Genomic DNA, 115,343 nt, shown 5'->3' on the forward strand with positions numbered 1-115,343 from the left:
TGGCGGGGGTGCCCGCGGGCCGTACGCCGGGTGGGCGTACGGCCCGCGGTTCCCCCTGCCCTCGGAGGGGCCGGCGCCGGACGGTCAGTGCCCGTGCGGCTGCGCCGGCATGCTCTGCGTCGCGCCGGGGCGCGAGGGCATCGGCTGGGCGGCGGCCGCGGTCTGCGCGGCGAGGTTGGCCGCGGTGGTGCCCGGCTCGAACTGCGGGTTGCTCGGGGCCGGTTTGCGGTCGTTCAGGCGCAGCGCCCCGGTGAAGTCACCGAAGGTGCGGCGCCGCCAGGTGCTGATCGGGGTGAACTTCACCGGGCCGTTGCCGGACAGGCCGCCCGCCGCGGTGAGCGTCTCGATGAACTGCAGCCCGGAGGTGTGGTCGGAGACCTCGGAGAAGATCCGGCCGCCCACGGTCCACGGCGAGACGATGATGCACGGCACCCGGAAGCCGCCGCCGGCCGGCAGCCCGCCGCCCGGGGTGCCCTTCGGCGAGGGCACGGTGACGAACTCCTCGGGGTACCTGCGCGGGTCGGGCACCGGCGGCGGCACGTGGTCGAAGAACCCGTCGTTCTCGTCGTAGTTGAGCACGAAGACGGTCGAGTTCCACAGCTCCTCGTTGGCCGCGAGCGCCTCCAGCTTCGAGGCGAGGTACTGCGCCCCGGCCGCCGGGAGGTTCGGCGGGTGCTCGTCGGCCGCGCTCGGCATGTACAGCCAGGACACGTCCGCGAGGACCCCGTTGGCGCAGTCCTCCTCGAACCCGAGCGCCGGGTCGGCCGCCGCCGTCGGGTTCAGCGGGTCGCCGGCCTTCCCGGGCGTGCCGTCGCCGTACAGGGTGCCGCCGCTCATCACGGCGTTGTACAGCCCGGTGGGCACCGTCTTGTTCTGGAAGCTGGCGAACCAGGAGAAGACGTTGAACCCGCTGGTCGCGCCGGAGAAGTACGTCTTGACGCTGTACCCGGCGTCGTACAGGACCTCCGCCGCCGACGGGTGCGTCATCGGGTTGGGCGTGACCGTCTCCAGCACCGGCCCGCCGAACCTGCCCTGCGGGTCGTTGGTGCCGGACATCCACACCAGCCGGTTGGGGTCCGTCGGGCCGAGGATCGAGCAGTGGTAGTTGTCCAGCAGTGTGAAGGACTCCGCCAGCGCCCAGTGGAAGGGGATGTCCTCGCGGGTGAAGTACCCCATCGTGTAGGACCCGTTGACCTCGCCGTCGGAGGCGAGGTGGGTGGTCAGCCAGCCGTCCATCGCGCCGTGGTTCCACGAGGCGTGCTGGTCGCGCCAGTCGTGCGACAGCGACGGTATCGCGGCCGCGCCGGTGCTGATGGTGGACATGTGGAACGGCTCCAGGTAGCCGTCCGGGTTCGCCGGGTCGGGCTGCCGGAAGACGGAGTCGCCGTTGGGCAGCCTGATCGCGGTCGGGTCGCTGAAGCCGCGCGCGCCGGGGAACATGCCGAAGTAGTGGTCGAAGGACCGGTTCTCCATCATCACGTACACGACGTGCTTGATCTGGGACAGGCTGCCCTTGGCGGGGGTCGCGGCCGCGGCCCGCGCCAGGCTCTCCGGCAGCACGCCGGCCGCACCGGCGGCGCCGGCCAGTGTGGCGGCGCTGGTGATGAAGCGGCGGCGGGACATCCCCGAGCGGCCCGCGGCCGGGCCGGGGTTGCGGGAATCGGTGGTGCTCATCGTCTCTCTCTTCCTCTCTCGTCGGGTCTCGGACCGGTCAGGACGTCGCGGGGGCCGTGGGCCCGGCCGCGTCGCCGGCCCGGGCGATCCCGAGCACCTGCGCCACCGCGTTGTTGTGGGTGTCGGCCACGTACAGCAGGTGCGTGGACAGGTCGACCGCGATCGCGATCGGACTGTTGAGCCTGGAGGCGGTCGGCGCCGCGCCGCTGCTCTCGCCGCCGGGCGCGGCCGAGCTGTTGACCACGGTGGTGATGGTCCCGTCGGGGGTGACCATGCGGACCGCGTTGTTGACGGTGTCGGCGACGAACAGGTCGCCCGCGCCGTCCAGGGCCACGCCCTGCGGGTCGTTGAGCCGCGCGGAGGTGGCCGCGCCGCCGTCCCCGGCGAAGCCGCCGAGGCCGTCGTCGGCCCTGGCCGCGGCGTAGTCGCCCGCCACGGTGCTGATCGCCCCGGACGCCGCGTCCACCCGGCGGATCACGTTGTTCGCCGAGTCCGCGACGTAGAGGTTGCCCTTGGCGTCCAGGGCCAGCCCGGTGGGCTGGTCGAGCTGGGCGCGGGTGGCGGCCTTGCCGTCGCCGGCGTACCCGGCGCGGCCGGTGCCGATCACCCGGACGACCTTGTGCCTGGTGTTCACCTCGACCACGCGGTTGTTGCGGGTGTCGGAGACGTACACGTCGCCCGCGCTGTCGACCGCCACGGCCGCCGGGCCGTTGAGCTGCGTGGTGAGCGCGTTGGCGGAGGACCGGCTGCCCGCGGTCCCGGTGCCGGCGAAGCGCGAGATCACGCCCTTCGCGGAGACCTCGCGGACCACGTTGTCGCCGCTGTCGGCGATGAAGACGTCGCCGCTGCCGTCCACGGCGGTGCCGGCCGGCTGGTAGAGCGTCGCGTCGGTGGCCTTGCCGCCGTCGCCCTTCTCCCCGCTGTCCTCCAGCTGCCCGGCGATGACGCTGGTGGCGCCGTCGCGCAGCCGCGCCACCACGTTGTCACCGGTGTTGGAGACGTAGACCGAGCCGTCGCCGACGCTCGCCAGCTCCGCCCGCAGGTTCGCCTTCGTGCCCGCGGCGCCCTGGGACTGCGCCTGCGGGGAGCCACCGCCGACGGAGATGCCCGCCGGCCGGTACAGCGAGCCCGGCGTCACGTTGGGCACGACCGCGCCGGTGCCCGGGTCCACGTGGGTGCCGGGGATGTCGCCGACCGAGGTGTACGGCATGGTCTGGAGCACCGGCCCGGACGGCACCGCGTCGGAGCCGATCCTCAGGTCGAGGTTGTCGGCGGTGCCGTCGGAGTTGGCGCCGCTGCTCACGCCGACCGTGGCGATGGTGACCACGACCTTCGCGGTGCCGTCGGGCACCGTGCCGTACCACGCCTGGTGGACCAGGCTGGAGACGTTGCCGCGCTGGGCGGCGGTGACCGGGCCGATGACGCCCGAGCCGAGCGTGCCGCCCTGGTCGTCCACGAACGCGGCCGTGACGGTGGCGTAGTCGCTCTGCGTGGCGTAGCCGCCGAGGTCGCCGGAGAGCTCGAACGGCTGGCTGCCGGTGCTGAGCGCACCCAGGTCGACGGTCTGCACGCCGGTGGTGGCGATGCCCGGGATCGACACGGTGCTGGGGTTGGTGCCGCCGTAGAAGACCCGGCCGCCGGTCACGCCCGGGTACGTCGACGCGCGCGACTCCTGTGTGCCGTCGGGGGCGTTGAGCGGGGAGGCGCTGGTCCAGCAGTCGGCGATGGTCTGGTCGTCGCCCAGCGGCGCGCCGAGCGCGGTGGCCGCGGTGAAGTCCTCGGCGCCGGGGTTGGCGATGAGGTTGGCGTTCAGGGCCGGGGTGACCTGGTCGGCGGCCGGGCAGGGCGCGGTGTACGTCTGGCCGACCGTCTTCTGGCCGATCGTCAGGTTGAGGTTGTCGGCCGTTCCGTCGTTGCCGGAGTCGTCGGCGACGGCCGCCGTGACGATCGTGACGAGGATCTTCTTCGTGCCCGCCGGGACCGTGCCGTATGTGCCGTCGGAGAGCAGCTCGGTGGTGTTCGCGCGCTGGGCGGCGGTGGCCGGGCCGATGCCGGCCGTGCCGAGGGCGGCGCCGTCGGCGTCCTCGAAGGTGGCGATGACCTGGGCGAAGTCGCCCTGTGCGGCGGAGCCGCCGACCTGGCCGGTCAACTTGTACGGCTTGCCGTCCACGTCCAGCGCGCTGACGTCGACCAGCTGGGTGCCGCTGGTGACGGTGCCCGCCGCCGATACGCCGTCCGGGCTGCTGCCGCCGTGGAAGACGCGGTCGCCGGTGGTGCCGGGGGCGGTGGAGGCGCGCGACTCCTGGGTGGCGTCGGGGGCGCCCAGCGGCGAGTTGCTGGTCCAGCAGTCGGCGATGGCCTGGTCGTCGCCGTCGGGGGCGCCGAGCGCGGTGGCCGCGGTGGCGTCCTCGGCGCCGGGGTTGGCGATGAGGTTGCCGTCCAGGGCGGGGGTGACCTGGTCGGCGGCCGGGCAGGGCGCGGTGTAGTGCTGGCCGGTGCCGTCGGCGGCGATCGTCAGGTCGAGGTCGTCGGCCCGGCCGTCGATGCCGTACCCGGCGCTGACGCCGGTCGAGGCGATGGTGACCAGGACCTGCCGGGTGCCGGCCGGGACGGTGCCGGCCGCAGCCTGCGGGACGAGGCTGGTGACGCTGCCGCGCTGCCCGGCGTTGACCGGGCCGAGCACCGCGGAGCCGAGGGTGGCGCCCTTGGCGTCCTGGAACGCGGCCGTCACCGTGGCGTAGTCGGCCTGCGTGGTGTAGCCGCCGATCGCGCCGGTCAGGGTGAACGCCTTGCCGCCCGCGTCCAGCGCGCCGACGTCGATCATCTGGGTGGCGATCGTGGTGACGCCGACGATCGACACCTGCGGGGAGTCGTAGTCGTAGCCGCCGTAGAAGGTGCGCTTGCCGGTCTGGCCCGGCTCCGAGGACGCGGACGACTCCAGGACCGCGCCGGGCGCGTTCATCGGGGAGGAGGCGTCCCAGCAGTCGGGGACGTCCTGCGGGTCGCCCGCCGGGGCGCCGAGCGCGGTGACCGCGGTGAAGTCCTCCGCGCCCGGGTTGGCGATGAGGTTGGTGCCCAGGGCGGGGGTCACTACGTCGGCGTCGGGGCAGACGGCGGAGAAGCGCTGGCCGGTGGTGGCCGCGGTGGCGGTGCTGCCGTCGGCGTCGGCCCCGACGAGGCCGAGGACGGTCAGCGCCGCGGCGGCCGCGGCCACGGTTCTCCAGCCGACCTTGAGTTGAGGGATCATGGCCCTCATTCACGGCCAGCGCCACGGACGCCGCGCGGCCCGGTTCCGGCGGGACGATGGATGTTGTGTGAACATTCCTCAGCCGGCCTGCGAATTGCGCCCGTTGGGCCGGATCGGCGCCGGCGCGGCCGCCGGATGGACGGTCCGGCGCCGCCCCGCACTTACGCTGGTGCGCGTGCCCGCCTCCGCCCTGCAACGCGTCGCCGTCCTCGTGCTCGAAGGGGCCAAGCCGCTCGACGTCGGGATTCCCGCGCAGGTCTTCTCGACCCGCGCGAGCATGCCGTACGAGGTGCGGGTGTGCGGTGCGGCGCCGGGTCTGGTCACCGGCGGCGACGGGCTGTCGTACCACGTCGCCGACGGCCTCGACGCGCTCGCCTGGGCCGAGATCGTCTTCATCCCCGGCTACCGCTTCCCCGACCGCGACGACCCGCCGCCGGCCGTCGTCGAGGCGCTGGTCGCCGCCCACCGCCGCGGCGCGCGGCTCGCCGCGATCTCCACCGGCGCCTTCGCACTGGCCGCCACCGGCCTGCTCGACGGCCGCCGCGCCACCACCCACTGGCACTACACGCGGGCGCTCGCCGTGAAGCACCCCCGGGTGCGGGTGGACGAGAACGTCCTGTTCGTCGACGAAGGCAGCGTGCTGACCTCGGCCGGCGCCGCCTCCGGGATCGACCTGTGCCTGCACGTGCTGCGCCGCGACCTGGGGGTGGCCGCCTCCAACCACGCGGCGCGGCGGCTGGTCGCGGCCCCGTACCGCAGTGGCGGCCAGGCGCAGTACGTGCCGCGCAGCGTGCCCGAGCCGCTGGGGGAGCGGTTCGCCGCCACCCGGGAGTGGGCGCTGCGCCGGCTCGGCGAGCCGCTCACCCTGGAGGTGCTGGCCCGCCACGCGGCGGTCTCGCCCCGGACGTTCTCGCGCCGCTTCACCGAGGACACCGGGTACACGCCGATGCAGTGGGTGATGCGGGCCCGGGTGGACGTGGCGCGGGAGCTGCTGGAGCGCTCCGGGCGCAGCGTCGAGCAGATCGCGGCGGACGTGGGGCTGGGGACGGGGGCGAACCTGCGGCTGCACTTCCAGCGGACGCTGGGGACGACACCGAGCGAGTACCGGCGGACGTTCACGCGCGGCGAGTAGCGGCGAGTAGCGGCGAGTAGCGGCGGGCCCCGGCGAGTCTCGGCGCGGGGCCGGTACGGTGCCGGGCGTACGGCGCAGGCGGTCCTACGGCGTGCGTGGCGCGATCCTTGCGAACCGTGGCGCTCGTGCCCAGGCCGTACCCGGCCGCCGCGCGCCACCCTGGAAGGCGAACCGGACAGTCACCCGCAGGGACCTGCGGAGACTTCAGGAACCGTGCCAGGACTGGGGACACTTCTCATGACCCGCATCGCCATCAACGGATTCGGCCGCATCGGACGCAACGTGCTGCGCGCGCTGCTGGAGCGCGACACCGAACTGGAGGTCGTGGCCGTCAACGACCTCACCGAGCCGGCCGCGCTCGCCCGCCTGATCGCCTTCGACTCGACCGCCGGCCGCCTCGGCCGCCCGGTGAGCGTCGACGGCGACGTCCTCGTGGTGGACGGCCGCCGGATCAAGGTGCTCGCCGAGCGCGAACCCGCGCAGCTGCCGTGGGCGGAGCTCGGCGTGGACATCGTGCTGGAGTCCACCGGCCGCTTCACCGCCGCGAAGGCCGCGCGCGCCCACCTCGACGCCGGCGCCCGCAAGGTCCTGGTCAGCGCGCCCTCCGACGGCGCCGACGTGACCCTGGCGTTCGGCGTCAACACCGAGGCGTACGACCCGGCCCTGCACACGGTCGTCTCGAACGCCTCCTGCACCACCAACGCGCTCGCCCCGCTCGCCGCGGTCCTGCACGACCTCGCCGGGATCGAGCACGGCTTCATGACCACGGTGCACGCCTACACCCAGGAGCAGAACCTCCAGGACGGCCCGCACCGCGACCCGCGCCGGGCTCGTGCCGCGGGCGTCAACATCGTGCCCACCACCACCGGCGCGGCCAAGGCGATCGGCCTGGTCCTGCCCGACCTCGACGGCAAGCTCTCCGGCGACTCCATCCGGGTGCCCGTCCCCGTCGGCTCGATCGTCGAACTCAACACGACCGTCGCCCGCGACGTCACCCGCGACGAGGTCCTCGCCGCCTACCGTGCCGCCGCCGACGGCCGGCTCGCCGGTGTCCTGGAGTACTCCGAGGACGCCCTCGTCTCCTCCGACATCACCGGCAACCCCGCCTCCGCGATCTTCGACTCCGCCCTCACCCGCGTCGACGGCCGCCACATCAAGGTCGTCGCCTGGTACGACAACGAGTGGGGCTTCTCCAACCGCGTCATCGACACCCTCCAACTCCTCGCCGCCTCCTGACCCTTGCCCCCCGGGTTCGCCCGGGGCACCGACCGGCCCCGCGCGCCCGAAGGCGGCGGGGCTCGGGCGGTCCGGGTGAAGGCCGGGTGGCCTAGGCTGCGCGGGTGGACGCGAGACCTGAGCTGACTCTTCTGCCGCGGGTGGCGTGGCGCGGTCAGGAGGTCAACGCGCCGCGGCTGCGGGCGCTGCTGGCGCTGCTGGCCGGGGAGCTGCGGGGCGGGTGCGGCACGGAGCGGCTGGTGCGCGGGCTGTGGCCGGAGGAGTTGCCGGAGCGGCCGGGCAAGGCGCTCCAGGTGATCGTGTCCCGGGCGCGGGCGCAGTGGGGCGCGGAGGTCATCGAGAGCACCCCGGGCGGATACCGCCTGGCCCTGACCGAGGAACAGGTGGACAGCTCCGCCCTGTTGCTCGCCGCATCCGCGGGCGCCGAGCGGGCCCGGGCCGGCGACCACGCGGGAGCGCTGGCGGCCGCCGAGACCGGCCTCGCACTGTGGGCGGAGGTCCCCGACGACTCCCACGACGCCGGCTCCTCGTCCGACCCCGTCGCCGCGCTGCGCGCCGAACGCCGCCCCGTACGCGACGCGTTGGCCCGTACCCGGGCCCTGGCCCTGGCCCGGCTGGGCCGGTACACCGAGGCCGCCGGCCCCCTCGCGCAGGCCGCCGCCGCCCACCCGCACGACGAGGAAGTCCTCGCCGAACTCCTGCGCACGCAGGCGGCGACGGCCGGCCCGTCCGCCGCGCTCACCCGGTACGAGGCGTACCGCCGCGGCCTGCGCGACCGGCTCGGCACCGCGCCGGGCGCCCGACTGCGGGCCGTGCAGCAGGAGTTGCTGCGCGAACAGACTCCCGCGGCCGTGCACGGCGTACCGCACGAACCGAACCCGCTGCTCGGCCGCGACGCGGACGTCGAGGCGGTGCTGCACCTGCTGCGCGACGCCCGCGCCGTGACCGTGGTCGGCCCCGGCGGCCTCGGCAAGACCCGGCTCGCCCACGCCGTCAGCCGCCGGGCCGAAGGGCGCGTCGTGCACTTCGTGCCGCTCGCCGGGGTCACCGCCGACCAGGACGTGGCCGCCGAGGTGGCGGCGGCCCTCGGCGCGGGGGACGCCCGGCACCCCGCCTCCACCGCACCCGCCTCCGCCTCCGCCTCCACCGCACCCGACCCGGTGCCCGGCATCCTCGGCGCCCTCGGCCCCGCCCCCGCCCTCCTCGTCCTCGACAACTGCGAGCAGGTCGTCCACGGCGCCGCCGACCTCGTACGGGCCCTCGTCGCCTCCACGCGCGACCTGCGGGTGCTGGCCACCAGCCGCGCCCCGCTCGACCTCACCTCCGAGGCGGTGTACGCCCTGCCTGCCCTCGGCCCCGCCACCTCCGCCGAGCTGTTCACCCAGCGCGCCCGCGCCGCCCGCCCCGGCGCCGACCTGCCCCCGGACGCCGTCGCCGAGCTGTGCCGCCACCTCGACGGGCTGCCCCTCGCCCTGGAACTGGCCGCTGCCCGCGTCCGCGCGCTGTCGGTCCCGGAGATCGCCCGCCGCCTCGGCGACCGCTTCGCGCTGCTGCGCGGCGGCGCCCGGGACACCCCCGCACGCCACCGCACCCTGCACGCCGTCGTCGCGTGGAGCTGGAACCTGCTCGCCGAGGACGCCGCCGCCGCGCTGCGCCTGCTGTCCGTCTTCCCCGGCGGCTTCTCCGGCGCCGCCGCGGACCACGTCCTCGGCGCCGACGCGCTGCCCGTCCTGGAGCAACTGGCCGACCAGTCCCTGCTCACCGTGGCCGACACCCCGGCCGGCACCCGCTTCCGGATGCTGGAGACCGTACGGGAGTTCAGCGCCGCGCGCCGCGCCGAGGCCGGCGAGCAGGACGAGGCCGCCGACCGCTTCCTGCGCTGGGCCCGGGACTTCGGCGCCGCCCACCACGACGTGCCCTTCGGCCCCGAACCCCGCGCGGCCTGGGAGCGGATCAGACCCGAGCAGGACAACCTCGTCCTCGCCCTGCGGCACGCCCTGGCCCGCGGTGACGGCGCCACCACCGCCGCCGTCACCGCGGTGCTCGCCGCCCTGTGGTCCAGCGACGCCGGCTACGCCCGCCTGCTCACCCTCGCCGCAGACACCGGCCCCGCCCTCTCGCACCACCGCCCCGCGCCCGAACACGCCGAAGTCGCCCGCGCCGCCGCCGTGATGTGCACCGCGGGCCTGCTCATGGGCCACGGCCCGCGCCCGCTGCGCCAACTCGCCACGCTGCGGCGGCTGCCCGCGGCCACCCCCGACACCCTGCTGGGCGCCGCCGCGCTGGTCCTCCTCGCCGTCCCCCGGATACGGCCCCCCGACTTCGCGGTGCTGAACGAACTGTGCGGCAGCGACCGCCCGTTGGTCGCCGGCATCGCCGAGAGCATCGCCACCTACGTCTGGGAGGCCGAGCACGACCCCGACCGCGCGCTCGCCTCCGCCCACCGCGTCGTCACCGAACTGGCCCCGGCCGGCAGCCCGTCGATGCGCCTGGTCGGGCACTCCCGGCTGAGCGAGCTGTACCTGCGGGTCGGGCGCGGCGAGGAGGCGTACCGCCATCTCCTCGCGGTACTGGACGTGTTGCCGCTCCTCAACGACGGGCAGGATCACCTCTTCGTCCGCTCCTCCCTCGTCCTCGCCTGCCTCCAGCGCGGCGACCTCGACGAGGCCGAGTTCTGGCTCGCGCAGTGCGAACGGGACGCCGCGCGGCGGCAGGACGCGCACTACCGGCCGGACCTGGCCGGCCGCGCCGAGGTCGCGCTGGCGCGCGGGGAGACCGAGACGGGGCTCGGCCTGTGGCGCGAGGTGGGGGAGCGGATGCGCGCGGGGGCCGGACCGGCCGCCGCCGAGCCGGCCCTGCCCGACCCCTGGACGCTGCACCTCCAGGCGGCCCTGGTCACCGCCCACGCGCACGCCGGCCGCCTCGACCTCGCCGAGCCCCAACTCGCCGAGCTGCGAAGCTCCTTGCGCCTGCTGCTGGCCGCGGACACCGCGCCCGGCGCGTCCGCGCAACTCCCCCTGTACGGCACCGCGCTGCACGCCCTCGGCATGGCCGGCCTCACCCGCGGCGACCCCGCCCCCGCCGTCCGCATGCTCGCCCTGGCCGAACGGCTGCACGTCCTGCGGGAGTTCCAGCCGACGATGTCCGCGGACCGCGCCCGGCGGGCGGCCGAGAACGCCGACCGGGCGGCGTACCGCGACGCGGTGTCGCGGTACGCCGCCCTGGCACGGGACGACCTCCGGGCCGCCGCTCGCGCCCTCGTCACCGACCGCGGTTGAAAGACCTCATCGACCAGCGGTAGCCCAGCACCGTCAGACCGGCGCACCACGCCAGCGCGATCCACCCGTTGTCCCCGATGCCCGTGCCCAGCAGCAGCCCGCGCAGCGTCTCGATGGCCGGTGTGAACGGCTGGTACTTCGCGATCGGCTGGAACCAGCCCGGCATCGTGTCCGCCGGGATGAACGCGCTGGAGATCAGCGGCAGCAGGATCAGCGGCATCGCGCTGTTCCCGGCGGCCTCGGCGTTCGGGCTCGCCATCCCCATCCCGACCGCGACCCAGGTCAGCGCCAGTGCGAACAGCGCGAGCAGCCCGAACGCGGACAGCCACTCCAGCGCGCCCGCGCCGGTGGACCGGAACCCGACGGCCACGGCGACGGCGCCGACCAGCACCAGACTGGCCAGCACCTGGAGCACGCTGCCCACGACATGCCCGATGATCGGGGCGCCGCGGTGGATCGCCATCGTGCGGAACCGGTCCATGATGCCCTCGGACATGTCGGTGGCCACCGACACCGCCGCCCCGATCACGGTGCTGCCGATCGTCATCATCAGGATGCCCGGGACCAGGTAGGCGACGTAGTCCGCGCGGTTCGCGGTCGCGCCCCCGATGCCCGCGCTCATCACGTCGCCGAAGACGTAGACGAAGAGCAGGAGCAGCATGATCGGGGTGAGCAGGAGGTTGAGGGTGAGGGAGGGGTAGCGGCGCGCGTGGAGGAGGTTGCGGCGCAGCATCGTGTGGGAGTCGCGGACGGCCAGGGGGAGGGCGCTCATCGGGTCTCTTCCTTCCGGAGGGTGCTGCTGCTGCCGGGCTGCGCGGGGACGTCGCGGCCGCCGGTGAGGGCGAAGAACACGTCGTCGAGGTCGGTGGTGTGCACGGTCAGCTCGTCCGCCTCGACACCGGCGGCGTCCAACCGGTCCAGTACGGACCGCAGTTCGCGCTGGCTGCCGTCGCTGGGGACCCGCAGGGTCAGGGCCTCCTCGTCCCCGCCCGCCCCGCGCAGTGCCGCTGCCGCCGACCGGTACGCGGCCGGGTCCGTGAACCGCAGCCGTACGTGCCCGCCCGGGACGAGCCGCTTCAGCTCCTCCGCGGTGCCCTCGGCCGCGATCCGGCCCTCGCTCAACACCGCGATACGGTCCGCGAGTTCGTCGGCCTCCTCCAGGTACTGCGTGGTGAGGAACACCGTCACCCCGTCGGCGACCAGCCCCCGTACGATGCCCCACATCGTGTGGCGGCTGCGCGGGTCCAGCCCCGTGGTCGGCTCGTCCAGGAAGATGATCCGCGGGCCGCCCACCAGCGTCATCGCGAGGTCCAGCCGCCGCTTCATCCCCCCGGAGTACGTCGACGCCGGCTTCCTCGCCGCCTCGTCCAGGCCGAACCGCGCCAGCAGTTCCGCGGCCACCCGGCGGCCCTCGCGGCGCGGCAGATGGTGCAGGTCCGCCATCAGCAGCATGTTCTCCTCGCCGGTGATCAACCCGTCCACCGCGGAGAACTGCCCCGTCACCCCGATCGCCGCCCGCACCTGCTGCGCCCCGGCCACCACGTCGTGGCCGCCGACCCGCACGTGTCCGGCGTCCGCCGCGACCAGCGTCGACAGCACCTTCACCGCGGTCGTCTTCCCGGCCCCGTTCGGCCCCAGCAGCGCGAACACGGTGCCTGCGGGCACCACCATGTCCACCCCGTCGAGGACCGCCTTGTCCCCGTACGCCTTCCGCAGCCCGCTCGCCTCGATGGCGGGCCCACCCGATGTCGTCGTCATGCCCCGGAGCTTCCCGCCCCCCGGCTTCACCGCGGTTTCACCCCGCACTCACCGGGTCCCGGCGGGAGCAGGCGCCGTGAAACCCTCAGCGGTTGACGGTCTGGTTCTCGCGGACGGTGACGGTGAACTGCTTGCTCGACTGGCCGTCCGGGAGCGCCGGGGCGCTGGGGGCGCCGTCGGGGTCGGCGGAAGGGGTCCAGGTGACCTTCCATACGACGCTGGCCTTCAGGGTGTAGCCCCCTGCGGAGGATGCCTTCGTGTACGTGATGTTGCAGTCCGCGTCCTTGGTGTCGACGCTGTACTTCCCCCCGGCCGCCTTCAGGTCGTACGTGCAGCTCTGCGGGTCCGCGTACGGCGTTCCCGCGTCGATCGTCAGCTGCTCCGGCACCGCGGTCGTGGTCGCCGCGACGTGGATGCCGAAGTCCGCGTTGTCCAGGCTCGCGGTCACCCACACCTTCGGCAGTGCCTTGTCGAACGCGATCTCCGTGTCCAGGTTCACCAGTTGGTTCTGCGCGATCGGGCGCAGCGTGATATCCGGATTCGGCAGGACCGTCTCGTTGAACGCCAACCCGGCCAGCGTCTTCGGGTCGACCTTCGGAATGTCGGGCGTCGACGGCTGCTCCGGTGTGATCCACTTCCACGGGTCGAGCGCCGCGCACGCGTCGGCCTTGGAGAGGTCGGGGACGATCAGCTGGTACCAGCCGCCCTTGTCGCCCTCGTGGAAGTTGTCCTTCCCGTACTCCTGCCCCATCTCGTCCCAGGCCGACCCCGAGACCCAGTTGCTGTTGATGTAGTCCGAGAACTCCTTCGGAGTGAACTCCGGCTCATACCAACAAGCCGGCGGCGACCACCCCGACCCCGCCGGCGCACTCATTTGCACACCGGGCCCTTTATAACTCTTGGAGTACTGCACCTGGGAATGGATTTTGCTGGGGTTGGGCGTCTTGGTCTTAGGAGGCGATGGTGGCGGTGCTGTCCAGTCCTGGTCCGCGCTACTCGACCCGGCGCCGACCACTACCAGCGACATCGATGCTGCCGCTACCGTAAATGCGCGCCATGTTTTGTTGGTCAAAGCTGGCATCGCGCCGCCCCCCGCTGCGAGTTGTAGCTAGCCGTCTGCCACGTTCCATCCTTCGATTTCAATAGGAGGGAGGAATGGAAGATGAAGCTGTTCGCACTTGGCTTCGTCTTAAGGACCTTCCCGGTCTGCGTGTCCTTGTCGTAGGAGTAGCGCTGATCTTCGCAGAACGTTACTCCAGCCCTCGTCGCGCTCGAAACGGTCACCTTGCGGTCGTAGATGTGGACCGTTCCCGTGATCGTGTGGTGGCCCTTCTTTCCCGCGATGATGTTGTTGCTCCAGTTGGCCTGAGCGTCCGCGATGACGTACTGGGTGAAGATCGGCAGCTCGGGGTCCAGCTTGACGATCGCCATGTAGGTCGCGTTTTCGGCGTAGGCCTGGTCGCGGAGGATGGCGTCCTTGGTCTTGTCGCCCGTGGTGTCCGCGTCGATCTTGATTTTGACGTCGCTGGGGAAGTCGAACGTCGGGGCGCCGGGGGCCGTGGTGGGGGTGGGGGAGGAAGAAGCGGTGGTGGGGGGCGGGGCACTCGCGGGGGTGGTGGCCGCGATCTTGTCATCGTGACTGCCACCCCCGCATGCGGTGAGGAACAGGGCGGCCGCAGCCACGGTGCAGGCGGCGGCAGCAAACGTCGTGCGGGGTGCCATGGCGGACCCAGTCTCCCGTTGTCGGTGTACGCAGACGTGACGGGAGCAAAGGGCGAGGCGCTGCCGAGGAGTGGTCGTGCAGAGCCCCCCCGGGCCGGCCGCCCTTCACGGTGGCCACATTCTGCAACGTTCGGAGCCCTACGTTAGCTGTCGTCACGCGCCGCAGTCCACGACGACGCGGCCGACTCCACCGGCGCGCGCCCGGCCCCGCGTTCCGCCCCACCCCTTGCATAATGGTCAAGAACCCTTGACCATTACCGCATGCCCACCGACGAGGTCCCCGAGACCCTCCACGTCACGACGGACGAGCAGTTGCGCGCCGTCTCCAACCTCACCCGCCACCGGATCATGGCGGCACTCCGCTTCGAGCCGGCGACGATCACCCAACTCGCCGAGCGGGTGGGCCTGGCGAAGGGCAGTTCGAGCTACCACGTGCGGCTGCTGGAGCGGGCCGGACTGGTGAAGGTGGTCCGCACCCGGAAGGTGCGGGGCGTCACCGAGCGGTACTACGCGATGGCCGCGCGGACGATCGTGCTGCCGGACCCGGGCGAGGGAGGGCCGGACGTGCTGATGCGGCACGCGGTCGCGGACCTGGAGGCGGCGCGGACGGACAGCGAGCGCCATGTGCGGATGGCGCATCTGCGGCTGACGGACGAGCAGTTCGCCCAACTGGGGGCGCGGCTGGAGGCGCTGGCCGACGAGTACCGGGAACTGTCGGACCCGTCGCTGCCGGACACCTCGCTGGTGTTCGCACTGTTCCGCCCGGCGCCGCGCCGGCAGGCCGAGGGGGACGCCAAGTGACCGCGGAGACACGGAAGTTGCCGGCCGGGTTCGGGCGGCTGTGGACCGCGCAGACGGTGTCCTCGCTCGGCGACGGGGTGTCGCAGGCCGCGATGCCGCTGCTCGCGCTGACGCTGACGCGCGACCCGATGGCGCTCGCGGTCGTCACGGCGGCGGGGACCCTGCCGTGGCTGCTGTTCGGGGTGCTCGGCGGTGTGCTGGTGGACCGGTGGGAGCACCGGCGCACGATGTGGGTGACGGACGCCGCGCGTGCGGCGCTGATCGCGGTCCCCGCGGTGGCGGCCGTACTGGACGCGCTGAGCATTCCGCTGCTGGCGGCTGTCGCGTTCCTGCTCGGCCTGGGCGGGCTGTTCTTCGACACGGCCGCCACGGCCTTCCTGCCGGACCTGCTGCGCCGCGACCCCGCGCTGCTGGAGCGCGCCAACTCCCGTCTGCGCGGCGCCCAGACCGCCATGTTCGGCTTCGCGGGGCCGCCCGCGGGCAGCGCGCTGCTCGCGCTCGGGCGGGCGTTCCCGCTGCTCGCCGACGCGGTGTCGTTCGTCCTGTCCGCGCTGCTGGTCCGCACGCTGCCCGCCGTGCCCCGGCCGGTGCCGGAGGCGCGCGAGTCCCTGCTGCGGCAGGCGCGGGCGGGGGCGTCGTACGTCTTCGGGGACCGGTTGCTGCTCGGGCTGGCGCTGCGCCCGGCGGTCGGGAACGTCGCGTTCCTCGCGGTGGAGACCGTGCTCGCGCTCTTCGCGCACGAGCGCCTGGGCATCGACACGTACGGCTACGGGCTGCTCCTCACGGCGGAGGCCACCGGCGGACTGCTCGGGACGGGCGCCGCCTCCGCCCTCGGCCGACGGCTCGGCACCGGCACCGCGCTGACCTGCACGGCCGTCGTTGAGGGGCTCGCCGTCCTCGGGCTGGCCGCCGCCCCGAACCCGTACGCGGCCGGGCTGGCGCTCGCCGTCTGCGGTGCGGGCATGGGCGCCACGATGGTGCTCGGGCCCTCCCTCCGGCAGGCGATCGTCCCGGCCCACCTCATGGGCCGCGTCGCCTCCACCTCCCGCATGCTGGCGATGTGCGCCGCCCCGGTCGGGGCCTTCCTCGGCGGCTGGCTGGCCACCGCCTACGACATCCGCACCCCGCTCTACGCCGCCGGCGCACTCCTGTTGACGATGACGGCCGTCACGGCGTCCATGACCGGCAACCGCCGGGTCGAAGCGGCACTGGCCGCCGCTGCCCCGGCCGCTGCCCCGGCCGCCGCCCCGGCCACCGCCCCGGGCATCTGAACCCGGTCGGCACCAGGACGGGCCCGTCGCCGCGAGGGTTCGGCCACCCGGCGGCCGCTTCGAGACGTTCTCCTCGAAAGCTTCACCAGCCGCCGGCCGGCCCCCGTCGGCGGGCCCCCGTCCGCGCCCCTCCGTCAACTTCCCTCCCATGGAACTCAGGTAGAGTCCCGCGGGTCGTGGGAACCCCCGCGACCAGCGGATTCCGGTAGTGCGCCGGCTGGCTCCGGCGGACCGGACAGGGGAGAGGTGCGCACACATGGGTGCCAACGGCACTGTCGACGAGATCGGGACGGAAAGGGTCGACACCGCAGAGCCGCCGGCGCCCGGGTCCAGCAAGATCGAGGGCACGATGTCGGGGGAGCGGCTGGTGTTCTTCACCGACGCCGTGACGGCGATCTCCATCACCCTGCTGGTCCTGCCGCTGGTGGACCTCGTGCCGGAGGTCTCGGCCGACCACAAGGGCGCCAGCGAGGTGATCACCGGCCACCTCGGCCAGATCTGGAGCTTCCTGCTCAGCTTCGCCGTCGTCGCGAACGTCTGGCGCGAGCACCACCGCGCCTTCTCGGCGGTCACCCGGCTCACCCGCGCCCTGGTGATATGGAACATGGGGTGGCTGCTCGCCGTCGTCGTGCTCCCGCTCCCGACCGAGATGATCGGCACCTTCGGCCGCGACCGGTTCGCCGGAGGCTTCTACTACGCCACGCTCCTGGCCACGATGGTGTGCCGGCTGGCGATGCTGCGCATCCTCAAGTCCACCCCGCAGCTGCTCGAGGAGGACGGGCGGGGCGCCCGCGTGGACATCGACGAGTCGTTCACCGAGAGCTACTGGAACGTCATCGCCCTGGTGGCCGCCTTCGCGATCGCGCTCGCCGTGCCCGTGCTGCAGTACTACAGCCTCGCGCTGCTGATCCTGCCGCGGCGGGTGCTGAAACTGCGGGCCCGCACCGCGGCCTGAGGCCCGCGCGCACGCGAGCGGCCCGCCGCGGGCTGCGCCGGGGCGGTGGAGATCCTGCGCAGATCTCGTGTGGCGGTCCCGCGGACATCACACTCCGGCGGGCTGCCCCGTCGTACGGGTGAAGGCGGCGCACCACGCGCCGCACCCACGCGACAGCGAAGGCGGGAACCCACCATGGAAGCTCGGATGGACCTCACGGGCAACGCGCTCATGAACAAGGTCATCCCCCACCTGGCCACGGCCGGCCGGCTGACCATGACCTCCTCGATACCGGCGGCGACCCTCGAACTGGTGCGGCTGCGCGCCAGCCAGATCAACGGCTGCGCGTTCTGCACCGACATGCACACCAAGGAGGCCGCGCACGCGGGCGAGAGCGCGATCCGGCTCAACCTGGTCGCGGTCTGGCGCGAGGCCACCGTCTTCACCGACGCCGAGCGCGCCGCCCTGGAGCTGACCGAGCGGGCCACCCGCGTCGCCGACGGCGCCGAGGGCGTCAGTGACGAGGTGTGGGCCGCGGTGACCAAGCACTACGACGAGGACCAGATCGCCGCCCTGCTCACCACCATCGCGCTGATCAACGCGTTCAACCGGCTCAACATCATGGTCCGCCAGCCCGCGGGCTCCTACGTCGTCGGTCAACTCGGCTGATCCGCAAGCCTGTTCGGCGCTTCCCCCGGCTGCCTCCCACCCCCGCGTCCACCAGAGTTCACCCACTCGTAACGGGCCGCCCGGACAACCCGGACGGAGGGTGCGCGGTCGTCCTTGTCGGGGGGATTCCGCACCGGCCCGATGCAACGCGAAGGCCCTGGCGACCCTCCACACAAGTAGTCGCGCGCACCCGCGCCGCGCCGCCGGAACCCCGGCGGGCGGCAGGGCGCGGGGGGAGGGAAGGGTCGGTATGGACGCAGGCTCGCATCCGGGCGGCGGGGCGGTGGCGCAGCGGCCACCCGCGGCGGTGGGCGGCGCCCCTGCGCCGGCCCGCCGCGACGCGCTGGGCGGAGCACCGGACCGGGCACCGGCGCCGAAGGAGGGGACGGCACCGGACGGCTCGGCTGGGCCTGCCCAGTGGCACCGCGGGATGACCCTGGTCGGCACGATCAGCCTGTTCATCGGCACCCGCGGCACCTGGTCCGACGCGATGGGCAAGCACCCGCCGCTCGCCGCGCTCATCTCCGTCTGCTACGCGGGCATCCTCCTCGCGGGGGTGGCCGCCGGCGCCGTACGGACCCGCCGCGCGCTGGTGCGGACCGACGCGGGGGTCCTGCTGATCGCGCTCGTCCTGGTCGGCTGCCGGCTGGCGCTCCACCACGCCGGCGCCGACGAGGGCGTGCTCACCGCCCAGGCGGCCCAGGCCATCGACCACGGCCGGCCGATCTACGACCAGCCGTGGCCCTGGCTCTTCGAGCACTCCCGCATCGCGCTCACCAAGACCATGAGCGGCGGCGCCGACTACACCTACGGCTACCCGCCGCTGGCCGCGCTGCTCACCGCGCCGGTGCACCTGGTGGTGCACAGCACCGCCGCGGCCACGGTCGTGACCACCGGCGCCCTGATGGCCGGCACGGTGGTGCTGTGGCTGATGCTGCCCGCGCCCTGGCGGTCCGCGGCCACCGCGGTCTGCCTCGGCTTCGACCTGCTGCCGCAGTACGCCCGCGAGGGCTACCCCGCCATGCTCGCCTTCGCGCTGCTGGTCCCGGTCGTGGTCCGCTGGCCGCGGACCGGTGCCGGAGGGCGGCTCGGCCGCGCCGGAGTGGTGCGCGCGCTGTGCCTGGGCGCTGCCTGCGCCTCCCAGCAACTCGCCTGGTTCCTCACCCCGTTCCTCCTGGTCGCCCTCTACGCGGTACGGCGCGGCGAACTCGGCCGCCGCGACGCGCTGGCCGTCACCGCCCGCTACACCGGTACGGCCCTGCTGTCCTGGGCCGCGCTCAACGTCTACTTCGCCGCGCAGGACCCGGTGGGCTGGGTGCACGGCATCATGCTGCCGCTGACGCAGAACGCGATCATGCACGGCCAGGGCGTGGTGGACATCTCGTACTACTTCACCGACGGCAGCAGCCGGCTGAGCTTCTACTCCTACGGCAGCGTCCTGCTCCTGCTCGGGCTGCTCGCGGCGACCTGCCTGTTCGTCCGGCGGCTCGGGCCGGCGGTCACGGTGCTGCCCTGGGCGTCGTTCTACTTCGCCACCCGCTCCCAGGACGGCTACTTCCTGATGCTCACACCGCTGTGGCTGGCGGCGCTGGCGACGGTGCCCGCCTCCGCGCTGGCCGGCGCCTGGCAGCCGCGGCTGCCGAGGCGGCTGCGCTCGCGGCGCGCGAAGGCGGCGGTGCTGGCCGGGCTGCTGGTCCCGGCGGTGGCGTGCGTGACCGTGGCCGCCGCGAGTCCGCCGCCGATGGCGATGACGGTCACCCCGCGGCTGGCCCGCGCGCACCACGGGGTGACCGCGGTGAGCGTGCGGGTGACCAACCGCGGCTCCGTGCCGCTGACCCCGCACTTCGCCACGCGCAGCGGCCAGGGCTCCTCCAACTGGTGGTCCATCGAGTCCGGCGACCGCACCCTGGCGCCGCACGCCTCCACGACCTACCTGCTGCGGCCGCCCGGCGGTTACCGCGGGTTCCCGCCGCACCAGCACCTGTACCTGACGGCGTTCACCGACCGGCCGATGACGGTGACGGCGGCGCTCATCCCGTCCAAGGGCGCGCCGCCGCGCTGAGCCGCCGCGCTGAGCCGCCGCGCTGCGCCTTCGCTACGACGCCGCCGGTGCGGGCGGGCGGACCATGAAGACGTCGATCGGGTCCTCGGACTCGACCGTGAATCCGTGCCGCTCGTACAGGCGGCGGGCGGCGCTGCCCTGGAGCACGATCAGGCGGGTGGTCTCGCCCGCCCGGTCCGCGCGGGCGAGCAGCGTGCCCAGCACCCAGGTGCCCAGGCCCCGGCCCTGGTGGGCGCGGGCGAGGTAGAAGTGCTCCAGGACGCGGGAGCCGTCGGGCTCGGGGCGGAAGGTGACCGAGCCGGCCAGGGCGCCGTCCGCCAGGACGATCGAGGTGTGCTCGCGGGAGAAGCCGTCCCGCAGCCGCTGCCGGACCCGGTGCTCGTCATAGCGGCCGAGGCGTTCGAGGTCGGGGCGCATGACGAGCGCGCGCAGGTCGGCGACCTTCTCGACATCGGCGGGCGTCGAGGGGCGCAGCGACCAGCCGCCGGCCGCGGCCGTCCTCGTACCGGTGCTTGCGGCCGTGTTCGTGCTGTCCATGTCCGTCCCTCTGCCGGTGTGTGCGGCGGTGCTCAGTCGTCGCTGTCCTGCTCGGCCCCCGCGGAGGGGCCGTCCTCGTCCTGGCCGCCGCCGGACTGGGCCGGGACGAGGACGCCCGGGCCGCCGGTGATCTCGATGCCCTCGCGCAGGAAGGCGCGCCTGATCCGCCAGCGCAGCTCGCGGGAGACGCTCGCGGCCTGGCCGGGCATGGTGCGGGCCTGCGCCTGGAGCACCACGGAGTCCTCCGCGACCGACTCCAGCCCGAGCACCTTCACCGGCTCCCACAGCCGCTCGTCCCAGGGCGTCTCCTTGGCCATGTCGTCCGCGGTCGCCGTGATCACCGCGCGGGCCCGGTCCAGGTCCTCACCCGCGCCGACCTGCACGTCCACCACCGCGGTGGCCCAGCCCTGGCTGAGGTTCCCGATCCGCTTCACCTCGCCGTTGCGGACGTACCAGATCTCGCCGCCGTCGCCGCGCAGCTTCGTGACCCGCAGGCCGACCTCCACCACGGTGCCGGTCGCCACACCCGCGTCGATCACGTCGCCGACGCCGTACTGGTCCTCCAGGATCATGAACACGCCGGAGAGGAAGTCCGTCACCAGGTTGCGGGCGCCGAAGCCGATCGCGACGCCGGCCACCCCGGCGCTGGCCAGCAGCGGCGCCAGGTTGATCTTCAGCACCGACAGCACCGTCAGCGCGGCCGTGCCCAGGATCAGGAACGACGCCACGCTGCGCAGCACCGACCCGATCGCCTCGCTGCGCTGGCGGCGCCGCTCGGCGTTGACCAGCAGCCCGCCCAGCGCGGTGTTCGCGGCCACCTCCGCGCCCCGGTTCATCCGTTCGATGAGCCGGCTGATGGTCTTGCGTACCACCGAACGGAGTACCACCGCGATCGCGACGATCAGCACGATCCGCAGGCCCGAGGTGAGCCAGTTCGCCCAGTTGTCGTCCACCCAGCTGCTGGCCTGCGCCGCCGAACGGGGCACGTCGGCGAACGGCGCGGTGTTCTGGGGCTGCGGCGTCGGGCTGGACACGGGGACCTCCGTCGGGGGAGCCCGGGGGCTCGGGGTGCGAGGGCTCCAATGTAACGGCGGCCAAACACGTGAACGATGCCGTCTCGTTGCCCCGCGGAGGAGCGGAAGGCCGCTGATCGGGGGATGTATGGAGGGTGCGGCGGCGTTGTCCTACCAGGGACCCGGAGCGGCAGGGGCGCGAGTGTGGTCCAAAACACCCTCGGTCCGTTACCCGGGCATGGTGGCGCAGTGCACCGCATTCCGGAGAGACTGAGGCCAGATCGTCCCGGCGCGAGCCACGCGCCGCCGGCGCCTAAGGAGGCATCCGTGCCGCATGTCCTGGTCCTGAACGCGTCGTACGAGCCACTCGGCGTCGTACCGCTACGCCGCGCGCTCATCCTCGTGCTCAACAACAAGGCCGTGTGCCTGGAGGAATCCGGCGCCTACCTGCACAGCGAGACCCAGGCGCTGCCCGCGCCGAGTGTCGTGAAACTCACCAAGTTCGTACGCGTCCCCTTCCGGGGCACGGTCCCGCTGACCCGCCGGGCGCTCTTCGCCCGGGACGGCGGCAAGTGCGCGTACTGCGGGGCCGCCGCCACCAGCGTCGACCACGTCATCCCGCGCAGCCGCGGCGGCCAGCACGCCTGGGACAACGTGGTGGCGGCGTGCAGACGCTGCAACCACGTGAAGGCGGACCGCCACGTCGCCGAGCTGGGGTGGCGGCTGCGCCATCAACCGGCCCCGCCGTCGGGGCTGGCCTGGCGGATCATCGGGACCGGACATCGGGACCCGAGGTGGCTGCCATACCTGCAACCCTTCGGCGCGGACGACGCCCTGGCCCGGATCGACGGCATATCAGCCTGAGATCCGGGCTTCTTGCTTCCCACCGCGGTACGCCCGCCCGCCCCGGGCGCACCGCGGTGCCGGCCTCCACCGCGTCGCCGGCGCCGCCGAGGCACCGCCTTTCCCTGGGCGGGCCGACGCCCGCGGGGGAGGCGGCGAACGTGCGAGGATGGGCCTGCCACCGGCGGAAACCCGGTGAGCGGGACCCGGGTGATCGCTATCCGGATCGATCCGGTCGACACGTTCGACGAGTTCGGCAGTGAAGGAGAAGGCCGTCGTGGCTGGTACGAACCTCACGCGTGCGGAGGCGCAGGAGCGGGCGCGCCTGCTCCGCGTGGAAGCGTACGACATCGAGCTGGACCTGCGCGGGGCCCAGGACGGCGGGACCTTCCGCTCGGTGACCACCGTGCGCTTCGAGGTCCGCGAGCCCGGTGCGAGCTTCATCGACCTGATCGCCCCGGCCGTCCACGAAGTCGTGCTCAACGGGACCGCGCTCGACGCCGACCGCGTCTTCGCCGACTCCCGGATCGCCCTCGACGACCTGCCCGCCGGGCCGAACGAGCTGCGGGTCGTCGCCGACTGCGCCTACACCAACACCGGTGAGGGCCTGCACCGCTTCGTCGACCCGGTCGACAAGCAGGCGTACCTGTACACGCAGTTCGAGGTGGCGGACTCCCGCCGGGTCTACGCCTCCTTCGAGCAGCCCGACCTGAAGGCGGCCTTCGCCTTCACCGTCCAGGCGCCCGCCGGCTGGACGGTCGTGTCGAACTCTCCGACGCCGCCGGCCCCCGAGGACGGCGTGTGGGTCTTCGAGCCCACCCCGCGCATCTCGTCGTACGTCACCGCGCTGATCGTCGGCCCGTACGCCTCGGTGCACAGCACCTGGGAGGGGGCGGGGCGCAGCGTGCCGCTGGGCGTGTACTGCCGACCCTCCCTCGTGGAGCACCTGGACGCCGAGGAGATCTTCGCCGTCACCCGGCAGGGCTTCGACTGGTTCCACGACAAGTTCGCCCACCCGTACCCGTTCGCCAAGTACGACCAGCTGTTCGTCCCGGAGTTCAACGCGGGCGCGATGGAGAACGCGGGCGCGGTCACCATCCGCGACCAGTACGTCTTCCGCTCCAAGGTCACCGACTCCGCGTACGAGGTGCGGGGGGAGACCATCCTGCACGAGCTGGCCCATATGTGGTTCGGCGACCTGGTCACCATGGAGTGGTGGAACGACCTCTGGCTCAACGAGTCGTTCGCCACCTACACCTCCATCGCCTGCCAGGCGCACGCCCCCGGCTCCGAGTGGCCGCACTCCTGGACCACCTTCGCCAACAGCATGAAGACGTGGGCCTACCGGCAGGACCAACTGCCCTCCACCCACCCGATCATGGCGGAGATCAACGACCTGGAAGACGTCCTGGTCAACTTCGACGGGATCACCTACGCCAAGGGCGCCTCGGTCCTCAAGCAGCTCGTCGCCTACGTCGGCATGGACGCCTTCTTCGCCGGTGTGCAGCAGTACTTCAAGCGGCACGCGTGGGGCAACACCCGCCTGTCGGACCTGCTCGGCGCGCTGGAGGAGACCTCCGGGCGCGACCTGAAGTCCTGGTCGAAGGCGTGGCTGGAGACCGCGGGCATCAATGTGCTGCGGCCGGAGATCGAGGTCGGCGCCGACGGCACCGTCACCTCCTTCGCGGTGCGGCAGGAGGCGCCCGCGCTTCCGGCCGGCGCCAAGGGCGTGCCGGTGCTGCGGCCGCACCGCATCGCGATCGGCGCCTACGACCTGAAGGACGGCGTGCTGGTCCGCACCCGCCGGATCGAGCTGGATGTCGACGGCGAGCGCACCGAGGTGCCCGAACTGGCCGGCACCGCCCGCCCGGACGTCTTCCTGCTCAACGACGACGACCTGTCGTACGCCAAGATCCGGCTGGACGAGCAGTCCCTCGCCGTGGTCCGCGACCACGTCGGCGACTTCACCGAGTCGCTGCCGCGCGCGCTGGTCTGGGCGGCCGCGTGGGACATGACGCGCGACGGCGAACTGGCCGCCCGCGACTACCTGGAGCTGGTGCTGCACGGCATCGGCAAGGAGAGCGACATCGGCGTGGTGCAGTCGCTGCACCGCCAGGTCAAGCTGGCCCTGGACGCGTATGTGGCGCCGGGTAGGCGGGAGGCCGAGGTGGCCCGCTGGACGCAGGCGGCGCTGGAGCACCTCCAGGCGGCCGACGCGGGCAGCGACCACCAGCTGGCCTGGGCCCGGGCGTTCGCCGGCACCGCCCGCACCCCCGAGCAGCTCGACATCCTCCAGGGCCTGCTGGACGGCACCCGCTCCTACGACGGCCTCGCGGTCGACACCGAGCTGCGCTGGGCGCTGCTGATCCGGCTGGCCGCGACCGGCCGGGCCGGCGCGGACGCGATCGACGCCGAACTGGTCCGCGACCCCACCTCCGCCGGTGAGCAGCACGCCGCGGCCGCCCGCGCCGCCCGCCCGGACGCGGCGAACAAGGCCGAGGTGTGGACGTCGGTGGTCGACGAGGACAAGCTGCCCAACGCCGTGCAGGAGGCCGTCATCGGCGGCTTCGTCCAGAGCGACCAGCGCGAACTGCTCGCCCCCTACGCCGAGCGGTACTTCGCGTCCGTCAAGAGCGTGTGGGACTCCCGCAGTTACGAGATGGCGCAGCAGATCGTGACCGGCCTCTACCCCTCGCTCCAGATCTCGCGGCAGACCCTGGAGGCCACCGACGCGTGGCTGGCCTCGGCCGAGCCGGTGCCGGCGCTGCGCCGGCTGGTGGTGGAGTCCCGCTCCGGCGTCGAACGCGCCCTGAAGGCGCAGGCGGTGGACGAGGCGGCCGGGTAACGCCCGACTCCTCCCGCGGCCTCTCGCAGGCGTTCCCCCCGGCGGTGCCCCGGTCCCTGACGGACCGGGGCACCGCCGCGTTCGCGCTGTGGGACAGCTGTGCGCGGACTGTACGGCGTGGCGCTCAGGTGAACGGCGCGGTGGTACGGGAGTGGCGCCGCGGTGACACAGGTAAAGGTGTGGCCAACTGCTTCCTGCACGTTGGCCACGTGTTCACCGGCTGCCCCCATCGACCCGCGCGTCCCTCCGTCCAGGCTGCCGTGGGGCTCTCGGCAAGGGGGCCCACCAGACGGCTCAAGGAGGAACGTTCATGGCCGAGTTGACGCGTCGCAGACTCCTCGGATCGGCAGCGGGCGCGGTGGGTGGCGCGGCCGCGCTGTCGCTGCTCCCGCCGAGCGTGCAGAAGGCGGTCGCCGCGGGGCCGCCGCGCAGCGGTTCGCTGCGCGACATCGAGCACGTGGTCATGCTGATGCAGGAGAACCGCTCCTTCGACCACTACTTCGGCACCCTGTCCGGTGTGCGCGGCTTCAGCGACCCGGACGCGAAGAAGCTCTCCACCGGCCGTTCGGTGTTCTACCAGCCCGACACGGAGAACCCCGACGGCTACACCCTGCCCTTCCACCTGGACACCAAGAGCACCAGCGCCCAGGCGATCCCCTCCACCAGCCACGCCTACACAGTGCAGCACCAGGCGTGGAACGGCGGCGCGATGGACAAGTGGCTGCCCGCCCACCGCGCGGCCGACGGCGCCAACGGCCCGTACGTGATGGGCTACTACACGCGGGAGGACATCCCGTTCCAGTTCGCGTTGGCGGAGACCTTCACCATCTGCGACAACTACTACTGCTCGATGATGGGCCCGACCTGGCCCAACCGGCTGTACTGGATGACCGGCACCGTGGACCCCGGCGGCACGAAGGGCGGCCCGGTGATCAGCAACTCGGCGCCGACGCCGTACCGCTGGACGACGTACGCGGAGCGGCTCCAGGCGGCCGGGGTGGACTGGAAGGTCTACCAGGAGACCGACAACTACGGCACCAACATGCTCTCGCAGTTCCAGCGGTTCCAGGACGCCCAGCCCGGCGACCCGCTGTACGAGCGGGCCATGGTGTACCAGCCCGAGGGCACCTTCGAGGACGACGCCCGCAACGACCGGCTGCCCGCGGTCTCCTGGATTCTGCCGACCAGCTACCAGTCCGAGCACCCGGACTACCTGCCCGCGGCCGGCGCGGACTTCGTCGCGTCCAAGATCGAGGCGATCGCGTCCAACCCGAAGGTGTGGGCGAAGACCGCGTTCATCCTCAACTACGACGAGAACGACGGCCTGTTCGACCACGTGGTGCCGCCGACCGCGAAAGCCGGCACGGCCGACGAGTACATCGACGGGCAGCCGATCGGCGCGGGCTTCCGGGTCCCGGCGATCATCGTCTCGCCGTGGACGGTCGGCGGATGGGTGGCGAGCGAGGCGTTCGACCACACCTCGTCGCTGCGCTTCCTGGAGCAGTTCACCGGCGTCCAGGAGCCGAACATCTCGCAGTGGCGCCGCCGCACCTTCGGCGACCTCACCTCGGCCTTCCGCTTCGACGACGCGACCGCGCAGGCGCCGAAGCTGCCGGACAACACCGCCGAGCAGCTCGCCGAGGCCGAGCAGGAGGTGGCGACGCTGCCCAAGCCGACGCTGCCGGGGGCCGACCAGAGCTTCCCGCAGCAGGAGAAGGGCAGCCGCCCGCACACGTGAGCCGCCCGCACACGTGAGCCGCCGGCACACGTGAGCCACCGCCCGCACGAAGCGCCCGCAGAAAGCGCCCGCGTGCAACGCCCGCGCGCCGCCTCCCGTACCGTCGGGGGCGGCGCGTCGGGGTGCCCGGGGGCGCCGTCAGGCGCCGGGGCTACTGCTGCTTACGGGACTTGTCCGTCACGATGACCAGCCCGGCGATGACACCGAACAGCACCAGCGGGAGCGCCACGAACAGGCCGAGGGTCTGGAGCACGCTCAGGCCGGAACCCGGGTCGTCGCCGTCGCTGCGCGACAGGGCGAAGGCGGGGGACGACATGAGCAGCATCAGCGCAGTACCGGTGGTGACGACCCCGGCGCGCACGACCTTCTTGGTGAGCTTCTTGTCCACGTACTCAATGTAGTGACCGCGTCCGCGCCTCGTGCGCGCGGGGTGCCTTACAGGCGCGTCGGGCGCGTCGCGAGCGCGGCGCGCAGCTCCTCGGTGAGGGTGTGCAGCCGGGGTGAGGCGGCCAACTCCTCCAGGGTCAGCGGCCGCCCGTCCGGCCCGGCGACCGGCAGCCGCCAGTTCGGGTACTCCGTGGAGGTGCCCGGCAGGTTCTGCGGGCGCCGGTCGCCGACGGTGTCCGGCAGCCACACCCCGACCATCCGCGCCGGGGTCAGCGCCAGGAACCGGTGCACCGCCCGGACCACCCCCTCCTCCTCCACCGGGCCGTCGGGCAGCAGCCCCAGCCGGCCCAGCAGCGCGATCCACTCCGCGACCTCCGCCGCGTCCGCCGCCTGCGCCGCCGCCAGCGGCTGCCCCAGCAGCCCCAGCCGGTGCCGCAGCCCGACGTGCTCCCCGGTCAGCCGGGCCGCGGTGCTCGGCAGGTCGTGCGTGGTCGCCGTCGCCACGCACGCCGACCGCCACGCCGACGGCGGCAGCGGGCGGTGCCCGGGGTCGGCGCCGGAGTAGTCCCGCTCGAACCACAGCACCGAAGTGCCCAGCACCCCCCGGTCCGCCAGCTCCTCGCGCACCCCCGGCTCCACCGTGCCCAGGTCCTCGCCGATCACCACCGCCCCCGCCTCATGGGCCTCCAGCGCCAGCAGCCCCAGCATCGCCCGCGCGTCGTAGCGGACGTACGTGCCCTCCGTCGGCGGGCGGCCCTGCGGCACCCACCACAGCCGGAACAGGCCCATCACGTGGTCCATCCGCAGGCCCCCGGCGTGCCGCAGCATCCGCGCCACCAGGTCCCGGTAGGGCGCGTAGCCGGTCGCCGCCAGCGCGTCCGGGCGCCACGGCGGCAGGCCCCAGTCCTGGCCGCGGGAGTTGAAGGCGTCCGGCGGCGCCCCCACCGAGATGCCCGCGGCCAGCACGTCCTGCATCGACCAGGCGTCCGAGCCGGCCGGATGCACCCCCACCGCCAGGTCGTGCACCACCCCGACCGGCATCCCCGCCGCCCGGGCGGCCTCCTGCGCCGCGCCGAGCTGCCCGTCGGTGAGCCAGGTCAGCCAGGCGTGGAAGTCCACCCGCTCCAGCAGCTCGCTGCGCGCCCGCGCCACCTGCGGCGAGCGCGGGTCCCGCAGCCCCGCCGGCCAGGCGTGCCAGTCCGGGCCGTGCAGCTCGGCCAGTGCCGACCAGGTGGCGTGGTCGTCCAGCGCCTGGCCCTGCTCGGCGAGGAAGTCCGCGTAGGCCGCCCGGCGGCCGGGGCTGAGCGGCACCGCCCGCAGCAGCTCCAGCGCCTGCGACTTCAGCGCCCACACCGCGTCCCGGTCGATCAGCGCGTCCCGCGTCAGCACCCCGTCCCGCAGCCCGCCGGCCGCCGCCAGCAGCTCCGCCATCTGCTTGCGGGCGGCCGCCGGCAGGTAGGCGTACTCGGGGATCTCCTCCACCCGCAGGTAGACCGGGTCGGGGAAGCGCCGCGAGGAGGGGCGGTACGGCGACGGGTCGGTGGGGCGGCCCGGCACCGCCGCGTGCAGCGGGTTGATCTGCACGAAGCCCGCGCCCAGGGTGCGGCCGGACCACGCCGCCAGGTCCGCGAGGTCGGCGAGGTCGCCCATGCCCCAGGAGCGCGCGGACAGCGTGGAGTACAGCTGCGCCATGAACCCGAAGGTGCGCCCCGGCGGCCCGGGCAGCCGCTCGGGCGCCACCACCAGCTCCCCGGTCGAGGTGCGGCCGTCGGGCGTCCGGGCGCGCAGCGCGTAGCGGCCCGGCGCGGTGGGCGCCGCCGGCAGCGGCTCGCCGGTGCGCGAGGTGGCCGTCAACTGGGTGCCGTGCGGCAGCCTGGCCAGCACCGCGTCGAGGGTGTCGTGCCCGGCCCGCAGCACCGTGCACGGGTCGAGCAGGCGGTTGCCCGCGCGCTGCTCGTAGGCCGCCAGGGCGTCCTTCACCGCGCAGTGCGTGCTCGCGTCCACCCCGAGCGCGGCCAGTACGGCCACGATCGTCTCCGTCGGGACGGCCACCTCCCTGTCCGCGGTCGGGCGGTACGCCACGTCCACGCCGTACAACCCGGCCAGCCGTACCCGGTCCATCGTGCCTCCGTCCTCACAGTGCGTGCACAGACCCCTACCCCGGGGTGCCCTCCTCCTACCCCCGCGCCGTACGGTCGCGCGCGCACGGGGCCGCCGCGGAGGGCGGACGGGGGGTCGTGGAGGGGAACGGCGGCGCTCGGCCGGATGACGAACGCGGGAACGGACATTCGTGCCCGGAGATGGGCATTCCGCGTTCGCTCCGCGTTACGGAGCACGCCACTTCCGCTGCCAACCATCCCGGTGGGTGCCCCACGCCCGGGGCCGCTCGTACGCCACAGCCTCCCCACGGGGGAACGACATGCCCGCACCCGAGCCCACCCGCACCCCTCCCCACCGCCCCCACCTCGACCGCCGCGCCCTGCTGATCGCGTCCGGTACCGGTTTCGCAGCCGCCGGCGGCGCCGCCGCATGGCTCTTCGGCCCCGGCTCCGACCGGGCCAGCGCCCACCCGACGGCGGCGCCGAGCAGCGCGGCCCGCCGCAGCGCCGCCCCGCCCGAGACGCCCGCCGCCACGGCGTCCACCGCGGTGGAGCCGACCACCGTCGGCACCACCCTGCACTCGGTGGCGACCCCCACCGGCAAGGGCGCCTACCGGCGCCTGACGGACGGCCCCGGCTGGAAGCGGGTGGTCCGCGCCGACCTCGCCCCGGCGGACCCGCGCCGCCTGGAGCGCCGCACCGCGATCGCCGCGTTCGTCCAACTCACCGACCTGCACGTGATGGACGTCCAGTCGCCGCTGCGCATGGAGTGGATGCGCGAGCACGGCCCGCACGACTGGCGCCCCCACGAGGCGCTGTCCGTCCTGAGCACCCTGTCGATCATCGACCGGGTCAACAGCCTGCGCGGCGGCCCGGTCACCGGCCACCCGCTGTCCTTCGCCATCACCACCGGCGACAACACCGACAACAACTCCACGATCGAGCTGGACTGGTTCCTCACCGCGATGAGCGGCGGCCGGATCAACCCCAACACCGGTGACCCGCAGGCGTTCGAGGGCATCCAGAACTCGGGGCTGCCGCTGTTCTGGCAGCCGGAGAGCGCCCGCACCGACGCCGACAAGAAGCTCGGCTTCCCGCACCTGCCCGGCTATCTGACCGCCGCCATGCGCCCGCTGACCGCCCCCGGCCTGAAGATCCCCTGGTACTCCACCGTCGGCAACCACGACGCCCTGTTCAGCGGCGCCTACCGGTCCGGACCGCACGGCTCCTTCGCCGCGCAGACCGCCGTCGGCGACCGCAAGCTGGAGCAGGTGCCGCACGCCGACATGATGCGCGTGTACCGGGCGGTGTCCTCGCAGCAGGACCCGGACGGCGCGCTCGTCCGCGAGGTCCTCCAGCGCTACGCCCGTACCGCCCGCACCGTCACCGCCGACGCCCGGCGCGTCCCGTTCACCCCGCAGGAGTACCTGGACGCGCACCTCGACCCCAGCCGCACCGGCGCGGGTCCCGTCGGCCACGGCTACGCCGCCGAGGGCGTGGACGCCGACCACCTCTACTACACCTTCCAGGTCGCCGACGGCGTGCTCGGCGTCAGCCTGGACACCACCGACCGCGGCGGCGCGTTCCTCGGCTCCATCGGCTCCGAGCAACTCGCCTGGCTGGACCGCACCCTGACCGAGCACGCCGACGAGCACGTGCTGGTCTTCAGCCACCACGCCGGCCACAGCATGACGAACCTGCGGACCGACCCCGCCCGGCCGCAGGAGAAGCGGCACGGCGGCGACGAGCTCACCGCGCTGCTGAACCGGCACCGCAACGTGCTGGCCTGGATCAACGGCCACAGCCACCACAACCGGATCGCCCCGCGCGACACCTTCTGGGAAGTCAACACCGCCTCCCACGTGGACTACCCGCAGCTCGCCCGGGTGATCGAACTCGTCGACAACCACGACGGGACGCTGTCGCTGATCACCACGCTGATCGAGTCCGCGGCCCCGCACCGCACCGACTTCCACGACCTGTCCACCACCGGACTGGCCTCGCTCTACCGCGAGTTGGCGTTCAACGCGCCCGGCGCGGACATCACCTCCGCGAGCGGCGCCGCCCACGACCGCAACGCCGAACTCCTGCTGAGGAAGAGGTGAGGAAGAGGTGAGGCCGGCCGCGGCCGCGCTCAGCGCGGTGTGACCACCACATAGGCGGCCGGGTCCGTCTCGCCCGAGGCCATCAGCGCGGTGCGGACCACGGCCGCCTGCTGCGCCGCGGCGTCCCGCAGCTTCACCGGGGACAGGAACACCATCGTGATGCCCAGCGCCTCCACGTGTTCGCGCTGCCGGGCGTAGTACGACCACAGCGCGTCGTCGGCCGGGTCCAGGCAGACCGCCACACCGTGGTCGGGCCAGTACGCGTCCACCCCGCCGAGCGGCGGGCCGCCCGGCAGCCGCAGGTCCACGTTCCACACCGGGTCGGGCAGCTGGTAGGCGCGCACCATCGCGTACAGCCGCTGCTCGGCCATCGCGCGGTCCTCCGTACGCAGCACGTCCACCGCGCGCCGTACCGTCGGGCGGTGCAGCAGCCCCGCCCGGGACAGCTCCCGCAGCACCGCCGCGCCGTCGCAGTGCCCCGACCGCACCGCCTCCGTCAGCAGCGCCCGTACGGCGTCGGTGTCCCCCAGTTCCGCGATCGCGTCCGCCAGCGCCCGCGGCACCGGAGCGCACGGCAGGCCCACCACGTCCGTCGGGTACGGCAGTTCACGGGTGCGGTGCACCGTCACGTCGCCCGCGTCGCGCAGCCGGCGCTGCCACGGCACCAGCACGTCGATCATCGGGAGCCCGATCAGCGGCGGCACCGACGTGAAGCGGTACAGCGCCAGCGCCGCCAGCCCCGTCACCATCGCCCCCCGGCCCCCGCCCACCGGCGCCGCGTACAGCAGTGCCGCCCGCACGCGCTCCTCGCTGCTCGGCGGGCCCGAGTGCAGCAGGCACACCCCGGGCAGGATCTGCTGCCAACGGCCGCCCGGGCGGCAGTACTCGCCGATCTGCGCGGCCGTCATGCCGAGTTCTCGCAGCCGGTGGAACGTCACCACCGTCTCGTCGCAGCCGTCGCGGCGGTCCAGTGCGTGGGAGGTCAGATCGTTCGCGGTCATGCCCGAGTGTTTCCCTCCCAAGGGCCCCCAACTAACCCTTGTTACACACCCGTCGACAAACTCGGACAACCCGAGCCTAAAGTTCCCCGCGTTCGGTGCCGATCAGCCCGTCCGGGCTTTGCGGCGGGTTCGCGCGCACCAGGCCGCCGGCCCGCCGCCGGGGTCGCTTCGCGGCCACGGCGGCGAACGGCCGGACGCGCGCGGCTACTTGGGCGCGTCGCAGGCCTGTGCCCGAAGGGCGCGGGCGAGGTCGTCGCGTGCCTCGAGGACGAGCCGCCGAAGCGCCGGCGCGGCTCCCGCCCGCTCGGAGAGCCACTCGTCGGTGGCCGCGAGCACCACGTCCCCGTCCTGGAGCGAGGGGTAGAGCCCGCGGACGACGTCCATCCCGATCTCGATGGACCGCTCGGCCCAGACCCGTTCGATCGCCTCGAAGTAGGGCGCGACGTAGGGCGCGCCCAACTCCCGCTGCCCGGGCTGGGCGAACCCCGCGATGGTGGCCTCGACCAGGGCGTTGGACAGGGTGTCGGAGTCGACCACCGCGGCCCAGGCGGCGGCCTTGACCTCGGCGTCGGGCCGGGCCGCCAGGCACCGCACCTCGTGGCGGTGCCCGGAGGCGGTGTCGTCGCGGCGCCGCTCGGCCGCGACGGCGTCCGCCCCGGCGACGCCCTCGCCGACGAGCGTTTCGAGGAAGGTCCACCGCAGTTCCTGGTCGACGTCGAGCCCGTCGATCTTCGCGGAACCGTCCAGCAGCCCCTGGACCAGCTGGAGATCGGCGGCGGAGGCGGCGGACGCCGCGAAGAAGCGGGCCCACGCCAACTGGTGCCCGCTGCCCGGCTCGGCCTGCCGCAGCTCCCGCAGCGCGCCCGCCGCGAGCGCGGTGCCGGCCTCCTCCCGCGCGCCGGGCGCGACGTAGTGGACGAGGGCGGTCCGCGCCTGCTGGTGGAGCGACTGGAGCACGCCGATGTCGGTCTCCTGCCCGGCGAAGCGCAGCACCAGCCCCAGGTAGTCCCGCGCGGGCATCAGCGCGTCCCGGGTGAGGTTCCACACCGCCGACCAGGCCAGCGCCCGCGCCAGCGGGTCGGAGAGGTCGCCGAGCCGCTCCCGCAGCGTTGCGAGCGACACCTCGTCGAAGCGGGTCTTGGCGTACGTCAGGTCGTCGTCGTTGACCAGCACCAGGTCCGGCCGCGGCTGCCCCGCGAGCTCGGGCACCGCCGTGGACGGCCCGGCGACGTCCGCCTCCGCGCGGGCGTAGCGCTCCAACGTGCCGTCGGGCGTGTGCCGGTAGAGGCCGACCGCGATCCGGTGCGGCCGCAGCCGCGGCTGCGTGCCGTCCGCGGTCTGCGCCACCGACAGCTCGGTGATCCGGCCCTCCGCGTCGCAGATCACCTGCGGGGTCAGGGAGTTGACGCCGGCGGTCTCCAGCCACGCCGCGGACCAGGCGGCCATGTCCCGCCCGGAGGTCTCCGCCAGCACCGACAGCAGGTCCGCGAGCGTGGTGTTGCCGTACGCGTTCCGCTTGAAGTACCGCCGGGCCGCCTCCAGGAACGCGTCCCGCCCCACGTACGCGACGAGCTGCTTGAGCACCGAGGCGCCCTTGGAGTACGTGATGCCGTCGAAGTTGAGCTTCGCCGCCTCCAGGTCCGGGATGTCCGCCACCACCGGGTGGGTGGAGGGCAGTTGGTCGGCCCGGTAGGCCCACGCTTTGCGGCGGTTGGCGAAGGTGATCCACCCCTCGGTGAACTCCGTCGCCTCCACCAGCGCGAACGCGCCCATGAAGTCGGCGAACGACTCCTTCAGCCACAGGTCGTCCCACCACCGCATGGTCACCAGGTCGCCGAACCACATGTGCGCCATCTCGTGCAGGATGACGTTGGCCCGGCCCTCGTACGACGCGCGCGTCACCTTGCCGCGGAAGACGTACTCCTCGCGGAAGGTCACACAGCCCGGGTTCTCCATCGCGCCGAGGTTGTACTCCGGCACGAACGCCTGGTCGTACTTCCCGAACGGGTACGGGTAGTCGAAGCTCTCGTGGAAGAAGTCCAGGCCGCGCTTGGTGACGTCGAAGATCGCGTCGGCGTCGAAGTGCCGGGCCAGCGAGCGGCGGCACAGCGCGGACAGCGGGATGTCCAGCACCGCGCCGTCCGGGTGGGTGCGCGCGTAGTGGTCGCGCTCCACGTGGTAGGGCCCGGCGACGACCGCGGTGATGTACGTCGAGATCGGCTGGGTGGGCACGAACGCGGTGGTCGCGCCGCCGCCCTCGGCCGGCACCGGGTCGCCGTCCGCCGCGCCGTTGCCCAGCACCGTCCAGCCCTCGGGCGCGGTGACCCGGAAGGAGAACGGCGCCTTCAGGTCCGGCTGCTCGAAGTTCGCGAACACCCGCCGGGCGTCGGCCGGTTCGTACTGCGTGTAGAGGTAGACCTCGCCGTCCTCGGGGTCCTCGAAGCGGTGCAGGCCCTCACCGGTCCGGCTGTAGGCGCAGTGCGCGTCCACCACCAGGGTGTTGCGCTCGGCGAGGTCCGCCAGCGCGATCCGGGTGCCGTCGAAGACCGCCGCCGGGTCCAGCTCGCGGCCGTTGAGCCGGACCGACGCCACCGACGGCGCGATCAGGTCGGCGAAGGTCGACGCGCCCGGCCGCGCGCAGCGGAAGTCGATCACCGTGGTGGACCGGAAGGTGCGCGGTCCGCTCCCGGCCGCCGGACCGACCGCGGAGCGCACGTCCAGCGCCACGTCGTACCGCTCCACGGACAGGATCGCGGCCCGCTCGCGGGCCTCCTCACGGCTCAGGTTCTCGCCGGGCACGTGGCGGCTCCTCTCGGTCTTGGCACTCCTGCCGTCGGGCGCGCCGGATCGCGGCGCCCTGGCATCCTCCCACGGGCCCCGCGGGGCGGCAGCGGGGAATGAGCCGGGGTGCGCGGCACGTTGTCCTGGTGGGGTGGCGGGTGCGAGCCGCCGGCCGCCCCGTCCCTGACACGATGCCGTGAACGAGGAGCTCGCAGTGACCGCGACTGCCGCCGAGCAGACCGAGAAGACCCCAGCCGACTTCTGGTTCGACCCGCTGTGCCCCTGGGCCTGGATGACCTCCCGCTGGATGCTGGAGGTGGAGAAGGTCCGCCCGGTCGAGGTGCGCTGGCACGTGATGAGCCTCGCGGTGCTCAACGAGGACAAGCTCGACACCCTCCCCGAGCAGTACGCCACCTTCCTGCGCGACGCCTGGGGCCCGGTCCGGGTCGTCACCGCCGCCCGCGAACTGCACGGGGACGACGTCGTCGGCCCCCTCTACACCGCGCTGGGCACCCGCTTCCACAACCGGGCCGAGCCCAAGACCCGCGAGACCATCGTGGCCGCGCTGGAGGAGGTCGGACTGCCCGCCTCCCTCGCCGACTTCGCGGACGCCGACACCTACGACTCGCAGCTGCGCGCCTCCCACAAGGAGGGCATCGACAAGGTCGGCCAGGAAGTCGGTACCCCCGTGATCGCCGTCCCCGGCGCCGACGGCGAGCAGATCGCCTTCTTCGGCCCCGTCGTCACCCCCGCTCCCAAGGGCGAGCAGGCCGCCCAGCTCTGGGACGGCACCCTGCTGGTCGCCGCGATCCCGGGCTTCTACGAGATCAAGCGCACCCGCACCCAGGGCCCGATCTTCGACGAGTGATCCGGCGCCGCCGCTTGGTGGAGTTCCCACAGCGGCAGCGGGTACGGGGCGGCCTGCCACGGGCTGCCCCGTACCCGTTTCCGCAGCGCTTCATGGCGTGACGAGTCTCACGTGAGCAGGCGAAAGGGCGCGCGCGGCGGGGGAGATGGGGCGCGGGCGAAGCCTCCAAGGGCGGGCGCCGCGGTTTGTCGGGGTCCGACGATGATCACCGTGCGGGTGCTGCGCTAGCGTCGCGGTGTCCCGACCGTCCTCACACCCTCGCGGAGTCATCCATGAGCACCGCCGCCACCACGGCCCCCGGCGCCGTACTCGCCGATCTGCTGCCCGCCTCCTCCGTCAGCCGGGCCCGGCTGCGGGACGCCGCGCTCGTGGTCGGCGGCGCGGTGCTCACGGGACTGGCCGCGCAGATCTCGGTGCCCGTGCCGGGCTCTCCCGTGCCGGTCACCGGGCAGACCTTCGCCGCGCTGCTGGTCGGCACCGCGCTCGGCGCCCGCCGCGGCTTCTCCGCCCTCGCGCTGTACGCCGCCGCGGGCGTGGCCGGGCTGCCGTGGTTCGCCGAGGGCAGCTCCGGCTGGTCCATGCCGACCTTCGGCTACATCCTCGGGATGATGCTCGCCTCCGCGGTGGTCGGCGCCCTCGCCCGGCGCGGCGGCGACCGTACGGTGCTGCGGACCGCCGCCGTCATGGTGCTCGGCTCCGCCGTGGTCTACGCCGTCGGCGTGCCCTACCTCGCGTACTCCGCCCACCTCTCGGCCGGCGACGCGGTCCGCCTCGGCCTGCGCCCCTACCTCCTCGGCGACGCCCTCAAGGCCGCGCTGGCCATGGGCTTCCTCCCCACCGCCTGGCGCCTCCTCCACCGCTGACGGCGCCCCCCGCGGGAAGAGCCGAGCAAATCAGGTGGCGCTGGGGGCACCACCCAGGCGAAGCGCTCTGGGGGCGGAACTGCGCGACCAGCCCAGCCCCCGGGGAAGGTCCCGCCGCACAGCGAACCCACCCCCCGGAGGGGAACCCCCCACCAGCAGGTGGTCCCGGGCCCGCCACGGCAGGGCACCCGGGAGGGTGGAACAATCACCCCATGCGCGTCTACCTCGGCTCGGATCACGCCGGCTTCGAACTCAAGAACCACCTCGTCGAGTGGCTGAAGGCCAACGGCCACGACCCCGTGGACTGCGGCCCGCAGATCTACGACGCGGTGGACGACTACCCCCCGTTCTGCCTGCGCGCAGCGACCCGCACCGCCGCCGACCCCACCGCCCTGGGCATCGTGATCGGCGGCTCGGGCAACGGCGAGCAGATCGCCGCGAACAAGGTGAAGGGCGTACGCGCCGCGCTGGCCTGGAGCGAGGAGACCGCCTCCCTCGCCCGCCAGCACAACAACGCCAACGTGCTGAGCATCGGCGCCCGTATGCACACCCAGGACGAGGCCACGAAGTTCGCCGAGGTCTTCCTCGCCACCCCCTACTCCCAGGAAGAGCGCCACCAGCGCCGGATCGACATGCTGGACGCGTACGAGGCCACGGGCGAACTGCCGCCGCTGCCCGCGAACCACCCGCAGCAGGACTGACCCCGCGCGATGCCCGAGGGCCACACCATCCACCGGCTGGCACAGGACTGCCTGGAGCGCTTCGCCGGCTGGCCGACCCGGGTCGGCAGCCCGCAGGGCAAGTTCGCCGACGGCGCGGCGCTGCTCGACGGCGCCGTGCTGGACGGCGCCGACGCCCACGGCAAGCACCTGTTCCTGGGGTTCGCCGGGTCCGGCTGGGTGCACATCCACCTGGGCCTGATAGGCAAGGTCGCCTTCGACCCGGACCCGGTCACCGACACCGTACGGCTGCGGCTGGTCGGCGGCCTGCACGGCGAGCACGCGATGAACCTGCGCGGCCCGGCCGCCTGCGAGCTGATCACCGACGGCGAGAAGCAGGCGGTGCACGACCGGCTGGGCCCGGACCCGCTGCGGGCCCACGACGACCCGGACCGCGCGTACGCCCGCGTCTCCCGGTCCCGGATCTCGGTCGCCGCGCTGCTGATGGACCAGAAGGTGCTGGCCGGGGTCGGCAACGTCTACCGCGCCGAGGTGCTCTTCCGGCACGGCGTGGACCCGTTCCTGCCCGGCCGGTCGCTGCCCCGCCCGGTGTGGGACGCGATGTGGGCCGACCTGGTGGCGCTGATGCGCCAGGGCGTGCGCGACAACCGGATCGACACGGTGCGCCCGGAGCACGAGCCTGAGGCGATGGGCCGCCCGCCGCGCCGCGACGACCACGGCGGCGAGGTGTACGTCTACCGGCGCACCGGTGAGCCGTGCCTGGTCTGCGGCACCGAGGTGCGCACCCGGCCGCTCGCCAACCGCAACCTCTTCTGGTGCCCGACCTGCCAGCCGCCGGCCGCCCCGGGCGTGTGATCAGTCCACCGGGATGCCCTGCGGCGACTTGATCCGCTTCATGATCATCTGGGAGTTCACGTCGGAGACCCCGGGCAGCGCGATCAGCTTGTCCGTCCAGAACTTCTCGTACGCGTCGGAGTCCGCGACCGCGATCCGCAGCAGGCACCCGGGCGCCCCGTAGAGCCGGTACGCCTCCACCACGTCGGGCGTCGACTGGACCTCCGCCTCGAAGGCGGCGACCGCCTCGCGGCCGCGGTGCACCTCCACCGACGCGAACACCTCGAACCCCCGCCCGACCGCGGCCGGATCGACCACCGCGCGGTAGGTCTGGATCACCCCGTCGTCCTCCAACTGCCGCACCCGGCGCAGGCAGGGGGAGGGGGTGAGGCCGACCCGCTGGGCCAGTTCCTGGTTGGTCAGCCGGCCGTCGGCCTGCAACTCGCGCAAGATGCTTCTGTCGATAGCGTCCATAAGAGGAATTCCTACCACGATCGAGCGCAATACCGATCGGTATTGGCAATCATATGGCAGGTCTACGCGCATATCATTGTGCTGGGGAACCGTTGTGCGCCCGGGGAGGCGCGACACCAGTCAGGGAGGCTGCGCGCCATGCGTCATGTCGTGGTCATCAGCACCGGGGGAACCATCGCGAGCCGCTGGCAGGGCGACGGCTACGCGGCCGAGGCCGCCGGACAGGAAGTGCTCGCCGCGGGCGCCGTGCCCGAAGGGGTGGAGGTGAGCGTCGTGGACCTGTTCACCGTCAACAGCTCACGGCTGACCACCGCCCACCAACTGCGCCTGCTGCACGCCGTGCACGAGGCGCTGGCCGACCCGGACGTGGCCGGCGTCGTGGTCACCCACGGCACCGACACCCTGGAGGAGTCGGCCTTCTTCCTCGACCTGTTCCACCACGACCACCGCCCGGTCGTGCTGACCGGCGCGCAGAAGCCGCTGGACGCCGAGGACGGCGACGCGGCGGGCAACCTCTACGACGCGCTGCTGACCGCCGCCTCCGGCCGCGACATCGGCGCCGTGATCGTCTTCGGCGGCCAGGTCCACGCCGCCCGGGGCACCGTCAAGAAGCACACCGTGGACGCCCAGGCGTTCGGCGACCCGGACGGACTGCCGCTGGGCCGACTGGAGTTCGGCCGGGTCAGCTGGGGCCGCAGGCGCCCCCGCCCGGCCCCGCTGCCGATGCCCGCGCCCGACGCGACCGGCCCCCGGGTGGACATCCTCACCCACCACGCCGACGCGGACGCGGTCCTGCTCGACGCGGCGCTGGCCGCCGGCGCCCGCGGGCTGGTCCTGGCCGGCACCGGCGCGGGCAACGCCAACCCCGAGGTCGCCGAGGCGGTCCGCGCCGCCGTCGCCGACGGGGTGCTCGTACTGGTCAGCACCCGGGTCCCGGCCGGCGCGGTGGCCCCGCTGTACACCGGCGGCGGCGCGGTGGACCTGCTGGCGGCCGGTGCCCGGCTGGCCGGCTCGCTGCGCCCCGCGCAGGCCCGGATCGCGCTGCTCGCCGCGCTGCTGGCCACTCCCGGCGGCGAGGACCCCGGAGCGACCCTGGACCAGGTCCTGCGGGCGACCCCGCAGGCACTGCGGACCTCAGAGCTTTATCTGGTTGATGGTGTCGGCCACTGAGTTGAGGAAGCGGTTGATGTCCGGCGCCATGTTCGTGGAGGCCAGGAAGAAGCCGAACAGCGCTGCCACGATGGCCGGTCCGGGCTTGATGGACTTGGCCCGGATCATCACGACCAGCACGATCGCCAGCAGCAGCGCGGCAGACAGGGAGATAACCATGACGGATCACTTCCTCTTTCGGTAATGCCGGTCCCGGGGACCGCACCGCCGCCCCCGCCTCGCCCGTTCCATGGTGCCATCGGCCACGGACACAGGAGACGTGTTCTGGACCCATAGTCCCATTCCCACGGGCTAGTCGCGGCACACCACGAGCAACGCCCTGTCGTCGTTGACGTCTTTGGCCACCGCCTCGATCAACCGCCAAGCGGAGCCGCGGAATCCGCCCGGCACGAGGCGGTCGGCCTCGCCGATCAGCCGGTCCATGCCCTCGGAGATCTCCCGGTCCGGCGTCTCCACCAGGCCGTCGGTGAACAGCATCAGCACGTCGCCGGAGCCCAACGTGCCCTTCACACCGTGGAACTCGGCCCCGTCGTACACCCCCAGCAGCGGCCCCTCGGCCTCCTTCTCCTCCCAACGGCCGGTCCCCGCATGCAGTTGCACCCCCGGCAGATGGCCCGCCGACAGCAACTCGTAGTCACCGCTCTCCAGATCGAGCACCAGGTGCACCGACGTGGCGAAGCCCTCCTCCCAGTTCTGCCGCAGCAGGTAGCCGTTGGCGGCCCCGAGGAAGGCGTGCGGCGGCAACGAGCCCAGCAGCCCGCCGAACGCGCCCGACAGCAGCAGCGAACGCGACGCCGCGTCCATGCCCTTGCCGGACACGTCGGTGAGCACCGCCTCCAGCACCCGGCCGTCCGAACTGCGGGTGGCGACCACGAAGTCACCCGAGAACGACTGGCCCCCGGCCGGCCGCAGCGCCATCTCCGCGTGCCACCCGCCGGGCAGCCGCGGCAGCCGGCTCTGCACCCTGATCCGCTCACGCAGGTCGAAGAGCATGCTGTGGCCGCGCCGCCAGGGCACCCCGACCCGCGCCCGGAACTGAGCTATGACCAGCCCGACCAGCGCCACCGCGGTCACCAGCAGCACCGTGCCGGGCGTCACCCGCCCCGGGCCCTCCCGGTACGGGCCGAGCACCGCCGACTCCACCACCATCGCCAGCGCGGAACCCGCGTAGAGCAGCAGCAGGCTCGCCGGCCGCAGCAGCAGCCCGCCGGCCAGGATCGGCAGCACCAGCGCCTCCGGCGGGCACCACACCGGCATGCTGACCGACGCGTACGCCAGCGCCGGGATCGCCACCGCGACGGCCGCCAGCCCCGCCCACTCCGAGGCGTCGCCCCTGAAGTAGTCCACCGCGGAACGGCGTACGGCCAGGCGGGCCCGGTGCAGCCTTCTGCGCCACCGGAGCCCGCGCTCACCCTTTGCCGTCGCTTTATTCATGTCCCCGGCGACATTACCCACCGATCGCCGTGCTGTGCAGGGCGGATGGCGTGTGAGGTAGCACGCGGCGACGTCCCCCGCGCGCCCACCGCCGCCTGACGAGCGGCGGACCGGCCCGGGCGGAAATGCGTTCGCCGCGCACCGCCTCCGGTGATAGGCAGTCCGGCATGACCATCGAGCTGCGCGGCGCAGAGCCGGACCAGTGGGACCTCGTCTTCGACCGCGTGGTGCGGGCCTTCCACGCCACCGACGCCCCCGAGGAACGCGACGCGTGGCGAGCGGTGTTCGAGATGGACCGGCTCACCACCGCGTGGGACGGCGACGACCTGGTCGGCACCGCGGGCCTGCACTCCTTTCGGATGACGCTGCCCGGCGGCGCGCTGCTCGACACCGCGGGCGTGACAATGGTCACCGTCCAGCCGACCCACACCCGCCGCGGCATCCTCACCTCGATGATGCGCCGCCAACTCGACGGCCTGCGTGACGGCGGCGAGCCGGTCGCGATCCTCACCGCCTCCGAACCCGGAATCTACGGCCGCTTCGGATACGGCGTGGCCACCCACGAGTTGCGCGGCAGCATCGACACCACCCGGGTCACCGTCACCGCCCCCGAGGGCGCCGACGCGGTCCGGCTGCGGCTGGTCGCACCCGCCGACCCCGAGGTGGTCGCCGCCTGCGAGGCGGTCTACGCCGAACTCGTCCCCGGCCGCGCCGGCATGCTCGCCCGCCGACCCCACTGGGAGCAGCGCACCGTCGTCGACGCCCCCGCCGTCCGCCGCGGCGCCGGCCCCCTCGTCTGCGTCCTCGCCGAGGTCGACGGCCAGGTGCGCGGCTACGCCCGCTACGCCGTCGCCCGGCCCGCCGTCGTCCTCCGCGACATCGCCGCCCTCGACCCGGCCGTCCACGCGGCCCTGTGGCGCTACCTCTGCCGGATCGACCTCACCGACGCCGTGTCCTTCGACAACCTCCCCCTCGACGACGCCCTCCTCCACCTCGTCTCCGACGAGCGCCGCTGCGCCCTCACCCGGTACGACTCCCTCCACCTGCGCCTCGTCGACGTCGGCGCCGCCCTCGCCGCCCGCACCTACTCCGCCCCGGTCGACGTCGTCCTCGACGTCACCGACGCCTTCTGCCCCTGGAACGCCGGCCGCTGGCACCTCACCGGCGACTCCACCGGCGCCACCTGCGAGCGCACCACCGCCCCCGCCGACCTCGCCCTCGACACCAAACACCTCGCCGCCGCCTACCTCGGCGGCCCCACCCTCCACTCCCTCGCCACCGCCGGCCTCCTCCACCCCCTCCATCCCACCGCCCTCCCCCCAACCAGCCTCGCCTTCCACACCACCCCCACCCCCTGGCTCCCCCACGGCTTCTGAAGTCCACCGGCGTGCCGCCGCCCACGAACCGCGAACCGTAGAGCCGCGTGGCCGAAGGGGCGCGAGGAACTGCGCGCCAAGCCACACCCCACCGCAAGGTGAACGAACCACCTAAAGGGGCACCCACGTGAAAGGTGCGCGGGGAACTGCGCGACAAGCCCCCACCGACAGGTGGTCCCGAAACCGCCAGAACACCCACCCCGGGGGGTCGCCCCCCGCGCCGCCGCAACTGGAGCGGGCGACGGGAATCGAACCAGCGTAGCTAGTTGGAAGACCAGTGCGGGTACTCCCGCCGTGACCTCGCACGGGCCCGTACAGCGCCTTCAGGGCCTCCGGCCCGCTGTTGCCTGTGGCACCCCCTCCTTCACCCCTCAGCCGGGCACGCAGCGGGCACGCCGGGCACGGGAACTCTGGCGGACTGGTGCCGCATCAGGCAACGTTCGCCCCGTCGCGCGAGGTGGGGGCGGCGGCAGGCGCCTCTTGAATGCATCCCGCGTAGTCTCGCGGGGTGCATTCTCATCTCAGCTTCGGGAACCCTCCTGCGCTGCCTCACACGGTGGTGGTTGAGACGTTGGAACGGGCTCTTCGTGACCGCTCCGCAGAGGGCGAGGCGGCGGGAGTTCTGGTCGGGACTGCGTTGAACGACGACGACGCGGACTTCGTCGATTTCTGGTGCGTGCAGGTCGGGACGCGGGCTGTGCCGGGGAGTCCGCTGCTGGGGCTGGCCGGCCTGTGCTTGGGACACACCGCTCGACGCTTTGGCCGTCTCAGTGATGAAGCCCTGGCGCTGGCGGAGTCGCTGGCGGCGCGGGCTGAGGCGGAGCCGACGGACGTGGACGGCCGCGCCATCGACGGTTATGACGACGTGCGAAGTTTCCTGCACCTGTGGTGATGCCGCCTGCCGTAGGTGTCAGGCGGCGTTCGTCCTGCTCACGAGGGCTTTGAGGCGCTTGTCGGAGGCGTTCTTGTTCCGCCAGATGATGTAGCGGCGGATCATGCTGCCCTGGGTCATCCGGCTGGGGTGGTCGGTGCCGTCAAAGGCGAAATAGCGAAGGGCGGCGAACTGGGCCTCGATCCGGTGGAGCCAGGAACTGTTGGTCGGGGTGTAAGCGATCTCCACGTTGTTCGCCGCGGCCCAGGTCCCGACCCGATGGCAGCGTTTGGTGGTCAGATGCGGGGAGTAGTTGTCGCAGATGATCGAGATGCGCGTGCCGGCGGGGTGGAAGGAGCGCAGGTAGCGGCAGAACTCCAGGAACTTGAAACGGTTCTTGGTCTTCTTGATGTGGCCGCAGAGCTGCTCCTTGCCCAGGTCGTAGGCGGCGAACAGGTGCCGGACCCCGTGTGGGCGGGTGGAGGTCGCGCGGCGGCGCTGTCGGGGCTCGCGGTCGGGGTCCTTGTGCTTCCCGCCGCGTTCAGCCCACTGGCGGCCGGGGCGGGGTTGAAGGTTGAGCCGCCCGAACTCGTCCATGCAGAACACGACCTCGGGTTCACCGGGCGCAGGCAGAACCTCGTCGTCGGCGATGGCGTAGAGGTGCTCGACGCGGGCCTTCTTGACCGCGTAGTCGGATCCTTCGAAGTCTTCCAGGTCTTCAGGCGTTGAAAAATGACGCCTTCCTCGCGAAGCGAGGATGCGCAGGCCCTCGTGGCTGATGTCGTCGACCACCCCCTCGGCGACCAGGAAGTCGGCCAGTTTCACCAGGCTCCAGGTCGAGAACGGCAGGCCGTGCTCGACCGGTCTGGACTTGGCGATGTTCTTGATCTCGCGCCGTTCGGGCAGCGTGAACGTCCTGGGCCGGCCGCCCTTGTACTTCGGGTAGAGCGAGGTGAAGCCGTCGGCGTTGAAGTTGTGGATCACGTCCCGGGCCCGGTCCGGGCTGGTGAATGTCACCTCGGCGATCTTGGCCACGCCCATGCCCTGGGCCGATAACAGCACCATCTGGGCCCGCCTCCAGGTCACCACTGACCCGGTGCCCCCGACGGATGATCCGCAGCAACCGCTGCCCTTCGTCTTCGTCGTCATCGATCTCGCGGCCCCGGACACGCTCAGCCACACGAGCAGCATGACGCACAACGAGCCGCCCGGATCACCATCCGGACGGCTCGTCACAACGGGGTGAACGTTGCCAGATGCGGCACTAGAACGGCCTGAACACGTCCTCGGGCCAGTCCTCCGGGAGCTTGTTCGCGAAGACCGCGTAGAGTGGGCCGTACTCGCTCTGGGTCACGAGGAGTTCCCACTGGTCCAAGTCGTGGTGCAGGTAGCGCCGGAGCATGTTGAGGAATTGCTGGAACTCCTCCTCCGACAGTGGGCCGGCGGGTTCCTGGCTGGGCTCCATGGCCCCAGCGTATCCGCGCTTTGGCCGGCGCGTCAGGGTTCGTCGTCTCGATGCGAACTTATGGGCAGGACGGTCGCTGAGGTCTACGAGGGTGGTGACGGAGGCACCCAACAGCAGTGACGGTCGGCTGAGGTCGGAACGGTTGCTGCACTTCGCTGCTGTACAGCATCTGCCCCGGAGCTATGTCCCGTTGGCTGTGTGTCGTCCTGGTCGCTGTTCTCGGGCGCCGAGACGGCGGATTCGCCAACTGGGAAGCGGATGGTTGGACTCTCTGGTGACGAAGTCCATCATGTCAATCAGCATGCGCCGAACCTCTGCAGTCGGCGCCGTCAAGTCGTCCCACTGCCCGAGCATGGCACGCAGGCGAACGGTGCTGCTGTCGACGCGGTCGATGCGACAGCTCTCCACCCCCATCGAAGGCTCGTCCCCGGCCTCGATCCGGAGCCACGCAAGGAGCAGCGCGGCAGGCATGAACCGAGGCCCGCTCAATGAGATGATCTCCTCTGCCGCCCATCGGAGGGTCTCGTGCGTGCCGTCGGGTGCCCTTATGACGGTCATCCCGTGATCGGGAGCAACACGGTGCGGCAGCCCTGTCTCATCCTTGTCTGACGCCGGGATCTCTTCGAGACCGAAGATCCAGCGGTCAGCCGGCCAGTCCGCTTCGTCATGAGTTCTATGCACGGACGGAGCATGCCAGGCACGTGTCACCTCTTGGGCAGTCGACTCCTCAACCGCCATGCCTTCCACCACCTCAACCGATGCACCCCTACTCCCATCCCGTCTGCCGTCGGCCCGCACCCTCCCACGACGAATCCGCGGGCGCGGGCGCCAACGGGGTAGGGCCATCCCGGAGCCGGAGCCGGAGCCGGAGCCGGAGCCGGAGCCGGAGCCGGAGCCGGAGCCGGAGCCGGAGCCGGAGCGCCCCCGCCGGAGGCACCGCCTTGACCCTGGCTGGACGGTCGCACCTCATGTCGCTCGCCAACCCACCGCGGGCGCGCGCGGCGCGGCCGGAACCCGGACGTGTGCCCGGCGGAGTAGTAGCGACGCCGGGAGCCTTGATGAGGTGGAGAAATATGTACCAGCCTCGGGTCGTCAGCCGGTGGGGCGGTCTTGCGCGGCGATCGGCTCCGCTGTTGCGATGGGCCGCACGACACGGTTCGGCGCAGGGGGCATGCGTGGACGAGTTACGGGTCTCGGTGTGGAAGCGATACGGCCAGGAGCGCTTGTACGTCAACACCCTCAAGGGCGAAGCCGTTGCCTGGCAGGATCTCCGGACCGGTGAAGTCCACATAGTCATCGAAGTGCTCGGCGAAGCCGCACGTGCAGCTCTCACCGCCTACCGGACGCCGGCGGCTGAATCCGCCCCGGCCGCTCCCATTTCCCCGGTCCCGCCGCCGACCCCGCAGACGGCTACCCCCATCCCCTCGGAGTTCGACCTCGCTCTGCACAGACCCGGCGACTCCCTACGCGGGCTCGCCGCGCAGCCGCCGGGCTTCGTCGCCCGCCTCTTCGCGTGGCTGATGCGGCGGCCGGTCAAAACCGACTCCTGGAACCTCGGCATCGCGGGTGAAAAGGTCATCGGCGCGGAGTTGAACCGGCTGACGCGCTGCGGGTGGTACGTGCTGCACTCCGTGCCGCTTCCGCGGATCAAGGCGGACATAGATCACCTGCTGATAGGGCCTGGCGGGGTCTTCACCGTCAACGCCAAGAACCATCGGGACCGGCACGTGTGGGTCGGCGACCACTCCGTACGGGTGGATCACGGCAAGGCGTACCCGTACCTCCGTACCGCACGACGGGAAGCCGAACGTGCGGCGCGTGTGCTGACCAAGGCATGCGGGTTCCCCGTCAAGGCGCAAGGCATCCTGGCATTCGTCGCGCCGGCCGAACTCCGCGTGGTGCCGACCCTGCTCGACGTACGTGCCTTCGAGGACCGCAGCCTGTCGTCCCTTGCTCCGCTCACCGGCGTGCTCACGGCCGAGCAGGCGGAGCGCGTATACCAAGTGGCTCGGGACCGACGCCTGTGGGAGAACGCGTGACTCGTCAGGCGGTGAGCTGATGGGGGGCTGTGGCGCAAGGCATGCGCCGAGGTCGGGGTCAAGGGGCTCCACTTTCATGATCTCCGCCACACCGGTAACACCCTGGCGTCCCGCACCGACGCCAGCACGCGCGAGCTGATGATGCGCCTCGGTCACGGTTCGAGCCGGGCCGCGCTGATCCACCAGCACGGGAACCAGGAGCGGGAACGTGAGATCGCCGATGCGGTCGACAGCATGATCGTCAAGGCGATGCAGCGGGGTTCCCGCAGGAAGGTGCGCGGGGAACTGCGCGACAAGCCCCCACCGACAGGTGGTCCCGGAACCGCCAGAACACCCCACCCCGGGGGGTCGCCCCCCGCGCCGCCGCAACTGGAGCGGGCGACGGGAATCGAACCCGCGTAGCTAGTTTGGAAGACCAGTGCGGTGGCCTCGTGGTGACCTCGTACGGGCCCGTACAGCGTCTTTGGGGCGTCCGGCCCCCGGTTCCCCGTGGTTCCCCTTGGTTCGCCCCTCAGACGGGCACGTGGCGGGCACGCGGGGCACGCCCGCTACTCGTCCTCGAACTCCTCGACGGATGGCGCAACCCGGTACTGCCGCTCCACGTCGGAGAGCCGGGCACGGCGCACCTCCTCGATTGCGTCGGGGTCCGCGCAGACGACCGTGTGCGCAGGCATCACAAGGTCGTCGGGCAGCGGTTCTATCCCTCTGACGCGTACGGCGACTGAGCCGACGACGTACGTCGAGTAGTCGGCCCGGATCGGCTCGACCCGCCACCAGTACCGACGGGGCACCTCCTTGGCCCGCATCGGTACGGTCGCCAGATGCACCCAGCGGTCGTAGTTGGTGAGCACAGTCCGCACTTCCATGCCGCACTTGGGGCACTCGTCAGGCTCGATCGGCTCGAAGCTCTCCGGACCTGGGTCGATCCTGGGCCGGGCCGTTGCCCCGTCGGTCTCCGCCATCTCGTTGGCGAGCCGGTTCCAACACGGCTCGCACCGCAGCAAGTCAAGTGCAAAGGCCACCCCGCGCTTCTGCGCCGGCCGGCTCGGATCGCCGCAGTCCTCACATACATGCTGCTGCTCGGTGCGCTCGTCACCCATAGTGTCGAGTCTGCGCTCGTGACTGCGCAGCGTAATAGGGCCAAATCAAGCCCACTTGACCCCCAGGCTATGGGTTCAAGGGTTTCCGCAGATCAGAGGCGTTCGGGTGACGTCCGGCCGTGTGTTGTGCGTCCGCGCGCATAGTGTGGTCTCTCCGCGGTCTCGGACATGAGTGCCACTTTGGCAGCCCCGACACGCTCCCTCGCCAGGATGATGCCCGCGCCGACACGGAGTGACCACACCGGGCCTGGCCCGCTCGCGGCAGCAGTCGCTTACCGCCCGCCATATCCGTGTCGTTGGTCGCCTTACGCTGTCGCATCTGTGACGGCGGGGGTACGGCGGCCCGCCCCGTGACGAGCTACTTGACGACACCCGCCGCACAGCCGACCCTGCCCTCCTGTAGCCGGCTTGATGGACGTGGCCCCCCCGCCGCCGCAGTCGGCAGCGCTCCCGCCATGTAAACCGGCCACGGATTCCGCCGCCCGATCCTGAGCCCCGCTGCAACGTCCATTGCCCCTCTCACCCCCACCTCTCCCGCTTCCCTCTTCGTTGTCGCCGTGGTTCTCGGGTGCTGTTGGCGACTTTGGGCCTGGTGGCTGGTGGTGTGGCTTCCTTGGGTGTGGTGGGTGCCGGCTGTCGTGCTGGGGATGGGCTTGGTGCTGGTGGTGAGGTCATCGGCGTGCCGTGCGCTCGATCCGGCGGTTAAAGGGTCGGGCAAAGCGTCCAGCGGGGAACCCCGTGGCAGGGATGGCGCGGGGCCGGGGGCCGGGCCTCCGGCCGCCGCAGGCAGGGCCGGGGGTCCGAGCCCCCGAGCCCCCGAGCGGCCGCAGTGCGGCCGATGGGGTGTTTCCCGCAGCGACGGCTGCAAGCCGATTGCCAGATCCAGCCGGATACCCGAAGGGTAAGAGCAGCCGTACGACCCGAACCGCCAAGCCGAACGCGCCCACATCCCGGGCCTGAATGGCCCCTCTACCCGCCGGCTCCCTCCGGGATATGGCTGCTGATCACCTTCGCTGATCCGGGATGACCAGTCGATCACCCCGGCAGATCCGTCAGGCCCGGGAGCACCACGCCCAGCGACCACCCACTCAAGAACCCCGCGACCCTCCCCCTTCCCTCCCTCCTCTCCCCGCCCGACGGGCGGGGAGCTTGATGAGGTAGGGAAAGTTCTCACAGCCCAGGTCACGGGCCTGATCGTTCAGGCGGTGAGCTTCCGCCCGTCGTGGGCACGAATCTGCGGTGCGGCGTCGTCGCGGAGCGCGTCGGTGATGCGGACTGCGTAGACCTCACTCATGGTCGCGGTGACTTCTTCCGCGGTGAGCCAGCGCACTTCGGTGGCCTCGTCGGTCGGGTGCTCGTGACCGGCCTCGGGTGTGCAGCGGAAGACCATGGCGACCACGCCTCGCGACATGTTCTTGTAGACGCCGGTCAGCCGCTCGACGTGGACCTTGACCCCGGTCTCCTCGTAGACCTCGCGCCGCACGCCGTCCTCGACGGTTTCGTCCTTCTCCAGCACTCCGCCCGGTGGCTCCCACGTGCCGTTGTCGGCGCGGCGGATGGACAGCACCTTGCCGTCGCCGCGTACCACCACCCCGGCCACGGACACGGAATGGAGAGGCGTTGACGTCGGTCGGGGGCCGCTGTTACTCATGTACATGAGAATAGGAGACTGTGAAGGACTATGGCGAGTAGCGGCGTGGCCTCATCGGCCAAAGCGAAGTATCTCCAGATCGCGGACGACCTTGCCGGACAGATCCGCACCGGCGCTCTCGCCCCTGGTGCGGCGGTGCCGAGCGAGTCAGAGCTTATGGAGCGGTACAAGGTCGCGTCCGGAACGGTGCGCAAGGCGATCGCGGAGCTGCGAACGACGCAGTTGATCGAGACACATCACGGCCGCGGGTCCTTCGTACGCTCAAGGCCGCCGGTCCAACGCAAGTCCTCCGACCGGTTCCGGCGCGCGCACCGCAAGGCCGGCAAGGCCGCTTACCTCGCGGAAGCCGAAGAGTCCGGCGGCGTGCCCTCGGTCAACGTCCTGTTCGTGGGACCGACCGACGCCCCGGAAGGCATCGCCGACCGCCTCGGAGTAGCGGCAGGCGAGAAGGTACTCGCGCGCAAGCGGCGGTACTTCCGTGACGGCGTGCCGACCGAGGAAGCCACCTCGTACCTGCCGTGGGAGGTCGTCAAGGACATCCCGGAGATGTTCGCGGAGAACCCTGGCGGGGGCGGCATCTACGCCCGGCTGGAAGAACACGGCTACGCCTTGGCTGAGTTCACGGAGACCGTGCGTGCACGGCTGGCGAACAAAGCCGAAGGTTCCGCGTTGGCCCTCAGCCCGGGGGCGCCCGTGATCCACCTCGTCCGCAGTGCCATGACCGACTCGGGCGTAGTCGTTGAGGTCTGCGACACGATCATGGCCGCTGACCAGTTCGTTCTTGACTACCGCTTCCCAGCACGCGACTGACGTTCCGTCAGTTCCACGACCCATCACAAGATTCTTTCTCGTAGCGGGTTGACTCATGTACAGGAGTGGGTAACTCTTGTCCATGTCACTCATGTACATGAGTGCAAGAGAATTCCTCTTCTACAGGAGAAGTGATGGCATCGTTCAAGATCGACCTTTCGACCGCCACGGTGTTCGTGGCCACCCCGCCGGTCCCGAAGCTGGTGAACAAGCAGACCGGGGAGGTCGCGATCGACCGCGAGACCGGTGCGGCGCTGCGCACGGTGGGCCTGCTGGTGTCGGACGAGGGCATGGGCGACCTGTACCAGGTGACCGTGCCGGAGACCGGTGTCGACGCCACGCTGACCCCGGGGACGCCGGTTGCGGTGACGGGGTTGCGGGCGCGGGACTGGGAGAACGAGTTCAACGGTCAGAAGCGGCACGGGATCAGCTTCCGGGCGGTCGCGGTGACCTCGCTGGTGCCGGCGGCTGCGTCGAACGGCCGGGGCTGATCTGCTGTGGTGACCGTCCTCGTGCTGACCGGCGGCGGCGTTGCCGCGGTGCTGATCCTGCGCCGGGTGCGGCCCTCGCTGTACTGGATGATCATCGGCGGTATGGCGGCGCGTATCCGGGTCACGTGGTCGTACGCCTCGGTGATGGACGCGTGCGGGCTGTCGGTGCCGCCGTCGCGGGCCCGGATCGTGGTTGCTCGGGCGCTGCGGCGGGAGCTGCCGGCCAACCGGCCGCCGAAGTTGCTGCGGCTGCGCAAGACCCGCACGGGCCTGGTCGCCCGCATCCGGCTCCAGCTGGGGCAGGACGCGTTCGACGTGATGTCGGCCGCGGATCGGCTGCGGCACTCCTGGAGGCTTCACCAGGTCTCGGTGCGGGAGGTCCGCTCGGGGGTGCTGGAGCTGTCGATGACCGGCTATGACGTGCTCGGCAAGGTCCATCTGCCGACTCGTGCGGAGCGTTCGACGTTGCGGGTGCCGGTCGCGGTCCGTGATGACGGGGTGGTGCACTACCGGGACTTCCGGAAGGTGCCACACAGCCTGACCGTGGGCGCCACGGAGTCCGGGAAGTCCGTCTACCAGCGGGGTTTGGTCTCGGAGCTGGCGCGGCAACGGGTCGCGTTGGTCGGGATCGACTGCAAGGGCGTCGAACTCGCCCCGCTGGCCCGCCGGTTCACCGCCATGGCCGACACCCCGGAGGTGGCTGCGGAGCTGCTGGACGCGCTGGTCGAAGAGATGGCCGAGCGGTTCCAGGTCATCCGTGCCGCTCAGCGGATCAGCGCGGACACCCCGGACGCGGAGATCACCTCCGACATCTGGGGTCTGCCGGAGAAGGTGCGGCCGGTCCCGATCGTGGTGGTGATCGATGAGGTCGCCGAACTCCTGATGATCCCCTCCGCGGCGGAGAAGAAGCGCCGGGAACGGATCATCACCGCCCTGATCCGCCTCGGCCAGCTCGCCCGCGCCGCCGGCATCTACCTGGAGATCTGCGGACAGCGCTTCGGCTCCGAACTCGGCGACGGAACCACCATGCTCCGCGCCCAGCTCACCGGCCGTGTCTGCCACCGCGTCAACGACGAGTCCTCGGCGAAGATGGCCTTCGGCGACATCGCCCCCGACGCCCTGACCGCCGTCCTTGCCATCGCCCCGGACCAGCCGGGCATTGCGGTCGCGGCCGATTCCTCCGGCGGCTGGGCCCGCATCCGCGCCCCGCGTACCACGCTCCGGCAGGCCGTTGCCGCGTGCGCGACGTACGCGGACCTCACCCCGGACGTGCCCGCGCTCGCCGCGTTCCGGCCCGCCCTGCCCCCGGCCGCGACCGACACCGACACGGCCACCGCGCCGGTTCCCGCGACTGCCTGAACCACCCCGCATCCCGGTCGGCGTGACCGCCTCATGCAAGGTCCCTACCCCTCCCATGCCCGAAACACCTGGAAGGAGGCACGTCATGGCCACTCGCAAGACCACCGTCCGCCGCCCGGCCAAGCCCGGACCGGCCCTGTCCGAGCCGCCGAAGTGCCCGGTCTGCAAGGGCACCGGAACCGTCTCCGTGACCGTCCGCGTCGGTCGCCGGCGCCGTGTCGTCGGCCAGCAGGACGGCATGTGCCTGACCTGCTTCGGCTCCGGCACCGCCACCTGAACAACCCGTCAACCGCCCGGGGCCGGACACCGTGCCCGGCCCCCGGTCCCAACTCCCGGAAGGAGGGGACGTCATGACCAAGCCGGATGCCGAACGGGCCGCGGTGCTCGTCGCGGGAGCGGTGATCGTGATCCTGACCGTCGCCGCGTTCTGGCTGTCCTACGCCCACCTCGCCGACGTGGCCCGGCACAACGGCCTGGCCTCCTCGCCCGAACGCCGCTGGGCCTGGCCGGCCACCCTCGACCTGTTCATCGTGGCCGGTGAGGTGCTGATGTTCCTCGCCGCACTGCGGGGCCGAATCGACGCATGGGCCATCGGGCTGACCGTGGCCGGCTCGCTCGGCTCCATCGGCCTCAACGTCGCCGGCGTCGGCGCCGGCCAACCCGCGCTGCACTACGTCGTCGCCGCGGTCCCGCCGTTCGCCGCGCTGCTGGCCTTCGGCGCGCTCATGCGGCAGGTCCACCGCCTCATCCCCGACACCGCCCCGGCCACGCCGCCCGCGCCCGCCGCGGTCCCGGAGCCGCCCGCCGAGCCGGTGACCGTCGAACGCGCCGACACCCCGCCCGCCCCCAACGCGCCCGCACCGGCCCCGGAACTCCCGGCCGCCGTCCCGTCCGCGCCCCCGGTCGCGGTGCCCGCGGCCCTGGTCGAGCACGCCCGCAAGATCGCCGACGCCCACCACGCCACGACGGGCACCCCGATCGACCCGACCACCCTGCGCGCCCGCCTCGGCGTGCCCGCGGCCCTGGCCGACGCCATCACCGCCCAACTCGCCTGACCAGGAAGGAGAACCTCTCGTGGCCCGCTTCGAGCGCTTCACCAACGTCGCCCGTATCGGCCCGGTCGAGGTCGGCGACCACCGCGACCGTCACGGCCGCAAGGCCACGGTCGCCGTCTGCACCGCCACCCGCTGCGGCTGGTCCAACGACTACACCAGCCGTTCCGCCGCCGAACTCGCCGCCCGCACCCACACCTGCACCGCCTGACCAGGAAGGACACCCCGCCATGTTCACCCCGAAGTACCCGCCCACCACCACCTACACCCCGCCCACCACCACCTACGCCGCCCCGCCGGTCCCGGTGCCCGCCGACACCACCCCGGCGCCCATCGTCCAGCAGCCCGTGCCCATGCCGGTCCCGCAGCAGCCGGCCCGCCCCACCGTCCAGCTCACCGCGGGCAGCACCGCCCTCCTCGTCGCCGGCGGCACCGCCGCGATCCTCGTCGTCGGCGTCGTCCTGGTCTCCATGCTCCTCGCCGTCGCGATCACCGCCGTCTCGGTCGCCGTCGTCGCCGTCGTCCTGCGCTCGATGCTCAAGGACGCCCCCCGCAAGGGCCGGTGATTGTCATGGACCCGACCGACTTGGTGTCCGTGGTGCCCGCGCTGGGCTGGGCCGTGCACAGCGGACTGCTCACCCGCCGCCTGACCACCGCCCGCCGCGACCCGCTGACCGGCCTGCACACCCGCGCCGGCTTCACCGCCCGCGCCGAACGCCTCCTGACCCGCCACCCTGAGGCCGCGCTTGTCCTGCTGATCGACCTGGACGACTTCAAGGCCATCAACGACACCTTCGGCCACGCGGCCGGCGACACGGTGCTCACCGCGACCGCCACCCGCCTCACCGACTGGTGCGGCCACACCGGCATCCCCGCCCGCCTCGGCGGTGACGAGTTCACCGCGATCACCACCGACCCCACCGCCGCCCCGCGGCTGCCCGGCCTCCGCGCTGCCCTCAACACCACCGTCCAGCACGCCGGACACCCGCTGCCGGTCTCCGCCTCGGTCGGCGTCTGCCACGTCGCGGACCTGCCCATCCCGACCCTGACCGACGCCCTGACGGCCGCCGACACCGCGATGTACCAGGCCAAGGGACACCATCACCGCAACACCCACCGCTGAGAAAGGAGTTCCCGACATGGGCCTGTTCAGGCGCGAGCCGTCCACCCCGGTCAACCCCGCCATGGCCGAGCTGGGCCGTCAGTTCGCGATTGCCAAGCGTCACGGCGACCGCAAGACCGTGCGCCGCATCGCCCGCGAGTACGACGACACCGCCCAGAACGACGCGGACGCCGCCTCGTTCCAGCACGGCCAGGACGCGTACAACGCGCTTCCGCCCGCCTACCGCACTCGGCGCGGCAACCGCCGCCGCTGATCACCGCAGAGAAGGGACACAACGCCATGTTTAAGAAGATCCGCGAAATCGCCGTGGTCGAGACGCGCCTGATGCGCGACGACGAGATGCAGCGCAAGGCGGCCAAGCGGGGCAGCCTGCTGACGATCAAGCCGGACGGGACCGAGACGCGGAACACGCCGGACTACGAGTCCCGCATCTTCCGCCGGGTCTCCGGCCAGCTCTGAACGGCCCCCGGGGCGGCCTCTACCGCCAAGTATCCGCCGCCCCGGGCGCCTCTTCCTCTTCCTGATCCAACGGACCCGAAAGGGACACCCATCATGCCCCAGCACACCCACGCCTCGGGCCACGTCTGCGGCCACTGCGACGGCTTCCCCACCGTCGCCGTCACCACCGGCACCCGCAACAGCGACGGCACCCGCCGCACCATCACCGCCGCCTGCCCCGCCTGCAAGGGCACCGGCACGACGCCCGCTCGCCGCGCCCTCACCACCGCCGGCCGGTGACCACCGTGACCCTCCTCAACTGGCGCGACGCCAAGCACTACGACCACACCGGCGACCAGCCCTGCGTCTGCTGCGGCAAGCCCACCCCGCTCCGGTCCGACAAGGGAAAGCCCGTCCACAAGGTGTGCGCGGAGAACTGGCTCGACACCCACCCCCGCAGGGACGGTGACCAGTAGTGACCCACACCGCCGCGCCCCCGGCGGGCCTGGACCCGACCACCTGGAAGGACTTCCTCCGGGTGGCCGGGCAACCGGGCTTCGACCGCTGGAACGACCAGGTACGTCGCACCGGGGGCTGCGCCGACCCGATCCACCTCATGGGCTCGACGACCACCCTCGACCCGACCACCGGACAAGTCCTCCACACCTACGACACCACCGGCGAACCGGGCGGCCGGCTCCGCGTCGCCTGCGGCAACCGCCGCGCCTCCCGCTGCCCCGCATGCGCCTGGACCTACGCCGGCGACACCTACCAGCTCATCCTGTCCGGCCTGACCGGCGGCAAGGGCGTCCCCGACACCGTGGTCGACCACCCCCGCGTCTTCGCCACCCTCACCGCCCCGAGCTTCGGCCCGGTCCACAACCGCCCCACCCGCGGACACTGCCGCTGCGGCACCGCCCACCCCGACGGGGCACCGGAGTTGGGTGCGCCGCTCGACCCGGCCACGTACGACTACGCGGGCGCGGTGCTGTGGAACAACCACGCCTCGAACCTGTGGCGCTACGTCACCATCTACCTGCCCCGGGAGATCGCCGCCCGCGTCGGCATCACCCAACGGGAACTGCGCGAACGCCTCCGCGTCTCCTACGGCAAGGTCGCCGAGTACCAGAAGCGCGGCGCGATCCACTTCCACGCCGTGATCCGCTTCGACGGACCGGACGGGCCCGGCACCGCCCCGCCCGCCTGGGCCACCACCGGCCTCCTCGAATCCGCCCTCCGCGCCGCTGCTGCCCGCGCTGTCGTCACGGTGCCTGCTGCCGGCAACCAGCCGTCCCGGGTCCTGCGGTGGGGGACCCAGCTCGACGTGCAGCCCATCGGAGCGTTCGGGGGCGGTGAAGACCTCACCGAACAGGCAGTGGCCTCCTACGTCGCCAAGTACGCCACCAAAGCCGCCGAAACGACCGGCACTGTTGACCGCCGCATCGGCGAACTCGCCGAACTCGACAAGCTGCCTGACCTGCCCGACCACACCCGGCGCCTGATCGAAGCCTGCTGGGACCTCGATGCCCTGTACCCGGACCGGCGCCTGTGGCAGTGGGCTCACATGCTCGGCTTCCGCGGCCACTTCTCCACCAAAGCCCGCCGCTACTCCACCACCCTCGGAGCCCTCCGGCAGGCACGCGCCGACTACCGCGCCGACCAGGAACGCCGGGCCCTGGGCCTGCCCGACCCCGACGACAACCCCGACGCGACCACCCTCGTCATCGCCCACTGGGCCTACGCCGGGCACGGCCACACCCCCGGCGAGTCCTGGCTCGCCCAACAGATCCACCGCGACATCACCCAAGCCCGCGACACCGCACGCCAAGCACGCCAAGAGATCACCGACTACCCGGGGGAGTGGTGACCATGGACCACCTGTTGACCGTCGAACAAGCCGCCGAACGGCTCGGCACCACCGTGCGCTTCCCGCGCCGGCTGATCGAGGAACGGCGCATCACCTTCGTCAAGGTCGGGCGGCACGTCCGCATCCCGGAGAGCGCCCTCGACGCCTACGTGTCCGCGCACACGGTGCAGCCGCGCCGGCCCCGTCTCCTGCGGGGGGTGGCGTGATGCCGAGCAAGAAGCGCCGTACCTTCGGCCGCGTCCGCAAGCTCCCGTCCGGTCGTTTTCAGGCCCGCTACCGGGGCCCCGACGGGATCGACCGCCCGGCACCGCACACCTTCGCCACCAAGCGGGATGCCGACGACTGGTTGGCGGAGCGGCAGACCGAGGTACGGCAACCGGACTGGCGGGACCCGGACGCCGGCAACGTGCCGTTCGAGGCGTATGCCACCGCGTGGGTCAAGGAACGGCCGCTCGCGCAGAGTACGGCGGAGCTGTACGGCATCCTGCTGCGGGTCCACCTGGTGCCGACCTTCGGCCGGAAGGTGCTCGCCGAGATCACCCCGGCTGCTGTTCGGACCTGGCGCCGGGTCCGGCTCGACGAAGGCACGGGGGAGCCGACTGTGGCCAAGGCGTACGCGCTGCTGCGCACGATCATGGGTACGGCGGTGGCTGACGACCTGATCAGGCGCAATCCGTGCCAGATCAAGAACGGCGGGACGGTCCACACTCCCGAGCGCCCTACGGCAACGATCCCCGAGGTGTTCGCCCTGGCGGATGCCGTACAGCCGAGGTATCGGGTGCTGGTCCTGCTCGCCGCGTTCTGCGGGCTGCGCTGGGGTGAGCTGATGGGGCTGCGCCGGCAGGACATCGACGCCGATGGCGGCACCATCCGGGTTCGGGGCTCGGTCGCGGAGCTGAACAGCGGGGAGCGGTCTACAAGGCTCCAAAGAGTGAAGCGGGCAAGCGCACCGTTGCCGTGCCCCGTTCGATCCTGCCGGCGGTCGTGCTGCATCTGGAGCTGTACGCCGAACAGGGAGCCCAGGGACGGGTGTTCGTCGGTGTGAAGGGTGCCACGCCCCGCCGGAACCACTTCAACGGGCTGTGGCGCAAGGCGTGCGCCGAGGTCGGGGTCAAGGGGCTCCACTTTCATGATCTCCGCCACACCGGCAACACCTTGGCCTCACGGACCGATGCCAGCACGCGCGAGCTGATGATGCGCCTCGGTCACGGTTCGAGCCGGGCCGCGCTGATCTACCAGCACGGGAACCAGGAGCGTGAACGTGAGATCGCCGATGCGGTCGACGGCATGATCGTCAAGGCGATGAAGCGAGGTTCCCGCAGGAAGGGGCACGTGGCGGGCACGGACAGCTAGACCAGCATCGGGAACGACAACGGCCCGGGTCGCGGAATCCCTCCGCCACCTGGGCCGTATCCGTTCCGAGCGGGCGACGGGAATCGAACCCGCGTAGCTAGTTTGGAAGACTAGGGCTCTACCATTGAGCTACGCCCGCACTGCCAGGACCGCAGACCCCGGCACCTCGGATTCTGGCACACCGCACGGCGCCCGGTCGAACCGGCATCGCCGCCGCGCGCGGAATCGGGCTGCCGGGGTGTACGGGGCCATGTACTCTACGTGTCGCACCAGCGGGGTGTGGCGCAGCTTGGTAGCGCGTCCGCTTTGGGAGCGGAAGGCCGTCGGTTCGAATCCGGCCACCCCGACCAGCAGTTGCCCGCCACTTGCCCGCCGGGCGGGGCGCGGCGTCCGGAACGTACGACGGTTCGCGTCGACCCCGTCCGGCGCGTTTGGCGGTACCGGTAGGATGGGCGGTCGGCGACCCCGCGCGCGGCCCCGACCGCGCGCAAGAGAGTGGCCCCCACCAACGTAAAGCCCCCAAGGAGACCCAACCGTGAAGAGCGCCGTCGAGACTCTGAACCCGACCCGGGTTCGACTCACTGTCGAGGTGCCCTTCGAGGAGCTCAAGCCCAGCCTCGACGCGGCGTACAAGAAGATCAACCAGCAGGTCACGGTGCCGGGCTTCCGCAAGGGCAAGATCCCTGCGCGCGTCATCGACCAGCGGTTCGGCCGTGGCGCGGTCCTCGAAGAGGCCATCAATGAGGCGCTGCCGAAGTTCTACACGGAGGCGGTCACCGAGGGTGAACTCGCCGACAACGTGCTCGGCCAGCCCGACGTCGACATCACCGAGTTCAACGACGGCGACGAGCTGAAGTTCACCGCCGAGGTGGAGATCCGCCCGACCATCGAGATCCCGGACTACTCCGGCATCGAGGTCACCGTGGACGCCGTCGAGGTGCCCGAGGAGGACGTCGACACCTCGCTGGAGCAGCTGCGCGACCGCTTCGCGACCACCACCCCGGTGGAGCGCGCCGCCGCCGACGGCGATGTCGTCGTGGTCGACCTCCAGGCGTCGATCGACGGCAAGGTCCTCGAGGACGGCGTCGCCAGCGGTGTCAGCTACACGATCGGCTCCGGCCAGCTCCTCGACGGCATCGACGAGGCCGTCACCGGCCTGGAGAAGGGCGGCAGCGCCACCTTCACCTCCTCGCTGAGCGGCGGCACCGGCGCCGGCCAGGAGGCCGAGGTCAAGGTCGACGTCACCGACGTCCAGGCCCGCGAACTGCCCGAGCTGGACGACGAGTTCGCGCAGCTCGCCTCGGAGTTCGACACCCTGGAGGAGCTGCGGGCCGACTCCCGCAAGCGCCTGGAGCGGATCAAGACCTACGACCAGGCCACCCAGGCCCAGGAGAAGGTGCTGGACGCGCTCATCGAGCTGACCGAGGTGCCGATCCCGGAGAAGCTGCTCGCCAGCGAGATCGAGACCCGCACCCACAACCTGGAGCACCACCAGTTCCCGGCGCTGGGCCTGACCTGGGACACGTACCTGGAGCGCGAGGGCAAGACCCGCGAGGAGTACGACGCCGAGGTCTCCGAGCAGGCGGTCAAGGGCATCAAGACCCAGTTCATCCTGGACGAGCTGGTCAAGACCGAGAAGCTGTCGGTCAACCAGGAGGAGCTGACCGAGCACCTCATGCGCCGCGCGCAGTCCTCGGGCATGTCGCCGGAGCAGTTCGCCCAGGCCGTCGTCGAGGGCAACCAGGTCCAGCTGCTGGTCGGCGAGGTGGCCCGCGGCAAGGCGCTGGCCGTCGTCGTCGAGGCCGTGAAGGTCACCGACACCAACGGTGAGGTCGTCGACCTGTCCGACGAGGACGAGGACGAGGAGGCCGCCGAGGCCGCCGATGCCGAGGCCACCGCCGACGCCGAGGCCACCGACGAGGCTGAGACCGCCGAGGAGCCCGCCGAGGCCGAGGCCGACAAGGCCTGACGCCGGGGGACCGCTGCGGACGGCGTTCGCCCGTCAGGGGCGCGGGGAACCGCGCGACCGACCCGCCACCGGCCGGTGGTCGGGAACACCGCTGCGGGGGCTGGGCCTGCGAGCCCGGCCCGCCGCGGCGGTGCGCTGGTCGCACGGTTCCCCGCGCCCCTTTTCGGACCTGCGGTCCGGCGCCCGGGCGCGTTCCAAACCCGCGGCGGGCCGCATGCGCTCACAGCGAACAGTCCCGCGTAGGGGATTGCTGGGCCCCACCTGCGCGTTAGGGTCCACAAGTAGGAGGGCAGGGGTGCGGCGAGGGTCAGCGGCCGCCCCCGACCCGGACGAAGACCGTGACGGTCGCTCCGACCGTCCGACAACGAGCAGGTGGATACGTGACGACTACGATGCCTACTGCCGCCGGCGAGCCGAGCCCCGGCGGTCTCGGCGACCAGGTCTACAACCGACTGCTCGGCGAGCGCATCATCTTCCTCGGCCAGGCCGTCGACGACGACATCGCCAACCGCATCACCGCACAGCTCCTGCTCCTTGCGGCCGAGCCCGACAAGGACATCTACCTCTACATCAACAGCCCCGGCGGCTCCGTGACCGCCGGCATGGCGATCTACGACACGATGCAGTTCATCAAGAACGACGTGGTCACCATCGCCATGGGCATGGCCGCCTCGATGGGCCAGTTCCTGCTCACCGCGGGCACCCCGGGCAAGCGCTTCGCGCTGCCGAACACCCGCATCCTGATGCACCAGCCCTCCGCGGGCCTCGGCGGCTCCGCCACCGACATCAAGATCCAGGCCGAGCAGCTGCTGCACACCAAGCGCCGGATGGCCGAGCTGATCGCCGAGCACTCCGGCCAGAGCTTCGAGCAGATCACCAAGGACTCCGACCGCGACCGCTGGTTCTCCGCCGAGGAAGCCCGGGAGTACGGCCTGGTGGACGGCGTGATGCTGTCGGCCGCCCACGTCCCCGGGGGTGGCGGCACCGGCGCCGCGCCCGCCTCCTGAAGGCCCCCGCCCCCGACATCGACGCACCTCATCACCTGGAGACGGTGGACGTGAACCCCTTGAACTTCCCCGGCAGCGGCCTCTACGAGCGCACCGCTGCCGAACGGCCCGGCCTGTTCGGCGCCGAGGCCCGCTACGTGATCCCGCGCTTCGTCGAGCGCACCTCGCAGGGCGTGCGCGAGTACGACCCGTACGCGAAGCTCTTCGAGGAGCGCGTGATCTTCCTCGGCGTGCAGATCGACGACGCCTCCGCCAACGACGTCATGGCGCAGCTGCTGTGCCTGGAGTCGATGGACCCCGACCGGGACATCTCGGTCTACATCAACAGCCCCGGCGGCTCGTTCACCGCGCTGACGGCGATCTACGACACGATGCAGTTCGTCAAGCCCGACATCCAGACGGTCTGCATGGGCCAGGCGGCCTCCGCGGCGGCCGTGCTGCTCGCGGCCGGCAGCCCCGGCAAGCGGATGGCGCTGCCGAACGCGCGGGTGCTCATCCACCAGCCCTACAGCGAGACCGGCCGGGGCCAGGTCTCCGACCTGGAGATCGCGGCCAACGAGATCATCCGGATGCGCCAGCAGCTGGAGGAGATGCTCGCCAAGCACTCCACCACGCCGATCGAGCAGATCCGCGACGACATCGAGCGCGACAAGATCCTCACCGCTGAGGAGTCGCTGGCCTATGGACTGGTCGACCAGATCGTGTCCACCCGCAAGACGTCCGTGGGCGTCTGAAGGACGGGTAAGCTGCGCCCTCCGTGCGCGCCCCGGACCGTACTCGGAACGCGAGTACGCCCAAGGGGGGCCCACACGGGGGGCGCGGCAAGGTACCGTCGATGAGAGAAGCACCAGGTTCCGTTGAAGGTCGGCGGAGCCCAGGCGAAGGGGAAAGACCTCGTGGCACGCATCGGTGACGGCGGAGACCTGCTGAAGTGCTCGTTCTGCGGAAAGAGCCAGAAGCAGGTGAAGAAGCTCATCGCAGGTCCCGGTGTGTACATCTGCGACGAGTGCATCGACCTCTGCAACGAGATCATCGAGGAGGAGCTCGCCGAGTCCTCCGAGGTCCGCTGGGAGGACCTGCCCAAGCCGCGGGAGATCTACGAGTTCCTGGAGAGCTACGTGGTCGGGCAGGCGCCGGCCAAGAAGGCGCTCTCCGTCGCGGTGTACAACCACTACAAGCGGGTCCAGGCCGGCGAGAGCGGCCGCCCGGGCCATGACGACGCCATCGAGCTGGCGAAGTCCAACATCCTGCTGCTGGGCCCGACCGGCTCCGGCAAGACGCTGCTGGCGCAGACCCTGGCCCGCATGCTGAACGTGCCGTTCGCCATCGCCGACGCCACCGCGCTCACCGAGGCCGGCTATGTCGGCGAGGACGTCGAGAACATCCTGCTGAAGCTGATCCAGGCCGCTGACTACGACGTCAAGAAGGCCGAGACCGGCATCATCTACATCGACGAGATCGACAAGGTCGCCCGCAAGAGCGAGAACCCGTCGATCACCCGCGACGTCTCCGGCGAGGGCGTCCAGCAGGCGCTGCTGAAGATCCTGGAGGGCACCACCGCCTCCGTGCCGCCGCAGGGCGGCCGCAAGCACCCGCACCAGGAGTTCATCCAGATCGACACCACGAACGTGCTGTTCATCGTGGGCGGCGCCTTCGCCGGTCTGGAGAAGATCATCGAGGCGCGGGCGGGCGCGAAGGGCATCGGGTTCGGCGCGACCATCCGCTCCAAGCGCGAGCTGAACATGGCCGACCAGTTCTCCGAGATCATGCCCGAGGACCTGGTGAAGTTCGGCATGATCCCCGAGTTCATCGGCCGGCTGCCGGTGATCACCAACGTGCACAACCTCGACCGCGAGGCGCTGCTCCAGATCCTGGTCGAGCCGCGCAACGCGCTGGTCAAGCAGTATCAGAAGCTCTTCGAACTCGACGGTGTGGAGCTGGAGTTCGAGCGCGGCGCGCTGGAGGCCATCGCCGACCAGGCGATCCTGCGGCAGACCGGCGCCCGTGGCCTGCGCGCCATCATGGAGGAGGTCCTGATGTCGGTGATGTACGAAGTGCCGTCCCGCCAGGACGTCGCCCGGGTCGTCATCACCGCCGAGGTCGTGCACTCCAACGTCAACCCGACCCTGGTGCCGCGCGACCCGCGCATCTCCGGTCAGGGCGAGCAGAAGAGCGCGTAACCCTCCCGGCAGCAACGCAAAGGGGGCGCCCGGTCAGTCACGGACCGGGCGCCCCCTTTGCGTGCGCTAGGAGGCTGCCACCTCGACGTCCTTGCGCACCTTCGCGGTCAGCGCGGCGGCGTCGGCGACGGACGCGGTCTCGGTGTTGTTCAGGGTGGCCGTGGGGTCGAGCGGGAACAGGTAGGCCAGGGTGCTGTAGTCGGCCCAGACGCAGACCGTGGTCTTCGACGGGACCTTCTGGTTGTCCTGCGAGACGGTCTCGACGAACTTCTGGCACTTCATGAGCGCGTCGGGCGCCATGCCGGCCGGGTGCACCGACTGCGGTCCGCCGGCGGTGGCGGCCTTGAGCGTGGTGCCGCTCCTGTCCGGCCTGCCGCCGTCCTCCAGCAGGGCGAACGCGCCGTCCAGTGCCTTGGCGGGGTCGGCGACCGTGCCGGAGACACCGCTGAAGTTCAGGTAGACGCCGTCGGCGACGTTGCCCTTCACGTACATCTGACTGGTGCTCGTGGGCTCGGTGACGCCCAGCGCCGCCAGCTTCGCGGTCCCCGCCTGATCGAGCCTGGGCACGGGGCTGCCCACCGAGGTCTTCGTGTAGTCGCCGGCGACGGTCTCCGGGGTGGTGAGGACGTACTTCTTGCCGTCGTCGTGCAGCTCGGACGAGCCGCTGCTGCCGTGGTGCGCGACGAAGACGCCGACGCCGGCCGCGACCACCACGACCGCCGCCACCACGCCGCCGATGACGACGCCGCCCCGCCGTCCGGGCTGCGCCGCTTGCTGGTCCTGGCTCATGAGTGGGGTCCCCCTTAGTTGGTGAGTCCGCTCATCCTCCCGGATAGCAGGAGGGGGCGCCCGATCCGACCCGGACCGGGCGCCCCCTTCAGAGCGTCGGGGAGGCTAACTCGCCTCCACCTCCACGTCGTTGCGGACCTTGGAGGTCAGGGCGCCCGCGTCGGCGATGGAGGGGGCGCTGCCGCCGCCGGAGACGAGCTGGGACTCGTCGAGCGGGATGACGTAGGCCACCGTGCTGTAGTCCGCCCACACGCAGACCGTCGTGTTGAGCGTGAAGGTCTGGCCGGACTCCTCGCCCGTCTCCTTGATGGTCTGGCACTTCATGACCGCGTCGCTCTTCATGCCGGCCGGCTTGACGGACTGCGGGCTGCCGGAGGTCTCGACGGTGGTGCCCTGCTTCTTGTCCTCCTCCGTGCCCTGCTTGAGCATGGCGAACATGCCGTCGACGACCTTGCCCGGGTCCTTGACCGTGCCGTAGACGCCCGCGAACTCCAGCATCTTGGCGGTCAGCGCCGAACTGCCCTCGGTGTAGCTGGCGTTGACCTGCGTCGGGTCGCTGACCCCGAGTGCCTTGATCTTGGTCAGGTCCTCGTCGTCGAAGCCGCCGTCGCTGTCGGAGGAGTCGCCCTTGGTGTAGTCGCCCGCCACCGTGTCCGGCGTGGTGAGCGTGTACTTCTTCCCGTCGTTGTGCAGCGACGACGAACCCCCGCTGCTGCTCCCGCCCTTGGTGGCGAAGAAGATCCCCCCGCCGATCACGGCCAGCGCGACCACGACACCGACGATGATGCCGGTGCGCTTGCCGTTGCCGCCCTGCTGCGGCGGCTGCGGGTACCCGTAACCCTGCTGCGGCACCTGGCCGTAGGGCGGCTGCTGGCCGTAACCGGGCTGCGGCTGCTGACCGTAGGCCGGCTGCCCGCCGTACGGCGGCGCGGGCGGCGGGGCCTGCTGCGGGTAGCCGTAGCCCGGCTGGGGCTGGCCGTAGCCGCCCGGCGGCGGGCCGGGCTGCGGTTGGCCGTAGCCGCCACCCTGGGGTTGGTTGCCGTACGGGTTCGGCGGCGGCTGGTTGTAGCTCATGGGATCGTCCCCTCCGTTAACGAGTCCGCTCATCCTCCCGGATGACATGCTCGCTTCCGAAATCCGGGGGCTGACCAGGCGCCATCCTGCCCCAGCCGCGCCACCCCCCGGCATCAGACGCGCAACCGCTTTGTCACAGCCCCGCGGAGGTCCGGTACGGCGGGCAACCCGCCCTGTGGATAACCCGTCGGGACCCGGCGCACCGGGCCACTAGAATCGGGACCGTGACCGACAACACTCAGCGCCCCGACAGCGGGCCGATCAGCAGCACCCCTGAACTGCCGACCCAGTACACGCCGGCCGAGGTAGAGGGGGAGCTGTACGAGCGCTGGGTAGAGCGGGGTTACTTCGAAGCCGACACGAAGAGCGACAAGCCGCCGTACACCATCGTCATCCCCCCGCCGAACGTCACGGGCAGCCTCCACCTCGGCCATGCCTTCCAGCACACGCTGATGGACGCCCTCACCCGCCGCAAGCGCATGCAGGGCTTCGAGGCGCTGTGGCTGCCCGGCATGGACCACGCGGGCATCGCCACCCAGAACAGGGTCGAGCAGCAGCTCGCCGAGGAGGGCAAGTCCCGGCACGACGTGGGCCGCGAGGAGTTCGTCGCCCGCACCTGGCGCTGGAAGGAGGAGTACGGCGGCCGCATCCTCGGCCAGATGCGCCGCCTCGGCGACGGCGTCGACTGGTCCCGTGAGCGCTTCACCATGGACGAGGGCCTCTCCCAGGCCGTCCAGACCATCTTCAAGAAGCTCTACGACGACGAGTTGATCTACCGCGCCGAGCGCATCATCAACTGGTGCCCGCGGTGCATGACCGCCATCTCCGACATCGAGGTCGACTACCAGGACGACGACGGCGAGCTGGTCTCGCTGCGGTACGGCGACGGCGAGGACAGCGTCGTGGTCGCCACCACCCGGGTCGAGACGATGCTCGGCGACACCGCCGTCGCCGTCCACCCCGACGACGCGCGGTACGCCCACCTCATCGGCCGCCGGATCAAGCTGCCCCTCACCGACCGGACCATCCCCGTCGTCGCCGACGCCCATGTGGACCCGGAGTTCGGCACCGGCGCGGTCAAGGTCACCCCGGCCCACGACCCGAACGACTTCGCGATCGGCCGGCGGCACTCGCTGGAGTCCCTGACGATCATGGACGAGCGGGCCGTCATCACCGTGCCCGGCCCGTTCCAGGGCCTGGACCGCTTCGAGGCCCGCTCGGCGATCGTCGAGGCGCTGCGCGAGCAGGGCCGGGTCGTCGCGGAGAAGCGGCCGTACGTCCACTCCGTCGGCCACTGCTCCCGCTGCAAGACCACGGTCGAGCCGCGCCTGTCGCTCCAGTGGTGGGTCCGGGTCGAGCCGCTGGCCCGCGCGGCGGGCGACGCCGTGCGCGACGGCCGGGTGAAGATCCACCCCGCCGACATGGAGAAGCGGTACTTCGACTGGGTCGACAACATGCACGACTGGTGCATCTCGCGCCAGCTGTGGTGGGGCCACCGCATCCCGGTCTGGTACGGGCCGAACGGCGAGCAGGTCTGCGTCGGCCCCGACGAGCAGCCCCCATCCGGCGAGGGCTGGACCCAGGACAGCGACGTCCTGGACACCTGGTTCTCCTCCGCGCTGTGGCCCTTCTCCACCCTGGGCTGGCCCGAGCAGACCCCGGACCTGGCGAAGTTCTACCCGACCGACGTGCTGCTCACCGGCCACGACATCATCTTCTTCTGGGTCGCCCGGATGATGATGTTCGGCCTGTACGCGATGGACGGCACCCCGCCGTTCCACACCATCGCGCTGACCGGCCTGGTCCGCGACGAGCACGGCAAGAAGATGTCCAAGTCCTTCGGCAACGTGGTCGACCCGCTGACCTGGATGGACGCCTACGGATCGGACGCCGTCCGCTTCACCCTCGCCCGCGGCGCCAACCCCGGCGCCGACGTGCCGATCGGCGAGGACTGGGTCCAGGCGTCGCGGAACTTCGCCAACAAGATCTGGAACGCCACCCGGTTCGCGCTGATGAACGGCGCCACGGTGACCGGGCCGCTGCCGGCGCCCGAGGAGATGTCCGCGGCCGACCGCTGGGTGCTCTCCCGGCTCAACACGGTCGTCGCCGAGATCGACGCGCTCTACGACGACTACCAGTTCGCGAAGCTCTCCGACGCCCTCTACCACTTCGCGTGGGACGAGGTCTTCGACTGGTACGTCGAGCTGTCCAAGACCACCTTCCTCAAGGGTGGCGACCCGGCCCGGGTCTCCGGCCGGGTGCTCGGCGAGGTCCTGGACGTCACGCTGCGGCTGCTGCACCCGATCGTGCCGTTCGTCACCGAGACCCTGTGGACCACCCTGACCGGCCGGGAGACCGTGGTCACCGCGGCCTGGCCGGCCGACAGCGGCTTCCGGGACGCGGCCGCCGAGGCGGAGATCGCCGAGGTGCAGCGCCTGGTCACCGAGGTCCGCCGGTTCCGCAGCGACCAGGGGCTCCAGCCCGGCCAGAAGGTCCCGGCCGAGCTGTCCCTGACCGGCACCCTGCTGGCACCGCACGAGGACGCCATCCGGCAGCTCCTGCGGCTCCAGCCGGCCGGCGACGGCTTCCACGCCACCGCCACCCTGCCGGTCGGCGCCGCCCGGGTCGCCCTCGACCTGTCCGGGGCGATCGACGTGGCCGCGGAGCGCAAGCGGCTCACCAAGGACCTCGCCGCCGCGGAGAAGGAGAAGCAGCAGGCGGAGCGGAAGCTCGGCAACGAGGCGTTCCTCGGCAAGGCACCGGAGAAGGTGGTCCAGGGCATCCGCACCCGGCTCGCCGCCGCCGACGAGGACATCGCCCGCATCACCGCGCAGCTCGCCGCCCTCCCGGCGGCGTAGGCACCCGCCCCCCAGGGGCACGGACAGGCCCGGGCCATGCGGTCCGGGCCTGTTCCGTAGACTGAGCCGGTGAGTGAGTACGGGCAGGACGACGAGTTCCCGGACGACGGCTTCGGCGCGGACGACGACCGCGACGACGACGGCGAGGGCGGCGGACCGCGGGAAGCGGACCTGGCCGTCATCGAGGCCGGTAGCCGTACGCTGCGCACCCAGGTCACCCCGCCCGCCCCGGAGGACGACGTGCCGGCCCGGCCCGCCGACCCCGAGCTGGACCGCCGGCTGCGCGAGGTCGAGGACGAGCTGCTGGGCCGCTGGCCCGAGACCAAGCTCGACCCGTCCCTGGACCGGATCGCGGCCCTGATGGACGTCCTCGGCCAGCCGCAGCGCACCTACCCGGCGATCCACATCACCGGCACCAACGGCAAGACCTCCACCGCCCGGATGATCGAGCGGCTGCTGCTCGCCTTCGAACTGCGCACCGGCCGCTACACCAGCCCGCATGTGCAGTCCATGACCGAGCGGATCAGCCTGGACGGCGTGCCGATCTCCGCGGAGCGCTTCGTCGACGTCTACCGCGACATCCAGCCGTACGTCGGGATGGTCGACGCCGCCCAGCCGCACCGGATGTCCTTCTTCGAGGTGATCACCGGCATGGCGTACGCCGCGTTCGCGGACGCGCCGGTCGACGTCGCCGTGGTCGAGGTCGGCATGGGCGGCAGCTGGGACGCCACCAACGTGGTGGACGGCGCCGTGGCCGTGGTCACCCCGATCTCGCTCGACCACACCGAGCGGCTGGGCGGCACCCCCGGTGAGATCGCCGTCGAGAAGGGCGGCATCATCAAGAAGGACGCCACCGCGGTGCTGGCCCAGCAGCCGCCGGACGCCGCCCGCGAACTGCTGCGCCGCTCGGCCGAGCAGGACGCGACCGTCGCCCGCGAGGGCGAGGAGTTCGGCGTGCTCCACCGCGAAGTGGCCGTCGGCGGCCAGCTGCTGACGCTGCGCGGCCTCGGCGGCGAGTACGGGCAGATCTTCCTGCCGCTGCACGGCGAGCACCAGGCGCACAACGCGGCGCTGGCGCTGGCCGCGGTGGAGGCGTTCTTCGGCATCGGCAGTGTGCACCAGCGCACCCTGGACCTGGACACCGTGCGCGGCGCGTTCGCCGCGGTCACCTCGCCCGGCCGGCTGGAGGTGGTCCGGCGCAGCCCCACCGTGGTGCTCGACGCGGCGCACAACCCGGCCGGCGCGCGGGTCACCGCGGCCGCGATCAGCGAGGCGTTCGGCTTCAGCCACCTGGTCGGCGTGGTCGGGCCGAGCGGCGACAAGGACGTCCGCGGCCTGCTGGAGGCGTTCGAGCCGGTCTTCGCGGAGATCGTGGTCACCCGCAACTCCACCACCCGCGCGATGGACGTCGACGCGCTGGCGGCGGTGGCGGTCGAGGTGTTCGGCGAGGACCGGGTGCAGGTCGAACCGCGCCTGGACGACGCGCTGGAGGCAGCGGTCACCCTCGCCGAGGAGGAGGGCGAGTACGCCGGGGCTGGCGTACTGGTCACCGGCTCGGTCATCACGGTCGGCCAGGCCCGGCTGCTGCTGGCCCGCAGGTAGGAACTGCCGGAACCCGAGGGCGACCCCAAGGGCAACCCCGAGGGCAACAAGGGAAACCAGGGAAACAAGGGAAGGGGGCCCGGGTATGCGGACCCTGTGTTCGAGCACGCTGATCGGCGAGTTCTTCGTCGTCGGCTTCGCCGGGCTGGTCGCGATGAAGCATCCCGACCTGTCGATGGGCACCGTCTGGGCGGTGTGCGGCATCACGATGGCGGTGTGCGTGCTGCTGTGCGGGGTGGTCACCAAGCCGTGGGCGGTCGTGGTCGGCTGGGCGCTCCAGATCGGCCTGATCGCCAGCGGCTTCGTGGTCGGTACGATGTTCGTGCTCGGCGTGATCTTCGCGGCCCTGTGGTGGGCGTCGATCCACTTCGGGCGCAAGGTCGACGAGATCAAGGCCCGGCACGCGACCCAAGCCGCCTGACAACCGATCGGCACATGCCTTGTAGGCTCGTCGTCACATTCGCTTGTCATACCCGTCAGGAGCCGCCCCGTGTCCCAGCGCACCCTTGTCCTCCTCAAGCCGGACGCCGTTCGCCGCGGCCTGGTCGGCGAGATCCTGGGCCGGATCGAGCGCAAGGCCGGCTGGTCGATCGGCGCACTCGAACTGCGCACCCTGGACCGCGGCATCCTGGAGCAGCACTACGCCGAGCACGTCGGACGTCCGTTCTACGAGCCCCTCGTGGAGTTCATGTCGTCCGGCCCGTCGGTGGCCCTGATCGTCGAGGGCGAGCGGGTCGTCGAGGGCGTCCGCGCGCTGGCCGGCCCCACCGACCCGATCACGGCCGCACCCGGCTCCATCCGGGGGGATTTCGGCACCGTCACCCGGGAGAACCTGGTGCACGCCTCGGATTCCGAGGAGTCCGCCGAGCGCGAGATCAAACTCTTCTTCCCGGACCGTTCCGGCAGGTAAAAGCGCCCGGCCCGGAACCAAACACTCCGACACGGCGTCACCATTACTGAGGTCCGCTGTGTGTTCTGATGACAATGGCGTCGGAACCCCGACGCCGCGCCCAGCCCGGCGCGACTACGATGGAACCTCCGCCCACGCTCGGGAAGGCCAGACGTATCCACATGGCGAACAACATGTCGTTCATCGGCCGTGACATGGCTGTCGACCTCGGGACCGCCAACACGCTGGTGTACGTCAGGGGCCGCGGGATCGTCCTGAACGAGCCGTCGGTCGTCGCGGTCAACACCAACACCGGCGGCATCCTCGCCGTCGGCGCCGAGGCGAAGAAGATGATCGGCCGCACCCCCGGCAACATCGTGGCGGTGCGCCCGCTGAAGGACGGCGTCATCGCCGACTTCGAGATCACCGAGCGCATGCTGCGCTACTTCATCCTCAAGATCCACCGCCGCCGCTACATGGTCCGCCCGCGGGTCGTGGTGTGCGTGCCGTCCGGCATCACCGGAGTGGAGCGCCGCGCGGTGATCGAGGCCGCCACCCAGGCCGGCGCCCGTACCGTGCACATCATCGAGGAGCCGATGGCGGCCGCGATCGGCGCCGGGCTGCCGGTGCACGAGGCCACCGGCAACATGGTGGTGGACATCGGCGGCGGCACCACCGAGGTCGCCGTGATCAGCCTCGGCGGCATCGTCACCGCCCAGTCCATCCGGGTGGCCGGCGACGAGCTGGACAACGCGATCATCCAGCACATCAAGAAGGAGTACAGCCTGCTGCTCGGCGAGCGCACCGCCGAGCAGATCAAGCTGACCATCGGCTCCGCGTTCGCCGCCAGCAAGGACGACGAACACACCGAGATCCGCGGCCGGGACCTGGTCAGCGGCCTGCCCAAGACCGTGGTGATCTCCGCGGGCGAGGTGCGCAAGGCCATCGAGGAGCCGGTGAACGCGATCGTCGACGCGGTGAAGACCACGCTCGACAAGTGCCCGCCGGAGCTGTCCGGCGACATCATGGACCGCGGCATCGTGCTGGCCGGCGGCGGTGCGCTGCTGCGCGGCCTGGACGAGCGGCTCCGCCACGAGACGGGCATGCCCATCCACATCGCCGAGGCGCCGCTGGACTGCGTGGCACTCGGCGCGGGCAAGTGCGTGGAGGAGTTCGAGGCGCTTCAGCAGGTCCTTGACGCCGCTCCCCGCAGATGACGACGCGTCAGCCGGTGCGCGGCCCGTCACGGGCCGGATGCGCACCGGACCTGACGCGGATGACCAACCGCCCCACCCGGCCCGGCCGCCGTCGGCACCGCGGCACCGGATGCGGGCGCACAACGGCACAGTAGCTCCGACCGGCCGCGGCCCCAGCGGCGGCGGGTCCGATGAGGAAGGCACGGACTGGCGCCCGTGAGGGACACAAAGGAGAGCCGGCTGCTGCTGGTACTGCTGGTGGTCGTGGCGCTCGCGCTGATCACCGTCGACATCCGGGGCGGCGAGAACTCGCCGCTGGACCGGCCGCGACGGGTGGCCCAGTCCGCCTTCGGGCCGGTGGAGAACGCGGTGTCCGGTGTCGTCGACCCGGTGGGCAACGCCGTGGACGCGGTACGCGACTCCGGCCGCGACAGCAGCACCATCAAGCGGCTGGAACGCGAGAACACCCAGCTCAAGCAGCAGCTCGGCAGCAAGGACACCACCCGCGCCCGCGCCCAGGAACTGGACAAGCTGCTGCGGGTCGCCGGCGCCGGGCAGTACACCGTCAAGGGCGCCCAGGTCATCGCGATAGGAGCCGCCCAGGGCTTCTCCTGGACGATCACCATCGACTCCGGCAGCAACGACGGCCTCAAGCGGGACATGACGGTGATCAACGGCGACGGGCTCGTCGGCCGGGTCACCACCGTGGGCCGCTCCACCTCGACGGTGCTGCTCGCCAACGACCCGGACTTCACCGTCGGCACCCGGCTCGAGGGCAGCCAGGAGATCGGCTTCGCCACCGGCCAGGGCAACCGGCCGCTGCGCGACCAGCTGCTCAACGGCAAGGCCGACGTGCACAAGGGCGACCGGGTGGTCTCCTTCGGCTCGGAGCAGGACAAGCCGTTCGTGCCCGGCGTACCGGTCGGCAAGGTGGTCAGCGTCGAACCGTCGGGCGGCAACCTCACCAAGACCGTCGAGGTGCAGCCCTACGTCGGCTTCACCAAGCTGGACGTGGTCGGCGTGGTCGTGGTCGGCCCGCGCACCGACCCGCGCGACAGCGTGCTGCCGCCCAAGCCGACCGCCTCGCCCACCGCGAAGACCACACCGAAGAACACCGCGTCGCCGGGGGACTCCGCCTCGCCGGGCAGCACCCCGACCTCGGGCGGCACCCCGACCTCCGGCGGCACCGACAACGCGCTCCCGCCGGGCACCAAGCCCACCTCGACCTCCACCAACGGGGACTGACGCCATGCGCCCGAACCGGATCGTGCTCTCCACCGTCCTGGTGGTGATCGCCCTGGTCGCCCAGGTCAGCGTGCTGGCCCGGCTGCACCTGCCCGGTGCGGTCCCCGACCTGCTGCTGCTCACCGTGCTCGGCCTGGCCCTCACCTACGGCCACGTCGGCGGCTGCCTGATCGGCTTCTTCGCCGGCCTGCTCGCCGACGTCGCGCCACCCGCCGACCACGCGGTCGGCCGCTACGCCCTCGTGCTGTGCGTGATCGGCTACGCGGCCGGCCTCGCCAAGCCCGACAACGGCCAGCTGCGCACCGCCGCCGGCCCGATGATGGTGGTCATCGCCGCCGCCATCGGCACCACGCTGCTGTACGCGGGCGTCGGCAGCCTCGTCGGCGACACCGCCGGCGCCCATGTCGGCCTGGTCAAGCTGGTGTTCACCGCGACCCTCTACGACCTGCTGCTGGCACCGTTCGTGGTGCCGCTGGTGATGGCGCTGGCCCGCCGCTTCGAGCGGGACCCGCTCGCCGAGGACAGCGCGGGCAGCGGCTACGGCGGCGGGTTCGGCGGCGGCCGGAGCAACCGCGGGAGCAGGAGCGGCCGAAGCGGCGGCGTGTTCCGGCCGCGCGGCCGCGGCAGAGCGGGCGTGGGCGCCGGCATCACCCCGCAGCGCGGCCTGTTCGGCCGCGCCCGGTTCAGCGGCGGCAACATGGCAAGGGGAGCACGGCGATGACGGCGAGCGGCGCGTACGAGGCGCCGAGGACAGGCCCTGGGCGGTATCGGACGACGGCGGCCCCGGCCCGGGGCCGGGCACGGACCGCGGGCGGCGCCCGCCCGCGGCAGCTGAGCGGGGAGAGCAGGTAGATGAGCAACATCCCGGAGACCGGTCGGACCAGCCGGGTCACGATCCGCCTGGTCATCCTCCAGGTGCTGGTCGTCTCGCTGCTGCTGACCCTCGGCGGCCGGCTGTGGTACCTCCAGATCCGCAACGGCCAGGAGTACGACCAGGAAGCCGCCAGCAACCACTACCAGCAGGTCGTCACCCCGGCCGTCCGCGGCTCGATCCTCGACGACCGCGGGGTGCCGATCGCCGACAACCAGACCCTGCTGGTCGTCTCGGCCAGCCGCACCGACCTGCTCCAGCAGGCCGACGGCGGCACCGCGGTGCTGACCCGGCTGGCCAAGGTGCTCGGCATGACGCCGAAGGACGTCGAGGACAAGGTGCGGCTGTGCGACGCGCAGACCCCGCGCCCCTGCTGGAACGGTTCGCCCTACCAGCCGATCCCGATCACCGACAAGGCCACCACCCAGCAGGCGCTCCAGATCATGGAGCGCCGCGAGGACTTCCCCGGCATCACCGCGGAGCCCACCGCCGTGCGCACCTACCCCTCGCCGGACAAGGCCAACGCCGCCCAGGTGCTCGGCTACCTCTCCCCGGTCACCGACAAGGAGGTGGCCGCCTCCGAGAAGACCGACAACCCGCTGCTGCGCTCGGACCAGGTGGGCCGCTCCGGCCTGGAGAGCACCTACGACGACCAGCTGCGCGGCAAGGCCGGCGTCACCAAGTACCAGGTCGACAACCTCGGCCGGGTGATCGGCAAGGCGTCCGAGACCCCGGCGACCCCCGGCGACACCGTCGTCACCAGCATCGACGCCAAGGTGCAGGCGGTCACCGAGAAGGAACTCAACGACGCGATGGTGACCGCGCGCAAGACGTACGACCCGGTCACCCACAAGAACTTCAAGGCCGACTCCGGCGCCGCGATCGTCATGGACAACAAGACCGGCCAGATCATCGCGATGGCCAGCGAGCCCACCTACGACCCCAACGAGTGGGTCGGCGGCATCTCCGCCAAGGACTACGCGGCCCTGACGAACACCAAGTCCAACTACCCGCTGCTCAACCGCGCCATCCAGGGCGAGTCGGCACCGGGCTCCACCTTCAAGGTGATCTCCACCTCCGCCGCGGTCAAGGCCGGCTACAGCGAGGACGGCCCCTACCCCTGCACGTCGTCGTTCTCCATCGGCAGCCAGGTCTTCCACAACGACGAGAACGAGAGCTACGGCGACATCTCGCTGGCCCGCGCGCTCGAGGTCTCCTGCGACACCGTCTTCTACGGCCTGTCCTACGACCAGTGGAAGAAGGACGGCGGCACCGACCCGAAGAACCCGAAGGACTACTTCTACACCACCGCCCACCAGTTCGGCCTCGGCGCCAAGACCGACGTCGACCTGCCCGGCGAGGTCACCGGCCGGGTGCCGGACCGGCAGTGGAAGAAGGACTTCTGGGAGGAGAACAAGGCCGACTGGTGCGCCACCGCCAAGAAGCACAAGAACGACAAGAACCCGACGCTCGCGGTCGCCATCGCCATCGAGAACTGCCCGGACGGCTATGTGCTGCGCGCCGGTGACTCGGTCAACTACGCGATCGGCCAGGGCGACACGCTCGTCACCCCGATCCAGATGGCCCGGATCTACGCGGCGCTGGCCAACGGCGGCACCCTGTACCAGCCGACCATCGGCAAGGCCGTGATAAGCGCGGACGGCAAGACCGTCACCCCGATCCAGCCGAAGGTGGCCGGCAAGCTGCCCGACTCCAAGTCCACGCTGAAGTACATCAACCAGGCGCTGGCCGGCGTGGTCACCGAGGGCACCGCCGACTGGAAGTTCGGCAACTGGCCGCAGAGCCAGATCCCGCTGCACGCCAAGACCGGTACCGCGGAGGTCTCCGGCAAGCAGAGCACGTCGTGGTTCGACACGTACACCAAGGACTACACGATCGTCATGACGATCTCCCAGGGCGGTACCGGCTCCGGCGGTTCGGGTACCGCGATCCGCCGGATCTACGAGGCGATGTACGGCATCCAGAAGGACAGCACCAAGATCGACGCGAAGAAGGGCATCATGCCCCAGCCCGTCACCACGCTGCCCAAGATCTCCGCCGACGGCAGCGTGGTCGCCGCCCAGCAGGCCGCGTACTCCACCAGGGTCGCCGTGGCCTTCGCCAACGCCCCGGCCGGTTCGCCGGGCGCCGACCCGGTACCCGCGCTCGCCGCGCTCACCCCGACCCGGACCGAGAAACTGCTGTACGGCAGGAAGTACACGTGATGAGCGCGAACACCTACTCCGTCCGGCGGTTCACGCCGGAGCGCTCCACCATGGGCAAGCTGTTCGCCCGGGACTCCGCGGTGCGCCGGATGGACTGGCTGCTCTTCCTGGTGACGCTGGCGCTGTGCTTCATCGGCTCGCTGCTGGTCTTCTCCGCGACCCGGCATCGCACCAGCCTCACCCACGGCGACGAGTACTACTTCCTGATCCGCCATGTGATGAACGCCGGTATCGGCCTGGCGCTGTGCATCGGCGCGATGGCCATAGGGCACCACCGGATGCGCACCATCGTGCCGTTCTTCTACGCGCTGTCGATCCTCGGCATCCTCGCGGTGCTCAGCCCGCTCGGCTCGACCGTCAACGGCGCGCACTCCTGGATCATCATCGGCGGCGGCTTCTCGCTCCAGCCCTCGGAGTTCGTGAAGATCTCCATCATCATCGGCATGGCGATGGTGCTCTCCGCCCGGGTCGACGCCGGCGACCAGGAGCACCCCGACCACCGCCGGGTGACGCAGTCCCTGGCCCTTGCGGCGCTGCCGATCCTGATCATCCTGATGATGCCCGACCTCGGGTCGGTGATGGTGCTCGGCGCGATCGTGCTCGGGGTGCTGCTCGCCTCCGGCGCCTCCACCCGCTGGGTGTTCGGGCTGATCGCCACCGGGATCGTCGGCTCCATTCTGGTGTGGCAGCTCGGCATCCTCGACAAGTACCAGATCGACCGGTTCGCCGCGTTCGCCAACCCCGCGCTCGACCCGTCCGGCGTCGGCTACAACACCAGCCAGGCCCGGATCGCGATCGGCTCGGGCGGGCTGCTCGGCAAGGGCCTGTTCCACGGCAGCCAGACCACCGGCCAGTTCGTGCCCGAGCAGCAGACCGACTTCGTCTTCTCGGTGGCCGGCGAGGAACTCGGCTTCGTCGGCGGCGCGCTCATCGTGGTGCTGATCGGGGTGATCCTCTGGCGGGCCTGCACCATCGCCCGCAACGCCACCGACCTGTACGGCACCATCGTGGCGGCCGGGGTGGTCGCCTGGTTCGCCTTCCAGTCCTTCGAGAACATCGGCATGACGCTGGGCATCATGCCGGTGACCGGTATCCCCTTGCCCTTCGTCTCCTACGGCGGATCATCGATGTTCGCCAACTTCGTGGCCATAGGGATGCTCCAGTCCGTGAAGATGCAGCGGCCCATGTCGGCGTAGCCGCCGCGGCCCCGGCCAGGGGACCGGTCCGGGGCCCCTGGTCCGGCCCGGGCGGGCGGCCGCCGCGGCTCGGGTACTGTTGAGGGTCATCTTCCCTCCGGGCGGCCCGCCGCCGGGGCGCCATGCAAGTTCAGGACACACGAAAGTCGCCGAGATGCCTGTCGAGTCGGTCTTCCCGCGCCTGGAAGCGCTGCTCCCGCATGTACAGAAGCCGATCCAGTACGTCGGCGGTGAGCTGAACTCCACCGTCAAGGACTGGGACGCCACCGATGTGCGGTGGGCGCTGATGTACCCCGACGCGTACGAGGTGGGCCTGCCCAACCAGGGCGTCATGATCCTCTACGAGGTGCTCAACGAGCGCGAGGGCGTGCTCGCCGAGCGCACGTACAGCGTCTGGCCCGACCTGGAAGCGCTGATGCGCGAGCACCAGGTGCCGCAGTTCACCGTCGACAGCCACCGCCCGGTGCGCGCCTTCGACGTGTTCGGCCTCAGCTTCTCCACCGAGCTGGGCTACACCAACATGCTCACCGCGCTCGACCTGGCCGGCATCCCGCTGGACGCGGCCGACCGCACCGAGGACGACCCGGTCGTGCTGGCCGGCGGGCACGCCGCCTTCAACCCCGAGCCGATCGCCGACTTCATCGACGCGGCCGTGATCGGGGACGGCGAGCAGGCCGTCCTGACCATCACCGACCTGGTCCGGGAGTGGAAGGCCGAGGGCCGCCCCGGCGGTCGCGACGAGCTGCTGCTGCGCCTGGCCCGGACCGGCGGGGTGTACGTCCCGCGCTTCTACGACGTGGAGTACCTGCCCGACGGCCGGATCTCCCGGGTCGTGCCCAACCGCTCCGGCGTGCCGTGGCGGGTGTCGAAGCACACCGTGATGGACCTGGACGAGTGGCCGTACCCGAAGCAGCCGCTGGTGCCGCTCGCGGAGACCGTGCACGAGCGGATGTCGGTGGAGATCTTCCGCGGCTGCACCCGCGGCTGCCGCTTCTGCCAGGCCGGGATGATCACCCGCCCGGTGCGCGAGCGCTCCATCACCGGCATCGGCGAGATGGTCGACCGGGGCCTGAAGGCGACCGGCTTCGAGGAGGTCGGCCTGCTGTCGCTCTCCTCCGCCGACCACACCGAGATCGCCGACGTCGCCAAGGGCCTCGCCGACCGGTACGAAGAGGACAAGATCGGGCTGTCGCTGCCGTCCACCCGGGTCGACGCGTTCAACATCGACCTGGCGAACGAGCTGACCCGCAACGGCCGCCGCTCGGGCCTGACCTTCGCCCCCGAGGGCGGCTCCGAGCGCATCCGCAAGGTGATCAACAAGATGGTGTCGGAGGAGGACCTGATCCGCACCGTCGCCACCGCGTACGGCAACGGCTGGCGGCAGGTGAAGCTGTACTTCATGTGCGGGCTGCCCACCGAGACCGACGAGGACGTCCTCCAGATCGCGGACATGGCGCGCAAGGTGATCGCCAAGGGCCGCGAGGTGACCGGCCAGAACGACATCCGCTGCACCGTGTCGATCGGCGGCTTCGTGCCCAAGCCGCACACCCCCTTCCAGTGGGCGCCGCAGCTCGGCGTCGAGGAGACCGACGCCCGGCTGGAGAAGCTGCGCGACGCGATCCGCGGCGACCGCAAGTACAGCCGCAACATCGGCTTCCGCTACCACGACGGCAAGCCCGGCATCATCGAGGGCCTGCTCTCCCGCGGGGACCGCCGGGTCGGCGACGTGATCCGCGCGGTCTACGCCGACGGCGGCCGCTTCGACGGCTGGCGCGAGCACTTCTCCTACGAGCGCTGGCTGCGCGCCTGCGACGCCGCCCTGCCCGCCCACGACCTGGACCTCGCCTGGTACACCACCCGCGAGCGCACCGCCGAGGAGGTCCTGCCCTGGGACCACCTCGACTCCGGTCTGGACAAGGACTGGCTCTGGGAGGACTGGCAGGACGCCCTCGACGAGACCGAGGTCGACGACTGCCGCTGGACGCCCTGCTTCGACTGCGGGGTGTGCCCCCAGCTCGACCTGGACATCCAGATCGGCCCCACCGGCAAGAAGCTCCTCCCGCTCACCGTCGTCAACGGCCCGGGCGGCAACTGAGAGCACTGCCGGCCATCGCAGGCAACCGGTCGGCGACCGGCCGGGGCGCCCGGCGCGCCCCGGCCCCCGCTCACCAGGGCAGCCGGCCCGAACGGTCGGCGAAGCGGCCGGTCGGGCCGTCGGGGCCGATGGTGGCGAGCGCCACGATCGACGCGGCGCCCTCGGCGACGCTGTGGCCGAGGCCGCCGGTGAAGTCGGTCGCGGTCTGCCCGGGGTCGGCGGCGTTGACCTTCACGTCGGGCAGCGCCTTGGCGTACTGCGTGGTCAGCATGGTGACGGCGGACTTCGAGGCCGCGTACAGCGGCAGCGGGTACCGCGACTCGATCCGCGCCGGGTCCTGCGTCATGCCGAACGAGCCCATCCCGCTGGACACGTTGACGATGACCGGGTGCGCCGACTTGCGCAGCAGCGGCAGGAACGCGTGGGTGACGCGCACGATGCCGACGACGTTCACCTCCAGGACGGCGCGTACGTCGGCGGCGGTCAGCTCCTCGACCGGGGCGACCGGGCCGAGCACACCGGCGTTGTTCACCAGCACGTCGATCGCGCCCTCGTGCGCGGCGACGTCGGCCGCCGCCGCCTCGACCGAGGCGTCGTCGGTCACGTCGATCGGCACGAACCGGGCCCCGAGCGACGCGGCGGCGGCCTTCCCGCGCTCCGGGTCGCGGGCGCCGACCAGGACGGTGTGGCCCGCCTCGGCCAGGCGGCGGGCGGTCTCCAGCCCGAGCGACCGGTTGGCTCCGGTGATGAAGGTGGTGGTCACGGCTGCTCCTCGCGTTCCGGACGGCATCCGGTAGCCGCCCACAGCTTCGAGGGTGCTCGGCGGCGGGCGACGCGGGGAGCTACGGCCGATGGTGGTACGGCGCGTACCACCGTCGGGAGCCGGTGTGCGGGCGGGTCATCCCCGCGCGGACAGCTCCTGGGCGCCGATGGCGGCCAGCAGGTCGAGCTTGCTGCGGGCGTCGGTGCCCGGGCGCGCGGTGTAGACCACGAGGTGCAGGTTGCCGCCCTGGGTGGTGAGGATGTCGGAGTTCAGCGCGATCTCACCGACGTCGGGGTGCTCGACGAGCTTGCGGGCGCTCTCGTGGCCGCCGACCGCGGGCCGGCCCCACAGTTCGCGGAAGCGCGGGACCCGCTCGAGCGTCGCGACCAGCGCCGCGAGGTCGGGGTCGCCCGGGTAGCGGCCGGTGGCCGCCCGCAGGTCGGCGACGAGGGACTCCTCGAACGCGGCCCGCTCCTCGGCGGTCTGCCGGATCGCGGTCGGCATGGTGCCGGTGAACTGCCAGACCAGCGCGTTCCGGTCGGCCGGTTCGAGCCGGGCCGGATCGCCGAAGGCGGCGGCGAACAGCGGGTTCCAGTGCAGCAGCCGCCAGGTGGCGTCGTAGACCGCCAGCGGGTTGCGGCCGAGTTCGTCCATGATCCGCAGCAGGCTGTCGGGGATGTGCCGCGGCACCCGGCCGGGGTCCGCGGTGTGGCCGGCCAGCCGCAGCAGGTGGGCGTGCTCCTCCGCCGACAGCCGCAGGGCGCGGGCCAGGGAGTCGCAGACCTGGGGTGAGGGGCTGGCCACCCGGCCCTGTTCCAGCCGGACCACGTACTCCACCGAGATGTCGGCGAGCGCCGAGAGCTCGGAGCGGCGCAGGCCGGGGACCCGGCGCGGCGACCCGGGCGGCAGCCCGGCCGCCGCCGGGTCGAGCCGGTCGCGCCACGCGCGCAGCGCGGTACCGAGGGGGTTCATGCCCTCCATGCTCCCGCACCCGGCCGCCGGGCGGTCGGCACCGAAGCGGAGGGACGCGATCCGGCCAATCGGTGGCATCGTTGTCAGGGCTGTGGACATGTCAAAGCGGTCGTGCTGTCATGCCGGGTGGACGGTTGTTTTTCATCGTTGCAGAAGTCGTGGGACCGGTAAGGGCGGACGGCACGAGGAGGCGTCATGGGTCGGCTGGCGGGGCGGCGCGGGGGAGTGGGGCCGCTGGTGGTGGCGCTGCTGCTGGCGGTGGCGGCACTGTTGCAGGGAGCGGGGGCGACCGGGGCGAGAGCGGCGGCGGCCGCGGACACCACGCAGGTGTGCGCGCTGTACTGCGACACCACCGACCCGTCGAAGGCCGCCCAGGAGACCTTCCCGGTGCCGGACCTGAGCCTCAACGGCCGGGTGGTGCGGCTGCACGTGGACGACACCGACGGCATGGCCTGGGCCAGCATCGACGCCGGCCAGACCGGCGACTCGGTGTGGCTGGACCGCTCGTGGGACGGCGGCAGCACCTGGGACGGCCTGCTCGGCAAGGCGTCGATCCCCTCGACGTGGACCGGCACCCGCACCCTGATGTACAATCTCTACGACCCGACGAACCACCGCCGCGCGGTCCTGCGGGCCTGCGGCGACGCCCAGGGCGTCAGCTGCACCTCCTGGGCGCACCTGAACGTCTGCGCCACGGTCTGCGACGGCTCGGGCAGCGCGTCCGGCGACACTCAGCCGGTCCCGGCCACCACGCTGAACGGCCGGACCATCGCGCTGCACATGGACAGCACCGGCATGGCCTGGGGCACCATCTCCGGCGGCACCGCCGGCGACGAGATCTGGCTGGACCGCTCCTGGGACCAGGGCGCGAGCTGGCCCGACGGCTCCTCCAAGGGCCGCACCAGCACACCCTCCGGCGCCACCGGCACCGCAACCGCCCGCTACAACACCAGCGACCCGCTGGGGAAGCTGTACGGCGGGGCGGTCCGCGCCTGCGGCCGCGCCGTCGAGGGCCAGAACGGCAGCTGCACCGCCTGGGCCCGCCCGGCGGTGTCCCGGACGTCGGCCGCCGCGGACGCGCTGATGTACTCCTACGACCCGAACACCGCCTACTGGCCGTCGAGTTGGTGGAACTCCGCGGTCGCGCTGGCCACCGTGATCGACTACATGCGGCAGACCGGCGACACCCGCTACGAGTGGGTGGTGCGCCGCACCTACGACATCGACAAGGCGTCCTTCCCCGCCGGCGCCCGCAGCTCCGACCCGATCGACGGCGACTTCATCAGCCGCGCCACCGACGACTCCGAGTGGTGGGCACTGGCCTGGATCGACGCGTACGACCTCACCGGCGACCGGACCTACCTCGACGAGGCGGTCACCATCGCCAGCTACGTCAACGGGCTGTACGACACCAGCACCTGCGGCGGCGGCGTGTGGTGGGACCGGGAGCGCACGTACAAGAACGCGGTGACCAACGGGCTCTACGTGCGGATCGCCGCCGAGCTGCACAACCGCATCCCAGGAGACACCACGTGGCTGGGCCGGGCCACCACCTCCTGGCAGTGGTTCCAGAGCAGCGGTCTGATCAACTCCTCCGGCCTGGTCAACGACGGCCTCACCAGCGGCTGCGCCAACAACGGCCAGACGGTGTGGTCGTACAACCAGGGCCTGGCGATCGGGGCCGCGGTGGAGATGTACCGGGCCACCGGCGACGGCGCGGACCTGGCCACCGCGCGCAGGCTCGCCGACGCGGCCGTGGCCTCGCCCGCACTGGTGAAGGGCGGGGTGCTCACCGAGTCCTGCGACGCGTCCACGCCCTCCTGCGACGACAACGCCAAGCAGTTCAAGGGCGTGTTCATGCGCTACCTGCAGGACCTGGACTCCGTGACCGGCAACGCCTACCGCTCCTTCGCCACCGCTCAGGCCGACTCGCTGTGGTCCACCGCGCGGGACGGGTTGAACCGGGTCGCCGAGGACTGGTCGGGCGGCGGCACCGCGGACTGGCGCACCGAGGCGTCGGCGCTGAGCGCCTTGCTCGCGGCGTCCTGACCTCCGGGCAGTTCGCCGCCGGGCAGTTCGCCGTCGGTCCGGGAGCTGCCGGTCCGGGCGCCGTCGGTCCGCTGGTCGGTCCGCTCGCCGTCCGGGCGGGCGCCGTCGGTCCGCTCGCCGCCGGACTCCCGGCCGCCGCCGAGCTGCCCGTTGCCGAGCCGTTCGAAGAAGCGCAGGATCTCCACCGGGAAGGGCATCACCAGGGTGCTGTTCTTCTCGGCGGAGACGTCCACCACGGTCTGGAGCAGCCGCAGTTGGAGGGCGCCCGGGGTGTCCGCCATGGTCGCGGCGGCGTCGGTGAGCCGCTGCGACGCCTGGAGTTCACCGTCGGCGGCGATGACCCGCGCCCGGCGCTCACGCTCGGCCTCGGCCTGCTTGGACATCGACCGCATCATCGACTGCGGCAGCGCGATGTCCTTGATCTCCACCCGCTCGATCCGCAGCCCCCACGGCTCCTCGGTCGGCGCGTCCATCACCTTCTTCAGCTCCATGTTGACCTGGGTGCGGTCGGACAGCAGTGTGTCGAGGTCGGCGCGGCCGATCACCGAACGCAGCGAGGTCTGGGCGATCTGCGCGACCGCGGTCGGGTAGTCGTTCACGTTGACCAGCGCCTTGACCGGGTCGACCACGCGGAAGTAGACCACCGCGTCCACGGTCAGCGTCACATTGTCCGCGGTGATCGCGCCCTGCGGCGACACCCCGAACACCTCGGTCTGCACCGACACCTTGCGCATCCGGTCACCGACCGGCCGGATCAGCCGCAGTCCCGGATCGCGGATGTCCGGCAGCAGCCGGCCGAACCGGAAGACCACGCCCCGCTCGTACTGCTGCACGTTGCGCACGCTCAGCGCGAGCAGGACCAGGACCACGACGACGATCGCGACCAGAGCGCCGATCAGGGCGGCCACGGCGGTCACCTCCTCGGGCGGGGCCCGTCGCCGTGCGGGGCCGCGAGCGGCCCGACCGGCACCGCGCCGGGCGAGAGGGACGGCGGGAGGTCCAGGTCCGGCGGGAGTCCGTCGTCACCGGGGCGGTCCTCGGGGGGCTCCCGCCAGGGGAAGTCGGCGGCCGGCCGGGCCTGCGCGCCCTCCTCGGCGCGGGCCGGCGGACCGTCCTCGACATGCGGCGCGGGACCGAAGTCCCGCTGCTCGGCGGCCTGTCTGCGCAGCAGCCAGACACCGGCGACGGCCACGACCGCCATCACCGCGAGGGCTATGGCGATGGTCATCCTGCCTCACCTCGCCGTGCGGCGCCCTTACGGTGTGACGACGGCCGGCCGCACTCGGCCGTTCCGCGGCGGCGCCGGCCAGTACGCCCGCGCACCTTTCGCCCCGGTATCTCCACGGTACCCCGCATCACCCCGCTAGGTTTTGGCCATGACCTATCAGAACCCGTGGTCGCCGGGGGCACCGCAGGGGCAGGGGGGCGGCTGCGTCGCCGCCGCCGTCCGCCTACCGGTGAGCGTCTTCGCGTTCGTCGTCGTCCTGCCGCTGAAGCTGCTGTGGGACGCGCTCGCCTGGACCTGCCGCACGCTGTGGCGGTACGTCCTCCACCCGCCGCTGCGCGCGCTCGGCCTGCTGCTGGCCGCGCTGTGGCGGCACGTCCTGGTCCCGGTCGCCCGGGTGCTGATCGTGGTCCCGGCGGTGTGGCTGTGGACCTACGTACTGCGGCCGGTGCTGCGCGCGCTCGGCCTGACCGCGGAGTTCCTGGTGCGCTGGCTGCTGGTGCGGCCCCTGACCGCGCTGTGGGTGTACGCCTTGCAGTGGGTCGTGCGCGGCCTGGCCTGGCTGCTGAAGTACCTGGTCGTGGTACCGCTGGACTTCCTGTGGCGCCGGGTGCTGGCGCCGCTCCTGCGCGAGGTCGCCGCGGCGGTCGCGGCCGCCTGGCGCGCCGCCGCCTACGTGGCCCGGCAGGTCGGCCGCGGGATCGGCTGGTTCTTCCGGGTGCTGGTCTTCCGGCCGATCGCCTTCGTCTGGCGCTGGACGGCGGCGCCGGTGCTGCGCTTCGTACGGCGGCAGATCCTGCACCCGGTCCGGGTCGCGCTGGCCGACGCCCGCCGGGCCGTCGGCGCGGCGCTGTTCGGCACCCCGCGGCAGGCGCCGCCGCCCCGGCCGTCGCGGGAGGCCCGGCACCAGGCGCGGCTGCCCCCGGCCCGCTCCTACCGCGGCCCCGCCGAACGCGCGGAGCCGCTGCCCCCGGTGCCGTGGCGGTCCGCGCCCGAAGCGGCGCCCCCGGCGCAGCACCCTGGCCCGCACCCGAACCCGCCCCCGTCCGGCGGCGGGTTCGGACCGCCGCCCGACATGACGAAGTAGCTTTTGCCGCAAGGCTGGTGACATCCCGTCAGGCGGCTGCCCGGGAGGGTGCGGGGTCACCACCCCCGCCCCTGAGCCCGTGCGGGTGCACCCGCAGAAGAACGCCGGGCCCACGGGCAGCGAACCCCTGGAGGGACCCTGGCGCCGACGGTTGTCCACAGGGCGGGAGCGCGGGCGGAGCGGGCGTGCGGGCGCGCGGCGTAACCTTGGAGGTGCAGGGATGCCCGGACGCGGCGTGGCGCCGCACGCGGGCATGGCACACATGACACGAAGGACTGAGCGACACTGGGCAAGCGACAGCCAGAGGGCCCGCCGCCGGCACCGGCGGTGCAGCGCATCCGCCTGCGGTACACCAAGCGCGGCCGCCTCCGGTTCACCAGCCACCGCGACTTCCAGCGCGCCTTCGAGCGGGCCCTGCGCCGCGCCGAGGTGCCGATGGCGTACTCGGCCGGGTTCACCCCGCACCCGAAGGTGTCGTACGCGAACGCCGCCCCCACGGGCGTCGGGAGCGAGGCGGAGTATCTGGAGATCGCGCTCGCCGCGGCGCGCGACCCCGAGCGGCTGCGTGCGCTGCTGGACGAGTCGCTGCCCCCCGGCCTCGACGTGATCGAGGCGGTCGAGGCCCGCACCTCGGGTCTGGCCGAGCGCCTGGAGGCGTCGGTGTGGCAGCTGCGGCTGGACGGCGTCGAGCCCGACGAGGCCCGCCGGGCCGTCGCCGCGTTCCTCGCCGCCGAGGCCGTGGAGGTCCGGCGCGCCACGAAGAACGGCGTGCGCACCTTCGACTGCCGGGCCGCCGTCACGCGCTTCGAGGTCGTCCCCGAGGCGGCCGCCACGGACGGCGCGGCAGGTCCGGACGCGGCGGATCAGGGTGCCACCGCGCCCCCGAGCGGCGCTTGTGCGATACTGCGGCTGGTTGTACGTCACTTGACACCTGCCGTGCGACCCGACGACGTACTGTCCGGTCTCCATGCGGCGGCCGACCTCGCGCCGCCGGTCCCCGCAGCGGTGACCAGGCTGGCGCAGGGGCCGCTCGACGAGGAGTCCGGCACGGTCACCGACCCGCTCGCGCCCGATCGCGACGCCGTGGCGGTGCCTGCCGGTTCCGCCTAGGTACGGCGTCGACGCGTTGCCGACGCGCCAGGGAGCCACCCGGGCCCGGCGACGCTGACCACACGAGACTTTCGCCGGCCCCCCGCAGGGGCGGGCCGGCGAGCGAGACAGCAAGCCCCCGTGCGGCGCCCGCGCCCCGGCGGACGGCCACCGCGACCCAAGCGGCCGCCGTCCCCGGAACACCCGGCGCGGCGCCCGGGGGCACGACGGGAGCACTGCCCGAATGCCCGACAACGAAGAGACCACTCCGGGTTCGACCCCGGACACCACCAGCACCGCCGACGAGAGCGCGGCTCCCCGCCGCCGCCGTCGCGCCGCCTCCCGCCCCGCGGGCCCGCCCGGGTCCGACACCGCCGCGGAGACGTCCGGCGCCGCGGGCACCGAGGACGCGGCCCCGGCCGCACCCCGTCGCCGCGCCACCCGTAAGACCGCGGCTGCCGCGCCGGCCGAGGAGACCCCGGCCGAGGCTCCGGCCCCGGCCGCCGAGGGCGAGGAGGCGGCCCCGGCCCGCCCGCGTCGCCGCGCCACCCGTAAGACCGCGGCCGCCGCACCGGTCGAGGAGACCCCGGCCGAGACGCCGGCTGCTGCTGCTGCGGAGGAGGCTGCTCCGGCTGCGGAGGAGGCCGCGCCTGCTCGTCCGCGTCGTCGTGCGACGCGTAAGGCGACGGCGCCCGCGGGTTCGCCCGCGCCGGTCGCGGAGGAAGCTCCGGCTGTCGAGTCGGCTCCGGCTGCTGCCCCTGCCGCGGAGGAGGCTGCTCCGGCTGCGGAGGAGGCTGCGCCTGCTCGCCCGCGTCGTCGTGCGACGCGTAAGGCGACGGCGCCTGCGGGTTCGCCCGCGCCCGCCGCCGAGGAAGCTCCGGCTGTCGAGTCGGCTCCCGCTGCTGCCGCTGCCGTGGAGGAGGCTGCTCCGGCTGCGGAGGAGGCTGCGCCTGCTCGTCCGCGTCGTCGTGCGACGCGTAAGGCGACGGCGCCCGCGGGTTCGCCCGCGCCCGCCGCCGAGGAAGCCCCGGCCGAGACCCCCGTGGCCGAGCCCGCCCCGGCCGCCGCCCCTGCCGCGCCCGCGGCCGAGGAGAGCGCGGCCCCCGCGCGGACCCGCCGCCGGGCCACCCGTGCGAGCACGGCCCCCGCCGCTGCCGCCGAGCCCGCCCCGGAACCGGCCCCCGCACCGGCCAAGGCAGCCCAGGCACCGGCCCAGGCCGCCCCCGCTCCCGCCGCCGACGAGCAGCAGGGCGGCAACCGTGCCCGCCGCCGCGGCGGCCGCAAGGGCGCCGCCGTCCCGACCTTCTCCGCCGGTGACGGCCTGCGGCGGCTCAAGCCCGGCGCCCTCGCCCCGCGCGAGGACGCCGGCGACCGCCGCGCGTACACCGCCCGGGCGCTGCGCGACGGCGACGGCTGGTGCGTCGAGGTCGACGACGCCTACGAGATCCGCGGCTACGGCGAGAGCGTCGCCGACGCGACCTCCGAGGCCGTCGACGCGGTCGCCGCCGCCTTCGGGCTCGCCGCCGACACGGTGGACCTCACGGTGCGCACCGAGGCCGACGAGACCACCGAGGAGGCCCCCGCGCGCGGCCGCCGCCGGGGCGGCCGCCCGGCCGTCGCGGTCTTCCAGCCGCCGGTCTTCCAGGCCCCCGACGCCGCCGCCGCACCGGCCCCCGCCCCGGCCGCCGCCGAGGAGGAGACCGCCGAGGCCGACACCGAGGCCGAGGCCGACGAGGACCGTTCCCCGCGCCGTCGCCGCCGCCGTCGCGGCACCGCCCCCGAGCAGGCGCCCGCCGCGGCCGGCGAGCAGGAGGCCGCCCCCGAGCAGGCCGCCGCCGTCGCCGAGCCGGAAGAGGCCGAGGAGCACGAGGGCGCCGAGGGCGCCGACAGCGAGCAGGACGGCGAGGACCGCCCGTCCCGGCGCCGCCGCCGCGGCGGTCGCCGCCGTCGCCGCGGTGAGTCCGGCGAGCAGGACCACGAGGACAACGGCGAGGACGAGTCCGAGGAGCCCGCCGAGGGCCACGAGGAGGACGACACCGCCGCGCAGCACGAGGACGACCAGGACCACGACGACGACGCCCAGGGCGGCTCCTCCTCCAGCAGCCGGCGCCGGCGCCGCCGTCGCCGCCGCGGTTCGGACGGCGGTGACGACCACGCGGCCGGCGCCGGGTCCGACGACCCGGAGCGCACCGTCGTCAAGGTCCGCGAGCCGCGCTCGCGCTACGAGGGCGGCACCGGTTCCGACGAGGTGCAGTCCATCAAGGGCTCCACCCGTCTGGAGGCGAAGAAGCAGCGCCGCCGCGAGGGCCGCGAGCAGGGCCGCCGCCGGGTGCCGATCATCACCGAGGCCGAGTTCCTGGCCCGCCGCGAGGCGGTCGAGCGCGTCATGGTGGTCCGGCAGAACGGCGACCGCACCCAGATCGGCGTGCTGGAGGACAACGTCCTCGTCGAGCACTACGTGAACAAGGAGCAGTCCACCTCCTACGTCGGCAACGTCTACCTCGGCAAGGTGCAGAACGTGCTGCCGTCGATGGAGGCCGCGTTCGTCGACATCGGCAAGGGCCGCAACGCCGTGCTGTACGCGGGCGAGGTCAACTTCGAGGCGCTGGGCATGTCCGGCGGCCCGCGCCGGATCGAGACCGCGCTCAAGTCCGGCCAGCCGGTGCTGGTGCAGGTCACCAAGGACCCGATCGGCCACAAGGGCGCCCGGCTGACCAGCCAGGTGTCGCTGCCCGGCCGCTACCTGGTCTACGTGCCCGAGGGCTCGATGACCGGCATCAGCCGCAAGCTGCCCGACACCGAGCGGGCCCGGCTGAAGTCCATCCTGAAGAAGGTCGTCCCCGAGGACGCGGGCGTCATCGTGCGCACCGCCGCCGAGGGCGCCAGCGAGGACGAGCTGCGCCGCGACGTGGAGCGGCTCCAGTCGCAGTGGGAGGACATCAAGCGCAAGTCCAAGAGCGGCAACGCGCCGACGCTGCTCTACGGCGAGCCGGACATGACGGTGCGCGTGGTCCGCGACATCTTCAACGAGGACTTCTCCAAGGTCATCGTCAGCGGTGACGAGGCCTGGTCGACCGTGCACGAGTACGTCTCGCACGTGGCGCCCGACCTGGTCGACCGGCTGTCGCGCTGGACGTCGGAGGTCGACGTCTTCGCCAACTTCCGGATCGACGAGCAGCTGCTCAAGGCGCTGGACCGCAAGGTGTGGCTGCCGTCCGGCGGTTCGCTGGTGATCGACAAGACCGAGGCGATGGTCGTGGTCGACGTCAACACCGGCAAGTTCACCGGGCAGGGCGGCAACCTCGAGGAGACCGTCACCCGCAACAACCTGGAGGCGGCCGAGGAGATCGTCCGCCAGCTGCGGCTGCGCGACCTCGGCGGCATCGTGGTGGTCGACTTCATCGACATGGTGCTGGAGTCCAACCGCGACCTGGTGATGCGCCGGCTGCTGGAGTGCCTGGGCCGGGACCGGACCAAGCACCAGGTGGCCGAGGTCACCTCGCTCGGCCTGGTGCAGATGACCCGCAAGCGGGTCGGGCAGGGCCTGCTGGAGTCCTTCTCCGAGACCTGCGTGCACTGCAACGGGCGCGGCGTCATCGTGCACATGGACCAGGCGACCACCACCGGTGGCGGCGGCAAGCGCAAGCGGCGCCGCGGCGGCGGTGCGGGCGAGCACGACCACGAGCACGAGGTGGCCGCCGCGGTCGAGCCCGCGCAGGGCGAGGAGCCGGAGCTGCCCGAGCTGGAGCCGATCGAGGTGGGCGAGTCCGACCTCGTGCCCTCGGTCGGGGACCCGGAGGAGGAGTGGTTCGGCAGCGCCGCCGAGGCGGAGGCCGCCGCGAACAGCTCCCGCGGTCGCGGCCGCCGCCGGGCCACCCGCAAGGCGACCGCCCCGGCCGGTGCCCCGGCCGCCGCGGACCGCGAGCCGGAGCCGGCCGTCGTGGTCGTCCCGGTGAGCGAGCCCGAGGTCGAGCCGGCCGCGGAGCCGGAGCCGGTCGTCTCGACCGAGCCGCCGGCCCGTACCCGGCGCCGTGCGACGCGGAAGGCGACCGCCCCGGCGGGCGCGCCCGCCGCGGCCGAGGAGGCCGCGGTGGTCGTGGTCAGCGCCGAGCCGGAGCCCGTGGCCGAGCCGGTCGCGGAGCCGGAGCCGGTCGTCTCCACGGAGCCCCCGGCCCGTACCCGGCGCCGTGCCACGCGGAAGGCGACCGCCCCCGCCGGCGCGCCCGCCGCCGAGGAAGCGGCCGTCGTGGTCGTGCCGGCACCGGAAGCCGCGGCGCCCGCGGCCGAGACCGAGGCCGGAGCCGAAGAAGCTGCGGCCGAGGCCGAGGCCGAGCCCAAGAAGCGGACCCGCAAGGCCCCGGCGAAGAAGGCGGCGGCCAAGAAGACGGCGAAGAAGGCCGCCACGAAGAAGACCGCGGCGGCCAAGAAGACCACCACGAAGAAGGCCGCGACGAAGAAGGCGGCGGCCGCTCCCAGCGAGTAGCCGGGGCTGCTGCTGTCGGGTTCCCCCGCCCCTGGTGAGTTGCGCGAGTACGCGACCGCCAGGGGCGCGGGGGAACCCGACAGGACGGGGCAGCCCGGGCGGATTTGACCCGGGGGAAGGCACTCCGTAGCCTTGACCCTCGGCGTTTCTGCGCCATCCACTGAGCACTTTCCTCCCGGTCTCCCCGGGAGAGGCCCCCCGCGGCAGGACATGGGGTGCTGGCATCAGGGGTTTCGAAATCGAGCGAGAGTGAGTTCCGCGTGTACGCGATCGTGCGTAGCGGTGGCCGCCAGCACAAGGTGGCCGTCGGCGACATCGTCGAGGTTGACAGGATTCCCACCGGCAAGGTCGGCGACGCCGTCGAGCTCTCGACGCTGCTCGTGGTCGACGGCGAGGCCGTCACCAGCGACCCGTGGGTGCTCGCCGGGATCAAGGTCGAGGCCGAGATCGTGGACCACCACAAGGGCCAGAAGATCGACATCCTGCGCTACAAGAACAAGACCGGTTACCGCCGTCGCCAGGGTCACCGCCAGCAGTACACGGCGCTGAAGATCACTGGCATCCCCGCCGCGGCTGCGAAGTAAGGGACTGAGGAGAGATGGCACACAAGAAGGGCGCATCGTCCACCCGGAACGGGCGCGACTCCAATGCTCAGCGGCTCGGTGTGAAGCGCTTCGGCGGCGAGGTCGTCAACGCCGGTGAGATCATCATCCGCCAGCGCGGCACCCACTTCCACCCGGGCTCCGGCGTCGGCATCGGCAAGGACGACACGCTGTTCGCCCTGTCCGCCGGTGCGGTCGAGTTCGGCGTGAAGCGCGGTCGCCGCGTGGTGAACATCGTTCCGGCCGCCTGAGGCAGGCCGTAGAACCATTCGAGGGCGGACCCGTTTCCCGGACTCCGGGAAGCGGGGCCGCCCTCGGCGTGTTACTGGTCCTGTAGGACCGTAAGAACCGTGTGAAACCCGTACGTTCTGGAGGAAGCACCCATGACCACCTTCGTGGACCGCGTCGAACTGCATGTCGCCGCGGGTAACGGAGGCCACGGCTGCGCCTCCGTGCACCGGGAGAAGTTCAAGCCGCTCGGCGGCCCGGACGGCGGCAACGGCGGGCGGGGCGGGGACGTCGTCCTCGTCGTCGACCAGGACGTGACCACCCTGCTCGACTACCACCACAGCCCGCACCGCAAGGCCACCAACGGCAAGCCCGGCGAGGGCGGCAACCGCTCCGGCAAGGACGGCACCGACCTGGTGCTGCCGGTCCCGGACGGCACCGTGGTCCAGGACCGGCACGGAAACGTCCTCGCCGACCTGGTCGGCCAGGGCACCACCTATGTCGCCGGGCAGGGCGGCCGCGGCGGCCTGGGCAACGCGGCGCTCGCCTCCGCCCGCCGCAAGGCGCCCGGCTTCGCGCTGCTCGGCGTGCCCGGGCAGGCCCGGGACATCGTGCTGGAGCTGAAGACCGTCGCCGACGTGGCGCTGGTCGGCTACCCGAGCGCGGGCAAGTCCTCGCTGATCTCGGTGCTCTCCGCGGCCAAGCCGAAGATCGCGGACTACCCGTTCACCACGCTGGTGCCGAACCTCGGCGTGGTCAACGCCGGTTCCACCGTCTACACGATCGCCGACGTGCCCGGGCTGATCCCCGGCGCGAGCCAGGGCCGCGGGCTGGGCCTGGAGTTCCTGCGGCACGTCGAGCGCTGCTCGGTGCTGGTGCACGTGCTGGACACCGCGACTCTGGAGTCCGACCGCGACCCGGTGACCGACCTCGACGTCATCGAGGCGGAGCTGCGGGCGTACGGCGGCGGGCTGGAGGACCGGCCGCGGCTGGTCGTGCTCAACAAGGTCGACGTGCCCGACGGCCGGGAGCTGGCCGAGATGATCCGGCCGGAGCTCCAGGAGCGCGGCTACCGCGTCTTCGAGGTGTCCGCGGTCTCGCACGCCGGGCTGAAGGAGCTGTCGTTCGCGCTCGCCGGGATCGTCGCCGAGACCCGCGCGGCCCGCCCGGTCGAGGAGAGCACCCGCGTGGTGATCCGCCCGCAGGCGGTCGACGACGCCGGCTTCACCGTCGCCTTCGACGGCGAGCTGTACCGGGTGCGCGGGGAGAAGCCCGAGCGCTGGGTGCGGCAGACGGACTTCAGCAACGACGAGGCGGTGGGCTACCTCGCGGACCGGCTCAACCGGCTCGGCGTGGAGGACGAGCTGGTCAAGGCCGGTGCGAAGGCGGGCGACGGCGTGGCGATCGGCCCGGAGGACGACGCGGTCGTCTTCGACTGGGAGCCGTCGCTCGCGGCCGGCGCGGAGATGCTGGGGCGCCGCGGTGAGGACCACCGCTTCGACGCGCCGCGGCCCGCCGCCGCCCGCCGCCGGGACCGGCAGGCCGAACACGACGAGGCCGCGGAGGCGTACGACGAGTTCCACCCCTTCGGCGGTTGACGCGCACCGGCCCGTGCTGCCCCATGGTTGGGTGAACCCCGCCTTGCGAGACGGTTACCGGGGGTGAGACGATCCCCGTATCTCTTGTTGCCGCTAGGTAGGTCTCACGTGTCCCAGCACCATGCCCAGACCCGTACCACCGCCGTCATCCTCGCCGGGGGTACCGGGCAGCGGGTCGGCCTGTCGATTCCCAAGCAGCTGCTGAAGATCGCCGGCAAGGCGGTGATCGAGCACACGCTCGCCATCTTCGAGCAGTCGGACGCGATCGACGACGTCATCGTGCTGATGGCGCCGGGCTACGTCCCCGACGTGGAGAAGATCGTCGCCAAGGCCGGGCTGAAGAAGGTCAGCCGGGTGATCGAGGGCGGCGCGACGCGCAACGAGACCACCGAGCGCGCCATCGCCGCGCTGAGCGAGGGCCTCGCCCCGGGCGAGGACAGCAACGTGCTGTTCCACGACGCGGTGCGCCCGCTGATCTCCGAGCGGGTCATCGCCGACTGCGTGACCGCGCTGGAGCGGTACGAAGCGGTGGACGTGGCGATCCCCTCCGCGGACACCATCATCGTCACCCGCACCCACGGCGGCGACGGCGAGTTCATCACCGAGGTGCCCGACCGCTCCCGGCTGCGCCGCGGCCAGACCCCGCAGGCGTTCCGGCTGTCCACCATCCGCCGGGCGTACGAGGTGGCCGGCGGCGACCCGAACTTCCAGGCCACCGACGACTGCTCGGTCGTGCTGCGCTACCTGCCCGACGTGCCGATCTACGTCGTCCCCGGCGACGAGCACAACATGAAGGTGACCACCCCGGTGGACGTCTTCATCGCCGACAAGCTCTTCCAGCTCGCTTCCACCGCCGCCCCCGGCCAGTCCGACGAGGCCGCCTACCGCGAGCTGCTCGCCGGCAAGACCCTGGTGGTCTTCGGCGGCTCCTACGGCATCGGCGCCGACATCGCGGCGATGGCCGAGGGGTACGGCGCGAAGGTCTTCGCGCTCGGCCGCTCCACCACCGGCACCCACGTCGAGGACCCCGAGCACGTCGACGACGCGCTGTCGCGGGCGTACGCGGAGACCGGCCGGATCGACTACGTGGTGAACACCGCCGGGGTGCTGCGGATCGGCAAGCTCGCCGAGACCGACAACGCCACCATCGAGGAGGCGCTGCGGGTCAACTACCTCGCCCCGGTGCAGATCGCCCGGGCCGCGCACAAGTACCTCGCCGAGACCCGCGGCCAGCTGCTGCTCTACACCTCCAGCAGCTACACCCGGGGACGCGCCGAGTACAGCCTGTACTCCTCCACCAAGGCCGCCATGGTGAACCTCACCCAGGCGCTCGCCGACGAGTGGGCCGGCGACGGCATCCGCGTCAACTGCGTCAACCCCGAGCGGACCGCGACCCCGATGCGCACCAAGGCGTTCGGGCAGGAGCCGGCCGGCACCCTGCTCTCCTCGGAGGCGGTCGCCCGCACCTCGCTCGACGTGCTGCTGTCCACCCTCACCGGCCATGTGATCGACGTCCGCCAGCAGGACCCGATGCAGGGCCTGTCCGGTGCCTCCGGGATCGAACGTGCGCTGGCCCATGTCCTCGCCCAGGGGGAGGACGAGCAGTAGTCTTGCCAGGATCGGATCGACAGTCCTTGGGCCCGTGTGCTGCGGTGCGCCCAGGGACTTCGTCCGTTGATGAGGCCGACCAGGCCCCCGACCCCCGCCTTTTTCCCATTCGACGTCCCGTTCGACATCGCACTGGAGCAGTCACCCCGTGATCTCAAAAGCCATTCGCCTGGCGCGTGTGGCGTCCGGCGGCGAACTCGCCGCCGCGCTGCTCATGCTCCTCAGCTACCCGTGCCTGGTCGTCGCCGCGCTGCTGCCGAGCCTGTGGTTCTTCGTGGCCGCCGGCGTGGTCAGCTACGCGACCGACTGGTACCTGCACCGGCGCCGCTCGTACCTCATCAACCGGCTGAGCAAGGCCCGGGCCGGGCTGTCGCTGCGCTTCCTGCTGCGTGAGCTGACCCTGGTGCTGCTGATGGCGCAGCTCAACCTGGCCAACAGCCGGGCGTTCTCCGCGGCCATCGTCTGCTTCCTGGTCTTCTACGGCATGCAGGCCCCGCACTCGGCGCTGGTCACGCTGATCCGCAACCGCCGCAAGCTGCCGTTCGGTACCCGCAACATCGACCTGGGCGGGATGCGCATCACCAAGGCGCCGCCGACCGCGCTGACCTCGCGTGCCGCGGAGAAGATGCTGCACCTGGACCTGTTCGCGGCGGCCGGCTTCCTGATCTACGCCAAGGCCGGGCACATCGGGTACGTCTACGCCGGTGCCGTGCTGACGCTGGGCCTGGGCGTGCTGTACACGCTGGCGCTGGCGCCGTACCTCACCCGCCGCCGGCTGCCGGCGAAGACGGACGAGGCGCTGGCCTTCATGGACACCTGGCTGCGCTCCTACCGGCCGACCACGGTGCTGTACTTCTCCGGCTCCCCGGACTCCGCGTACCAGGTCAACATGTGGCTGGACACGATGGCGGACCTGCCGGGGGAGCGGCCGCTGGTGATCCTGCGCGAGCGGGCGATCCTGCTCCAGCTCGCCGACACCGCGGTGCCGGTGCTGTGCGTGCCGGGCGCGGTGCACCTGATGAACATGGACCTGTCCACGGTGCGGGTCGCGCTGTACCCGGCGAACGTCGGCAAGAACATCCACCTGCTGCGGGTGCCGAGCATGAAGCACGTCTTCGTCGGCCACGGCGACAGCGACAAGGTCGCCAGCATCAACCCGTTCAGCAAGGCGTACGACGAGGTGTGGACGGCCGGCAAGGCGGGCCGCGACCGGTATGCGCTGGCCGACGTCGGCGTGCGCGACGAGGACGTGGTGGAGGTGGGCCGGCCGCAGCTGGCCGGGATCACCGCCTGGGACGGCTCGGCCGCGGCCGGTATCCCCACCGTGCTGTACGCGCCGACCTGGGAGGGCTGGACCGACGAGCCCGGCAACACCTCGCTGATCCTGGCGGGCGCCAACATCATGCGCGGCCTGGTGTCGTCGGCGACCCCGGTGCGGGTGCTGTACAAGCCGCACCCCTTCACCGGCACCGTCAACCCGAAGGCGAAGCGCGCCCACGAGAAGGTGGTCGCGGTGCTGGCGAAGGCGAACGCCGAGCGCGCCGCCGACCCGGCGTGGGCGGCCCGGATCGCCGAGGGCAAGGCGGCGCAGGCCGCGGCCGGCGCCGAACTCGCCTCGATACAGAGCGAGTTGGACGCGCTGGTGGCCGAGTCGACGGCCGCGGACGGCGACATGGCGACCATGTCCCGCGACTCCATCGCCGACCCGCAGCTGGCCGCGCGCCTCGCGGAGCTGCGCGGCCGCTGGAACGCCGCGTACTGGCAGTCGCTGAGCGCCTGGGAGCACCAGGTCGTCACCGGCCCGATGCCTCACCTGTACGAGTGCTTCAACGAGTCCGACGCGATGGTCTCGGACATCTCCAGCGTGGTGTCGGACTTCGTGGCGACCGGCAAGCCGTACGCCATCACCGACTCCGCCGGGCTGGGCGAGGAGGAGTTCAAGCGGCAGAACACCGCCGCCCGTGCCGCCCTCGTGCTGGACAACTCCGCGGCCCGGGTCGGCGAGCTGGTCACGGCCGTGGTCAGCCCGGAGCAGGACCCGCTGGCCGGGGCGCGCAAGGAGATCAAGCAGTACCTGCTCGGCCCGGACCACCCGACCTCGATCGAGCGGTTCTCGCAGGCCGTGCGCGACCTGGCGCACCGGGCCGACGTGCGCCTGGCGCAGCAGGCCGCGCTGGGCCAGACGGATGACGCCGATCTGTTCGGCGGTCCGGCCGCGCAGGCCACGACCTAGGACCTGGCGGACATCCGGCAGCGTCGGACGCTGCCTGACACCCGTGCCGGCTCCCGGCCCGGCACGGGTGTACGGGAACTGAACGCGCCATGGCGGTCCGGGTATGCTCGCAGCCGGGGGCGCGGGTCGCGACCCGCAGTGACCGCCTCCGACTCCGTCTGCATGGGACACCTAACGTGAAAGCACTTGTGCTCTCCGGCGGGGCGGGCACCCGCCTCCGACCGATCACTCACACCTCCGCCAAGCAGCTGGTACCGGTCGCCAACAAGCCGGTGCTGTTCTACGGCCTCGAGGCCATCGCCGAGGCCGGCATCACCGAGGTGGGCATCATCGTCGGCGACACCGCCGAGGAGATCAGGGAAGCGGTCGGCGACGGCTCCGCCCTCGGTATCGATGTCACGTACATCCCGCAGGAGGCGCCGCTCGGGCTGGCGCACGCGGTGCTGATCGCACGGGAGTTCCTCGGCGACGACGACTTCGTGATGTACCTCGGCGACAACTTCATCGTCGGCGGGATCTCCGGCCTGGTCGAGGAGTTCCGCGCGGAGCGGCCCGACGCGCAGATCCTGCTCACCAGGGTGCCGAACCCGACCTCCTTCGGTGTCGCCGAACTCGACGCGCAGGGGCGGGTGAAGAACCTGGAGGAGAAGCCGAAGCAGCCCAAGAGCGACCTGGCGCTGGTCGGCGTCTACCTGTTCACCCCCGCCGTCCACGAGGCGGTGCGCGCGATCAAGCCGTCCTGGCGCGGCGAGCTGGAGATCACCCACGCCATCCAGTGGCTGATCGACGACCAGCGCGACGTGCGCTCCACCACCATCTCCGGCTACTGGAAGGACACCGGCAACGTCACCGACATGCTGGAGGTCAACCGGTCGGTGCTGGACACCCTCGAGCCGGAGGTGCTCGGCGAGGTCGACGACCAGAGCGAGATCATCGGCCGGGTCCGGATCGAGGCCGGGGCGAAGGTGTCCGGCAGCCGTATCGTCGGCCCGGTCGTCATCGGCCCCGGCACGGTCGTCAACGACGCCTACGTCGGCCCGTACACCTCCGTGTCGGAGAACTGCCGGATCGAGGACAGCGAGATCGAGTACTCGATACTGCTGCGCGACTCCTCGCTGACCGGCGTCCGCCGCATCGAGGCGTCGCTGATCGGGCGCAACGTCGAAGTCACCCCGGCCCCCCGCAACCCTGCCGCGCACCGCCTGGTGCTCGGCGATCACAGCAAGGTGCAGATCTCCTCATGACCGACCGCATACTGGTGACCGGCGGGGCCGGCTTCATCGGCTCCCACTACGTCCGTACGCTGCTCGGCCCCACCGGCCCCGGCGACGTGGCGATCACCGTCCTGGACAAGCTGACCTACGCCGGCAACCCCGCGAACCTCGACGAGGTCCGCGACCACCCCGGCTTCCGCTTCGTGCAGGGCGACATCTGCGACGCCGGGCTGGTGGACAAGCTGATGGCGGAGCACGACCAGGTGGTGCACTTCGCCGCCGAGTCGCACGTCGACCGCTCGATCCTGGGCGCCACCGAGTTCATCACCACCAACGTGGCAGGCACCCAGACGCTGCTGGACGGCGCGCTCCGCAACGACGTGCGGACCTTTGTGCACATCTCCACCGACGAGGTGTACGGCTCGATCTCCGAGGGCTCCTGGCCCGAGACCGACCCGCTCCAGCCGAACTCGCCGTACTCCGCGGCCAAGGCGTCCAGCGACCTGATCGCGCTCGCCTACCACCGCACCCACGGCCTGGACGTGCGGGTGACCCGCTGCTCCAACAACTACGGGCACCACCACTTCCCGGAGAAGGTCATCCCGCTGTTCATCACCAACCTGCTGGACGGCGGCACGGTGCCGCTGTACGGCGACGGCGGCAACGTCCGGGACTGGCTGCACATCGACGACCACGTGCAGGGCATCGACCTGGTACGGAACCTCGGCCGCCCGGGAGAGGTCTACAACATCGGAGGCGGCACCGAGCTGTCCAACAAGGAGCTGACCGGCCTGCTGCTCGAAGCGTGCGGCGCCGGCTGGGACAGCGTGGAGTACGTCGAGGACCGCAAGGGCCACGACCGCCGCTACTCGGTGGACTGCACCAAGATCCGTACCGAGCTGGGCTACGAGCCGCGGAAGGACTTCGCGACCGGCCTGGCCGAGACCGTCGCCTGGTACCGGGAGAACCGGGCCTGGTGGGAGCCGCTGAAGGAGCGCGCCAAACTGTGAAACCGCCGAACGCGACGTGGCTGGTGACCGGAGCCGCCGGAATGCTGGGCCAGGACCTGCTGGTCCGGCTGCGGACCGAGCCGGGGGCCGCGGTGGTGGCCCTGGGCAGCACCGCCCTGGACATCACCGACCCCGAGGCGGTCGCCGCCGCGATCGCCGAGCACCAGCCGGTCCTCGTCGTCAACTGCGCGGCCTGGACCGGGGTCGACGACGCGGAGACCCGCGAGGCGGAGGCCGCGGCCATCAACGCCGACGGCCCCCGCCACCTCGCGCAGGCGTGCGCCAAGGCCGGGGCGAAGCTGCTGCACGTCTCCACCGACTACGTCTTCGCCGGTGACGCGGACCGCCCGTACGCCGAGGACGCCCCCACCGGCCCGCGCGGCGCCTACGGGCGCACCAAGCTGGCCGGTGAGCGGGCGGTGCTCGACACCCTGCCCGAGGACGGCTACGTGGTCCGCACCGCGTGGCTGTACGGCGCGGCGCGCGGCAACTTCGTGCGCACGATGATCCGGCTGGAGGGCGTCAAGGACACCCTCGACGTAGTGGACGACCAACGCGGCCAGCCCACCTGGACCGCGGACCTCGCCGACCACCTGGTCCGGCTGGGCACGGCGGCGCTCGCCGGGGACGCGCCGGCCGGCGTCTACCACGGCACCAGCTCGGGTGAGACGACCTGGTTCGGCTTCACCCGGGAGATTTTCCGGCTGCTGGGCGCGGACCCCGAGCGGGTCCACCCCACCACCAGCGAGGCGTTCGCGCGGCCCGCGCCGCGCCCGGCGTACAGCGTGCTCGGGCACGACCGCTGGCAGGCGGCCGGCATCGAGCCGATCCGGGACTGGCGCGCGGCGCTGGCCGAGGCGTTCCCCGCCCTGGTGGCAGCCGAACGTGGCTGAGGCCCCGGCCGGCCGGGCCGGCGGGCGGGCCCGGCGGTGGGGGCGGCGGGCCCTGGAGGTGCTGCCACCGGGCACCGCGCTGGTCGGCGCGGGCACCGCGGTGCTGGGCCTGGCCAGTTACATCCAGCTCGCCGCCGCCGGCCGGACCCTGCCGTCCGACCGGATGGCGGGGGTGTCGGTGCTGTGGACCCTGGTCTTCTCGGTCGGGCTCGGGCTGTTCTTCCCGATCGAGCAGGAGATGACCCGGCTGGTCGCGGCCCGGGTGGTGGCGGGGCAGGGCACCGGCCCGGTGCTGCGCCGCGGACTGGCCACCTCGCTGGGGCTGCTGGCCGCGGTGTGCGTGCCGGTGGCGGCCCTCGCCCACCCGGTCGCGAACCGGCTCTTCGACGGCAACCTGTCCCTGGTCGGCGCGCTGTGCGCGGCGTTCGGGGCGCTGTCGGTGGCGTACGTGACCCGCGGCATGCTCGCCGGCACCGGCCGGTTCACCGCGTACGGCGCGCAGTTGGCGCTGGACGGGGTGCTGCGGGTGGTGTTCTCGGTGGTGCTGGCGGCGGCCGGCACGCACTCGCCGCTGCTGTTCGCCGCGGTGCTGACGGTGCCGACGCTGCTGTCGGTGGTGGCGACCCTGCCGTGGGTGCGGCGCGCGGCGCGGTACGGCGCGAAGGACGCGGCGGGCCTGCGGGTCGCGGCGGCCGAGGCGGGACCGGGCGCCGGGCGCCCGGGCCAGGAGCCCGCGCCCACCGCCACGGGTGAGGGCGCGGCGAAGGCGGCGCCGGGCGGGTCGACGGCGCTGCGGCTGTCGCCGCCGATGCCGTGGCGGGCCCTGTGGTCCGGGCTGCTCGCGCTGATCCCCTCCACGCTGCTGGCCCAGCTGCTCGTCAACATCTCGGTGATCAGCGTCAAGCTGCTGGCGCCGGACGACACCGCGTTCATCACCGCGCTGCTGTCCGCGGTGGTGCTGGCCCGGGTGCCGCTGTTCGTCTTCGGCTCGCTCCAGGCGTCGCTGCTGCGCGGGCTGTCCGAGGCCGTCGCGGCCGGCGACCGGGCCGCGTACCGCCAACTGCTGCTGCGTACCGCGGCGTTCACCGGGCTGCTGGGCGGCACCGGCGGGGTGGTGGCGGTGGCGCTGGGGCCGTGGCTGGTGCCGCGGCTGTTCGGGTCGCCCGACCTGCTCGGCTGGACGGACTTCGCCTGGCTGTCGGCCGGCACGCTCTGCTACATGCTCGCGTCGGTGCTCGGCCAGGCGTTGCAGACCACCGGGGGCCATGGACGGCAGCTGCTGTCGTGGGCGATCGGCACCGCCGCGCTGCTCGGAGTGACGTTCAGTCCGTTGCCGATCCGTGACCGGGTCGAGATCGCCTATGCCGTCGGGGCGGCCATCACCGCGATCCTGCTCTCCATCCGGGTGACTTATGCCATCCGGAAGCAACCTTCGCGTCACTTCGACCGTCAAGCTGGGTGGACGGATGCCATACAGGGGGCCAACTTCCCGGAACCCGCGGAGCATCCGCAATCGGTTGAATAGTTGACGAAAGGTGCGCTCCTATGGCGATCTCCAGCGCGCCGCGCCTTGCCGACAAGCGCACCTTCGGTGACGTCTGGCTGATCATCCCGGTCTACAACGAAGCACCGGTCGTGGCCGGCGTGGTGGCCGAGGCGCTGCGGACCTTCCCCAACGTCGTCTGCGTCGACGACGGCAGCGCCGACGGCTCCCCGGCCGAGATCGTCGGCAGCGGCGCCCACCTCGTCCAACACCCCGTCAACCTCGGCCAGGGCGCGGCGATCCAGACCGGGCTGCACTACGCGCTGTCCCAGCCGGGCGCCGAACGGTTCGTCACCTTCGACGCCGACGGCCAGCACCGCGTCGAGGACGTCATCACCATGCTGGCCGTCGCCCGGGCCCGCGCCGCCGACGTGGTGCTCGGCTCGCGCTTCCTGCGGCCCGGCGGCGAACGGGTCGAAGTGCCCTGGACCAAGCGCCTGGTGCTGCGCACCGCGGCCGCGGTCAGCCCCACCGCCCGCCGGCTGAAGCTCTCCGACGCGCACAACGGGCTGCGGCTGTTCAACCGGTCCGCCGCCGCCCAGGTGCACATCACCATGAACGGCATGGCGCACGCCTCGGAGATCACCGGCTTCCTCGCCCGCTCCGACCTCCATGTGGTCGAGTCCCCGGTGTCGATCCGCTACACCGACTACTCACGGGCCAAGGGGCAGTCGCTGCTCAACGGCGTCAACATCCTCTTCGACCTGTCCCTGAACCGCGAGAAGGGCTGAGGCCGGTGCTCATCCAGTTCGTGCTGCTGTCCGCGGTGGTCGTGCTGCTCGCGGTGTTCATGCGCAGTTGGAACACCACCAGGACCCGGGCGTGGAAGCGGATCGCCTTCCTCGCCTTCTGCTTCGTCAACGCGTACGCGGTGCTGCGGCCCGGCGACACCACGAAGGCTGCCCACCTGCTCGGCGTCGGCCGCGGCACCGACCTGGTGCTGTACCTGCTGGTGGTCGGCGTGACCGCGCTGGCGCTCAACACCTACCTGCGGTTCCGCGCCATGGAGCGCCGGCTGACCGAACTCGCCCGTGACGCCGCCCTGCGCACGGCCCACCGCCCCGAGCCCGGGCGGCCGCTGGCCGCCATGGAAGGCGAACGCTCCCAGTGACCGACACGCTCGACATCATGCTGCCCTACTACGGCGACCCCGCGCTGATGCGCGACGCCGTCCGCAGCGTCCTCGGCCAGACCGACCCGGACTGGCGGCTGACCGTCGTCGACGACGACACACGGCCCGGCGTACCGGAGTGGTTCGCCGGCCTGGACGACCCCCGGGTGCGCTACTTCCGCAACGCGCGCAACCTCGGCGTCACCGGCAACTTCCGCCGCTGTGTGGAGCTGGCCGACTACCCGTACACCGTGCTGATGGGCTGCGACGACCTGATGCGCCCCGGCTACGTCGCCACCGTGAAGGCGGCCCGTGCCGCGATGCCGGGCGCCGCGATGTACCAGCCGGCGGTGCGGGTCATCGACGGCGCCGGGCGGCCGGTGAACACCCTGGTCGACACCGCCAAGCGGCGGCTGTACTCCGCTGCGCCCGACCGGCGCGCCCAACTCGGCGGCGAGCGGCTCGCGGTCAGCCTGCTGCGCGGCAACTGGCTGTACTTCCCGGCCATGTGCTGGCGCTCCGACCTGCTCAAGGAGGTCGGCTTCCGCGCCGACCTGACGGTGGTGCAGGACCTGGCGCTGGTGATGGAACTGCTGCTGCGCGGCGAGCAGTTGGTGACCGATCCGGCGGTCTGCTTCGACTACCGGCGGCACCTGGCCAGCGAGTCGTCCGCGCAGGCGGTCAGCGGCTCCCGGTTCGCCGAGACCCGCCGGCTGCTGCTGGAGCTGGCCGCCGACTTCGACGCGCTGGGCTGGGACCGCGCCGCGCGCACCGCCCGCCGCCACCTGTCCACCCGGCTGCACGCGCTGCTGATGGTGCCGGGCGCGCTGCGCGGCCGGCGGCTGGCCGCGGCGCGGGAGCTGACCGGGCACGCCTTCGCCCGTTCGCCCCGCCCGGCGTCGGCGTCGGCGTCGTCGTCGGCGGCGGCCCGGTGAGCGGCTCCGGTCCGGCCGGGGGCTGGCGGGCCGGCGCCCAGGTGAACACCTCCGCGCAGCCGCGGACCGACAGCGCCGGGACCCGCGCCCCGGGGGAGGAGCCCGGCGGGAGCGGCGTGCCCCCGGGTGCCTCCGCGGTGGGGCCGCGCGGCGGGTACGGGAGGCGGCGCTGGTCGCCCGCCCGGGTCCCCGTCCGCCTGCGGCTGCCGCTCGCGGTCTACGCCGCCTGCCAGGTGCTGCTGTTCGGCTGGTGGGCCGCCTTCTACCCCGGCCGGATCAGCGGGGACAGCCTCACCTACATCTACGAGGTCACCACCTCCCACTGGCGCTCGGACCACTCGGTCGCCTACGACAGCCTGCTGTGGCTGTCGCTCCGGCTCACCGGCGGCATCGCGGCCCTGACCTTCGTGCAGACCGTCGCCATGGCCGCCGCGCTGGCGTACGTGTGCGTGGCGCTGCGGGACCTCGGGGTGCGCGGGCGGTGGAGCGCGATCGCCGCGGCGGTCGTCGCCGCGGCCCCCATGACCGGCTCCTTCACGGTGTTCGTGTGGAAGGACGTCGCCTACACGATCGCGACCCTGGTCGCCTTCGGCGCCGTGGTCCAGCTCACCGCCCGGCGGCTGCGCCGCGAACAGGCCGTCCGCGACCGCTCCTTCCGCCGCCAGGTGCTGACACTCGCCCTGGGCTGCCTGGGCATCGGCCTGTTCCGCAACAACGGCTTCCCGGTGATCATCGCCGCCGGGGTGCTGCTGGTGCTGCTGCTGCCGGGCATGCGCCGCAAGATCGCCCTGGCGACCGCGGTGCCGCTGGTCATCACGCTGGCGATGAACAACCTGGTCTACCCGGCGCTCGGCGTCCAGAAGCCGCGCCCGGACGAGGTGTACGCCTTCAACTACGCCGACATCGGCGTGGCCTACGCCAAGCGCCCCGACGTCTTCACCGCCTCCGACCTGCGGCTGATGCGCAGTGTCGCGCCGCTGTCGCACTGGCGCGGCCCGGGCGGCGACTGCCATGTGGCGGACCTGATCATGCACAAGCCGATGGACCGGATCAAGGCGGGCAAGGAGAACGGGCAGCTGCTCGCCCTGTGGGGGCGCATCCTCGAACACCACCCGCAGCTGATCGTCGGCGCCCGGCTGTGCCGCGCCGACATCGCGTGGGCGTTCACCGGCCACACCGGCCTGTACGCCGCCTCCAACCGCCACGTGCTGCACTCGTGGTCGGCGTTCGGCCTGTCCTCGGTGCGGGAGCTGCCGTACCACTCGTCGCTGCACGACGCCCCGCTGTCGTACAAGCTCGACCACCTCGCCACCCGGGCCTACCAGTGGACGCAGGCGCCGCACCGGACCCCGCTGCTGTGGCGCGGGGTGAACTGGACCTACCTCGGCTACCTGCTGGTCGCGGTGGCCGCGCTGCGCCGCCGCAGATACGAGCTGCTGGCGCTGGCGGTGCTGCCGCTCGGCCTCCAGGCCACGGTGCTCGCGGCCAACCCGTCGCCGCTGTGGCGCTACATGTGCGCGGCGCTGTTCGTGGGCATCCTCACGGTGCCGGTCGTCACGCTGGCCGGCTCCCGGCGGCTGCCGTGGGAGCGGGCCGGGCGGGAGCCGGCCCCGCCGCCCGCCGCGGACGGGCCGCCCACCGGGGACGGCCCGGCCGCGGTGTAGGCGGCGGGGCGCCGGGAGGCGCCGGTCAGCTCACCGACTCGATCTGGCGGCGGAGCGCGCCGAACGACGAGCGGCCCCGCCGGATGTTGCGGGCCCGGACCAGCGACGGCCAGAAGGGGGCCCGCAGCAGCGTCTCGGGGTTGACCGCGTTCTTGCGGAGCAGCAGCTCCTCCGGGATGTCCTGCGGGTCCTCGGTGGCGTACTCCGCGATGATCTTGTCGTAGTTGTCGCGCAGCACCGTGTTCGTCGGGTCGGCGCCGAAGACGGCGGTCACCCCGGTCTTCACGGTGTCCACGTCGACGACCGTCAGGTCGGGGCGGTAGCGGCGCAGCACCTGGGCGACCTTGAAGACGTCGCCGGCCCAGTCCTTGGTGTGCCGGTCCCGGGCGGCCTCGTCCACGTTGCGCGGCAGCATGTCGTCGAAGACGATCACGCTCGACCAGCGGGAGTGCTTCTCGACGTTCATGAAGTCGCGCAGCGCGTACTCGAAGATGTGCATGCCGTCGATGAACGACAGCTCCAGCACGGGGTCGCCGACCAGCGCCAGCGGGTCGCGGCGGCCCAGCGCCCGGAACGGGTTGCGTCCCGGGCGCAGGTGCAGCAGGGGGTCCTTGCGGCTGAAGAAGGCGTCACTGGTGGCCCGCACCAGGTGGACGTCGCAGCTGATCGACTGGGTGAGCTTGAACGCCGGGTCGATCGCGACGGACGGTACCCGCGACAGCGCGAGGCTCTTCCCGTCGTTGACGCCGATCTCCAGATAGTTGCGCGGCTTGTAGACCTTGTGCAGCCTGCGCAGGAACTCATGACGGTGCACTGGTACAACCCCTCGATGCGTTTCGCATGGTTCGGTGGGAGTGATGGGGCGACGCTAGCGTGTGCTCCGCCGTATCGACATCGTTCAGGAGAACTTTGTCGAATCATCAGACCCTTGGAGGGTTTCAGGCGCCGGCGGAGCTTCCCGGGCCGCCCGACCGCAGCTCGGCGGCGAAGGCGAGGCAGTCGTCGTACGACGGCAGCAGGCCCTGCGCGCGCGCCTCGGCGAGGGTGGGCGCCTGCGCGTCCTTCTCCGACAGCAGCGGCTCGACGTCCGCCGGCCAGGCGATGCCCAGCTCCGGGTCGAGCGGGTTGATGCCGTGCTCGCGCCCGGGGGCGTAGCCCGCCGAGCACAGGTAGACCACCGTCGCGTCGTCGGTGAGGGCCATGAAGGCGTGTCCCAGGCCCTCGGAGAGGTAGACCGCGTGGTGCAGGTCGTCGTCCAGCCGTACGGCCTCCCACCGGCCGAAAGTCGGCGATCCGACCCGGATGTCCACGATCACGTCGAGCACCGCGCCGCGCACGCACTTGACGTACTTCGCCTGGCTCGGCGGCACGTCCGCGAAGTGCACCCCGCGCAGCGTGCCGCGGCTGGACACCGAGCAGTTGGCCTGCGCCAGGTCCAGCCGGTGCCCGAGGGACTCCTCGAAGTCCCCGGCGCGGAACCACTCGTGGAAGCTCCCGCGGCTGTCCGGGAAGATCTTCGGTTCGTGCACGAAGGCACCGGCGATGTCGAGTTGCCGCATGCGGATCACGTCCTTGGGGGTTTCAGCGGGTGGGTCGCAGGGAGGTGCGGACAGGGGAGGGGGAGCCGTCGACGGGCCGGGGAACCGGCCGCGGAACGGGCGCGGAACGGGGCGCCGGAAATCACCCGTGCGGAGGACGGGGCCCCGCCGACAGCGCGGGACCCCGTACGAGTGACAGCGCCGGTACTGCTAGGCGCCGAAGCGCGCGGCCATCCGGCGCAGTTTCCGGCGGGAGCCGGGCGCCAGGCGCCGCATCACGGGGCCGCCGATCCGCTTGAGCATGCTGCGCTTGGCGGTGCGCCGCCGCTGCGCCTGGGCCTCGCGCGCGGTGGCCGGGTCGACCGTGTCCAGGCCCTCCACCGGGTGCAGCCGGCCCCGGTCGTCGATCCGGACCTTTCCGATCTTCAGCTCGGGCCCGGACGTCGCGCCGTCCAGCCGCGCCGACAGCTCCCAGGTGCCCGGGCGCAGCCCGGTGAACGGCGCGGCGCTCTCCTTCAGGTCGGCCGGGCGCAGGTGCACCCGCCCGCCGACCGGCTCCAGCACGGCGGGCAGCCCGGCGAAGGCGGCGTCCGGGCCGGTGCCGCGCAGCACCAGCCAGGCGCGGGAGGCGGCGGTGCCCGGGTGCGAGACCGCGGCCAGCTCCAGCTCCAGCCGGTCGCCCGGCATCCGCAGCACCTCGCGCTTGGCGAGCGCGTCGCCGAGCTTCTTGCCGCGCCGCGCCACGTCCAGCGTCAGGTTGCCGTGCGGGTCGGTGAAGTACGGCACGGTGAGCTGCGCCGGCTCGCCGAGCAGCGCGGGCAGGCACGCCTCGTCCACGCCCGGCGCCCGGTCCGCGCCGAGCCGGGCCTTGCGGACCAGGCCGAGGCCGCGCACCGGCACCCACACGTCCCACATGCCGCGGGCCAGCGCGTCACGGCCCTTGACCGCCTTGGGGTCGAGGTAGCCGGTGCCGCGCATGACCACCTCGCACAGGGTGCCCTCCGGGCCCCCGGCGACGGTCGGCAGCTCCTCCACGGCGGTCTCGAACTCCGCCGGGCAGGGCCACTCCACCGCGGTCTCCCGGTCGCGGAGGCTGATCTCGGCGCGGTAGCCGTCGATCTCGCCGGTGACGTCGACCAGCTCACCGTCGTCGAGCAGGTCGCGGTGGAAGTCGGGGTGCAGGTAGTAGCGGTCGCCGCGGCGCAGCAGCGCCAGCGGCTTCTTCTCGTCGCCCCACACCAGGCGCGCGGTGACGGTGATGGCGATCCGCCCGTCGACCCAGCGGAAGTCCTCCAGCCGGGCCACGCCCTTGACCGACGCCGCCCGGCGGGCGACCTCGACCAGCTGCTCGCGCCGCTCGTTGCGCAGCAGGGTGGAGCGCACCCGCAGGATCGCGCCGAGCCCGTCGTGCACCCCGTCGTTGACGAAGTCGCGGGCCACGTCGTTGACCGCGTCGATCATCTCGTCGCGGTACTCGGGGCTGTACTTCAGGACGGACGGCTCGCTGAGCCGGCCGAGCATCTCGACCCGGTAGAACCGCCGCAGCAGCTCGTCGCGGAACGCGCCGGGCTCGGTGTTGGCGACGACGACGTCCAGCACCTCGCGCAGGTTGCCGTAGTAGCCGGTCGGGATGATCTTCGCCGAGCCGGCGTTCTTGCCGTCGTCGCGCCTGGAGTAGTGGTAGCAGGTGTAGTCGCCGAGGATGGAGACGACCTTCGCGGGGAAGTACGCCTCCATCATGTACAGCTGGTCCTCCAGCCGCCGCTTGCCCTCGGGGTAGGCGATCTTGTTGTCCCGCAGGAACTGGGTGCGGAACATCTTGTGCGGGGTGAGGCTGTCCACGAGGGGCGCGTCGTGGATGGTGCACTTCTCCCGGGTGACCCGGAAGACGCCGTGCGGGACGCCGCGGAAGTTGCTGGCGACCTTGCCGAAGACGATGTCCGAGCCGTTGCGGTGGCCCAGGTCGTACAGCCGGCGCAGCGCGTCGGGCGTCATGTAGTCGTCCTGGTCGACGAAGTGCACGTACTCGCCGCGCGCCTGCTCGACACCGATGTTGCGGGGCTTGCCCGGCCATCCCGAGTTCGGGATGTGGATGACCCGCACCTGGGAGTGCTCCGCTGCGAGCTTGTCCAGTCTCGCGGGGGTGTCGTCGGTCGAGCCGTCGTTGACGAACAGCAGCTCCAGTTCGTCCGCCGGCAGCGTCTGCCCCAGCAGTGACGCAATGCACGGCTCGATGTACTTCCCGGGGTTGTAGACCGGGACGATGACGCTGACCTTGACCGACATCCTTGTTTCCGCCTCGCCTTTCGCAGCGCTGGTTCGGGCCGCTGGTATGTCCGCTGAATCCTACGGCGCCATGAAAAGGGCGCCGCGCCGAGCGCGGCCGTACATCAGGTGTACACCGGCAGTACACCGCACTCTGCGGTCAGACTGATGAGCGGGCGAAAGGATGTACGCCGGCCGCGGATTGTGACGATCGTCACGTCGTTGGAAGCTGCCGGCAGGGGTTGTCCCGGTCGCGGGGGCCGTACGGGACAAGGGCGCCGACACCGGTTCGTACGGTGTCGGCGCCCTTGTGATGCGCCGGTGGATCTCAGGCCGACCTCAGGCCGGCTTCGGCCGGCTTCAGGCAGGCGTCATACGGTCGTCAGGTCAGGTCGGCGTACTGGCTCCAGCCGGCGCCGCCGATCGAGACCCGCGCCTTGAAGGTGCCGGTGCCGGTGCCCGCGTAGAAGTACAGCCCCTTCGAGCTGCGGGCGAGCAGGTCGGCGATGCCGTCGCCGTTGAGGTCGCCGGGCGCGATGAGCTTGTTGTACTGGCTCCAGCCGGCGCCGCCGATCTGCTTCTTCGCGCCGAACGGGGCGCTCGCCTTGCCGGTCCCGGCGTACAGGAACAGCCCCGCCGAGGAGCGGGCGACGATGTCCGCCTTGCCGTCGCCGGTGAGGTCGCCCGCGCCGACGATCTGGTTGTACTGGCTCCAACCCGAGCCGCCGACCTGCACGCGGCCCTTCATCGACAGGCCGTTGCCGTCGCCGGCGTAGAAGTACAGCGCCGAGGAGGTGCGGGCGATCAGGTCGCCCTTCCCGTCACCGTTGAGGTCGCCGGGGCCGACCACCAGGTTGTACGACTTCGAGCCGCCCGCGAGCATGTCGTCGTTCGCGGCGTAGTCCGCCAGGTTGTACAGGTGGCCGTCGTACAGGCCCTTGCCGATCAGGTCGGACTCGCCGTCGCCGGTCAGCGCGGAGACGTGGTAGAGCCGGATCGCGCTGCGGTCGAAGCCGGAGCCCACGTCGTACTTGGCGGTGAGCTTCCCGGTGCCGGTCGCGGCGTAGTAGTAGAGCGTCCCGCCGGGGGTGTTGGCGAAGATGCCGTCCTTGCCGAACGCCGGGGCGGCGCCGCCGCCCGCGAACAGCTGGACGTTGCCCCAGTCGGTGCCGGCCTTGCCGCGGGTCGGGTTGATCGTGCCGTTGCCGTTGCCCTCGTAGAAGTAGAGGGTGCCGTCGTAGGACCGGGCGATGAGGTCCTCGGTGCCGTTGCCGTCGTAGTCACCGCCGCCGACGATCTGGTTGTACTGGTTCCAGCCGGTGCCGCCGATCTGGTACTTCGCGGAGAACGACGGGGTCGCGGTGCCGCTGCCGGTGTACAGCCACAGGCCGGCGGAGTTGCGGGCCACCACGTCGCCGATGCCGTCGCCGTTGAAGTCGCCGACGCCGACCAGCTGGTTGAACTGGCTCCAGCCCGCGCCGCCGATCTGCACGGCGGAGCCGTACGGCGCGCTCGCCTTGCCGGTGCCGGCGAAGAAGTACAGCCCGGTGGTGCTGCGCGCCAGCAGGTCGGGCCTGCCGTCGCCGTTGAGGTCGCCGGGGCTGAAGATCTTGTTGTACTTCTGCCAGCCGGTGCTGACGGTGGTGTAGCCGGCGAGCGCGTTGTCGCCGAGCGGGGAGGAGCCGCTGTGCACCTGGAGCGAGCCGGTGGCGGTGACCGTCAGCAGGTCGGGCCTGCCGTCGCCGGTGATGTCGCCGGGCAGCACCAGGTCCTTCAGCTGCGCGCTGTCGATGGCCGTGTAGTAGCCCTGGTTGCCCAGGTCGAGGGTGACCTCGCCGTCGTCGAACTTGTAGACGAGGTCGTCCGCGCCGTCGCCGTCGAAGTCCGAGCTGTGGACCAGCCCGGTGGCGGTCTGCGGGGTGGTGGTCCGCGGGGTGGCGGTCTTGCCGCCGACCTTCTTCGAGCGGCCGGGCACGCTGAGGTGCGGCCGCTCGGCGGTGACCGACGGCTTCTTGACCGGGCCGGGCACCTGGGAGCCGGCCGCGGCCGCGGTGCCGCTCAGCGCGCCGGTGACCAGCAGGCCGGCGCAGCCGAGCACCGCGCAGGCGGCCGTGCGGCGGCCTGTGCGGCGAAAGGAGTTGGACACGTGTGTGTTCCTTCGTCGAGGAGATCGAGGAGTGCGATGCGGAGCGCCACAGCGCCGGGCCACGTGTCGTGGGCATCATCGCGTCACTCGCGGATCGCCCCGACCGCCGAAGTCCCCCCCGGGCGCTCCGAGTTCCTGTCCTACGCGCCAATGTGGGGGAAGCGCAAGGCTTTTCTGTGAATCCGGTGAAGATCGGCTGTATCCGAGGTGGCCGCCGGGCGGCCCCGAGCTGTCCCACCGGGTCGGCCGCCGCCCGCTGTTAGGGTGGGACGATGTGGTTGATCACCGGCGGAGCCGGATACATCGGGTCCCACGTCGTCCGGGAACTGACCGCCGCCGGCGAGGGTGTCGTGGTCCTGGACGACCTCAGCGGCGGCGACCCGGCCAGGCTGCCCGCGGACGTCCCGCTGGAGCGCGGCTCGGTGCTCGACCCCGAGGTGCTGGCGCGGGTGCTGCGCGAGTACGCCGTCGACGGCATCGTGCACATCGCCGCCAAGAAGCAGGTCGGCGAGTCCGTCGCCCGCCCGCTGTACTACTACCGGGAGAACGTCGAGGGCCTGCGCACCGTCCTCGACGCGGCCGCCGGCGCCGGGGTGCGCCGCTTCGTCTTCTCCTCCTCCGCGGCCGTCTACGGCCCGACCGACGCCGACCTGGTCACCGAGCAGACGCCCTGCGCCCCGATGAGCCCCTACGGCGAGACCAAACTCGCCGGGGAGTGGCTGGTCGCCGCCGCCGGGCGGGCGCACGGCATCGCCACCGCGTCGCTGCGCTACTTCAACGTCGCCGGCGCGGCCGCCCCGGAACTCGCCGACACCGGCGTGTCCAACCTGGTCCCGATGGTCTTCCAGCGGCTCGCCGCGAAGCAGCCGCCGCTGGTCTTCGGCGACGACTACCCGACGCCCGACGGCACCTGCGTACGCGACTACGTCCACGTCCGCGACATCGCCTCCGCGCACCTGGCCGCCGCCCGCCGGCTGGCCGCCGACCCCGACGCGGCGCTGGTGCTCAACATCGGCACCGGCACCGGCGTCTCGGTGGCCGAGATGGTTGCGGTGATCGGCGAGGTGACCGGCCACACTGATCTCACGCCCGAGGTCGGCCCGCGCCGCCCGGGCGACCCGGCCCGCGTCGTCGCCTCGGCCGAGGCGATCACCCGCGAGCTGGGCTGGCACGCGCGGTACGACGTCCGGGAGATGGTGGGTTCGGCATGGGCGGGCTGGCAGGCGCACCACCCGGGGTGAGCGGCGGCGGGCGCACGGCGGGCGGAACAGCGGACAGAGGGACGACGCAGGTGGCAGCGGCGGCACGGCAGGACGTGGTGGAGGCCCGCAGGGTCGTGGTGAAGGTCGGCTCCTCGTCGCTGACCACGGCCGCCGGCGGGCTGGACGCGGACCGGGTGGACGCCCTCGTCGACGTCCTGGCCAAGACCCGCGAGGACCGCGAGGTGGTGCTCGTCTCCTCCGGCGCCATCGCCGCCGGGCTCGCCCCGCTCGGCCTGGACCGGCGCCCCCGCGACCTGGCCCGCCAGCAGGCCGCCGCCAGCGTCGGCCAGGGCCTGCTGGTCGCCCGCTACACCGCCTCCTTCGCCCGCTACGGCGTCCGCGTCGGCCAGGTGCTGCTCACCTCCGACGACGTCAGCCGCCGCACCCACTACCGCAACGCCTACCGCACCCTCGACCAGCTGCTCGCCATGGGCGCCCTGCCGATCGTCAACGAGAACGACACGGTGGCCACCGACGAGATCCGCTTCGGCGACAACGACCGGCTCGCCGCCCTCGTCGCCCACCTGGTCCGCGCCGACCTGCTGGTGCTGCTCTCCGACGTCGACGGCCTCTACGACGGCGACCCGCGCACCCCCGGCACCAGCCTGGTCGGCGAGGTCACCGGCCCCGCCGACCTCGACGGCATCTCCATCGGCAGCGCGGGCCGGGCCGGCGTCGGCACCGGCGGCATGGTCACCAAGGTCGAGGCGGCCGGCATCGCCACCGGCGCCGGGGTGCCGGTGGTGCTCACCTCCACCGTGCACGCCGCCGACGCGCTCGCCGGCCGGCCGACCGGCACCTACTTCCACCGCACCGGCAAGCGCTCCGCCGACCGGCTGCTGTGGCTCGCGCACGCCTCCACCCCGCGCGGCTCGCTGCGGCTGGACGCGGGCGCGGTGCGCGCGGTCACCGAACGGCACAGCTCGCTGCTGCCGGCCGGACTCACCGGTGTCGAGGGCGACTTCACCGCGGGCGACCCGGTGGACCTGCTCGACGAGGCCGGGCACGCGGTCGCCCGCGGGCTGGTGAACTTCGACGCCCGCGAACTGCCCCGGCTGCTGGGCCGCTCCACCCGCGACCTGGCCAGGGAGCTCGGCCCGGCGTACGAACGCGAGGTCGTCCACCGCGACGACCTCGTCCTGCTGCGCCGGTAACCCCCTCCCGCCGTCCGTTTCGCGCCGACCTGCGCCCGCTCTGGCCCGATCCCGCCCGCTCCGGAGTGGTCCAGGTCACCGTCACCGGCCCCACCTCGGCCAATCTCCGGGAAACGGCCCCGCCCGGCCGCCGAGCCTGGTCAACTGTGAAGCGGAGGAGCCGTCCGCGGGAGCGCGCGGACGAGCTCGGAACGTCACCCACAGGGAGGCCGCGGTGAAACGAGGGCGCCCAGGGCAATCGTCCAAGGGGGCGTCGGGGCGCGCGCTCGTCAGCGTGAGCAGCGGGCCCGACGCGGCTGCCGCCGGGCCCGAGGAGGAGCCGTCCGCCCGGCTCTGGCACGTCACGCTGAGCGTGGCCGGGCCCCGCACCCCGCTCGGCGAGGTCCGCCGCGGGCTGGAGCAGCTCGCGCACGACCATCCGTTCCTGCTCACCAGCCGCTACGCGACCGACCACGCGGAGATCCGCTACTGGGAAGAGGCCCGCGACCTCCACGATGCCGCTGCGCTGGCTCTGCGGCTGTGGGGTGAGCACCGCTCCACGGCGAAGCTCCCGCCCTGGGAGACGGTCGGCCTCGAGGTCATCGACCGCACCACCTACCACCAGCGCCTCGCCGAGGGCTACGGCCCACCCCCCGCCGTCCCCGTAGGCGTCCACCCCTACTGACACCCGGGCGCCCCTGTCCCCCCGGGCTGCCCCGCCCTGCCTGTTCCAGGCCCACCCCCCGCTGGTGAGCTTCTCGCGCCGTTCCCCGCGCCCCTGAGTCTGCTCGGCCCTCCCACGCGGAAGAAGCTCGCGCCCCGCAGGGGCGCGGGGAACTGCGCGCGCAACAACCCACCGGCCCCGAAGCCGGAATTGATCCCCAACCGCATCGGCGAGTAGCCGAAGGGGCGCGGGGAACTGCGCGACCAGCCACGCCGGACCGCAAGCTCCCGGCACCCACAGGACGAGGCAGCCCGGAGGGCCCCCCACCGGGAGGTGGTCCCTCAGCCGACAGGACGGGGGCACCCGGGCGGGTCGCGCTAC

Annotated in this window: 98 protein-coding genes, 2 tRNA genes and 2 pseudogenes; 71 read left to right on the forward strand and 31 right to left on the reverse strand. The window is 72.3% G+C overall.

Annotated elements, in window-relative coordinates:
* Nucleotides 1-84 precede the first annotated feature (84 nt).
* Together AC3EVP_RS14815 and AC3EVP_RS14820 are read right to left on the reverse strand one after the other, a co-directional pair.
* Nucleotides 85-1,674, reverse strand: coding sequence for a phospholipase C (locus AC3EVP_RS14815; protein ID WP_435130251.1), 1,590 nt, complete (start codon nt 1,672-1,674; stop codon nt 85-87).
* 37 nt (nt 1,675-1,711) lie between these two features.
* Nucleotides 1,712-4,921 carry an NHL domain-containing protein gene (locus AC3EVP_RS14820; RefSeq protein WP_435130253.1) on the reverse strand — a complete coding sequence of 1,070 codons (3,210 nt, stop codon included), beginning with the start codon at nt 4,919-4,921 and terminating at the stop codon, nt 1,712-1,714.
* Nucleotides 4,922-5,096: 175 nt separating this feature from the next.
* Between AC3EVP_RS14820 and AC3EVP_RS14825 the strand changes: the two genes are divergently transcribed.
* The 3 genes from AC3EVP_RS14825 to AC3EVP_RS14835 all read left to right on the forward strand — a co-directional run bounded on the left by AC3EVP_RS14825 (nt 5,097) and on the right by AC3EVP_RS14835 (nt 10,567).
* On the forward strand, nt 5,097-6,053 hold the full coding sequence (locus AC3EVP_RS14825; protein WP_335978006.1) for a GlxA family transcriptional regulator: 957 nt from the start codon (nt 5,097-5,099) through the stop codon (nt 6,051-6,053).
* Nucleotides 6,054-6,290: 237 nt separating this feature from the next.
* Complete coding sequence (gap, locus tag AC3EVP_RS14830; protein WP_335978008.1) at nt 6,291-7,289, forward strand: type I glyceraldehyde-3-phosphate dehydrogenase; 999 nt, start codon at nt 6,291-6,293, stop codon at nt 7,287-7,289.
* Between the two features lie 104 nt (nt 7,290-7,393).
* A complete protein-coding gene (locus AC3EVP_RS14835) occupies nt 7,394-10,567 on the forward strand; it encodes an ATP-binding protein (RefSeq protein WP_435130258.1) in 3,174 nt (1,057 codons plus the stop codon).
* On the opposite strand, the gene AC3EVP_RS14840 is transcribed toward AC3EVP_RS14835, so the two are convergent.
* From AC3EVP_RS14840 to AC3EVP_RS14855, 4 genes are all read right to left on the reverse strand, one after another.
* The gene (locus AC3EVP_RS14840; protein WP_435130261.1) at nt 10,551-11,339 is read right to left on the reverse strand and encodes an ABC transporter permease; all 789 of its coding nucleotides are present in this window, start codon (nt 11,337-11,339) and stop codon (nt 10,551-10,553) included. The genes AC3EVP_RS14835 and AC3EVP_RS14840 overlap by 17 nt on opposite strands.
* Complete coding sequence (locus AC3EVP_RS14845) at nt 11,336-12,325, reverse strand: ATP-binding cassette domain-containing protein (RefSeq protein ID WP_435130264.1); 990 nt, start codon at nt 12,323-12,325, stop codon at nt 11,336-11,338. The genes AC3EVP_RS14840 and AC3EVP_RS14845 overlap by 4 nt, the downstream gene beginning before the upstream one ends.
* 85 nt (nt 12,326-12,410) lie before the next feature.
* Complete coding sequence (locus tag AC3EVP_RS14850; RefSeq protein ID WP_435130267.1) at nt 12,411-13,199, reverse strand: hypothetical protein; 789 nt, start codon at nt 13,197-13,199, stop codon at nt 12,411-12,413.
* A gap of 194 nt (nt 13,200-13,393) precedes the next feature.
* Nucleotides 13,394-14,047, reverse strand: a complete 654-nt coding sequence (locus AC3EVP_RS14855) for a hypothetical protein (protein ID WP_435130270.1) — start codon at nt 14,045-14,047, stop codon at nt 13,394-13,396.
* A 261-nt stretch (nt 14,048-14,308) separates the two neighbouring features.
* Between AC3EVP_RS14855 and AC3EVP_RS14860 the strand changes: the two genes are divergently transcribed.
* From AC3EVP_RS14860 to AC3EVP_RS14880, 5 genes are all read left to right on the forward strand, one after another.
* Nucleotides 14,309-14,848 (forward strand): ArsR/SmtB family transcription factor, encoded by a 540-nt coding sequence (locus AC3EVP_RS14860; RefSeq protein ID WP_335978020.1) that lies wholly within the window; start codon nt 14,309-14,311, stop codon nt 14,846-14,848.
* The gene (locus AC3EVP_RS14865; RefSeq protein WP_435130274.1) at nt 14,845-16,119 is read left to right on the forward strand and encodes an MFS transporter; all 1,275 of its coding nucleotides are present in this window, start codon (nt 14,845-14,847) and stop codon (nt 16,117-16,119) included. The genes AC3EVP_RS14860 and AC3EVP_RS14865 overlap by 4 nt, the downstream gene beginning before the upstream one ends.
* A 256-nt stretch (nt 16,120-16,375) precedes the next feature.
* Complete coding sequence (locus tag AC3EVP_RS14870; RefSeq protein ID WP_435130277.1) at nt 16,376-17,074, forward strand: TMEM175 family protein; 699 nt, start codon at nt 16,376-16,378, stop codon at nt 17,072-17,074.
* A 174-nt stretch (nt 17,075-17,248) separates the two neighbouring features.
* Nucleotides 17,249-17,722 (forward strand): carboxymuconolactone decarboxylase family protein, encoded by a 474-nt coding sequence (locus AC3EVP_RS14875; protein WP_335978028.1) that lies wholly within the window; start codon nt 17,249-17,251, stop codon nt 17,720-17,722.
* Nucleotides 17,723-17,972: 250 nt separating this feature from the next.
* Nucleotides 17,973-19,784 (forward strand): hypothetical protein, encoded by a 1,812-nt coding sequence (locus tag AC3EVP_RS14880; protein WP_435130280.1) that lies wholly within the window; start codon nt 17,973-17,975, stop codon nt 19,782-19,784.
* Between the two features lie 33 nt (nt 19,785-19,817).
* Here AC3EVP_RS14880 and AC3EVP_RS14885 read toward each other — a convergent pair whose 3' ends face one another.
* Both AC3EVP_RS14885 and AC3EVP_RS14890 read right to left on the reverse strand, forming a co-directional pair.
* On the reverse strand, nt 19,818-20,321 hold the full coding sequence (locus AC3EVP_RS14885; RefSeq protein ID WP_435130283.1) for a GNAT family N-acetyltransferase: 504 nt from the start codon (nt 20,319-20,321) through the stop codon (nt 19,818-19,820).
* 32 nt (nt 20,322-20,353) lie between these two features.
* On the reverse strand, nt 20,354-21,355 hold the full coding sequence (locus AC3EVP_RS14890; protein ID WP_335978032.1) for a mechanosensitive ion channel family protein: 1,002 nt from the start codon (nt 21,353-21,355) through the stop codon (nt 20,354-20,356).
* 306 nt (nt 21,356-21,661) lie between these two features.
* Between AC3EVP_RS14890 and AC3EVP_RS14895 the strand changes: the two genes are divergently transcribed.
* The 3 genes from AC3EVP_RS14895 to AC3EVP_RS14905 all read left to right on the forward strand — a co-directional run bounded on the left by AC3EVP_RS14895 (nt 21,662) and on the right by AC3EVP_RS14905 (nt 26,760).
* Nucleotides 21,662-22,198: an HNH endonuclease gene (locus AC3EVP_RS14895; RefSeq protein ID WP_103889250.1), complete on the forward strand. Its 537-nt coding sequence runs from the start codon at nt 21,662-21,664 to the stop codon at nt 22,196-22,198.
* A 256-nt stretch (nt 22,199-22,454) separates the two neighbouring features.
* Nucleotides 22,455-25,022: an aminopeptidase N gene (gene pepN / locus AC3EVP_RS14900; protein WP_435130288.1), complete on the forward strand. Its 2,568-nt coding sequence runs from the start codon at nt 22,455-22,457 to the stop codon at nt 25,020-25,022.
* Between the two features lie 310 nt (nt 25,023-25,332).
* On the forward strand, nt 25,333-26,760 hold the full coding sequence (locus AC3EVP_RS14905) for an alkaline phosphatase family protein (protein ID WP_435130291.1): 1,428 nt from the start codon (nt 25,333-25,335) through the stop codon (nt 26,758-26,760).
* A gap of 151 nt (nt 26,761-26,911) precedes the next feature.
* Here AC3EVP_RS14905 and AC3EVP_RS14910 read toward each other — a convergent pair whose 3' ends face one another.
* Entirely contained in the window at nt 26,912-27,148 is a 237-nt protein-coding gene (locus tag AC3EVP_RS14910; RefSeq protein ID WP_335978040.1) for a hypothetical protein, read from the reverse strand.
* A 47-nt stretch (nt 27,149-27,195) separates the two neighbouring features.
* Complete coding sequence (gene malQ, locus AC3EVP_RS14915; protein ID WP_435130295.1) at nt 27,196-29,268, reverse strand: 4-alpha-glucanotransferase; 2,073 nt, start codon at nt 29,266-29,268, stop codon at nt 27,196-27,198.
* A 298-nt stretch (nt 29,269-29,566) separates the two neighbouring features.
* On the opposite strand from malQ, the gene AC3EVP_RS14920 reads away from it, so the two are divergent.
* Nucleotides 29,567-31,351 (forward strand): TIGR03767 family metallophosphoesterase, encoded by a 1,785-nt coding sequence (locus tag AC3EVP_RS14920; RefSeq protein ID WP_435130298.1) that lies wholly within the window; start codon nt 29,567-29,569, stop codon nt 31,349-31,351.
* A gap of 29 nt (nt 31,352-31,380) precedes the next feature.
* Here the strand turns inward: AC3EVP_RS14920 and AC3EVP_RS14925 are convergent, their stop codons facing one another.
* The gene (locus AC3EVP_RS14925) at nt 31,381-32,352 is read right to left on the reverse strand and encodes a hypothetical protein (protein ID WP_435130301.1); all 972 of its coding nucleotides are present in this window, start codon (nt 32,350-32,352) and stop codon (nt 31,381-31,383) included.
* Nucleotides 32,353-32,556: 204 nt separating this feature from the next.
* Entirely contained in the window at nt 32,557-35,151 is a 2,595-nt protein-coding gene (gene pepN / locus AC3EVP_RS14930; protein ID WP_435130304.1) for an aminopeptidase N, read from the reverse strand.
* Nucleotides 35,152-35,347: 196 nt separating this feature from the next.
* Here pepN (AC3EVP_RS14930) and AC3EVP_RS14935 point away from each other — a divergent pair, with 196 nt between their 5' ends.
* From AC3EVP_RS14935 to AC3EVP_RS14950, 4 genes are all read left to right on the forward strand, one after another.
* Nucleotides 35,348-36,001 carry a mycothiol-dependent nitroreductase Rv2466c family protein gene (locus AC3EVP_RS14935; RefSeq protein ID WP_435130307.1) on the forward strand — a complete coding sequence of 218 codons (654 nt, stop codon included), beginning with the start codon at nt 35,348-35,350 and terminating at the stop codon, nt 35,999-36,001.
* Nucleotides 36,002-36,273: 272 nt separating this feature from the next.
* A complete protein-coding gene (locus AC3EVP_RS14940) occupies nt 36,274-36,864 on the forward strand; it encodes a biotin transporter BioY (RefSeq protein ID WP_435130310.1) in 591 nt (196 codons plus the stop codon).
* Between the two features lie 212 nt (nt 36,865-37,076).
* Entirely contained in the window at nt 37,077-37,565 is a 489-nt protein-coding gene (locus AC3EVP_RS14945) for a ribose-5-phosphate isomerase (RefSeq protein ID WP_335978051.1), read from the forward strand.
* 9 nt (nt 37,566-37,574) lie between these two features.
* Nucleotides 37,575-38,399: an Fpg/Nei family DNA glycosylase gene (locus tag AC3EVP_RS14950; RefSeq protein ID WP_335978053.1), complete on the forward strand. Its 825-nt coding sequence runs from the start codon at nt 37,575-37,577 to the stop codon at nt 38,397-38,399.
* Here AC3EVP_RS14950 and AC3EVP_RS14955 read toward each other — a convergent pair whose 3' ends face one another.
* Nucleotides 38,400-38,852 carry an Lrp/AsnC family transcriptional regulator gene (locus tag AC3EVP_RS14955; RefSeq protein WP_335978055.1) on the reverse strand — a complete coding sequence of 151 codons (453 nt, stop codon included), beginning with the start codon at nt 38,850-38,852 and terminating at the stop codon, nt 38,400-38,402. It abuts the gene before it with no gap.
* A 138-nt stretch (nt 38,853-38,990) separates the two neighbouring features.
* Between AC3EVP_RS14955 and AC3EVP_RS14960 the strand changes: the two genes are divergently transcribed.
* Entirely contained in the window at nt 38,991-40,022 is a 1,032-nt protein-coding gene (locus AC3EVP_RS14960; RefSeq protein ID WP_435130315.1) for an asparaginase, read from the forward strand.
* On the opposite strand, the gene AC3EVP_RS14965 is transcribed toward AC3EVP_RS14960, so the two are convergent.
* Nucleotides 39,987-40,181 carry a hypothetical protein gene (locus AC3EVP_RS14965; RefSeq protein WP_202233725.1) on the reverse strand — a complete coding sequence of 65 codons (195 nt, stop codon included), beginning with the start codon at nt 40,179-40,181 and terminating at the stop codon, nt 39,987-39,989. The genes AC3EVP_RS14960 and AC3EVP_RS14965 overlap by 36 nt on opposite strands.
* A gap of 132 nt (nt 40,182-40,313) precedes the next feature.
* Nucleotides 40,314-41,456 (reverse strand): PP2C family protein-serine/threonine phosphatase, encoded by a 1,143-nt coding sequence (locus tag AC3EVP_RS14970; protein ID WP_335978059.1) that lies wholly within the window; start codon nt 41,454-41,456, stop codon nt 40,314-40,316.
* A 167-nt stretch (nt 41,457-41,623) separates the two neighbouring features.
* Here AC3EVP_RS14970 and AC3EVP_RS14975 point away from each other — a divergent pair, with 167 nt between their 5' ends.
* Complete coding sequence (locus AC3EVP_RS14975) at nt 41,624-42,832, forward strand: GNAT family N-acetyltransferase (protein ID WP_435130319.1); 1,209 nt, start codon at nt 41,624-41,626, stop codon at nt 42,830-42,832.
* Nucleotides 42,833-43,469: 637 nt separating this feature from the next.
* Entirely contained in the window at nt 43,470-43,724 is a 255-nt protein-coding gene (locus AC3EVP_RS14980) for a hypothetical protein (protein ID WP_335984431.1), read from the forward strand.
* 18 nt (nt 43,725-43,742) lie between these two features.
* Here the strand turns inward: AC3EVP_RS14980 and AC3EVP_RS14985 are convergent, their stop codons facing one another.
* Nucleotides 43,743-44,738: a helix-turn-helix domain-containing protein gene (locus AC3EVP_RS14985; RefSeq protein ID WP_435130322.1), complete on the reverse strand. Its 996-nt coding sequence runs from the start codon at nt 44,736-44,738 to the stop codon at nt 43,743-43,745.
* Nucleotides 44,739-44,742: 4 nt separating this feature from the next.
* Here AC3EVP_RS14985 and AC3EVP_RS14990 point away from each other — a divergent pair, with 4 nt between their 5' ends.
* Nucleotides 44,743-44,949, forward strand: a complete 207-nt coding sequence (locus AC3EVP_RS14990; RefSeq protein ID WP_435130325.1) for a hypothetical protein — start codon at nt 44,743-44,745, stop codon at nt 44,947-44,949.
* An 18-nt stretch (nt 44,950-44,967) separates the two neighbouring features.
* Here AC3EVP_RS14990 and AC3EVP_RS14995 read toward each other — a convergent pair whose 3' ends face one another.
* Nucleotides 44,968-45,168, reverse strand: a complete 201-nt coding sequence (locus AC3EVP_RS14995) for a hypothetical protein (RefSeq protein WP_435130328.1) — start codon at nt 45,166-45,168, stop codon at nt 44,968-44,970.
* Between the two features lie 180 nt (nt 45,169-45,348).
* On the reverse strand, nt 45,349-45,906 hold the full coding sequence (locus tag AC3EVP_RS15000; RefSeq protein ID WP_435130331.1) for a hypothetical protein: 558 nt from the start codon (nt 45,904-45,906) through the stop codon (nt 45,349-45,351).
* Between the two features lie 485 nt (nt 45,907-46,391).
* On the opposite strand from AC3EVP_RS15000, the gene AC3EVP_RS15005 reads away from it, so the two are divergent.
* Nucleotides 46,392-47,207 (forward strand): nuclease-related domain-containing protein, encoded by an 816-nt coding sequence (locus AC3EVP_RS15005; RefSeq protein WP_488179802.1) that lies wholly within the window; start codon nt 46,392-46,394, stop codon nt 47,205-47,207.
* A gap of 548 nt (nt 47,208-47,755) precedes the next feature.
* On the opposite strand, the gene AC3EVP_RS15010 is transcribed toward AC3EVP_RS15005, so the two are convergent.
* Nucleotides 47,756-48,229, reverse strand: coding sequence for a DUF6083 domain-containing protein (locus AC3EVP_RS15010; RefSeq protein WP_435130337.1), 474 nt, complete (start codon nt 48,227-48,229; stop codon nt 47,756-47,758).
* A 1,276-nt stretch (nt 48,230-49,505) separates the two neighbouring features.
* Entirely contained in the window at nt 49,506-49,970 is a 465-nt protein-coding gene (locus tag AC3EVP_RS15015) for an NUDIX hydrolase (RefSeq protein WP_435130533.1), read from the reverse strand.
* A gap of 18 nt (nt 49,971-49,988) precedes the next feature.
* On the opposite strand from AC3EVP_RS15015, the gene AC3EVP_RS15020 reads away from it, so the two are divergent.
* The 15 genes and pseudogenes from AC3EVP_RS15020 to AC3EVP_RS15090 all read left to right on the forward strand — a co-directional run bounded on the left by AC3EVP_RS15020 (nt 49,989) and on the right by AC3EVP_RS15090 (nt 58,451).
* The gene (locus AC3EVP_RS15020) at nt 49,989-50,768 is read left to right on the forward strand and encodes a GntR family transcriptional regulator (protein WP_435130340.1); all 780 of its coding nucleotides are present in this window, start codon (nt 49,989-49,991) and stop codon (nt 50,766-50,768) included.
* A gap of 134 nt (nt 50,769-50,902) precedes the next feature.
* A complete protein-coding gene (locus AC3EVP_RS15025; protein ID WP_435130343.1) occupies nt 50,903-51,259 on the forward strand; it encodes an SCO3933 family regulatory protein in 357 nt (118 codons plus the stop codon).
* Between the two features lie 6 nt (nt 51,260-51,265).
* On the forward strand, nt 51,266-52,618 hold the full coding sequence (locus AC3EVP_RS15030; RefSeq protein WP_435130345.1) for an FtsK/SpoIIIE domain-containing protein: 1,353 nt from the start codon (nt 51,266-51,268) through the stop codon (nt 52,616-52,618).
* An 85-nt stretch (nt 52,619-52,703) separates the two neighbouring features.
* Nucleotides 52,704-52,895, forward strand: a complete 192-nt coding sequence (locus tag AC3EVP_RS15035) for a hypothetical protein (protein WP_435130347.1) — start codon at nt 52,704-52,706, stop codon at nt 52,893-52,895.
* Nucleotides 52,896-52,968: 73 nt separating this feature from the next.
* Nucleotides 52,969-53,673 carry a DUF2637 domain-containing protein gene (locus AC3EVP_RS15040; protein ID WP_435130349.1) on the forward strand — a complete coding sequence of 235 codons (705 nt, stop codon included), beginning with the start codon at nt 52,969-52,971 and terminating at the stop codon, nt 53,671-53,673.
* Nucleotides 53,674-53,692: 19 nt separating this feature from the next.
* Complete coding sequence (locus AC3EVP_RS15045) at nt 53,693-53,881, forward strand: mobile element transfer protein (RefSeq protein ID WP_435130351.1); 189 nt, start codon at nt 53,693-53,695, stop codon at nt 53,879-53,881.
* Nucleotides 53,882-53,900: 19 nt separating this feature from the next.
* Nucleotides 53,901-54,236: a SpdD protein gene (locus tag AC3EVP_RS15050; RefSeq protein WP_435130353.1), complete on the forward strand. Its 336-nt coding sequence runs from the start codon at nt 53,901-53,903 to the stop codon at nt 54,234-54,236.
* A gap of 5 nt (nt 54,237-54,241) precedes the next feature.
* Nucleotides 54,242-54,793, forward strand: a complete 552-nt coding sequence (locus AC3EVP_RS15055) for a GGDEF domain-containing protein (protein ID WP_435130355.1) — start codon at nt 54,242-54,244, stop codon at nt 54,791-54,793.
* 16 nt (nt 54,794-54,809) lie between these two features.
* Entirely contained in the window at nt 54,810-55,046 is a 237-nt protein-coding gene (locus tag AC3EVP_RS15060; RefSeq protein WP_435130357.1) for a hypothetical protein, read from the forward strand.
* A gap of 26 nt (nt 55,047-55,072) precedes the next feature.
* Nucleotides 55,073-55,252, forward strand: a complete 180-nt coding sequence (locus AC3EVP_RS15065; protein WP_435130359.1) for a hypothetical protein — start codon at nt 55,073-55,075, stop codon at nt 55,250-55,252.
* A 93-nt stretch (nt 55,253-55,345) separates the two neighbouring features.
* Nucleotides 55,346-55,531, forward strand: coding sequence for a hypothetical protein (locus tag AC3EVP_RS15070; protein ID WP_435130361.1), 186 nt, complete (start codon nt 55,346-55,348; stop codon nt 55,529-55,531).
* Nucleotides 55,528-55,707 carry a hypothetical protein gene (locus AC3EVP_RS15075; protein ID WP_435130363.1) on the forward strand — a complete coding sequence of 60 codons (180 nt, stop codon included), beginning with the start codon at nt 55,528-55,530 and terminating at the stop codon, nt 55,705-55,707. The genes AC3EVP_RS15070 and AC3EVP_RS15075 overlap by 4 nt, the downstream gene beginning before the upstream one ends.
* Complete coding sequence (gene repSA, locus AC3EVP_RS15080) at nt 55,707-57,098, forward strand: replication initiator protein RepSA (protein WP_435130365.1); 1,392 nt, start codon at nt 55,707-55,709, stop codon at nt 57,096-57,098. Before AC3EVP_RS15075 ends, repSA begins: the two co-directional genes overlap by 1 nt.
* Before the next feature lie 2 nt (nt 57,099-57,100).
* Nucleotides 57,101-57,304 carry a helix-turn-helix domain-containing protein gene (locus AC3EVP_RS15085; protein ID WP_435130367.1) on the forward strand — a complete coding sequence of 68 codons (204 nt, stop codon included), beginning with the start codon at nt 57,101-57,103 and terminating at the stop codon, nt 57,302-57,304.
* Nucleotides 57,304-58,451 (forward strand): annotated as a pseudogene (locus tag AC3EVP_RS15090) (tyrosine-type recombinase/integrase). The gene AC3EVP_RS15085 and the pseudogene AC3EVP_RS15090 overlap by 1 nt, the downstream one beginning before the upstream one ends.
* Before the next feature lie 68 nt (nt 58,452-58,519).
* Here AC3EVP_RS15090 and AC3EVP_RS15095 read toward each other — a convergent pair.
* Nucleotides 58,520-58,590, reverse strand: a tRNA-Gly gene (locus AC3EVP_RS15095).
* Between the two features lie 134 nt (nt 58,591-58,724).
* Here AC3EVP_RS15095 and AC3EVP_RS15100 point away from each other — a divergent pair.
* The 5 genes from AC3EVP_RS15100 to clpX all read left to right on the forward strand — a co-directional run bounded on the left by AC3EVP_RS15100 (nt 58,725) and on the right by clpX (nt 63,607).
* Nucleotides 58,725-58,801: transfer RNA gene (locus tag AC3EVP_RS15100), tRNA-Pro, on the forward strand.
* Between the two features lie 185 nt (nt 58,802-58,986).
* Nucleotides 58,987-60,420, forward strand: a complete 1,434-nt coding sequence (gene tig, locus AC3EVP_RS15105; RefSeq protein WP_435130373.1) for a trigger factor — start codon at nt 58,987-58,989, stop codon at nt 60,418-60,420.
* Nucleotides 60,421-60,812: 392 nt separating this feature from the next.
* Nucleotides 60,813-61,427 (forward strand): ATP-dependent Clp protease proteolytic subunit, encoded by a 615-nt coding sequence (locus tag AC3EVP_RS15110; protein ID WP_335982181.1) that lies wholly within the window; start codon nt 60,813-60,815, stop codon nt 61,425-61,427.
* Nucleotides 61,428-61,477: 50 nt separating this feature from the next.
* The gene (locus AC3EVP_RS15115) at nt 61,478-62,161 is read left to right on the forward strand and encodes an ATP-dependent Clp protease proteolytic subunit (protein WP_407642914.1); all 684 of its coding nucleotides are present in this window, start codon (nt 61,478-61,480) and stop codon (nt 62,159-62,161) included.
* A 162-nt stretch (nt 62,162-62,323) separates the two neighbouring features.
* Nucleotides 62,324-63,607, forward strand: coding sequence for an ATP-dependent Clp protease ATP-binding subunit ClpX (gene clpX / locus AC3EVP_RS15120; protein WP_335982165.1), 1,284 nt, complete (start codon nt 62,324-62,326; stop codon nt 63,605-63,607).
* A 66-nt stretch (nt 63,608-63,673) separates the two neighbouring features.
* Here the strand turns inward: clpX and AC3EVP_RS15125 are convergent, their stop codons facing one another.
* Nucleotides 63,674-64,396, reverse strand: a complete 723-nt coding sequence (locus tag AC3EVP_RS15125) for a hypothetical protein (protein ID WP_435130376.1) — start codon at nt 64,394-64,396, stop codon at nt 63,674-63,676.
* 105 nt (nt 64,397-64,501) lie between these two features.
* The gene (locus AC3EVP_RS15130) at nt 64,502-65,470 is read right to left on the reverse strand and encodes a hypothetical protein (RefSeq protein WP_435130378.1); all 969 of its coding nucleotides are present in this window, start codon (nt 65,468-65,470) and stop codon (nt 64,502-64,504) included.
* 224 nt (nt 65,471-65,694) lie between these two features.
* Here AC3EVP_RS15130 and AC3EVP_RS15135 point away from each other — a divergent pair, with 224 nt between their 5' ends.
* The 10 genes from AC3EVP_RS15135 to AC3EVP_RS15180 all read left to right on the forward strand — a co-directional run bounded on the left by AC3EVP_RS15135 (nt 65,695) and on the right by AC3EVP_RS15180 (nt 79,647).
* The gene (locus AC3EVP_RS15135) at nt 65,695-68,328 is read left to right on the forward strand and encodes a valine--tRNA ligase (RefSeq protein ID WP_435130380.1); all 2,634 of its coding nucleotides are present in this window, start codon (nt 65,695-65,697) and stop codon (nt 68,326-68,328) included.
* Nucleotides 68,329-68,397: 69 nt separating this feature from the next.
* A complete protein-coding gene (folC, locus tag AC3EVP_RS15140; RefSeq protein ID WP_335982156.1) occupies nt 68,398-69,930 on the forward strand; it encodes a bifunctional tetrahydrofolate synthase/dihydrofolate synthase in 1,533 nt (510 codons plus the stop codon).
* An 85-nt stretch (nt 69,931-70,015) separates the two neighbouring features.
* Nucleotides 70,016-70,351, forward strand: a complete 336-nt coding sequence (locus AC3EVP_RS15145; protein WP_335982154.1) for a DUF4233 domain-containing protein — start codon at nt 70,016-70,018, stop codon at nt 70,349-70,351.
* 69 nt (nt 70,352-70,420) lie between these two features.
* Nucleotides 70,421-70,840, forward strand: coding sequence for a nucleoside-diphosphate kinase (ndk, locus tag AC3EVP_RS15150; protein WP_435130383.1), 420 nt, complete (start codon nt 70,421-70,423; stop codon nt 70,838-70,840).
* A gap of 173 nt (nt 70,841-71,013) precedes the next feature.
* Nucleotides 71,014-72,036, forward strand: a complete 1,023-nt coding sequence (locus AC3EVP_RS15155) for a rod shape-determining protein (RefSeq protein ID WP_335982179.1) — start codon at nt 71,014-71,016, stop codon at nt 72,034-72,036.
* Nucleotides 72,037-72,231: 195 nt separating this feature from the next.
* Complete coding sequence (gene mreC, locus AC3EVP_RS15160) at nt 72,232-73,260, forward strand: rod shape-determining protein MreC (protein ID WP_435130385.1); 1,029 nt, start codon at nt 72,232-72,234, stop codon at nt 73,258-73,260.
* Between the two features lie 4 nt (nt 73,261-73,264).
* Nucleotides 73,265-73,981: a rod shape-determining protein MreD gene (gene mreD, locus AC3EVP_RS15165; protein ID WP_435130387.1), complete on the forward strand. Its 717-nt coding sequence runs from the start codon at nt 73,265-73,267 to the stop codon at nt 73,979-73,981.
* A gap of 131 nt (nt 73,982-74,112) precedes the next feature.
* A complete protein-coding gene (mrdA, locus tag AC3EVP_RS15170; protein WP_435130389.1) occupies nt 74,113-76,356 on the forward strand; it encodes a penicillin-binding protein 2 in 2,244 nt (747 codons plus the stop codon).
* On the forward strand, nt 76,356-77,552 hold the full coding sequence (gene rodA, locus AC3EVP_RS15175; RefSeq protein ID WP_335982147.1) for a rod shape-determining protein RodA: 1,197 nt from the start codon (nt 76,356-76,358) through the stop codon (nt 77,550-77,552). Before mrdA ends, rodA begins: the two co-directional genes overlap by 1 nt.
* A 154-nt stretch (nt 77,553-77,706) precedes the next feature.
* Nucleotides 77,707-79,647, forward strand: a complete 1,941-nt coding sequence (locus tag AC3EVP_RS15180; protein WP_435130391.1) for a TIGR03960 family B12-binding radical SAM protein — start codon at nt 77,707-77,709, stop codon at nt 79,645-79,647.
* A gap of 70 nt (nt 79,648-79,717) precedes the next feature.
* Here the strand turns inward: AC3EVP_RS15180 and AC3EVP_RS15185 are convergent, their stop codons facing one another.
* Nucleotides 79,718-80,410 (reverse strand): SDR family NAD(P)-dependent oxidoreductase, encoded by a 693-nt coding sequence (locus AC3EVP_RS15185; RefSeq protein WP_435130393.1) that lies wholly within the window; start codon nt 80,408-80,410, stop codon nt 79,718-79,720.
* A gap of 135 nt (nt 80,411-80,545) precedes the next feature.
* Nucleotides 80,546-81,382, reverse strand: a complete 837-nt coding sequence (locus AC3EVP_RS15190; RefSeq protein ID WP_435130395.1) for a helix-turn-helix domain-containing protein — start codon at nt 81,380-81,382, stop codon at nt 80,546-80,548.
* 1,083 nt (nt 81,383-82,465) lie between these two features.
* Here AC3EVP_RS15190 and AC3EVP_RS15195 point away from each other — a divergent pair.
* A pseudogene (locus tag AC3EVP_RS15195) lies at nt 82,466-83,350 on the forward strand (glycoside hydrolase family 76 protein); the annotation flags it as partial.
* On the opposite strand, the gene AC3EVP_RS15200 reads toward AC3EVP_RS15195, so the two are convergent.
* Nucleotides 83,302-84,339: an SPFH domain-containing protein gene (locus AC3EVP_RS15200; protein ID WP_335982141.1), complete on the reverse strand. Its 1,038-nt coding sequence runs from the start codon at nt 84,337-84,339 to the stop codon at nt 83,302-83,304. The pseudogene AC3EVP_RS15195 and the gene AC3EVP_RS15200 sit on opposite strands and share 49 nt — an antisense overlap.
* A 5-nt stretch (nt 84,340-84,344) precedes the next feature.
* A complete protein-coding gene (locus AC3EVP_RS15205) occupies nt 84,345-84,659 on the reverse strand; it encodes a hypothetical protein (protein ID WP_435130398.1) in 315 nt (104 codons plus the stop codon).
* Nucleotides 84,660-84,807: 148 nt separating this feature from the next.
* Between AC3EVP_RS15205 and AC3EVP_RS15210 the strand changes: the two genes are divergently transcribed.
* The 16 genes from AC3EVP_RS15210 to AC3EVP_RS15285 all read left to right on the forward strand — a co-directional run bounded on the left by AC3EVP_RS15210 (nt 84,808) and on the right by AC3EVP_RS15285 (nt 105,954).
* Nucleotides 84,808-85,743 (forward strand): hypothetical protein, encoded by a 936-nt coding sequence (locus AC3EVP_RS15210; RefSeq protein ID WP_435130399.1) that lies wholly within the window; start codon nt 84,808-84,810, stop codon nt 85,741-85,743.
* Nucleotides 85,744-86,070: 327 nt separating this feature from the next.
* Complete coding sequence (locus tag AC3EVP_RS15215) at nt 86,071-86,853, forward strand: TIGR03936 family radical SAM-associated protein (protein ID WP_435130401.1); 783 nt, start codon at nt 86,071-86,073, stop codon at nt 86,851-86,853.
* Nucleotides 86,854-87,076: 223 nt separating this feature from the next.
* Complete coding sequence (locus AC3EVP_RS15220) at nt 87,077-91,315, forward strand: Rne/Rng family ribonuclease (RefSeq protein ID WP_435130403.1); 4,239 nt, start codon at nt 87,077-87,079, stop codon at nt 91,313-91,315.
* A 260-nt stretch (nt 91,316-91,575) separates the two neighbouring features.
* On the forward strand, nt 91,576-91,899 hold the full coding sequence (rplU, locus tag AC3EVP_RS15225; RefSeq protein WP_103889203.1) for a 50S ribosomal protein L21: 324 nt from the start codon (nt 91,576-91,578) through the stop codon (nt 91,897-91,899).
* 14 nt (nt 91,900-91,913) lie between these two features.
* Nucleotides 91,914-92,168, forward strand: a complete 255-nt coding sequence (gene rpmA / locus AC3EVP_RS15230; RefSeq protein WP_335982131.1) for a 50S ribosomal protein L27 — start codon at nt 91,914-91,916, stop codon at nt 92,166-92,168.
* A gap of 132 nt (nt 92,169-92,300) precedes the next feature.
* Nucleotides 92,301-93,743 (forward strand): GTPase ObgE, encoded by a 1,443-nt coding sequence (gene obgE, locus AC3EVP_RS15235; protein WP_335982129.1) that lies wholly within the window; start codon nt 92,301-92,303, stop codon nt 93,741-93,743.
* Between the two features lie 108 nt (nt 93,744-93,851).
* Nucleotides 93,852-95,351 carry an SDR family NAD(P)-dependent oxidoreductase gene (locus tag AC3EVP_RS15240; protein WP_335982128.1) on the forward strand — a complete coding sequence of 500 codons (1,500 nt, stop codon included), beginning with the start codon at nt 93,852-93,854 and terminating at the stop codon, nt 95,349-95,351.
* Between the two features lie 148 nt (nt 95,352-95,499).
* Complete coding sequence (locus tag AC3EVP_RS15245; protein WP_335982126.1) at nt 95,500-97,584, forward strand: hypothetical protein; 2,085 nt, start codon at nt 95,500-95,502, stop codon at nt 97,582-97,584.
* A gap of 176 nt (nt 97,585-97,760) precedes the next feature.
* Nucleotides 97,761-98,828: a glucose-1-phosphate thymidylyltransferase gene (locus tag AC3EVP_RS15250; protein WP_335982124.1), complete on the forward strand. Its 1,068-nt coding sequence runs from the start codon at nt 97,761-97,763 to the stop codon at nt 98,826-98,828.
* Entirely contained in the window at nt 98,825-99,808 is a 984-nt protein-coding gene (gene rfbB, locus AC3EVP_RS15255) for a dTDP-glucose 4,6-dehydratase (protein ID WP_335982121.1), read from the forward strand. The genes AC3EVP_RS15250 and rfbB overlap by 4 nt, the downstream gene beginning before the upstream one ends.
* Nucleotides 99,809-99,849: 41 nt before the next feature.
* A complete protein-coding gene (gene rfbD, locus AC3EVP_RS15260) occupies nt 99,850-100,701 on the forward strand; it encodes a dTDP-4-dehydrorhamnose reductase (protein ID WP_435130536.1) in 852 nt (283 codons plus the stop codon).
* Entirely contained in the window at nt 100,694-102,226 is a 1,533-nt protein-coding gene (locus AC3EVP_RS15265) for a lipopolysaccharide biosynthesis protein (RefSeq protein WP_435130407.1), read from the forward strand. The genes rfbD and AC3EVP_RS15265 overlap by 8 nt, the downstream gene beginning before the upstream one ends.
* Nucleotides 102,227-102,246: 20 nt before the next feature.
* Nucleotides 102,247-102,975 carry a glycosyltransferase family 2 protein gene (locus tag AC3EVP_RS15270; RefSeq protein ID WP_335982115.1) on the forward strand — a complete coding sequence of 243 codons (729 nt, stop codon included), beginning with the start codon at nt 102,247-102,249 and terminating at the stop codon, nt 102,973-102,975.
* A 5-nt stretch (nt 102,976-102,980) separates the two neighbouring features.
* Nucleotides 102,981-103,355, forward strand: a complete 375-nt coding sequence (locus AC3EVP_RS15275; protein ID WP_335982113.1) for a DUF2304 domain-containing protein — start codon at nt 102,981-102,983, stop codon at nt 103,353-103,355.
* Entirely contained in the window at nt 103,352-104,290 is a 939-nt protein-coding gene (locus AC3EVP_RS15280) for a glycosyltransferase family 2 protein (RefSeq protein WP_435130410.1), read from the forward strand. Before AC3EVP_RS15275 ends, AC3EVP_RS15280 begins: the two co-directional genes overlap by 4 nt.
* Nucleotides 104,287-105,954: a DUF6020 family protein gene (locus tag AC3EVP_RS15285; RefSeq protein WP_435130412.1), complete on the forward strand. Its 1,668-nt coding sequence runs from the start codon at nt 104,287-104,289 to the stop codon at nt 105,952-105,954. Before AC3EVP_RS15280 ends, AC3EVP_RS15285 begins: the two co-directional genes overlap by 4 nt.
* A gap of 25 nt (nt 105,955-105,979) precedes the next feature.
* Here AC3EVP_RS15285 and AC3EVP_RS15290 read toward each other — a convergent pair whose 3' ends face one another.
* The 4 genes from AC3EVP_RS15290 to AC3EVP_RS15305 form a co-directional block, all read right to left on the reverse strand.
* Nucleotides 105,980-106,768, reverse strand: a complete 789-nt coding sequence (locus tag AC3EVP_RS15290) for a class I SAM-dependent methyltransferase (RefSeq protein WP_335982107.1) — start codon at nt 106,766-106,768, stop codon at nt 105,980-105,982.
* A gap of 124 nt (nt 106,769-106,892) precedes the next feature.
* Nucleotides 106,893-107,513 carry a dTDP-4-dehydrorhamnose 3,5-epimerase gene (gene rfbC, locus AC3EVP_RS15295; RefSeq protein ID WP_335982105.1) on the reverse strand — a complete coding sequence of 207 codons (621 nt, stop codon included), beginning with the start codon at nt 107,511-107,513 and terminating at the stop codon, nt 106,893-106,895.
* 189 nt (nt 107,514-107,702) lie between these two features.
* Nucleotides 107,703-109,778: a glycosyltransferase family 2 protein gene (locus AC3EVP_RS15300; protein ID WP_335982103.1), complete on the reverse strand. Its 2,076-nt coding sequence runs from the start codon at nt 109,776-109,778 to the stop codon at nt 107,703-107,705.
* A 361-nt stretch (nt 109,779-110,139) separates the two neighbouring features.
* Nucleotides 110,140-111,903, reverse strand: coding sequence for an FG-GAP repeat domain-containing protein (locus AC3EVP_RS15305; protein ID WP_435130415.1), 1,764 nt, complete (start codon nt 111,901-111,903; stop codon nt 110,140-110,142).
* Between the two features lie 272 nt (nt 111,904-112,175).
* On the opposite strand from AC3EVP_RS15305, the gene galE reads away from it, so the two are divergent.
* The 3 genes from galE (at nt 112,176) to AC3EVP_RS15320 (ending at nt 114,983) form a co-directional block, all read left to right on the forward strand.
* The gene (gene galE, locus AC3EVP_RS15310; protein ID WP_335982099.1) at nt 112,176-113,144 is read left to right on the forward strand and encodes a UDP-glucose 4-epimerase GalE; all 969 of its coding nucleotides are present in this window, start codon (nt 112,176-112,178) and stop codon (nt 113,142-113,144) included.
* 95 nt (nt 113,145-113,239) lie between these two features.
* Nucleotides 113,240-114,319 (forward strand): glutamate 5-kinase, encoded by a 1,080-nt coding sequence (gene proB / locus AC3EVP_RS15315; protein ID WP_435130538.1) that lies wholly within the window; start codon nt 113,240-113,242, stop codon nt 114,317-114,319.
* 214 nt (nt 114,320-114,533) lie between these two features.
* Nucleotides 114,534-114,983: a hypothetical protein gene (locus AC3EVP_RS15320; protein ID WP_335982096.1), complete on the forward strand. Its 450-nt coding sequence runs from the start codon at nt 114,534-114,536 to the stop codon at nt 114,981-114,983.
* The last annotated feature ends 360 nt before the right edge of the window (nt 114,984-115,343 follow it).

Source organism: Actinacidiphila sp. bgisy144 (genome assembly GCF_057708105.1).

What these genes read in the sequence shown, in the direction of transcription:
- AC3EVP_RS14815 (WP_435130251.1), bottom strand. Translation starts at nt 1,674, where the DNA reads ATGAGCACCACCGATTCCCGCAACCCCGGCCCGGCCGCGGGCCGCTCG.
- AC3EVP_RS14820 (WP_435130253.1), bottom strand. Translation starts at nt 4,921, where the DNA reads ATGATCCCTCAACTCAAGGTCGGCTGGAGAACCGTGGCCGCGGCCGCC.
- gap (WP_335978008.1), top strand. Translation starts at nt 6,291, where the DNA reads ATGACCCGCATCGCCATCAACGGATTCGGCCGCATCGGACGCAACGTG.
- AC3EVP_RS14840 (WP_435130261.1), bottom strand. Translation starts at nt 11,339, where the DNA reads ATGAGCGCCCTCCCCCTGGCCGTCCGCGACTCCCACACGATGCTGCGC.
- AC3EVP_RS14845 (WP_435130264.1), bottom strand. Translation starts at nt 12,325, where the DNA reads ATGACGACGACATCGGGTGGGCCCGCCATCGAGGCGAGCGGGCTGCGG.
- AC3EVP_RS14850 (WP_435130267.1), bottom strand. Translation starts at nt 13,199, where the DNA reads ATGAGTGCGCCGGCGGGGTCGGGGTGGTCGCCGCCGGCTTGTTGGTAT.
- AC3EVP_RS14855 (WP_435130270.1), bottom strand. Translation starts at nt 14,047, where the DNA reads ATGGCACCCCGCACGACGTTTGCTGCCGCCGCCTGCACCGTGGCTGCG.
- AC3EVP_RS14860 (WP_335978020.1), top strand. Translation starts at nt 14,309, where the DNA reads ATGCCCACCGACGAGGTCCCCGAGACCCTCCACGTCACGACGGACGAG.
- AC3EVP_RS14870 (WP_435130277.1), top strand. Translation starts at nt 16,376, where the DNA reads ATGGGTGCCAACGGCACTGTCGACGAGATCGGGACGGAAAGGGTCGAC.
- AC3EVP_RS14875 (WP_335978028.1), top strand. Translation starts at nt 17,249, where the DNA reads ATGGAAGCTCGGATGGACCTCACGGGCAACGCGCTCATGAACAAGGTC.
- AC3EVP_RS14880 (WP_435130280.1), top strand. Translation starts at nt 17,973, where the DNA reads ATGGACGCAGGCTCGCATCCGGGCGGCGGGGCGGTGGCGCAGCGGCCA.
- AC3EVP_RS14885 (WP_435130283.1), bottom strand. Translation starts at nt 20,321, where the DNA reads ATGGACAGCACGAACACGGCCGCAAGCACCGGTACGAGGACGGCCGCG.
- AC3EVP_RS14905 (WP_435130291.1), top strand. Translation starts at nt 25,333, where the DNA reads ATGGCCGAGTTGACGCGTCGCAGACTCCTCGGATCGGCAGCGGGCGCG.
- malQ (WP_435130295.1), bottom strand. Translation starts at nt 29,268, where the DNA reads ATGGACCGGGTACGGCTGGCCGGGTTGTACGGCGTGGACGTGGCGTAC.
- AC3EVP_RS14920 (WP_435130298.1), top strand. Translation starts at nt 29,567, where the DNA reads ATGCCCGCACCCGAGCCCACCCGCACCCCTCCCCACCGCCCCCACCTC.
- AC3EVP_RS14925 (WP_435130301.1), bottom strand. Translation starts at nt 32,352, where the DNA reads ATGACCGCGAACGATCTGACCTCCCACGCACTGGACCGCCGCGACGGC.
- AC3EVP_RS14940 (WP_435130310.1), top strand. Translation starts at nt 36,274, where the DNA reads ATGAGCACCGCCGCCACCACGGCCCCCGGCGCCGTACTCGCCGATCTG.
- AC3EVP_RS14945 (WP_335978051.1), top strand. Translation starts at nt 37,077, where the DNA reads ATGCGCGTCTACCTCGGCTCGGATCACGCCGGCTTCGAACTCAAGAAC.
- AC3EVP_RS14950 (WP_335978053.1), top strand. Translation starts at nt 37,575, where the DNA reads ATGCCCGAGGGCCACACCATCCACCGGCTGGCACAGGACTGCCTGGAG.
- AC3EVP_RS14955 (WP_335978055.1), bottom strand. Translation starts at nt 38,852, where the DNA reads ATGGACGCTATCGACAGAAGCATCTTGCGCGAGTTGCAGGCCGACGGC.
- AC3EVP_RS14960 (WP_435130315.1), top strand. Translation starts at nt 38,991, where the DNA reads ATGCGTCATGTCGTGGTCATCAGCACCGGGGGAACCATCGCGAGCCGC.
- AC3EVP_RS14965 (WP_202233725.1), bottom strand. Translation starts at nt 40,181, where the DNA reads ATGGTTATCTCCCTGTCTGCCGCGCTGCTGCTGGCGATCGTGCTGGTC.
- AC3EVP_RS14970 (WP_335978059.1), bottom strand. Translation starts at nt 41,456, where the DNA reads ATGAATAAAGCGACGGCAAAGGGTGAGCGCGGGCTCCGGTGGCGCAGA.
- AC3EVP_RS14975 (WP_435130319.1), top strand. Translation starts at nt 41,624, where the DNA reads ATGACCATCGAGCTGCGCGGCGCAGAGCCGGACCAGTGGGACCTCGTC.
- AC3EVP_RS14990 (WP_435130325.1), top strand. Translation starts at nt 44,743, where the DNA reads ATGCCCTGGGCCGATAACAGCACCATCTGGGCCCGCCTCCAGGTCACC.
- AC3EVP_RS14995 (WP_435130328.1), bottom strand. Translation starts at nt 45,168, where the DNA reads ATGGAGCCCAGCCAGGAACCCGCCGGCCCACTGTCGGAGGAGGAGTTC.
- AC3EVP_RS15000 (WP_435130331.1), bottom strand. Translation starts at nt 45,906, where the DNA reads ATGGCGGTTGAGGAGTCGACTGCCCAAGAGGTGACACGTGCCTGGCAT.
- AC3EVP_RS15020 (WP_435130340.1), top strand. Translation starts at nt 49,989, where the DNA reads ATGGCGAGTAGCGGCGTGGCCTCATCGGCCAAAGCGAAGTATCTCCAG.
- AC3EVP_RS15025 (WP_435130343.1), top strand. Translation starts at nt 50,903, where the DNA reads ATGGCATCGTTCAAGATCGACCTTTCGACCGCCACGGTGTTCGTGGCC.
- AC3EVP_RS15035 (WP_435130347.1), top strand. Translation starts at nt 52,704, where the DNA reads ATGGCCACTCGCAAGACCACCGTCCGCCGCCCGGCCAAGCCCGGACCG.
- AC3EVP_RS15040 (WP_435130349.1), top strand. Translation starts at nt 52,969, where the DNA reads ATGACCAAGCCGGATGCCGAACGGGCCGCGGTGCTCGTCGCGGGAGCG.
- AC3EVP_RS15050 (WP_435130353.1), top strand. Translation starts at nt 53,901, where the DNA reads ATGTTCACCCCGAAGTACCCGCCCACCACCACCTACACCCCGCCCACC.
- AC3EVP_RS15055 (WP_435130355.1), top strand. Translation starts at nt 54,242, where the DNA reads ATGGACCCGACCGACTTGGTGTCCGTGGTGCCCGCGCTGGGCTGGGCC.
- AC3EVP_RS15060 (WP_435130357.1), top strand. Translation starts at nt 54,810, where the DNA reads ATGGGCCTGTTCAGGCGCGAGCCGTCCACCCCGGTCAACCCCGCCATG.
- AC3EVP_RS15065 (WP_435130359.1), top strand. Translation starts at nt 55,073, where the DNA reads ATGTTTAAGAAGATCCGCGAAATCGCCGTGGTCGAGACGCGCCTGATG.
- AC3EVP_RS15070 (WP_435130361.1), top strand. Translation starts at nt 55,346, where the DNA reads ATGCCCCAGCACACCCACGCCTCGGGCCACGTCTGCGGCCACTGCGAC.
- AC3EVP_RS15085 (WP_435130367.1), top strand. Translation starts at nt 57,101, where the DNA reads ATGGACCACCTGTTGACCGTCGAACAAGCCGCCGAACGGCTCGGCACC.
- AC3EVP_RS15110 (WP_335982181.1), top strand. Translation starts at nt 60,813, where the DNA reads ATGCCTACTGCCGCCGGCGAGCCGAGCCCCGGCGGTCTCGGCGACCAG.
- AC3EVP_RS15125 (WP_435130376.1), bottom strand. Translation starts at nt 64,396, where the DNA reads ATGAGCCAGGACCAGCAAGCGGCGCAGCCCGGACGGCGGGGCGGCGTC.
- AC3EVP_RS15130 (WP_435130378.1), bottom strand. Translation starts at nt 65,470, where the DNA reads ATGAGCTACAACCAGCCGCCGCCGAACCCGTACGGCAACCAACCCCAG.
- AC3EVP_RS15145 (WP_335982154.1), top strand. Translation starts at nt 70,016, where the DNA reads ATGCGGACCCTGTGTTCGAGCACGCTGATCGGCGAGTTCTTCGTCGTC.
- AC3EVP_RS15155 (WP_335982179.1), top strand. Translation starts at nt 71,014, where the DNA reads ATGTCGTTCATCGGCCGTGACATGGCTGTCGACCTCGGGACCGCCAAC.
- mreD (WP_435130387.1), top strand. Translation starts at nt 73,265, where the DNA reads ATGCGCCCGAACCGGATCGTGCTCTCCACCGTCCTGGTGGTGATCGCC.
- mrdA (WP_435130389.1), top strand. Translation starts at nt 74,113, where the DNA reads ATGAGCAACATCCCGGAGACCGGTCGGACCAGCCGGGTCACGATCCGC.
- rodA (WP_335982147.1), top strand. Translation starts at nt 76,356, where the DNA reads ATGAGCGCGAACACCTACTCCGTCCGGCGGTTCACGCCGGAGCGCTCC.
- AC3EVP_RS15180 (WP_435130391.1), top strand. Translation starts at nt 77,707, where the DNA reads ATGCCTGTCGAGTCGGTCTTCCCGCGCCTGGAAGCGCTGCTCCCGCAT.
- AC3EVP_RS15190 (WP_435130395.1), bottom strand. Translation starts at nt 81,382, where the DNA reads ATGAACCCCCTCGGTACCGCGCTGCGCGCGTGGCGCGACCGGCTCGAC.
- AC3EVP_RS15205 (WP_435130398.1), bottom strand. Translation starts at nt 84,659, where the DNA reads ATGACCATCGCCATAGCCCTCGCGGTGATGGCGGTCGTGGCCGTCGCC.
- AC3EVP_RS15210 (WP_435130399.1), top strand. Translation starts at nt 84,808, where the DNA reads ATGACCTATCAGAACCCGTGGTCGCCGGGGGCACCGCAGGGGCAGGGG.
- AC3EVP_RS15220 (WP_435130403.1), top strand. Translation starts at nt 87,077, where the DNA reads ATGCCCGACAACGAAGAGACCACTCCGGGTTCGACCCCGGACACCACC.
- rpmA (WP_335982131.1), top strand. Translation starts at nt 91,914, where the DNA reads ATGGCACACAAGAAGGGCGCATCGTCCACCCGGAACGGGCGCGACTCC.
- obgE (WP_335982129.1), top strand. Translation starts at nt 92,301, where the DNA reads ATGACCACCTTCGTGGACCGCGTCGAACTGCATGTCGCCGCGGGTAAC.
- rfbB (WP_335982121.1), top strand. Translation starts at nt 98,825, where the DNA reads ATGACCGACCGCATACTGGTGACCGGCGGGGCCGGCTTCATCGGCTCC.
- rfbD (WP_435130536.1), top strand. Translation starts at nt 99,850, where the DNA reads ATGCTGGGCCAGGACCTGCTGGTCCGGCTGCGGACCGAGCCGGGGGCC.
- AC3EVP_RS15270 (WP_335982115.1), top strand. Translation starts at nt 102,247, where the DNA reads ATGGCGATCTCCAGCGCGCCGCGCCTTGCCGACAAGCGCACCTTCGGT.
- rfbC (WP_335982105.1), bottom strand. Translation starts at nt 107,513, where the DNA reads ATGCGGCAACTCGACATCGCCGGTGCCTTCGTGCACGAACCGAAGATC.
- AC3EVP_RS15300 (WP_335982103.1), bottom strand. Translation starts at nt 109,778, where the DNA reads ATGTCGGTCAAGGTCAGCGTCATCGTCCCGGTCTACAACCCCGGGAAG.
- galE (WP_335982099.1), top strand. Translation starts at nt 112,176, where the DNA reads ATGTGGTTGATCACCGGCGGAGCCGGATACATCGGGTCCCACGTCGTC.